Below are 113,581 nucleotides of genomic sequence, written 5' to 3'. Positions count from 1 at the left end.
CCTTCGGGCCGCAGCCCCTTCGGCCACCGTGTAGCTCAGCCACACCGGCACCCCGCAGCCGTCCGCCGCCCGCAGCATGGCCTCGGCCTCCAGTGCGTCCGGCACCGTCTCCAGTGCGAGAACATCCGGGGCCGCCGCGACCAGCGCCTCGATACGCGGCCGGTGGAAGGCGACCAGCTGCGCCATGCTCAGCCCGTACCGGCCCCGGTACTCACTGCCGTCGGCGAGCACGGCACCGTACGGGCCGACCGACGCCGCGACCCACACCGGCCCGCCGGCTGTGTCGCCGGAGGCCGTACGGGCCAGCTCCACGCTGCGCCGGAACAGCGCCGCCGACTCCTCCTCCGACAGCCCACGCCGCCCGAACCCCTCGAACGACGCCTGGTAGCTGGAGGTGATCAGCACCCGGGCACCGGCCCGTACATACGCGGCGTGCGCGGCCTCGATCTCCCCGGGCGCCTCGGCCAGCAGCCGGGCGGACCACAGCTCGTCGGACAGGTCGTTGCCCTGCGCCTCCAGCTGGTTGGAGAGCCCGCCGTCCAGCAGCACGGTGCCGCGGGCGAGCGCGTGGGCGAGCGGGGTCGCGGCGTCGGCGGCCGTCACGAGAGCTTGGCCTGCACCTGGTCCGCGATCAGCGCCAGGTGGTCGAGGTCGCTCAGATCGAGGATCTGCAGGTAGATACGGGTGCTGCCGAGTTCACCGTAGCGGCCGATCTTGTCGATGACCTCCTCGGGCGTACCCGCCAGGCCGTTCTCCTTCAGCTCGTCCACCTGGCGCCCGATGGCGGCGGCGCGGCGGGCCACCTCGGCGTCGTCCTTGCCGACGCAGGCCACGAGCGCGTTGGAGAAGGTCAGCTCCGAGGCGTCACGGCCGCGCTCCTGGGCGGCGGCCCGCACCCGGTCGAACTGCCGCTCGCTGTCGGCCGGTGAGGCGAAGGGCACATTGAACTCGTCCGCGTACCGCGCCGCCAGCTTCGGTGTGCGCTTGGCACCCATACCGCCGACCAGGACCGGGATACGTTCCTGGTGCGGCTTGGGCAGCGCGGGGCAGTCCTTGAGCTGGTAGTAGGTGCCCTCGTAGTCGAACTTCGCACCGACCGGGGTCTTCCACAGCTCGGTGATGATCTCCAGTTGCTCCTCCAGGCGGCCGAACTTCTCCTTGGGGAAGGGGATGCCGTAGGCGGTGTGCTCGGCCTCGTACCACCCCGAGCCCAGCCCGAAGTCGACCCGGCCGCCCGACATGGCGTCCACCTGCGCGACCTGGATGGCCAGCGTCCCCGGCAGCCGGAAGGTCCCCGCCGTCATCAGCGTGCCCAGCCGGATGCGGCTGGTCTCACGGGCGAGGCCGGCCAGGGTGATCCACGCGTCGGTGGGGCCGGGAAGGCCGTCCGAGTCGCCCATCGCCAGATAGTGGTCGGAGCGGTAGAAGGCGTCGAAGCCGAGGTCCTCGGTGGCCTTGGCGACCTTCAGCAGCGTGTCGTAGTCGGCCCCCTGCTGGGGCTCGGTGAAGATTCGCAGTCGCATGGTCCCATCTTGCCGCGCCCGGTGGGACAGGACCGCCGCGCCTCCCGCCGGACCCTCGCCCGCTACTGCCGGACCGGCCCCGAAGGGCGTTTCCCTCAATCCCCGCCCAGCAGCCGCAGCACGCTGGTGCGGAGGACGTCTCTCGCCTGCCGACGGGACAGCCGGCCGCCCTCCGCCTGTTCACTCGCGGCGTGGGCCAGCGCGATGGTGGCGGTGACCAGCCAGTCCGTCGGGAGGCGGTCGTCGAAGGCGCCGCTCGCCTGCCCGCGCCGGACGACGCGCTCCAGCAGCGCGGTGACCGGGGCGTGCCGCTCGGCGTCGTCCGGAGGGCTCATGGGCAGCGTGCCGAGCAGTCGGACGAGGGCCGGGTACGCCCCGGCGGTCTGCTCGGCGGCGTCGAGCACGCGCAGCAGGGCCTCGGCGGGCGGGCCGGAGTCGGGGTCGGCCGCTGCCATGGCGGCGACGGTCCGCTCGGTGAGCCGGTCGAGCACGGCGGTCAGCAGCTGCTCGCGGGAAGGGAAGTGGGCGTAGACGGTCTGCCGGGTCACGCCTGCGGCTGCGGCGATGGCTTCGACGCTGGCGTCGGGACGGTCGTTCAGCAGCTGGATCGCCCCGTCGAGGATCGACGTCCTGCTGCGGCGGGCGTCGGCGCGGCGGTTCCGGGCGGTCCGGGAGGCGGGCGGGGGAGTCATCATTGACACCTTGTCAAAGTTATCGCTGGAGTCATACCTTACAACTCATACAGCGTGTAAGACTTCCTTGGAAAGCCGAGGCCCCATGCGCACGTTCGACGCGAACGACCCCGGGCGGTTCATCGCCGACTTCATCACGGGGTTCCACGAGGAGCTGCTCAGTAGCGAGGAGGATGCCGAAGCGGTCGTCGACCGCTACCACGCCCCTGACGTCGTGCAGATCGCCGACGGCCATTGGATGGACCGCGCGAAGCTCGTCGCCCACACCCGTCCCATCCGTAAGCGCAGGCCCGAGCTTCGGATGTCGGTGCATGAGGCGTTTGCCGACGACGACCGGCTCGCGGCCCGCTATACGATGCACGTGCGTGACCCGAAGCGCGAACTGGACATCGAGGTCTGCTTCTTCGGTCACTTCGCCGCCGACGGGCGCCTGCGGCGGGCTCACATGCTGACGCGGGCGGTGCCCGTGGCCGGGTGAACATTTCGCGTACCCGGCAATGACGCCGCGCTTGCCCACCCTGCGCCCTGGGGGTACCTCCGGGCCGGAGGCTGGGGGAGCAGACTGCCCAAGCTTGCGGGTAGCCACCCAGGGGCGCGGCAGCCTCAGGCGAGGCTGCCGCGTTCGCGCATGGAGAGCGTCCGCAGGATCGAGGCGATCCGGTCGCCCGACTCGTCCGCCGCGTCGATGGCTTCCATGCACTGCCAGTACAGCGTCTCGTCCTCAGCGGTGACGGCCACCCCCACCAGGGCGACCCCCGCCTCGCCCAGCAGGGCGCCCAGGTCGTCCAGCGTGCGCCGGGGGTCCTCGATGACCGAAAGCCGTGCTGCTCGTACGGCGCCCGCGCGCAGCGCGTGGTTCCTGGAACCGCCTGCTCTGCCGCCCACCTCGCTCAGCCCCAGCGCCTCGGACCGCACTGCCGGAGGACCGCTGATCGCGAGGTGGCTGCCCACCGCCGCTGCGATCGCCTGCGCCTGCCATGCCTCGGCGAGGATCTCGGACACGTCCGCGCTGAGCGCGAGGGCCTGGCGTGTGGCGGCGATGAGCCGGACTGCATCCATCTGCCTACCCCTCACTGGTCGTTACCCAGCGTGACTGCAAATGGTCAGCTCCGCCAGGAGGTTTCGGAATTACCTGGATAAAAGGCTCGTGTGAATAAGTTCGTCACTCCATAGAGTGACCGGTTCCGGGCTTCGGGAAACGCGTTTCGTTCCTCTCGATCTTTGCTTCCAGCGCCGCGAGGGGGTCGACACCCACCACATGGCAGAACTGGAGGAGGTAGGCGAGGACGTCGGCGACCTCGTCCTCGACCCGCGAGGCCGCCTCCGGGTCCGTCATCACCCGGGCCGACTGCTCCGGAGTCAACCACTGGAAGATCTCCACCAGTTCGGCCGCCTCCACGCTCAGCGCCGCGGCCAGGTTCTTGGGGGTGTGGTACTGCCCCCAGTCCCGCGCCTCCGCGAACCGTGCGAGGCGCTGCTGCAGCCCCGCGACGGTGCGAGGGGCCGCTGCCGGGCCGTCCTGGTGTCCAGTGCGGTCGGTCGCCTGTTCGGCTGTCTGCTCGGCCGCCCGTGTCTCGTCGTGCTCTTCGTTCACCTCCCAAGGTCTACCAGGGCCAGGCCCTCCGTCCGCGCCGCCTCCCGCGCCAGCACACCTCCCGAAGGGCCGGTTGCCAGCAGCCGCACATGGCCGCGCCGCGCCATCCGGCCCGCCAGGGCCAGCAGTTCGGCCGTCTGCCGTGCGTCCAACGCCCGGTCCAGGCCGTCGGCGAGCACCGTGAGCGCCTGCTGCGCAGCCGGCACCTCGTCCACCGTCTGCACCGACAGCACTCCGGGGCCGGTCACCAGCACCAGAGCCAGTGCCAGGAAACGCAACTCGCCCTCGCCCAGCCACTCCAGCGGAGTGGCCGGTGCGCTGACGCCCCGCTCCAGCACACCCCGTACCATGGCGCTGTCCCCGCTCCCGGCCGTCTCGGACCGCAGCTGGGTCACCGGCCCGGCGCAGCCCTCCCGCACCATGGCGAGCAGCGCGGCGTGCCGGGTGGCGCACTCCGCGTGCGTACGGCGCAGCACGGCGGCCAGGTTGCCGCAGTCGCCGCCCAGTCTGCCGTCCCGGGCCGCGACGGGCCCCCGCATCCGCGCGGGCACCGGGTCGCACCCGAAGACCGAACGCAGGGCGACGACGACCTGTTCGACGGCCGCCAACAGCGCGCGGTCCTCTGCGGTGTTGCCCGCCACCCGCAGCGGGAGCAGCGGGAGGGTGAGCCGGTCGTCGGGGAAGGGCGTCCGCAGCGCCCGGCTCACCCCCGCCACCTGCCGGGTGGCGGTCACCGAGCGCCGGGCCGGGTCCAGCAGGGCTGTCGCCACCAGCGTCTCCCCCGCAGGGCGGGACAACCGCTCACCCACGACCCGCAGTTCGGGCTCGGCCTGTACGGCGACGTCGAAGTGCAGCGGTCCGGCCGGGCCCGTCACGGAGCAGCCCAGCCGGAAGCCGCGCCGCCCCTGCCGGTCGGCCTGCGCGGTGTGCGGTACGTACGGGGAGGGGCGGCCGGGCGTGGTGGCCCGGTGTCCGAACACCTCCTCCAGCAGCCCGCCCTGGCCGAGCCGGGCCAGTGCCTCGTACGCCTCCAGGACCGTCGACTTGCCGCTGCCGCTTGGCCCGGTCAGCACCGTGACGGGGTCCAGCGGGACGGTACGGGCGCGCAGCGACCGGAAGGCGGACAGGCGCAGTGCGCTGACGGCCGGTGCCCGGACGCTCTGCCCGGGGTAGCCCGGAGCGGCCACCGGGCCGTCCAGGGCGGCCGTCGGGCCGGCCTGCTGTGACGCTCCCATGCCGGCGACCGTACGCACGCCGCCGTGCGGCGAACCGTTCCCGCACGCGCCTGCTCCCCCGATCGGATGACGCGCGAGTCCGGTGCGGAGACGGGCAGTTGGGCTGCCGAGCGGTGCGGCAGGGCCCGCCAGGTGGCGCTCGGGGAGGCGTTCGAGTGACTATCGCGCACTGGTGACGACAGTCACGGGCGAGTGATACGTTCACCAAGTGGAGCCGCACGCCCCCCGGGGAGGGCGGTTCACGGTTCGCCGACGGAGCGACGGAGGCTGCGGAATGAGCCCGTTCACCGGATCAGCGCGGCGCACCGAGGAGTGGCGGCATCTGCGCGTCGAGGAGCAGGACGGCGTCACCACCGTCACGCTCGCCCGGCCCGCGAAGCTGAACGCGCTGACCTTCGAGGCGTACGCCGACCTGCGCGATCTGCTCGCCGAGCTGTCGCACCGGCACCGCACCCGCGCGCTGGTGCTGGCGGGGGAGGGACGCGGCTTCTGCTCGGGCGGCGATGTGGAGGAGATCATCGGCGCCACGCTCGGAATGGACACGGCGCGGCTGCTGGACTTCAACCGGATGACTGGGCACGTGGTGCGGGCGCTGAGAGAGGCGCCGTTCCCCGTGATCGCCGCGGTGCACGGCGCAGCGGCCGGCGCGGGCGCGGTGCTGGCGCTGGCCGCGGACTTCCGGGTGGCCGACCCCACAGCCCGGTTCGCGTTCCTGTTCACCAAGGTGGGCCTGTCCGGCGGGGACATGGGGGCCGCCTATCTGCTGCCCCGCGTCGTCGGGCTCGGCCACGCCACCCGCATTCTGATGCTGGGTGAGCCCGTGCGGGCGCCCGAGGCCGAACGGATCGGACTGCTCAGCCAGTTGGTGCCCGAAGGGGAGACCGCGCAGGCCGCCCACGCGCTGGCCCGGCGGCTGGCGGACGGTCCTGCGCTCGCCCACGCGCAGACCAAGGCGCTGCTCACCGCCGAACTGGACCTCCCGCTGGCCGGCGCCGTCGAACTGGACGCGGCCACCCAGGCGCTGCTGATGCACGGCGAGGACTACAAGGAGTTCCACGCGGCCTTCACCGAGAAGCGGCCGCCTGCCTGGCGGGGCAGGTGACACTGCCGTGACGGTGCCACGGGCCGGGGACCGGCCGCTGCGGGTGGCCGTCATCGGCGGCGGCCCCGGAGGGCTGTACGCGGCGCTGCTGCTCAAGCGGCTCGACCCGGCACGTGAGGTGACCGTCTACGAACGTGACGCGCCCGGTGACACGTTCGGCTTCGGCGTGGTGCTCTCCGACGAGACGGTCGGCGGTATCGAGAACGCCGACCCCGAGGTGTTCGCCACCCTGGGCGAGCACATGGTGCGGTGGGACGCGATCGAGGTCGTCCACCGCGGCCGCACCCTCAGCTGCGCCGGGCACGGTTTCGCCGCGCTCGGCCGCCGTACGCTGCTGTCGGTGCTGCACGCGCGGTGCCGGCGGCTCGGTGTCACCCTGTGCTTCCGCACCCAGGCGCCGGCGGCGGCGGAGCTGGCTCGCACCAACGACCTGGTGATCGCGGCGGACGGGGTGCACAGCGCCACCCGTACGGCACACGCCGACATCTTCCGGCCCACGGTCACCACGCACCGGTGCCGCTACATCTGGCTCGCCGCCGACTTCGCCCTCGACGCCTTCCGCTTCGAGATCACCGAGACCCCGCACGGCGTCCTCCAGTTGCACGCGTACCCCTATTCCCGCCCGTCACCCGACCACCACCCCTCATCGTGGCCCTCCGGGCCGCAGGTCCATCCGTCACCCGACCACCACCCCTCATCGTGGCCCTCCGGGCCGCAGCTTCCGACCGGCCGCTCCACCGCCGTCGTCGAGACCCGCGAAGAGGTGTGGCGGGCCACCGGCCTCGACCGGCTGGACGAGGACGGCGCCGCCGAGCGGTGCGCCGCGCTCTTCCCGCACACGCTCGGCGGGCGCACGCTGCGCGGCAACCGCTCGCAGTGGACCGCCTTCCGCACCGTCGTCAACGAGCGCTGGTGGCACGGGACGGACGCCGGAAAGATCGTGCTGCTCGGCGACGCCGCGCACACCGCGCACTTCTCCATCGGCTCGGGCACCAAGCTCGCCGTCGAGGACGCCCTGGCGCTCGCCGCCTGCCTGCGGGAACAGCCCGACCTGTCCTCCGCACTGGCCGCTTACGAGGCCGAGCGCCGCCCGGTCGTGGCGTCCACGCAGCGCGCCGCGCACGCCAGCCTGACGTGGTTCGAGGAGCTGGCCGGGTACACGGCTCAGCCGCCGTACCGGTTCGCCTTCAATCTGCTCACCCGCAGCCGCCGCGTCACCCACGCCAACCTGCGGCTGCGGGACGCCGGTTTCGTCGCCGCCACCGAACGCGAGGCCGGGATACGGCCGAAGACGCCGCCCATGTTCACCCCGTTCCGGCTGCGCCGTCTCGAGCTGCGCAACCGGGTCGTGGTCTCCCCGATGGACATGTACAAGTCGCGGCGGGGCGTGCCCGGCGACTTCCACCTCGTCCACCTGGGCGCGCGGGCGCTCGGCGGGGCCGGGCTGGTCATGACCGAGATGGTGTGCGTCTCAGCGCGGGGCCGCATCACACCGGGCTGTGCGGGGCTGTGGGACGACGAGCAGGAGGCGGCCTGGCGGCGCGTCACCGACTTCGTGCACCGCCAGTCGCCGACCGCCGCGATCGGCCTTCAGCTCGGCCACTCCGGGCGCAAGGGCTCGACCCGGCTGATGTGGGAGGGCATCGACGAGCCGCTGCCGGAGGGCAACTGGCCGCTGGTGGCCGCATCGCCGCTGCCCTACCGCCCCGGTGTCAGCCAGACCCCGCACGAGCTGACGCCGAGGGGGATGGCCGCGATCCGGGAGGAGTTCGTCGCCGCGGCCCGGCGGGGCGCACGCGCGGGGTTCGATCTGCTGGAGCTGCACTGCGCGCACGGCTATCTGCTCTCGGGCTTCCTCTCGCCGCTGACCAACCGCCGCACCGACGCCTACGGCGGCTCCCTGGCGGCGCGGCTGCGCTATCCCCTGGAGGTCTTCGACGCGGTGCGCGAGGTCTGGCCCGCCGAACGCCCCATGACCGTACGGATATCCGCCACCGACTGGGCCCCGGACGGTACGACGGGGGACGACGCGGTACGGATCGCGGCCGCCTTCGCCGAGCGGGGCGCGGACGCGATCGACGTCTCGACCGGGCAGGTCGTCGCCCATGAGCGGCCCGACTTCGGGCGCTCGTACCAGACCCCCTACGCGGACCGCATCCGCAACGTGCTGGGCGTCCCCGTCGTCGCGGTGGGTGCCGTCTCCTCCTGGGACGACGTCAACTCGCTCGTGCTGGCCGGCCGCGCCGACCTGTGCGCACTGGCCCGGCCGCATCTGTACGACCCGCACTGGACGCTGCACGCGGCGGCCGAGCAGGGGTACGAGGGGCAGGGTGCGCCGTGGCCGGAGCCGTACCAGGCGGGCAGCCGCAGGCCCCCCACCGGGCGCACAGACGCCCCCAAGCCTCGGCTGGCACTCTGAGCACAGTTGGCACATACCCTTCGGTATGTAGTGATCCCCAGGTGTTCGGGCCCGGAGCGGGTCTAGGCTGAGCGGTCTCGTTCGCGAACCCCGGCCTCCGGGAGGCAGGCGCCCCGGGGGGCGAACGGGCGAGCCAGCGCGGACACCCGCCGAGAGCCGGAAAAGGGGGAGATGTGCCCGCTGAGAACCAGGTCGAACTGGTGCTGGTGCACAGTCCGCTGACCGGAGACCTCGTCTGGCAGCCGGTCGCCGAGGTACTGCGCGCACGGGGGCGCACCGTCAGCGTTCCCACCCTGGTCGGCGCCTTCGACGGACCGGGCCCGTACTACCCCAAGCTGCTGGACGCCCTCATCGCGCAGGTGGCAGCGCGCCCGTCCGACCCGAAGCGCGCGCCCCTGTGGCCGGTCGTCCTGGCAGGACACAGCGGCGCAGGCCCGCTGCTGCCCGGACTCCGCGCCCGTCTCACCCACGGTCACTCCCCGCCGCGCACGGTCGCCGGCACGGTCTACGTGGACGCACAGTGGCCGCACCCCGGCCGCAGCTGGCTGGAGGCGGCTCCGCCGGACCTCGCCGGGCAGCTGCGCGAGCTGGTCGAGGACGGGATACTGCCGCCCTGGGACCGCTGGCTGCCGGAGCGGATGCTGAGAGACGAGGTACCCGACCCCGAGCTGCGCGAACGGTTCCGCGCCGGTCTGCCGCGGCTGCCCCTGGCCTACTTCCAGGAGCGCGCCCCGCACGCAGCGCCCGACCCCGACCACGCCCGCACCGCCTACCTGCGGCTGAGCCCCCGCCACGAGGGCACCGCGATGCGCGCCGAGGCCATCGGCCACCGCGTACTGCGGCTCACCTCGCACCATCTGAGCCCGCTCACCGACCCGGAGGCCACCGCCGACGCCCTGGAGAAGCTCGCCCGGCGCTTCGCCGTGTGCCCCGACTGACTGGCGCGGGCCGCCGCCGTACGGTGGAAACATGTACGCACGCAGGCGGCGGCGCTACTTCACGCTGATGGCCATCTGCCTGGCACTGTTCATCAGCGCCTGGGCTTTCGTGCGGCTGTGGTCGGTGCCCGCCGCCATCGGAATGTGCGTCGTCGCCATGGTCATCCCGCCGCTCGCCGCGATCGTCGGCAACCGGCGGGAGTCCGACGACCGCTGGTGGGACGAGCCGCCGGACGACGAGGGAGGAGGCGCCCCGTAAGGGCGAGCCCGCATTCAGCGGCCGAGCGCCTCCGCGTGCGTCTCGCGCACATACCCGAGACCGGCGTCCCGCAGCTTCTCGTGCAGTGTGAAGAACACCTTCGCCGAACGCTCGCCCGGCCAGCGCGCCGGCAGCAGCGCAGGCGGCAGCCCCGGGTCCGCGTACGGCAGCCGCCGCCAGGCGTCCAGCGCCGGCAGGTAGTCACGGTAGGCGGCCTCGCCCGGTACCCGGCTGCGCCGCGTCCAGCGGCGCAGCACCGGCTCGTGCTCGGCGAGGAAGGCGCGGTGCCGTTCCGCCACCGCCGCCAGGTCCCACCAGCGCGCCACCGCCTCTGCGGTCGGGGTGAAGCCGGTGTGGCGGCCGCGGAACAGGTCGACGTAGGGCGCCAGTTCCAGCCGGTCGAGGGCGTGCCGCGCCTCCTCCTCCAGGTGCGAGGGCGCGATCCACACCCCCGGAGCGGCGTTGCCGAACCCGAGCCGGGCCAGCCGGGAGCGGAGCAGATGCCGCCGGTCGCGTTCGCTCTCGGGCACGGAGAAGACGGCCAGCAGCCAGTCGCCGTCCGGTTCGGGACGGCTGTAGATCCGGCGGTCACCGTCGGCGAGGAGTTCGGCGGCAGCGGGCGAGGGCCGGTATCCGGCCACTTTGCTGCCGGGTCTGTCCGCGGTCAGCAGTCCGCGCCGCTTGAGCCGGGAGACCGCGGAGCGGACCGACGGCGCGTCGATGCCCACGGTGCCGAGCAGCCGGATGAGCGCGGCGACGGGGACGGTGCCCGCACGTCCGTCCGCGCTCTCCAGTTCGCGCCCGTAGGCACCGTAGAAGGTGAGGATGAGGGAACCGGGTGAGGGCTTTCTCGGCTGCGGCGCACCGGGGGCCTGAGCAGCCTCGCCGAGCTGCGGAAACACGTTCTGAACCACGCCGTCACTCTAGGGCTGCCGCTCGCCAGGACCGCCGCCAGGCTGCGGCAGGCCCGCACGGTCCCGCTCCAGCTCCCGCAGGCGGAAGCGCTGGAGCTTGCCGGTCGGGGTGCGCGGCAGCGCGCCGGTGAAGACGAACCGGTGCGGGCACTTGTATCCGGCCAGCTCCGCCTTCACGAACTGCCGCAGCCGCTCGGCCGTGCCGCTGTCCGGCTCGACCCCGGCGGCGAGCACCACATGGGCGACCACCAACTGCCCCCGGCGCTCGTCGGGGCGGCCCACCACGGCGGCCTCGCACACGTCGGGGTGGTGCAGCAGCGCCTCTTCGACCTCGGGGCCGGAGACGTTGTGCCCCGCAGAAATGATCATGTCGTCGGCGCGTCCCACGAAGCGGAAGTAACCCTCCGCGTCGCGCACATAGGTGTCCCCTGTGAGATTCCAGCCGTCGCGTACGTACACGCGCTGGCGCGCGTCCGCCAGGTAGCGGCAGCCGACCGGGCCGCGCACCGCCAGCAGCCCCGGGGTACCGTCCGGCACCGGTACCAGCGACCCCCGCTCGTCCCGGGTGACGATCCGCGCCTGGTAGCCGGGCACCGGGACTCCCGTACGGCCGGGCCGGATCGCCTCGTCGGCGGCGGAGATGAAGATGTGCAGCATCTCGGTTGCCCCGATCCCGTCGATGATCCGCAGCCCCGTACGCGCGTGCCAGGCTTCCCAGGTGGCGGCGGGCAGATGCTCACCGGCCGAGACGCAGCGGCGCAGCGAGGACAGGTCGTACGGACCGCCGGGGCCGGGAGCGTCCAGCAGCGGCAGCATCGCCCGGTAGGCGGTCGGCGCGGTGAACAGCACCGAGACCCGGTGTGCCGTGATCGCCTCCAGCGTCCGGGCCGCACCGCTCCACTGCTCCAGCAGCGCCGAGGCGCCCGCCCGCAGCGGAAAGACCACGAGCCCGCCCAGCCCGAAGGTGAAGCCGAGCGGCGGCGTTCCCCCGAACACGTCGTCGGCGCTGGGCCGCAGCACCCGCGTGGCGAAGGTGTCCGCTATGGCGAGCACGTCCCGGTGGAAGTGCACACAGCCTTTGGGGTCCCCGGTTGTGCCGGAGGTGAACGCGATCAGCGCCACGTCGTCGGCTGCCGTGTCCACCGCCTCGAACCGGTCGGGCATGGCGGCCGCCGTGCGCAGCAGATCCTCCTCGCCTCCTCCCGGGTGGTGGGTAGTGTCCCCGGTGCCGAACAGCCTCGTACGCAGGCCCGGAACCTCGGCCCTGGCCAGCTCGTCCGCCACCCGCGCGTCGCACAGCGCGTGCGATATCCGTGCCAGTCGGCAGACGGTGGCCAACTCGCGCGCCCGGTGCGCCGCCAGCACGGTCACCGCCACGGCGCCCGCCTTCATCACCGCCAGCCAGCAGGCGGCCAGATAGGGACTGGTGGGCCCGCGCAGCAGCACCCGGTTGCCCGGCACCACCCCCATCTCCCGCGTCAGCACATGGGCCAGCCGGTCGACGGTGGCGCGCAGTTCGCCGTACGACCAGGTGCTGCGCGGTACCTGCCCGCCCTCTTCTTCGGCCGCCGGGAGTCCGCCGCAGTGGAACGCAGGACGGTCGGCGCCGAGCCGCTCGACGGTGCGGTCCAGCAGTGCGGCACCGCAGTTGAGGCGGGCCGGATACGCCAGGTCCGGGTCGTCGAGCAGGAGCTCTGGCCACTGGTCGCTGGGCGGCAGATGGTCCCGTACGAAGGTGTCGACGTGCGCGGACGGAGTCGGAATCATGACCGGTCTACCCCCTCGCGGGCGGCCTTCCGAACGCCGGCCGACGGTCGGCGGGCCGCCGACGGCGCCGGGTGCGGCAGGTGGCGATGAGCGTAACGCGTTGGTGACGACAGTCAATGGTCCGCGATAGACAGGAGATGGTGGCCCGCGCGTGCGGGCCGCATCGGGTCGCACCGGGCCACGGCCGAGGGAGCCGCCATGACCACCACCCCGCCACCCACCACCTCGTTCGCGCTCACCCCCGAACAGCGCGCCTGGTGCGCACAGTTGCGCACCCTGGGCACCGAACGGCTCGCCCCGCTGGTCACCGAGGGCGAGGCCGGGCGTGTCAACAGGACGTTGCTGCGCGCCCTCGGCGAGCTCGGACTGCTGGCCCGCGCGGTGCCCGGCGCACCCCCGTGGCGCCGGGTCGCCGCCCTCGACCTGTGTCTGCTCCGCGAATCCCTGGCGTACTCCTGTCCCGAGGCCGAGACGGCGCTCGCCCTCCAGGGGCTCGGCGCGGGACCCGTCGCGGACGTGGGAACGGCCGAACAGCGGGCGCGCTGGCTGCCCGCCGTCGCCGCGGGGGAGGCGGTCGCGGCGTTCGCACTGAGCGAGCCCGACGCGGGCAGCGATGCCGCGGCGCTGGCGCTGCGCGCCGAGCCGGAGGCGCGCAGTCGGAACGACATGGGCGGTACTGGGGCGACCGGCGGTACGGGCGGCTGGCGGCTGACCGGGACCAAGACCTGGATCTCCAACGCGCCCTGGGCCGACTTCTACACCGTCTTCGCCCGCACCGGCGAGGCGCCCGGCTCCCGCGGAGTGACCGCGTTCCTCGTCCCCGCCGACCGGCCGGGGCTCAGCGGCAGGCCGCTCGACATGCTGGCGCCGCACGCCCTCGGCACCCTCACCTTCGACGCCGTACCCGTCACACGCGCCGACCGGCTCGGCGAGCCCGGCGCGGGCTTCCGGGTGGCCATGCGCACCCTCAACCTCTTCCGGCCCAGCGTCGGCGCGTTCGCCGTCGGCATGGCGCAGGCGGCGCTGGATGCCTCGCTGGCCCACGCCGGTCGGCGGCCCGCGTTCGGCGGCGTCCTGCGCGATCTGCAGGCCGTCTCGCATCAGTTGGCGGAGATGGCGACCCGTACGGAGGCGGCGAGGCTGCTGGTGTACGCGGCCGCCTGCGCGTACGACAGCGACGAGGCGGGCGGCAACGACGTGGCGCTGCGTGCGGCCATGGCCAAGCTGCTGGCGACCGAGACCGCGCAGTACGTGGTGGACGCCGCCGTCCAGATCCACGGGGCTGCGGCGCTCCAGCGCGGGCACCTGCTCGAACACCTCTACCGCGAGGTGCGCGCACCCCGCATCTACGAGGGCGCGAGCGAAGTGCAGCGCACTCTCATCGCCAAGGAGTTGTACAAGGAGAAGGAGAAGCACAAGGAGAAGCCCGAGGAGCTGTACAAGGAGACGAACAAGGAGGCGCGGCACCCATGAGCAGCACGAGCTCCGATTCCGCCGACGGCAGCGCCCTGCACCGGATCAACCCCGCGGAGCTCTCCCCGCCACGCGGCTTCTCGCACGCGGTGACGGCCACCGGCTCGCGGCTGGTCTTCCTCGCGGGCCAGACGGCCCTGGACGGCGCCGGCCGCATCGCCGCGCACACCCTCCCCGGCCAGTTCCGCACCGCGCTCGGCAACCTTCTCGCCGCGCTCGCCGCGTGCGGCGGTGCCCCTGCCGACCTCGCCCGCGTCACCGTCTACACGACGGACGTGCCGGGCTACCGCGCTCACGCGGCCGAACTCGGCCGCATCTGGCGCGAACTCGCGGGCCGCGACTACCCCGCGATGGCGGTCATCGGCGCGGTCCGGCTCTGGGACGAGGAGGCGCACATCGAACTGGACGGCGTCGCGGTGCTGCCGTAATGACGCCGCGCCCTCCCCCTGCACGCACTCACCCTTCGCGCCGTCTACGACGCCGGTGCTCCGCAACGCGGCTGCGCGTGGCGCAGGCCCGCGAACAATAGCGCTGCGGCGCACCGGGTCCGGCCCCGAGGAAGAGCCGTCGGCAGCCCGGCGCCGCGCACTCGCCCCAGGCGACATCGCCGCGCTCGCTCAGCAGCCGCGCGAGAGCCAGCGCGGCACTCGCGGTGAACCAGTCGGCCCAGCTCGCGTCGTCGCCCCGGTCGACGTGCAGATGCCAGGCATGACCGTCATGCCGGCTCAACCGAGGACGCGCGGCACAGCGCTCCAGCAGCACGTTGAGCGCCTCGGCCGCACGGTCGGTCTCCGTCTGGGCCAGCACCTGCTCCGTCAGTGCAGCGACCGCGCGGCGCAGCGCTGCCGCCTCGCCCTCCGTCAGGCCGCGCAACTCCCGTTCCGTCTCGCCGTGTCTGGCCAGGACGGCGGCCATCGCCTCCCGGGGAAGCTCCGGGTCCGCGCGTACGGCGTTCGCCAGCTCGATCAGCCTCTCACCGGGCCGGAACCCGCCCCAGGGTTCCCCACGCTGCTCCATGTAACGCATTATATAAGTAAGCCGTTACACATGGGTGCCGGAGCGGGGAGCCGCGCGGATGACGACGTATCTGGCCACGGCCTTCCTGGCACGGCTCGCGGACGAGGGCGTCGGCATCGCGCTGGCACTGCTGGCGGTCGAGCGGACGGCCGGCCACAGCCCGGAACTGGGCGCCTACGTCCTGGCCGCCTGGCTGGCACCGCACGCGGTGGCGGCGCCGCTGGTCGGCGCACTGGCCGCACGAGCCGGAGCGCCGCGCCTCTTCCACTGTTGCGCGCTGGCCGTCTTCGGCGCGGCGATCGCCCTGCTGGGCCTGACCCTGGGGCGGGCACCACTGCCACTGGTTCTGGCCGCCGCACTGGTCGGAGGCAGCGTGGGCCCTGTCGTCAGCGGCGGCCTCTCCAGCCTGGTGGCCTCCCTCGGCCCCGCCGGACAGCCCCGCACCCGGGCCTTCGCCCTGGACGCCACCACCTACAACGCCGCCGCCGTCACCGCACCGGCCGCCGTCAGCGCCATCGCGGCAGCCGCCTCCGCGAGCCTGGCGACGACGCTGCTCGCCGCCTCAGCGACCAGCGCGGCCCTGCTCTCCACTGCCCTGCGGCTGCCCACGGACCGGCACGCGCCGGGGGCGCCCGACCCCGCCCCTGGGCCCGGTGTGCTCACCATCGGCTTCCGCGCCCTGTGGCACGTTCGTCCATTGCGGGCCATCACTCTGGCGACCTGTGTGGCCTTTCTGGGCGTCGGTGCGCTCCCGGTCACGAGTGTGCTGCTCGCGCAGCAGCGGGGCGGGCCGGGTGCGGGCGGGGTGCTGATGACGGCGTTCGCGGTGGGCGGGCTCGCCGGTTCGCTGGGGACGGCGCGGTGGCGGCGCGCGCCAGGGCCGGTACGGCTGGCCCTGTTCAGCCTGTTGCTGACCGCCACCGCGCTGGCGGCTGCGGCGCTCATCCCGCAACTCCCGCTGGTCGTCGCGCTGTTCGCCCTCGCAGGGCTGGGCGACGGTCCGCTGTTGACCGCCACCCTGCGCCTGCGCGCCGACCACGCACCCGAGGGCGCCCGCACCCAGGTCTTCACCCTGGGCGCAGGACTCAAGCTGACCTCGGCAGCCCTGGGCACCGCATTCGTCGGCACCCTCGCCCACCTCCCGGCGGGGGCCCTCACCTTGCTCGTGGCGGCGCTGCACCTGGCTGCCGGTGCGCTCCTGTGGGCACTGGGCCCGGCTCTGGTCCGCAAGCCGACCGGTCCGGGGATCAGCACCGACGGGCCGTTGACGCCTGACGTGCCGGGTGATGGCCTGTGACCGTGGAATCAGGTCAGGTCGGCGTGCTTGCCGCCCGGGCGGAGGAGGCAGGGTGCGAGTTGTCGTGATCGGGGCCGGGATCGTCGGCGCGGCCGCGGCGTACGAGCTGGTAAGGGCGGGCGCCGAGGCGGTCCTGGTCGACGCCGTACACGAGGGCCGTGCCACCGCGGCGGGCGCGGGCATCATCTGCCCCTGGACCGGCCGGATGGCCGACCCACTCGCCGTGGCCGGTGCCGGACACTATCCGGGCCTCCTCGCGGCCCTGGCCGAGGACGGCCGAACCGACGTCGGCCACCGCGAGGTCGGCGCCCTCGTCCTGCTCCCCACCCGACGAAGAAGCCGCCGAACAGGTGCGGGCCCGGGTGGCGGCGCGCGGCGGCCGACCCACACGCGGGCGAGGTCACCACCCTCGACGCAGCCGAGGCCCGACGGCTCTCCCCCGCCCTTGGCCACAGCGGTGGCGGCTTCCAGGGCACTGCCCTCCACCTGTCCGGAGGAGCGCGGCTCGACGGCCGCAGGCTGCAGGCGGCGCTCGTCGCCGCCGCTGAACGACACGGCCTGCGCACCCTCTCCGGTACGGCAAGCCTGGAGGCCCGCGACGGCCGGGTGCACGGCGTACGGGTGGCCGGTGAACTGGTATCGGCCGACGCCGTGGTGGCAGCGGCAGGCGCCTGGTCTCCCGCGCTGCTGGGCCCTGCCGGGGTGCACATCGACGTCGTACCGCAGCGAGGCCAGATCGTGCACCTGCGGCTGCCCGGCTCGGACACGTCCGACTGGCCGGTCGTCCTGCCCAGCGGCAGCGGCCACTACCTGCTCACCTTCGACGACTCCCGCGTCGTCGTCGGCGCCACCCGCGAGGACGGCACCGGCTTCGACCACCGCGTCACGGCGGGTGGCCTCGCCGAGGTCCTCCGGCACGCTCTCGCGGTGGCTCCGGGCCTGGCGGGGGCCACACACCTGGAGACCCGGGCCGCTTCCGCCCGACGAGCCCGGACGGGCAGCCCCTGCTGGGCACCGTCGCCCCGCTGCAGGGCCTGGTGGTCGCTGGGGGCACCTCCCGGCCGGAGGCTGGGGGAGGCCTCGGTTCAGGGGGCCTGACGGCCGGTCCGTACGCGGGCGCCGTCGCCGCTCGCCTGGCCCTCGGCCGCGTCCCGGAACCCCACCCTGCCGTCCAGCTGGACCTGACACCGTACGACCCGATGCGGTTCGCCCCGACCTGACGCCGCGTCGCCCGCCCGGTCACCCCCTTGGGCGCTGTCCTCTCGCGAGGCGATCCCGGCCGGGGGAGGGTGGGAACGCCCGGCACCCCCGTGAGGAGGCCGCACCATGCGCATGCTGCTGAAGGCCAGGCTGGACACGGAAAAGGGCTCCGAGCTGATCGCGAGCGGCAGGATGGCCCAGGTGCTCGAATCCCTGCTTGAGCGACTCCGACCGGAGGCCGCCTACTTCACCCCGGACAGAGGGCACCGCAGCTGCCTGTTCGTCTTCGACATGGAGGACTCCTCCCAACTGGTGACCCTCACCGAGCCTCTCTTCCGAGAGCTGGGCGCCGAGGTGACGGTCCAGCCCGCGATGAACCTCGACGACGTCAAACGCGGGCTGGCCTCCCTCAAAGGCTGACCCCTGCTTGCAGCTCGGCTCGGACGGTCTTGCCGCTCGGCGGATAGGGCACGGTGTCCCAGTGGTCGGCCAAGGCGGCGACCAGGGACAGACCGTGCCCACTCGTACGCAGCGCACCGGGCTCGGTCTCCGGCGGCGGCAGGTGCGGCCGCAGCTCCCCGCGTGCATCGGTGACCTCCACACGCAGGCGGGCCGCCGCCGGGTCGAAAGCGAGCGTGAGCCGGAAGCTGCGGCCGGGTACGCGGCCGTGGAGCGCGGCGTTGGCAGCGAGCTCCGCGATGACAACTTCAGCACGCTCTGTAATGTCTTGCGGAACGCCCCAGCGTCGAAGTTCGGCCACACCGAGCAACCGGGCGAGCCGGGCGCCACGCCGCGTCGATGAGAGCAGCTGAGTGAAGGTGCGGGCTGGGGCGTCGAGTTGGGAAATGGATCGGTCCATGGAGCCAGCGTGGCGTCCGGAAACCGATGGGTGCGAGCGTGGCACCACGTACGCGGAGTGAGCGTACGGGCACTTGGAGTGGACAGTACGCAGAAAGCCTCGTCACCCTGAGTCGTGAGCGTGACGGCCGTGAGGGGCCGTCACGGTACGGACGGAGAGGGGCGGGCGTATGGACATCGCTGAGGAAGACGCCGACGGACGGCCGGTTCCGGAGGGGGAGTGGGAGCGGGAACCCCACCCGTCGGACAGCTTGCGCACCTTCGGGGCGGTCGTCCAGGCCCTGCGCGAACACGCGGGGCTCAGCCGTACCGAACTGGCCACCCGCGTGCGGTTCTCCAAGCACACGGTGGAGTCCGTCGAGTTGGGACGCCGCATGCCGGACGAGGAGTTCGTGGAGCGCGCGGAGGAAGCACTGGGCAACACGGGCGCCCTGCGGAAGGCCGCTCGCCACCTCACCCGGGGCGAGGCGGGGCTCGCCGCGTGGTTCCGCCGCTGGGCCCGGCTGGAGCGGAAGGCGGTGAGCCTGTGCACGTACGAGTGCCGACTGGTGCCGGGGCTGTTGCAGTCGGAGGCGTATGCAAGAGCCGTATTCGACGGCACGATCCCGCTGCGGACCGACGAGGAGATGGAGACGCAGCTCATCGCCCGAATGGAGCGACAGGCGACGATGAGGGAACGGCCGAAGGCGCCGTTCAGCTTCACCGTTGAGGAATATGTGTTCCGGCGGCGGTTCGGCAACGCGGAGGCGATGCGCGAGCTGGTGGACCACGTCCTGGAGCGCAGTGCCCCGAGGAATGTGACGCTTCAACTGGTTCCGTTGGAGGTTGGGTTGCATGCGTGTCTGGACGGGCCTATGCGCATCTTGGAGACGCCTGCCGGGCAGCGGCTCTGCTACTCGGAGGGGCAGCGGAACGGTCGGCTGATTTCGGACCGGAAAGAGGTGAGACTGCTCTGCCAGCGCTATGACACACTGCGCTCGCAGGCCCTGAGCCCCAAGGAATCCCGGGCCTTGCTGGAGCGACTGCGAGGAGAGCTATGAGCACCGGTACGACGGATCTCGTCTGGTTCAAGTCCAGCTACAGCGGCAGTGACGGCGACGACTGCGTGGAGGTCGCGATCGCCGAACAGGCCGTCCACGTACGTGACTCCAAGGACGTGTTCCGTCAGCCGTTCGCGGTGGGCCGTGAGGGCTGGAGCCAGTTCGTGCGGTTCGCGACGGGGCGCTGAGGGGCAGGCTCAGCTCCAACTCGGTGTAGGTCCGACCAGCCCCCTGAACGGAACCGGCCGGCCCGTGATGGCGTCGAGCAGGACCCGGTCCCGCAGGGGCCGGTCCAGCTTCACCGTGACCTGTTGCAGCTTTGCCTGCTTGGTGCAGTGGCCGCCCTTCTCCCGCTTGCCGACGGTGGCCGACAGCACGACGCTCTCGCGCGTCTCCAGCGCCTTCACCACGGGCCCGTTGTCGCACACACCATGCTGAGCGACCACGGTCACCGAGCGGCCATCGTCGGCGATGCGCACGAGGTGATGGAGGCTGAAGCCGGAAACGTCGCTGGTCGGCTTGATGGGCGGCGTGGGGAGTTTCGACGGGACGACGGCGGCTCGTTTGAGGGGGGAGTCGTACCCGTCCAGGGTGAACAACCAGGCGGGGACGGTCGCCTTGCCACGGTTGGTGTCCACGGTCATAGTGCCAAGCTTCGCCCCGGTCACCGTCAGGTGTGGCCGTTCATCCCCACTACCCGCCAGGCTCTTGTACGCCTCGCGGGCCCCGACCACGGGCCGTTGGAGGGATCGGCCACCTCTCCTGGTCACCTTGCCGTCCTTCGGCGAGGCGTCGGGAAGCTCGCCCCGCAAGATGAAGTTCCGATCCCTGAGGGCCCGCTTGTCGGCTTGGCTGTGCAGCCCACCGCTCGGCAACTGGATCACATCTCCCATGGGGTGGTAGCCGGCGCGCCATTTGGCGGCGGCCGCTGCCCCGTCCCAGGCTTCGGCGACCTGCCGGGCCCGGTGTGCCAGTTCGTCCGTATCGCCGCTGGATGACTCCTGCTGGCTGCCGCACCCGGCAAGGCCGCTGAGGGCAGCCATGAAAAGGGCACACGCAGCGAGTCGGCCAACGGTACGCGGTGCTCTGATGCGCATGTGAGCTCCAGAACGGACGAACAAGTGGGGGTGCTCTTCTGACGCAGCCCGACCAGGGCGGGTTTCACCGGCAGGCGGAGGCGGCTGGGACGGCGGCGCGTCGTCAGTAGACGTGCAGCCCACGCTCGTTCAACAGCCGCTGTACCGGTTCGAAGTAGTTCCAGTATGTGCCGCTGGATGAGGAACTGCACTTCGTCTCGTCGGTGCCCCCGGAGAGCAGGCCCAGCGCCGTCGACCCGGTGAGCAGGGGGCCGCCGCTGTCGCCGTGCAGAGCACAGACGTTGGACTCGTGCATGCCGTACATCTTCTTACCGTCGATGGTGACCGTCACCTTGACGTTGGTGATGATGCCCGTCTTGTCCTGGCTGGTGACGCCGATCCGGTCGACGCTCTCACCTCCGACGCCGAAACGGGACTTGGTGATGTCCTTGTAGGTGCCTCCCCAGTACCGGACGGAGCCAACCGGATGGATGCCGGAGTCACTCGCCCGGACCGTGGCACAGTCGCCGCACCGCCAGGGGGACGCATCGGTTCCGCCCCCGTTCCGGTAGAAGTTCTGGTTGCCGATCCTCTGGTCGTTCCAGTTCATGTACCAGGTGTTGCCGGTGCCCGGTACGCAGTGGCCGGCGGTGAGGGTGTAGACCGCCCCTGAGGAGTTCTTCGCGTTGAACCCGGCTGAGCAGAGCATGCCCGAGGAGTAGATCCCGTTGCCACCGCGGATATCGGTGGCCTTGAAGCTCAGCTTGCTCCTGACCCGGTCGACGCGTATCGCGTCGGAGTGCGCCGCTGCGACCTTCTCGATCCGGGCCCGCCCGGCGGCGGGCGCCCCGTCGAATATCTTGACCTGCACCCGGTTGGTCTCGGCCTCGGCGGACCACGCCGTGTTGTCGATGGTTCCGAGGCTGTCGAGCTCGTTGCGGAGGGCCGTGAGCTCTGCCGTGCTGCGCTTCACGCGCTTCGCGGTTCCCCCTGCATTCCGGACGGTACGCTCGGCGGCCTGGTCGGTCACCGTGACGACGAGGCGCCCGTCCTGGTAGTAGACACCGCCGGTCCGGTCCTCGCCGAGCTTCGTCGCCAAGGCTTCCGCCCGAGCGGGGTCCGTAAGTGGCTTCGGCGACTCATCGGCGGATGCCGGCACCGCCGCGGCGACGGTGACGAGAAGCGCAGCGGCGCCCACCTGTAAGAGTCTCTTTCTGACCTTCCCCATGTGCCGCCTCCCAGGGCTCTTGTGACACCAATAGCTGTCATGTGCACCAAGGCAGCGAGCTTAAGCGAGGGAGCAGCCAACCACGCCTGTGTGACGCAAGGTGGCAATGAGAGTTCCGCTTCCGCCACTCCGTTCCAGCCAGCAGGGCACGCCAGCCGGCTGCTCAGAGCGAGCGGAACGGGGCAACTGATTTCGGACCGGAAAGAGGCGAGTCTGCTCTGCCGTCGCCATGACACACTGCGCGCTCAGGTTCCTGAGCCTCAGAAATCCCGGCCCTGCCGGAGCGACTGCGAGGAGGGAGAGCCATGAGCAGTGGCACGACGGAACTCGCCTGGTTCAAGTCCAGCTACAGCGGTAGTGACGGCGACAGCCGCGTGGAGGTTGCGATGGCGGAAGAGGCGGTCAACGTACGCGACTCCAAGGACGCGGCCCACCGGCTTCTCACAGTGGGCCGCGCGGGCTGGAGTCAGGTCGTGCACTTCGCAGCGCGGCGCTGAGGGCGCCGGAGGACGACGTCTCGCCGCCCGGGGCATGCCTCGGGCGGCGAACGGTCCGCAGCTCACGTACGGGGGTGTGGAGCCAGTTGTTCCGTCTCTCAGGGCGTTCCTCAACGAAATGAACTTCGTGAACCGGCCTGAGGCGGAGGGACTCCGCGGGGGGAGTCGCCGCTCAGATGTCGCGGAACGTCTCGATCTGCGCTCCCACCTCGTTGAGGCGTTCGGCGAGGTCCTCGTAGCCGCGGTTGATGACGTACACGTTCCGCAGTACCGAGGTGCCCTCCGCCGCCAGCATGGCCAGCAGCACCACGACGGCCGGGCGCAGTGCCGGGGGGCACATCATTTCCGCTGCCCGCCAGCGGGTGGGGCCTTCGACCAGTACCCGGTGCGGGTCGAGGAGTTGGAGCCTGCCGCCGAGGCGGTTGAGGTCGGTCAGATAGATGGCGCGGTTGTCGTAGACCCAGTCGTGGATGAGGGTCTTGCCCTGCGCGGAGGCGGCGATGGCCGCGAAGAACGGGACGTTGTCGATGTTGAGGCCAGGGAACGGCATCGGGTGGATCTTGTCGATGGGCGCCTCCAGCTTGGACGGCCGCACCGTCAGATCCGTCAGCCGGGTACGGCCGTTGTCGGCCGCGTACTCCGCGCTGCGGTCGAAGTCGAGGCCCATCTCCTCCAGGACCGCCAGCTCGATCTCCATGAACTCGGCCGGCACCCGGCACACCGTCAGTTCCGACTCGGTGACGACGGCGGCGGCCACCAGGCTCATCGCCTCGACCGGGTCCTCGGAGGGCGAGTAGTCCACGTCCGTGTCGATGACGGGCACGCCGTGCACCGTCAGCGTCGTCGAACCGATGCCTTCGATCCGTACGCCCAGCTGTTCCAGGAAGAAGCACAGGTCCTGGACCATGTAGTTGGACGAGGCGTTGCGGATGACCGTGACGCCGTCGTGCCGGGCGGCGGCCAGCAGCGCGTTCTCCGTGACGGTGTCCCCGCGCTCCGTCAGTACGATCGGCCGTTTGGGTGCGACCCCGGCCTCCACCTCGGCGTGGTAGATGCCCTCCGTCGCGGTGACCGCCAGCCCGAAGTGGCGCAGCGCGCTCATATGCGGCTCGACCGTACGGGTGCCCAGGTCGCAACCGCCCGCGTAGGGAATGCGGAAGCGGTCCATCCGGTGCAGCAGCGGGCCGAGGAACATGATGATGCTCCGGGTGCGGCGCGCGGCCTCCTCGTCGATGGAGTCCAGGTCGAGTTCGGCGGGTGGCACGATCTCCAGGTCCGCGCCACCGTTGATCCACCGGGTGCGCACCCCGATCGAGGAGAGCACCTCCAGGATGCGGTAGACCTCCTCGATCCGGGCGACCCGACGCAGCACCGTACGACCGGAGTTGAGGAGCGAGGCACACAACAGGGCCACGCAGGCGTTCTTGCTCGTCTTGACGTCGATACTGCCGGAGAGGCGCCGTCCGCCCACCACGCGCAGGTGCATCGGGCCCGAATAGCCCAGCGACACGATCTCGCTGTCCAGCGCCTCGGAGATGCGGGCGATCATCTCAAGGCTGATGTTCTGGTTCCCGCGCTCGATCCGGTTGACGGCGCTCTGGCTGGTGCCGAGCGCCTCCGCGAGCTGGGACTGCGTCCAGCCCCTGTGCTGCCGGGCATCGCGGATCAACTGGCCGATACGTGCGAGGTAGTCGTCGGTCATGGAGGAAACCGTATCTCAGATCTGAGATAGGAGCGCGCCCGGGGGTGGTGAGGCGCGTGTGACTGACGGGCAACCGCCCGAATGCCGCAGTCGACTTGCGCGCCCGGCGGTTCCGGTGCATGTGACCGGCGGTCGTTCCTGGCCGTTCCTGGTGGCACGGCCCTGCGTCGTTCCTGATGCACACCCTGGGCCGTTCCAGTGGATGCCACGACCCGTCCGGTCCAGCGCACGCCTCCGGGCGCACTCGCGCGGCGGTCACGGCCGCGACCCGCCCGGGCCCTCGTCGCGCGCCCTGAGTACCAGCTTGTTGACGGCCCACAGCGCGACGCCCAGCAGCACCAGGACGCCCGCCCTGAGGTAGACCCCGGCGGAGCGGTCCGCCAGTGGGCTCGCCAGGATCAGTGCGGTGACGGCGCCCAGTACGGGCAGCGGGGTGGGGACCCGGAAGTGAGGGTGCGCCACCTGGTCGCGGCGCAGCACGAGCACGGCGACGTTCACCACGGCGAAGACGCACAGCAGCAGGAACGACGTGGTGTCGCCGAGCCCGGCGATCTCGCCCGTCGAGACCAGTCCGAGGGCCAGCAGCGTCACGAAGACGATCCCGGCCACAGGGGTGCGGCGGCCCGGCAGCACTCTGCCCATTCCGCGGGGCAGGATGCGCTCGTTCGCCATGCCGTAGCACAGGCGCGAGGCCATCATGATGTTGATCAGCGCGGAGTTGGCCACCGCGAACAGGGCGATCAGCGCGAACAGCCGGTGCGGGAAGGCGATCCCGCCCGCCTTGACCACCTCCAGCAGCGGCCCGCTGGAGGCCGCCAGTGTGCTCGTCGGCACCAGCAGCGAGGAGACCAGCGCGACGAGGACGTAGACGGTGCCGGTGACCGCTACACCGATGAAGATGCCGCGCGGGAAGGTGCGCTGCGGTTCCACCGTCTCCTCGGCCATGTTGACCGAGTCCTCGAAGCCCACGAAAGCGAAGAACCCCAGTGCGGTGGCGCCGAGCACCCCGGACAGCAGTGCGTAGCCGGTGCCCCCGGTCTCCAGGTCGCCCAGCCTGGCAGGCTCGCCGTCGCCGGTGAGGACGGCGGCCAGGCCGATTCCGAGGATGACGAGCAGACCGGTCAGCTCGACCAGGGTGAAGACGACGTTGGCCTTGACCGACTCCGAGACGCCGCGCAGGTTCAGCGCTGCGAGCGCCAGGATGAACAGGACGGCCGCGAGGGTCGCCGGCACGGTGCCGTTCGTCAGCTCGTCCAGGTAGTCCCCGCCGAAGGCGAGCGCTGCCGCGCTGGCTGAGGACAGCCCGGAACACATCACCATGAAGGCGACGAGGAACGTCAGAAAGGGCACCTTGAACGCGCGCTGGGTGTAGAGCGCGGCACCGGCGGCCTTCGGGTACTTGCCGACCAGCTCCACGTACGAGGCGGCCGTCAGTATCGCCACGGCGAAACCGATCGCGAACGGCAGCCACAGCGCTCCGCCGACCTTTCCCGCGACCTTGCCCGTGGTGGCGTAGATGCCGGTGCCCAGGATGTCGCCGATCACGAACAGGATCAGCAGTCTGGGCCCGATGGCCCGCTTGAGCGTCGGCTCGTGCGGCTCTCGGGGGCCGAGGGGTGCGGTGTCGGGCGGGCCGTTGCTGGACACGGAGACCACTGTGGGGCAGCCGTGGCCTCTCGTCCACGGGGCCCCGTCCACGGGCCCGCGCGTGTCGGAGCCGCGTACGTCGGCGCCGCACCGACCGGCGCCGCACCGACCGGCGCCGCACGTGTCGGCGCCGCACGCGGTGGGCACTCGGGGGCAGGCATGACCGGCGGGCGGTCGTGTACTAGAGTTATCTCGACATCGAGATAACTGGCGACGGCATACGTCGCGGTCGCTGTCGCAGGGCGAGATCGAGTCGGCGTCGGTAGTAGTGGCGTCGGCAAGGGTTGGTAAGGCTTACCTAACTCGTGTCCCGCTCACCATAGCGCACCGGCGGCCGATGCACTCAAGGCACTGAAGGAGACTGTCGTGTCGGCGAACAGCTTCGACGCCCGCAGCACGCTGCAGGTGGGCGACGAGTCGTACGAAATCTTCAAGCTGGACAAAGTAGAGGGTTCAGCGCGGCTGCCCTACAGCCTGAAGGTCCTGCTGGAGAACCTGCTCCGTACCGAAGACGGCGCCAACATCACCGCCGACCACATCCGCGCGCTCGGCAACTGGGACCCCAAGGCGCAGCCCAGCCAGGAGATCCAGTTCACCCCGGCCCGGGTGATCATGCAGGACTTCACGGGCGTGCCCTGTGTCGTGGACCTGGCGACCATGCGCGAGGCCGTCAAGGAGCTGGGCGGTGACGCCAACCGGATCAACCCGCTGGCCCCTGCCGAGCTGGTCATCGACCACTCCGTGATCGCCGACACCTTCGGCACCTCCGACGCGTTCAAGAAGAACGTCGAGCTGGAGTACGGCCGCAACCGCGAGCGCTACCAGTTCCTGCGCTGGGGCCAGACCGCCTTCGACGAGTTCAAGGTCGTCCCGCCCGGCACCGGCATCGTCCACCAGGTCAACATCGAGCACCTGGCCCGCACCGTCATGGTCCGGAACGGCCAGGCCTACCCCGACACCCTGGTCGGCACCGACTCGCACACCACCATGGTCAACGGCCTCGGCGTCCTGGGCTGGGGTGTCGGCGGCATCGAGGCGGAGGCCGCGATGCTGGGCCAGCCCGTCTCGATGCTCATCCCGCGGGTCGTCGGCTTCAAGCTCACCGGCGAGCTGCCCACCGGCACCACGGCCACCGACCTGGTGCTCACCATCACCGAGATGCTGCGCAAGCACGGTGTCGTCGGCAAGTTCGTGGAGTTCTACGGCGAGGGTGTCGGCGCCGTGCCGCTCGCCAACCGCGCCACGATCGGCAACATGTCGCCCGAGTTCGGATCCACCGCGGCGATCTTCCCGATCGACGGGGAGACCATCAGCTACCTCAAGCTGACCGGCCGCAGCGCCGAGCAGCTCGCGCTGGTCGAGTCGTACGCCAAGGAGCAGGGCCTGTGGCACGACCCGGCCCAGGAGCCGGAGTACAGCGAGTACCTGGAGCTGGACCTCTCGACGGTCGTCCCGTCCATCTCGGGCCCCAAGCGCCCGCAGGACCGCATCGCGCTCGCCGACGCCGCGCACAAGTTCGGCCAGGACGTCGTCAACTACGTCTCCGAGGCCGACACCGACGAGGCGGGCAAGGAGTCCTTCCCGGCCTCCGACGCGCCGGCTGTCTCCAACGGCGTGCCCAGCAAGCCGGTGCAGGTCACCAGCCCCGACGGCGTCACCTACGAGCTCGACCACGGCGCCGTCGCCGTCGCGGCCATCACCTCCTGCACCAACACCTCCAACCCGTACGTCATGGTCGGGGCCGCGCTGCTGGCCAAGAAGGCGGTGGAGAAGGGCCTGACCCGCAAGCCCTGGGTCAAGACCACCCTGGCCCCCGGCTCCCAGGTCGTCATGGACTACTACGACCGCGCCGGTCTCACCCCGTACCTGGACAAGCTGGGCTTCAACCTCGTCGGCTACGGCTGCACCACCTGCATCGGCAACTCGGGCCCGCTGCCGGACGAGGTCTCCAAGGCCGTCAACGACAACGACCTGGCCGTCGTCTCCGTGCTGTCCGGCAACCGCAACTTCGAGGGCCGGATCAACCCCGACGTCAAGATGAACTACCTGGCGTCGCCGCCGCTGGTGGTCGCCTACGCCATCGCCGGCTCGATGAAGGTGGACATCACCACCGAGGCGCTCGGCACCGACCAGGACGGCAACCCGGTCCACCTGTCCGACCTGTGGCCCTCCGAGCAGGAGGTCGAGGAGGTCGTCGCCTCCTGCATCGGCCAGGAGATGTTCACCAAGGACTACGCCGACGTCTTCGCCGGCGACGCCCAGTGGCAGGCCCTCCCCGTCCCCACCGGCAACACCTTCGAGTGGGACGCCGAGTCCACCTATGTGCGCAGGCCCCCGTACTTCGAGGGCATGGGCATGGACCCGGCCCCGGTCGAGGACATCTCCGGCGCCCGCGTACTGGCCAAGCTGGGCGACTCGGTCACCACCGACCACATCTCCCCGGCCGGTGCCATCAAGGCCGACACCCCGGCGGGCAAGTACCTGACCGAGCACGGTGTCGAGCGCCGCGACTTCAACAGCTACGGCTCGCGCCGCGGCAACCACGAGGTCATGATCCGCGGCACCTTCGCCAACATCCGGCTGCGCAACCAGATCGCGCCGGGCACCGAGGGCGGCTTCACCCGGGACTTCACCCGGGAGAACGAAGAGGGCGGGGCCCCGGTCTCCTTCATCTACGACGCCGCGCAGAACTACCAGGCGCAGGGCACCCCGCTGGTCATCCTCGCGGGCAAGGAGTACGGCTCCGGCTCCTCCCGTGACTGGGCGGCCAAGGGCACCGCGCTGCTGGGCGTGCGCGCCGTCATCGCCGAGTCCTACGAGCGCATCCACCGCTCGAACCTCATCGGCATGGGCGTCCTGCCGCTCCAGTTCCCGACCGGCGGCTCCGCGCTCGACCTCGGGCTGACCGGCGAGGAGACCTTCTCCATCACCGGCATCACCGCGCTCAACGACGGCAGCATCCCGGAGTCGGTGAAGGTGACCACGGACACCGGCGTCGAGTTCGACGCCACCGTCCGCATCGACACCCCCGGCGAGGCCGACTACTACCGCAACGGCGGCATCCTCCAGTACGTGCTGCGTTCGCTGATCCGCGACTGAGCCCGTACGGGCGAAATGCCCACCACGAAGGGCCGCACCCCGCGAGGGGTGCGGCCCCTTTGCGATTCCGGGCGTCGTCCCCGCGCCGTTATTTCGGCGTTGCCGAACTGCCCTTCGTGGGCTTCTCCTGGCACGGAAGCTGCTTTTTCAACTCCTTGGTGAAGGGGATGATGAAGTCTTTCATAGCCTTTTTGCTTTCTTCCCGGCCCTCGGGCTCGTGATAGGCCGTGATGCGGACAACATATGTGTCGGCCGGCACCGACTTGCTCTTGCCACTCTTCCCCGGAGAGGTTCGCAGGTTGAAGCGTGCTTTCGGATTAAAACACGAGAAATGAGCCGCAGCTTCCCTCTCGCCGACGATGTACTTCCCGCCCTGTAGACGAGTGGGGAACCTTAGGTGATAGCCTCCGACAGACTCCCGCCGTGTCCAGGAGCCGCTGAATTGCAGCTGCCTTTCTCCGTCCACACTCAGGGTGCAGGTGCCTTCCTCCTCGGTGTGCCGGAACCAGTCGTTCTCGGAGAGGTTCTTCCCGCCTGGCAGGAACGGCTTGATCGATTCTGGGGCCACCTTCATTCCACACAAGTCGTGAGGTACCCGGTACTCGCGCTTGGTCTCACCGCATCCTGACACGAGCAGAATGGTCAAAAAGCCCGTACCAACCACTCGAACGGTCCTCGCGGTATCAATCACCAGAGCGTCGCACTTTGTTGTCATAGCCGTTTTCCCTGACCTGTTCACCGTGGTCGTATCCGTCGGCCGTCTCGTTTGAGATGTCTCTCGCGAAGTCCGTCGCGTTGACCCCTGGTGGATAGCCGGCGTTGCGCGCCGCATATTGAGCCCAGCGGCCTGCCTGCTCCCGCGTCTCGAAGGACACCGTGGCGCCGCTGCTCGCGTCGTCTTCCAAGGTGTGCTTCTGCTGACTCTCCACCGCCGAGTCGATCACTTGCTCGGTTATGCCGGTGATGAGGTCGCCCCCGACGGGTACTCTTTCCGCAGCTGCCCCTACGGGAAGTCCAACGATTTGTTTGATTATTTCGCCACGCTTCTCGAGTTCTTCGTTGAACTTCTTTTCGGCTTCCTGGCCTTCCGTGATCACCGCATCGTGCCGGGCTGAACCGAGTATTCCCTCGAGTGTGCCCGAATTCCGCGCCACCTGCCGCATATTATCTTCTGGGGAGCCACTGAAATGATCGGGCTGCCGTGATACCTCACGCATGAGATCGGCTTGGTACCGTTGTGCGCCCAAAGTCGCTTCTGCATGTCCCTCAGGATGTCTGCCCAGGGCGTCCAGGAACCTGATGGAAGCCTGCGTGTCGAAGTCTCTGGTATGAGCAGTTATGAACAAATCGCTGTTCACTTTGCCGTCCGCGCCAGCCACTGCCTTGTTGATCTCCGGCATATATTCGCCTGCGATCTTTCCCATGCTGTCGCTGATGTCGCGAGAGACGAACTCATGATTCTTGTCCACAGTTCTGATCAACTTGTCCACGATGCTTGCACGCGAGTCTGTGTGCGGATTCCCGCCCACCGCAGGCTCGTCGTACGGGTTTCCAATCGTGGCGGACTCGAGAGCATGGCCCAGGGCATCCTTGCCGCTCAGCACCTGCTCTCCGCGAACGGGCGATGTGCCGTCGTTGTTCCAGTGGTAGTCCTCGCGGGTCAACTCATCCAGATACGAGTAATCGATGGACTTATTCGGATCAATCTTTCCGTTTTCGTCGTACGCAGACACCGGTTTCACACCGGGATCCTTTGAGAAGAACGCCTCCGAAGCTTCCGGGCTGTGCCCGAGCGCTTCCAGCACACTGGTCACCGGGTCGTAGCCCGAGTTCTTCTTCCCGTTCGGGTCGAGTCCGAACTGCGCGTCCGGACCGAAGGGTGTTTTCCAGTAGCCCGTGGGGTGATCGTGCTGCAGTTGCACGACATGTTCGGCGATGGGGGTGAGAAATTTTTTGTCGTAGTTCCCGTAGCGGAGGATGCCCCCCAGGAGTTGGTAACCTTTTGGCTGGAAGCCCAGCGCGTCGATACGGATATCTTTCGTGCCGAGGCGCCGGAATGCGGGTCCCCAGTTCAAGTAGCCCTTGTGGTCGGGGTCTGTCGCAGTGGCAAGAGTCGGCCCTAAGTACCGTTGAAGGTCCTGCACGGCGTCGAGTCGAGCCTTACCTGAGGCGCCGGTCCCGTCAATCGACATCCTGGCGTAGTATTCGAGGGTTTCCTTCGGTCCGCCGAGACCTTTGAAGAAAGCGTGACTGAAGGACGGGTCATCCTTATTGTATTTGAGGATTTCTGCGAGCTTGCGGAGCTCCTTGTTGCTCGCCTCTGCCCCCTTCCGTGTGATCTCAAGCGCCCGTTTGGCTTTGTAGGCGTCAATTGACCCATTCTTGGCGAAATTATGGGGGTCACCGCCATGGATCTTGGCGAGGATTCCTGCCGTATAGGAGTCCCGACTGTTGGCTCGGGCCACCAGCGCGGCGAGTTCTTCGCCGAGGGTCTGGAGTTCCTTCCGCCGTTTCTCCGAGATCACCTCGTTCTGGTGGCCAGGCTGGGGCGGGTACTTGCAGATGATCTGCCCGTCCTTGCCGTCCGAGATCTCAATTCCCTTACGGCGGGCGTCATCGACCTTGGTCTGCAATTCGTCCTGGATCGACTTCAGCGCGCGGTACGCGTCACTCAACTCTTTGTGCAGATCCTTGGCTTCAGTGTGGGCGTCCGTGATTTCATCGGCGATCGCCTTGATGAAGGGACGGGTTACGTCCGCGTTGACGCCTGCCCATTCCGCCTTGTTTGCTTTCTTGAGCATGCCGTCGTGCGCTTCAGTGGAAACCTCTTCCAACTTGCCGACCATGGTGTTCCACTGTCCGATGGCCGACTTCAAGGGGCCGAGATCGACCTGATAGACGTTGCGCCAGGTGAGTCGGGGCATATTGAGCGCCTACTTGATCCATTTATAAATCGCGGAAGTGGAGACTGGTTTTCCGTCTCGAGAGGTCAGGGATGCGGCAATGTCTGCGTCCTCCTTGGAATGCAGATCCTTGGTGTAGTCCAGGTGGTTGGAGATGCGGGCACAACCCTGCTGCAGAGTTTTACGTTGGGTGTTCCAGATCTTTACCGCGGTCTTGAGTGCCGCACCGATTTGAAATTCGTGGTCTTCGAGCTCTCGCGCGGCTCGGTCCGTGGTGCTGCGCCCGGAACCATCGAGTCCCTTTCCGTCGATGTCCGCACACTTCTGAAGCTTGCGATGCAGCTCGTAGGCGTCTTTGCCGACGGCCCCCAAATCATCTCGCTTCACAGCGAGATCGGGGACGTACCCGCCCTTCGGGGACTGGCGATTCTCCGCGTTGTATCCGTTGAGTTGCATATGGGGCGATGACTTGCTTTGCGCGTCGGACTTGAGGCTCGCCCACTCTTTATCGAACGACATTTCCCCCCTCGCGCTGTTCGCCTGGTCACAGGTCGACAGCGGTCGCATCTACGCAACAGATTGTATGCGAGGTGTCACAGAAGGGTGCAGTCTTGACTGTAGCGGTCGCGTATTTACCCAAGGGCGAAGTGGCATTCCGGGCAAATAGGGTTATTTCGGTCGTTGGAAGTGAAGGGAGCCCACGCACTGCTGCGACGGGTTCGTGTGTCCTCACCGTTTACCCAAGAGCTCCAGCTCCGCCAGGCGGGCTCCCGGCCGGGTGGGGACCAGGCGGTAGGTGCGGTAGCGGGCGGGGTGGGGGAGGGTGAAGACCCGGGTCTGCTTGTCCCAGCGGAACGTCTCGTCCGTGCGGCGGTCCACGGTGCGCCACCGCTTGCCGTCCCGCGAGCCCTCCAGCCGCCAGCTGCCGGGGGCCTTCGTACGGTCGTCGGAGGTGAGGGTGTACGAGGTGACGCGGGCGCCCTCGTGCACAGGGACCGGGTCGGGGTCGGTGGTGACGTCGGCGGCCGTGGTGGAGGTGTTGTCCAGCAGCGGGGAGCCGCCGGGCTCGCTGACGTCGGCCTCCGGTGAGGGCACCTTGTCGTCGTGGGTGAGGGAGGAGGGTGCGCTGCCACGTCCGGAGCCCCACTTCGACGGCTTCGGCCCCATGGTGAACTCCAGGGTGCCGCCCTTGGCCAGCAGCTTGTGCGGCAGCGCGGTGGAGCGCCACGCCTTGCCGTTGACCTTCAGCCCTTGTACGTAGACGTTCCGTGCGCTGTTCTTCGGCGCCTTGACCACCAGGTCCCGGCCGCCTTCCAGATGGACGGTGGCCTTGGTGAACAGCGGGGAGCCGACCGCGTATTCGGGGGAGCCCATCACCAGCGGGTAGAAGCCCAGCGCGCTGAAGACGTACCAGGCCGACATCTCCCCGTTGTCCTCGTCGCCGGGGTAGCCCTGGCCGATCTCGCTGCCTACGTAGAGCCGGGAGAGCACTTCGCGGACCTTGGCCTGCGTCTTCCACGGCTGGCCTGCCGCGTCGTACATATACGCGATGTGGTGCGACGGCTGGTTGCTGTGCCCGTACATGCCCATCCGCACGTCGCGGGCCTCGGTCATCTCATGGATGACGCCGCCATAGCTGCCCGCGTACTTCTCCTCGCCGGTCTCGGGCGTACCGAAGTAGCGATCCAGCTTCTTGGCGAGGGCGCGACGTCCGCCGTAGAGGTTGGCCAGGCCCTTGGTGTCCTGAGGCGCGGTGAAGGCGAAGTTCCAGCCGTTGGTCTCGGTGTAGTCGTAGCCCCACACCCGCGGGTCGTAGGCGTCGGGTGCGAGCCGCCAGGAGCCGTCGCGGTCGCGGCCCTGGAAGAAGCCGACCTTCTCGTCGAAGAGACGGACGTAGCCGCGGGCGCGCTGGAGGAAGTAGGCGGACTCCTCCTTGTAGCGCTTCTTCCCGGTCTTCTTGTGGAGCGCCTTGCCCAGCTGCGCGATGCCGAAGTCGTTGAGATAGCCCTCCAGCGCCCAGGACATGCCCTCCTTGGTGTCGGTGCTGGTGTAGCCCAGGAAGGGGGAGGTGGCCATGCCCTTGCGGCCCACGCCGGGGTCGGGCGGTGCCACGGTGGCGTTCTTGACGGCGGCCTCGTAGGCGGCTTCCGCGTCGAAGTCGACACCCTTGAGGTACGCGTCGGCGAAGGCGACATCGGAGGAGGTACCGGTCATCAGATCGGCGTAGCCGGGTGAGGACCAGCGGGAGATCCAGCCGCCGTCCTTGTACTGCTGTACGAACCCGTCGGCCATCCGGCCCGCCTGCCGGGGCGTGAGGAGGGAGTACGCGGGCCAGGTGGTGCGATAGGTGTCCCAGAAGCCGTTGTTGACGTACACCTCGCCCTCGACGATCTTCGACCCGGTCTCGGTGGGGGTGTCCGGCTTCTCGGCGGGGGAGAAGGGGCTGGCGTACCGGACTCTCCCGCGGACCCGCTCATGGCCTGCGTTGGGGTACAGGTAGAGCCGGTAGAGGTTGGAGTAGAGCGTGGTGAGCTGGTCAGGGGTGGCGCCCTCGACCTCGACGACACCCAGCAGATCGTCCCAGCGCTGCTGCGCCCGCTTCTCGACCTGCGCGAAGGAGCGGCCGGCCGGGATCTCGGCACGCAGATTGGCCTTCGCCTGTTCGACGCTGATCAGCGAGGTGGCTGTCCGCATGGTGACGGTGCGGTCGGCGCCGGGGTCGAAGCGCAGATAGCCGGCGGCGTCCTTGCTGCCGCCGCCCGCCAGCTTGCTCCCGCCGGTGACCGGCGCGTCGAACTCGGCGTAGACGAACATCCGGGTCGCCCCGGCCGACAGCCCGCTCCTGACGTCGGACCAGCCGTGGACGACGCCCCTGCCGGTGTCGAGAGCGAGCCCGGCGTTGTCGTCGACGTTGTCGAAGAGCAGCGCGGCGTCCTTCTGCGGGAAGGTGAAGCGCATCATCGCGGCGTGGTCGGTCGGGGTGACCTCGGCTCGCAGCCCGTTGGTGAAGGTGACCCCGTAGTAGTGCGGCCTGGCCGTCTCCTCGGAGTGCCGGAAGGGCAGCGCGCGGGCCGTCCGCGAGACATCCGGGGTCCCCTTCGCCGCGGACGGCATGACCTGGAACGTCTGCCGGTCGCCCATCCACGGGCTCGGTTCATGGCTCGCGCTGAGGGCCTGCAGCGTCGGCAGGTTGTCGGCGTTGTTCCTGCGCGCGTACTCGTACAGCCAGTCCTTGGCGCCCGCGTTGGTGACCGGCGTCCAGAAGTTGAAGCCGTGCGGAACCGCCGTGGCGGGGAAGTTGTTGCCGCGCGAGAACGAGCCGCTCGAATTGGTGCCCCGGGTGGTGACGACGTGGTCGGACAGGTGCGCCTTCGGCTCGGCCGGCCGCTGCGGGGCGAGGCGGACGTCGTCGAGCCAGCCGCGGAAGGCGCGGGTGCCGCTCACCGGTCCGGCCGGAGCGTCGTAACCGAGCAGCACCCTGTCCACGGTCCTGCCCTCGGCGACGCGCCCGATCGCGGCCACGACGTTGTTCCACTGGTTGACGTACAGCGTCTTGGCCGCGCCCTGCGCGGCCGGGTTCAGGCGATTGCCGTGCTGGTCGGCGGCGTGCAGCTCGCTGAGGTGGCTGCCGTCGGTGAAGACGAGGTCGACGGCCACGTGGGTGGCGGTGTAGGAGTGGTCGTCCCCGGTCATCTCCGGGAAGAGCCGGTAGGAGAGCACGGTGTCGCGGGTGACCGTGACATCGACGTCGAAGACCTTGTTGTACGCGTACCCACGGCCCGGCACCGTGTGCTCACCCGCGAAGCGCAGGGCGTGCGTGCCGGTGAAGCCCGCCCGGGTCTTGGCCGTGGGCGAGGAGTGGGGCCCGCTGCCGGTGCGGGTGGCCAGGCCCGGCTTCCCGTCGGCGGTGACACCGTCGGCACGGGGCCTGCCGTCGGGGTCGGTCTCCACGGTGTCGTTCCAGTCGGGCGCCGGGGTGTCCGGCTCGAACGACGACGCGAACCGCGTACCGCGCGGGCCCGTGCCCGGGTCGGGTGCCGCCGTCGCGGTCGTCACCTGCGCGGTGCAGGTGACAAGTAAGGCGAGCACCACGGCGAACGCCCATCGACGGGCCCGCTGGGCGGAGATCGCCCGCCCGCCCGGTCTCGCTCGCCCCGCAGACAGCCTGCCCTTGCCGGCCCTGCGCCTGTGGCGGCGCCCCCACGAGCCACCACCCACCCGCAGTCCGCGGATCACCGCCAACGGCACCCCCGCGCCGGAGAGGACCGAGGCCGAGCGGCTCATTGCGGCGAGGGCCTCGCGGGCGGACCGGGGACAGGACGGCAGGGGGCTGCGGCGCACGCGGACCTCTCAAACAGGCCGACAACGTTGTCAGATTGTGGATTTCAGCGACCAGTAACGTACGTAAACGCCCTGGTGTCAAGGGAGTTGGAGATGTCGGAAGAAGTGGAAATCCGCACAGGTCTCAACTCGGGAAAGATGGCGGGCCGGAACGTTCTCGATCTTGCCCAGGTGGCGAAGAGTGGACTATACCTGTCCCACCTTGAACGGTACCCGCGCGCGGGCGCCGCTTCACTGGCGCACCATCCGCAAGATCCGTACCACCGCACCACCCAGCTTGCACTGACCCGCGGTGTCGGGCCCTTCGCCGGTGGCGAGTTGACGGGAGACCGGTACACCGCCTGAGTCCTGGAGAAGGCGAGGACTTGAGCATGGGAACCAACAGCGTCAACCGTCGCGATGTCGTCAAGGCCACCGCGGCCGGACTGCTCGCCGTGCCGGCCCTCGGCTCGCTGACGTCCTGCGCCACCGGTGGCGGCGACGACAAGAAGGCCGAGAAGGGCAAGAAGTCGGCCGAGAACCCGCTCTCCGTCAAAAAAGACGCCGCTTTGCAGGTCTACGTCTTCAACGGCGGATACGACGACAAGTACGCGCGCTTCGTCAGCGACATGTACGAGAAGCAGTATCCCAAGGCGGAGCTCGACCAGAAGAAGACCGAGCGAATCGCCACTCAGGTTCAGCCGCGGATCATCAAGGGCGACCCGCCGGACGTGGTCAACAACTCCGGCGCCGAGATGATGTCCATCTCCAAGCTCGTCAAGAACAAGCAGGTCAGCGATGTGACCGAACTGCTCGACGCACCGAGTTGGGACGACCCGGACGTCAAGGTGCGCGACACTCTGGTGCCCGGCGTCCTGGAGATGGGCCAGTTCGGCAGCGACGCCTGCTATCAGCTCAACATCGCCCAGACCGTCTACGGCATCTGGTACTCGGACACGATGCTCCGCGAGAAGCTGGAGACCGCGTACCCGAAGACCTGGGACGACATGCTGGCCCTCTGCAAGAAGGCCAAGAAGAAGGGGCTGCACGGCTGGACGTACCCGGCGGGCCACCCCCGCTACATGTTCTTCAGCATGTACGCCATGTTCGGCCAGGCGGGCGGCCGCAAGCAGCTGGACGCCTTCGACTACCTGGAGCCGAACGCCTGGAAGACCGACGCGGTCAAGCAGGTCTTCGAAGCCTACGAGGAACTGCTCGCCAAGAAGTACGTGCTGACCGGTTTCGACGGCAAGAACGCCCATATCGAGGCGCAGACCGCCTGGACGAAGGGCAAGGCCGTCTTCATTCCGGACGGCTCCTGGGTGGAGAACGAGGCGAAGGACACCACGCCCAAGGATTTCGAGATGCGGGTCGGTGCGACGCCCTCTCTCGACAAGGGCGACGCGATGCCCTTCGGCACCCTCTACGCGCCGCCCGGCGAGCCGTACATCATCCCGGCCAAGGCTTCGAACCGGCAGGGCGGCCTGGAGTGGATGCGGATGATGTACAGCAAGAAGGCCGCGGTGAACCTCTTCCGTGAGGTCTCTTCGATGCCCGTGGTCAAGGGCGCCATCGACGGTATGAAACTGCCGCCTGGCGTGAACAGCGCGCAGCAGGCGGTCAAGGCCGCCGGCGACAACATCGTGATCGCGTTCTTCAAGGAGTGGTACGCCGATCTGTGGCGGGTGGACTTCGACGCGGTCATCGGGAAGTTCATGAACGGCGAGACCTCGGTGAAGGAGGCCACGAGCGCGATGCAGAAGGCTGCCGACCGCACCGCCAAGGACCCCGACGTCACGAAGATCAAGAAGTCCTGAGCGGACGGGGTGGCGGCGGAGCCCCGGGGAGAATCGGAGCGGCGTGAAGACTGAGACACGGCCGGCCACGGGCGGGCAGACGAGCGGGAAGCGGCCTTCCGGGCGAGCACGGACGAGCAGCCAGTTGGCCTTCGCGATGGCCGTCGTCCTGCCGCCCCGGTTCACCCCGGAGCGGGTGCGCAACGACCGCAGATACCGCACGCTGGACAAATACCGGTTCATCGTGGGCTTTCTGGCCCTGCCGCTGCTCTTCTACGCGGTCTTCGTCATCTCCCCGTTCCTGCAGGCGATCTACTACTCGTTCACGGACTGGGCGGGCGGCACCACGGCGAATTTCGTCGGCGGCGACAACTACGTGAAGATGTGGAACGACGAGAAGTTCTGGGACTCGCTGCAGTCCAGCCTGCTGCTCCTGGTCGTCGTTCCGCTGATCACCCTGACGCTGGGCATCTTCTTCGCCTACATGATCACCGCAGGTGGACGGCACCGCAGGGGCCGGGCGGTCTCGGGCGTGGCAGGCTCCTCGGTCTACAAGATCGTCTACTTCTTCCCGCAGGTGCTGTCCATCGCGCTGATCGCCGTTGTGTGGCAGCAGGTCTACAGTTCCCGCAGCGGCCTGCTCAACGGTCTGCTCGGCTCCGTGGGCCTGGAGAGCCTGGAGCAGCGCTGGCTGGGCGGCGACTACAAGCTGGCGCTGTTCTCCACCATGGCGGTGATCGCCTGGAGCTTCGTCGGCTTCTACGTGGTGCTCTTCTCGGCTGCGATGGGCGCCATCCCCAAGGACATCTACGAGGCCGCGCTGCTGGACGGCGCCGGGCGCGCGGCCACCTTCTTCCGGGTCACGCTGCCGCTGATCTGGGACACCGTGCGCACCGGCTGGATCTATATGGGCATCCAGGCCCTGGACGCCTTCGCGGTGGTACTCATCATGGTGCCGCCGCACGCGCTGAAGGTGACCCCCGTCTACCTGTACGAGCGGTTCAGGGAGGGCCAGTTCGGCTATGCCACGGCCATCGGCGTGGTGCTCCTCGTGCTGAGCATGATCTTCACGCTGATCGTGATGAGGATCGGACGCCGTGACCAGATCGAGTACTGAGAAGCGGGAAGCGAAGCGATGAGTGCCGAACCGATGCCCACCGACGCCGTCACCGACCAGTCGGCCGACGCCCCGCCCTCCGCAGCTGCCGCGTCCGTCTCCCCGGCCCCCTCCGCGTCCTCGTCCAAGGGGTCCGGGCGCGGCGAGAGCGGGGTGCTGAACGTCTTCTCGCACGCCTTCCTGATCGCGTGGGTCGTCATGGCCGCGGGTCCGCTGGTCTGGGTGGCGCTGACGGCCTTCCGGCCCACGGCGGACTTCCTCAACGACCCGATGGGCCTGCCGACCTCCATCCACTGGCAGAACTTCGCCAACGCCTGGACCGAGGCGAAGATCGGCCGGTACGCGTTCAACTCCCTGATCATCCTGGCGGGCTCGCTGACCGGCACCATGCTGCTGGGCTCGATGGCGGCCTACGTCATCGCCCGCTTCACCTTCCCCGGCAACCGGTTCATCTTCCTGCTGTTCGCGGGCGGCATGATGTTCCCGGTCATCCTGGCGCTGATCCCGCTGTTCACGATCATGGACAACATGTCCCTGCTGGACACCCGCCCTGGCCTGATCATCGCCTACATCGCCTACTCGCTGCCGTTCACCACCTTCTTCCTCACCTCGTTCTTCCGCACCCTGCCCAGCGGGGTGCAGGAGGCGGCGATGATCGACGGGGCCTCGCACACCCGGACGTTCTTCCAGGTGATGCTGCCGATGGCCAAGCCGGGGCTGGTGAGCATCGGGATCTTCAACTTCCTCGGTCAGTGGAACCAGTACCTGCTGCCGCTGCTGCTCAACAACGAGGACGAGAACAACTACGTCCTGCCGCAGGGGCTGGCGGCGTTGACGGTCTCCCAGGGATACGCGGGAGACTGGGGCGCCCTCTTCGCGGGGCTGACCATCGCGATGGTCCCGGTGCTGGTGGTCTATGCCGTCTTCCAGCGTCAGGTGCAGGCGGGGCTGACCGCGGGCGCCCTGAAGTAGGGCGCCGGACATACCCTCGGACGGTCCGCCCGAACCTGCGGTGCCCGGCAGTGATTTCAGGTTGGCCACGAAAGTGGCCTAGACCTGTGCGGCGGAATATGCCGTGAGTAGTCTCTGCGCCGTAGCGGCACGGGGATCACCTCGCCGAGCAGTTCGGGGCTCTCCTCGCCCGACGTTGCCTGGGGGACCGGGTCGCGCCCGGAGTGACGTACCACCTGCGAGCAAGTCGACACCGATGTCGAAGGGTTGAGCAACATGAACAAGAGAGCAGTGGCGGCCGGTGCCGCAGTGCTCGCCATGGCACTGAGCGTCACCGCCTGTGGCGGTGACGACGGGGGCTCCGGGGACAAGAACACCATCAAACTGGTGGCCGCCGACTACGGCGACAAGAAGTCCAACGCCTCCAAGATCTACTGGGACGAGGTCGCCAAGGACTTCGAGAAGAAGCACAAGGACATCAAGGTCGACGTCCAGGTCATCAACTGGAACGACATCGACAAGCAGGTCAAGACGATGATCCAGAGCGGAAACGTTCCGGACCTGCTGCAGACCGGCGGCTACGCCGACAAGGTCGCCGACGACCTGCTCTACAAGGCCGACGACGTGCTCTCGCCCAAGACGAAGCAGAACCTCATCCCCTCCTTCGCCAAGGCCGGCGAGGTGGACGGCACCCAGTACGGCATCCCGTGGGTCTCCTCCTCCCGGGTGCTCTTCTACAACAAGGAGATCTTCAAGAAGGCGGGCGTCAAGAACCCGCCGAAGACCTGGGACGAACTCGCCGACGCGGCGAAGAAGATAAAGAAGTCCAAGGCCGCCGACACCCCCTACGCGCTGCCCCTCGGCCCCGAGGAGGCGCAGGGCGAGATGATGATGTGGGAGCTGGGCAACGGCGGCGGTTACACCGACGGCAGCGGCAAGTACACCATCGACAGCAAGAAGAACGTCGAGACCTTCAAGTGGCTCCAGGACAACCTGGTCAAGCCCGGTCTGACCTACTCCAACCCGGGCACCACCGACCGTAAGGAAGCCTTCGCGGACTTCGCGGCGGGCAAGGTCGGCATGCTCAACGGCCACCCGAGCCTCGTCCAGATGGCCAAGGAGGGCAAGGTCGACTACGGCGTCGTCACCATCCCCGGCAAGGACGGGCCGCTGAAGTCCACGCTCGGCGTCGCCGACTGGATGATGGCGTTCAAGGACGGCGGCAAGCAGAAGCAGATCAAGAAGTTCCTCGACTTCGTGTACTCGAAGAAGATGCTGAAGTTCGACGAGATGTACAACTTCCCGCCGGTCACCCAGGACGCGCTCAAGACGATGCAGTCCAACGGCAAGCACGAGGACCTCAAGCCCTTCTTCGACGAGCTGGAGAACGCGAAGTTCTACCCGCTCGGCGACCCCGCCTGGGACATCGTCTCCGCGGAGATCAAGAAGACCGGTGGCAAGGCGGCCAAGGAGGACCCGAAGAAGGTCCTCGGCGACCTGCAGAAGAAGGCCGAAGAAGCCGCCGCCAACAATTAGGCCCCGAACGTACTGGCTGGGCCGCCATTGATTCCGCCGGACCCTCGCCGTCGTGGCGCGCCGCTGTTGCGGCGGAAAGGGGGTCCGGGGGCTCCGCCTCCGGACCCCCGGCTGCGCTCGCTCTACCGCGCCCCGTCAGGGGCGCGGCACAACACACCCGCAGTCCGCGACGCGCAGTGAGGGGGGCGCACCCCCTCACCGGCAGCACCACCCCGCACCGCAAGGAGACCCCGTGTCATTGAAGGCCCCGCCGGTCCGCCGCACCCGTGGCGGACTGGCCCGGCTCGGCCCGCTTCCCTGGATCGCCCCCGTCGTCCTGCTCATTCTCGCTGTCGTCGTCTGGCCCGTCATCGAGCTGATCAGGACCTCGTTCCTGAACATCAGCATCGCGGGGATCGTGCGGGGCTCGGCCGGCACCGACAAGTACAAGAAGCTCTTCGACGAGACCGACTTCGGGCACGTCCTCCTCTGGACCGTGCTGTGGACGGTCGTGGTCGTCGGCGTGACGATGCTCGTCTCGCTGGGCCTTGCTCAGCTGTTCAACCAGCGCTTCCCGGGCCGCCGCATCACGCGCTGGGCCCTGATCGCGCCGTGGGCCGCCTCGGTGCTGATGACCGCCATCGGCTTCAAGTGGATGCTCAGCCGCACCGCCGGCGTCCTCAACACCGTGATGATCGACCTCGGCCTCATCGACCGGTCCAAGGACTGGCTGGGCTCGGCGGGCACCGCCTGGCCCTGGATGATGTTCGTGGCGGTCTTCGTCTCGCTGCCCTTCACCACCTACACCCTGCTGGCCGGGCTCCAGACGATTCCGGCGGACGTCTACGAGGCCGCGCGGATCGACGGCGCGGGCGCCTGGCAGACGTACCGGGGGATCACGCTGCCGCTGCTGCGGCCGGCGTTCCTGGTCGGCGTGGTCATCAACCTGATCAACGTCTTCAACTCCTTCCCGATCATCTGGGCGATGACGCAGGGCGGCCCGGGCAGTGATACCGCGACGACCACGGTGTTCATGTACAAGCTCAAGGAGACGGACATCGGCGAGTCCGCGGCGATGTCGGTGGTCAACTTCGCGATGGTCGTCGTACTCGTGCTGATCTTCCTGAAGGTCAGCCGGTGGAACGAGGAGGACTGATGGCGACCGCGACACAGACCGCAGGACCCGAGCCGGTCGAGAAGCAGCCCGCCGGAAGTGCTCCGCGCCCGACGCGGACGAAGCGCACTTTCCGGCCGCGCACCCTGGTGATCACCGCGGTCGCCTGGCTGCTCGCCGCGCTGTTCCTGGCGCCCTATCTGGAGATGATCGTCACCGCGCTGCGGCCGGCGGACGAGCTGCGCGACCGTACCTATCTGCCGGACAAGCTGCACTGGTCCAACTTCATCGACGTCTGGAAGGAGTCCTCGCTCGGGGACAACCTCCAGGTGACGCTGTTGATCTCCGGCGGCGCCACGGTACTGGTGCTGCTGGTCTCGCTCCCGGCCGCGTACTACACGGCCCGGATGCGGTTCAGGGGACGCAAGTGGTTCCTGCTGCTGGTGCTGGTCACCCAGATGTTCCAGCCGACCGCGCTGCTGGTGGGTCTGTACCGGGAGTTCCACCAGCTGGACATGCTCAACTCGGTCTGGACGCTGATCCTCACCAACGCGGCGTTCAACCTCGCCTTCGCGGTGTGGATTCTGACCGCCTACATCGGGTCGATCCCGGCCGAGCTGGAGGAGGCGGCGATGGTGGACGGCACCAGCCGCTTCGGAGCGATGATCAGGGTGACGCTGCCGCTGGCGCTGCCCGGCGTCGTCACCGCGGTGATCTTCACCTTCATCACCTCCTGGAACGAGTTCGTGATGGGGCTGACGCTCTCCACCGAACCGGACAAGCAGCCGCTGACCGTCGGGATCAACAACTTCATCGGCGCCTACACGGTGCAGTGGAACTACCTCTTCGCCGCTTCGGTCGTCGCGATCGTGCCGGTGATCGTCCTGTTCGCCTTCATCGAGCGGCACGTGGTCTCCGGACTGACGGCGGGCTCCGTGAAGTGACCGTACGGACGCCTGACAGGTGGCCGGTCCGCTGACAGTCCCGGGCGCCGCCTGACAGGTGCCCCGGGTCCCTGACAGGTCCCGCAGCTCCGACGGGTCCCCGGTCCTCCAGGGCCGGGGACCCACCGCGTTTCCCCCGTTTCCCTCCGTATGATGATCACAAATGAGCGCCGACCGCTTCCAGCCGAGCTCGAAGGGCTTGACGGGAAGAATCGCCGGGGCTCTCCTTAGGGTTCAGATGTTGGAGACAAACGGGGAGTGAACAGTGGTGGAGACTCCGGGGTCGCAGTCCTCGCTGCACCGGGCGAATCTCGAGCGCGTGGTGCGGGCCGTCCGCATGGCCGGCTCGCTCACCCAGGCCGAGATCGCCCGCACCACCGGGCTGTCCGCCGCGACGGTCTCCAATATCGTCCGTGAGCTCAAGGACGCCGGAACCGTGCAGGTCACCCCCACCTCCTCCGGGGGGCGCCGGGCCCGCGCCGTCTCGCTCAGCGCGGACGCCGGGATCGTCGTCGGCGTCGACTTCGGACACTCGCACCTGCGCGTCGCCGTCGGCAACCTGGCGCACACGGTGCTGGCCGAGGACGCCGAGCCGATCGATGTGGACGCCTCGGCCGAGCAGGGCTTCGACCGCGCCGAGCAGCTGGTGCGGCGGCTGGTGGGGGAGAGCGGCATCAGCCCGGCGAAGGTCATCGGCATCGGCCTGGGCGTGCCGGGCCCCATCGACATGGAGACCGGCGTGCTGGGCTCCACCGCCATCCTCCCGGGCTGGGTGGGTACCAATCCCCGCGACGAGCTCGCCGCCAGGATGGGCGTCCCGGTCTACGTCGACAACGACGCCAACCTCGGAGCCCTCGGGGAACAGGTCTGGGGTGCCGGCCACGGGGCCCGCGACCTGGCCTACATCAAGGTCGCCAGCGGTGTCGGCGCCGGGCTGGTGATCAACGGCCAGATCTACCGGGGACCGGGCGGCACCGCGGGGGAGATCGGCCACATCACGCTGGACGAGTCGGGCCCGGTCTGCCGCTGCGGCAACCGCGGCTGCCTGGAGACGTTCACCGCGGCCCGCTATGTGCTGCCACTGCTGCACTCCAGCCATGGCCCGGACCTGACCATGGCCGGGATGGTGCGGCTGGCGGCCGACGGCGACCCGGGCTGCCGACGGGTCGTCGCCGACATCGGCCGGCACATCGGCAGCGGTGTCGCCAGCCTGTGCAACCTCCTCAACCCCTCGCGGGTCGTCCTCGGCGGCGACCTCGTCGACGCGGGGGACCTGGTGCTGGGCCCCGTACGGGACTCGGTGGCGCGGTACGCCATCCCCAGTGCGGCGCGCCAGCTGAAGGTTCTGCCCGGTGAACTCGACAGCCGGGCCGAGGTGCTGGGGGCGCTGGCGCTGGTACTGAACGAGATGGGTGACACCACGCTGGTCGACGCGGCGGCGTCTGCTGTCACCTGACCGTTGCGACGGTGACCCGTTGTTGCGGTCTCGCTTCGCTGCCGGGTGCGGTGCCGCACCCGGTCGGGAGGTGGCCCCCAGGGGAGCGGTTTCCCGCGCCCCTTCGGGGCGCGGCTCCTTCCTGCGAAGGTGGAGGCAGCCTGCTCGGCGCGCTCCTTCGAGGCTTCAACAGATGGCATCGTTGTCTTCTCGTTAAGTATTAGCTTATTGACCGCTGAAGCGCCGACGAGTTGACTTCCCGCTACCTCGGCCGCACCGCCGCGGCCCCGTCAGGGAGGTCTCTCAATGCACGCAGCGCTGCGCGGCATCGTCCTCGGCACCGTCGCTCTCTCGCTAGCTCTCACCACCGCCGCCTGTGGCAGTGCCGATCAGGCGGACGGCAAGGACAAGGACAAGTCCAAGAAAGGGCCGCTGACCATCGGGCTGCTGCTGCCCGAGAATCAGACGGCGCGCTACGAGCGCTTCGACAAGCCGCTGATGGAGAAGAAGATCAAGGAACTGGCGGGCAAGGACACCAAGGTCCTCTACGCCAACGCCAAGCAGGACGCCAACGTCCAGCAGCAGCAGGTCGACACGATGATCGCCAAGAAGGTCGACGCGCTGATCATCGACGCGGTGGACGCCAAGTCCATCTCCAGCTCGGTCAAGAAGGCCGACGACAGCGACATCCCCGTCGTCGCCTACGACCGCCTCGCCGAAGGCCCGATCAAGGCGTACACGTCGGTCGACAACCCCCGGGTCGGCAGGATCCAGGCCAAGTCCCTGCTCGACGAGCTGGGCGACAAGGCCGACAAGGGCAAGATCGTCATGATGAACGGCTCCGTCACCGACCCCAACGCCAAGATGTACAAGCAGGGCGCCCACTCCGTCCTCGACGGCAAGGTGAAGATCGGCAAGGAGTACGACACCAAGGAGTGGAAGCCGGAGAACGCCAACGAGAACATGAAGGGCGCCATCTCCTCCCTCGGCAAGAAGAACATTGTCGGGATCTACTCCGCCAACGACGGCATGGCGGGCGGCATCATCACCGCGCTCAAGCGCGCCGGCTTCGACAAGGACAACCTGCCCCCGGTCACCGGCCAGGACGCCGAGCTCAACGCCGTACAGCGGATTCTGGCCGGCGAGCAGTTCATGAGCGTCTACAAGCCGTACGTCCCCGAGACCTCCGCAGCCGCCGAGTTCGCCGTCGCGCTGGCCCGCGGCGAGTCGCTGGACAAGATCGCCACCTCGAAGACCGACAGCGAGTCCACCGAGGACGTCCCGACGAAGATCGTCACGCCGCTGCCGCTGGTCAAGGAGGACATCAAGAAGTACGTCGGCAAGTCCGGCTTCTTCACGGCCAAGGAGATCTGCACCGCCAAGTTCAAGAAGGCATGCGCCGAGGCGGGCATCAAGTAGACCCGTCAGGCGGCCCGCGCCCCTGCCGCTGCGGCGGCAGGGGGCCGCGGGGCCCCGGGCATAAGGAGTGATTCACGTGTCCGCTACGCCTGTGCTGGCGTTGCGCGGAATCTCCAAGCGGTTCGGCGCCGTCCAGGCGCTTACGGATGTCGAGCTGGAGATCCACCCCGGCGAGGTCGTCGCACTCGTCGGCGACAACGGTGCCGGAAAGTCCACCCTGGTCAAGACCATCGCGGGCGTCGGCCCGGCCGACGAGGGCACCGTGGAATGGGACGGTCGCCCTGTACGGATCGAACGGCCGCACGATGCCCAGCAGTTGGGTATCGCGACCGTCTACCAGGACCTCGCGCTGTGCGACAACCTCGATGTCGTCGGCAACCTCTTCCTCGGCAACGAGATCAAGGCTCGCACGATCCTGAACGAGGTGGAGATGGAGCGCCGCGCCCGCGAGCTGCTCTCCACTCTCTCCATCCGCATACCCAGCGTCCGCGTCCCCGTCGCCTCGCTCTCCGGCGGGCAGCGGCAGACCGTCGCCATCGCCCGCTCGCTGCTCGGCGAGCCCCGCGTCGTCATCCTGGACGAGCCCACCGCGGCCCTCGGTGTCGAGCAGACCGCACAAGTCCTCGACCTGGTGGAGCGGCTCCGGGAGCGGGACCTGGCGGTGCTTCTGATCAGCCACAACATGGCCGACGTACGGGCCGTCAGCGACCGCGTCGCCGTACTGCGCCTCGGTCGCAACAACGGGACCTTCACGGTGAGCGAGACCACCCAGGAGGAGATCGTCTCGGCGATCACCGGTGCCACCGACAACGTCGTCACCCGCCGTAATGCCCGCACCGCTCAGAACGCGTCCACAAAGGAGGTGCAGAAGTGACCACCGGCACCCCCACAGAAGGTACGCCGACCGACGGCACACCCGTGGACGTCACGAAGACCCCGGACGGCACGAGCGACGGGGCGGCGGCCCCGGAGGCGCCCGCCGCCACCGTCGACCCCCGGCTGCTGGTGCGCCAGCAGGGCTTCGCCGGCTATCTGGAGGATCTGCTGCGCCGGCTGCGCACCGGTGAGCTGGGCTCCATCCCGGTCATCGTCGGCCTGCTGGTCATCGGCGTGGTCTTCCAGCTCCAGGACTCGGCGTTCCTGAGTGCGAACAACCTCAGCAACCTGTTCGTGCAGAGCGCGGGCACCGGGCTGATCGCCGTCGGTATCGTCTTCGTCCTGATCCTCGGCGAGATCGACCTGTCGGTCGGCTCGGTCAGCGGTATGTCCGCCGCCGTGCTGGCCGTCCTCAACATCAACCACGGGATGAACGAGGTCCTCGCGGTCCTCCTCGCCATCCTCACCGGTATGGCGGCCGGTGCCGTGCACGGCTTCTTCTTCGCCAGAATCGGCGTCCCGGCCTTCGTGGTCACCCTGGCGGGCCTGCTGGGCTGGAACGGTCTGATGCTCCAGATCCTCGGCCCCAGCGGCACCATCAACCTCGATGACGACGGTGTGGTGGCGCATCTCACCAACTACTACTTCTCGGACAAGGCGGCGGCCATGGGCCTGGCCACCGTCTGTGTGGTGGCCTTCCTCGGCTTCTCCCTGCTGGACCAGCGCCGACGCAAGGCGGCGGACGTGCCCAGCCGCCCGCTCAGCGAGATCCTGCTGCGTACGGCGGTGCTGGCGATACCCGCGTACGCCGCAGCGGCCGTCTTCAACTCCTACAAGGGGTTGCCGATGGCTGTGGTGATCTTCCTGGGGGTGGTGGTCCTCGGTGACTTCGTGCTGCGCCGCACCAGCTACGGCCGCCAGGTCTTCGCGGTCGGCGGCAGCAGTGAGGCCGCCGGGCGGGCCGGGATCAACGTGCCCATGGTGCGGATCACCGTCTATGCCATCGCGGGGACGATGGCGGCCGTCGGCGGACTGTTCTTCGCGTCACAGATCAACGCGGCCAACCAGTCCTCCGGCGCCGGAAGCCTGCTGATGAACTGCATCGCGGCAGCCGTCATCGGCGGTACCAGCCTCTTCGGCGGCCGGGGCAAGACCTGGTCCGCGCTGCTGGGCGCGCTGGTCATCCAGTCGATCAACTCCGGCATGGCGCTGCTGGGCACCGGCTCGGCGCTCCGCGACATGATCACCGGCGCGGTCCTGCTGGCGGCCGTCGTGATCGACTCCGTCTCCCGCAGGACGCAGAAAACGGCAGGCCGGGCGTAGCGCGCTGAGTCGGCGCAGCGCGCAGCCGCGCAGGCGTCGGTCCGGGCAGTCGGTCCAGGCACGGAGTGAAGAACTCCGTGCCTGGACCGACGTGTGAGGCGGCGGCGCCCTACCGCCCGGCCTCCTTCTGTTCCCTCGCGAGCTCTTTCTGCTCGGACTTCTCCTTCGGCTCGTGCAGCCGTTCGTACGCTTCCTTCCACGCCGGGTCCGGCTTCTCTTTCTTGTCGGCCTTGTCGGCCTTGTCGGCCTTGTCGGGTTTGTCGCCGTCGGCGACCGACGACGGGCCGGCGGCCAGGGCCGGTGCGCCGGCCAGCGACAGGGTGAGGGGTGCGGCAACCAGGGCTGCGACAGCGAGGGTGCGCTTGAGTCGGTTCGGCATCGAGCCTCCTGTGCATCGGGGCGAAAGTCGCGAAACGGGTCTCGTTATGTCTTGTCCGTTATAAGTGCATTAGGGCTGAATCGGCTACATGTGCCCCTCGATCGGGTGTACGGCCTCCGGGTGGGGTGCTTGCCAGAGGACGGGTGCATGGGGGCGGAGTCAACTCCTGCCACTTACACGTATGTATGCACCGCGGCTCGAGTGCGTGCTGGCATTCGTGTGAGTGAGATGGCACTGTCCGGTGAACCCGGGTGATGGCGGAACATTAGACTCTGGGGAATCAGCACGGTCCGACAACGACGGCTCGACAGCGTTCGATCACGCTTGACGCAAGGAGGTACGGGTGGCGTTGCTGACCCGCATCAGGGGACCACGCGATCTGGACCGGCTCACCCCGGAGCAGCTGGAGAGCCTGGCCGAGGAGATCCGCACCTTCCTGGTCGAAGCGGTCTCCAAGACCGGCGGCCACCTGGGGCCCAACCTCGGCGTGGTCGAGCTGACCATCGCCCTGCACCGTGTCTTCGACTCCCCGAAGGACAAGGTGCTCTTCGACACAGGGCACCAGTCGTACGTGCACAAGCTGCTGACCGGGCGGCAGGACTTCTCCAAGCTGCGCGCGAAGGGCGGCCTGTCGGGTTACCCGTCCCGCGCCGAGTCGGCGCACGACGTGATCGAGAACTCGCACGCCTCCACGGTGCTGGGCTGGGCGGACGGGCTGGCCAAGGCGAACGAGGTGCGGGGGCGTGACGACCATGTCGTGGCGGTCATCGGTGACGGCGCGCTGACGGGCGGGATGGCCTGGGAGGCGCTGAACAACATCGCCGCAGCGAAGGACCGGCCGCTGGTGATCGTGGTCAATGACAACGAGCGGTCGTACTCGCCGACCATCGGCGGCCTGGCCAACCATCTGGCGACACTGCGGACCACCGACGGCTACGAGCGCTTCCTGGCCCGGGGCAAGGACGTCCTCAACCGCACCCCGGTGGTCGGCAAACCCCTCTACGAGACGCTGCACGGCGCCAAGAAGGGGCTCAAGGACTTCATCGCACCGCAGGGCATGTTCGAGGACCTGGGCCTGAAGTACGTGGGTCCGATCGACGGGCACGACATCGCGGCCGTGGAGTCGGCGCTGCAGCGCGCCAAGCGGTTCGGCGGCCCGGTGCTGGTGCACTGCCTGACCGAGAAGGGGCGCGGCTATCAGCCGGCCCGCCAGGACGAGGCCGACCAGTTCCACGCCGTCGGCGTCATCCACCCCGACACCGGACTGCCCGTCAAGTCCTCCGGCGCCGACTGGACTTCCGTCTTCAGCGACGAGATGGTCAAGCTCGGCCGCGAGCGGGAGGACATCGTCGCCATCACGGCGGCCATGATGCGGCCCGTCGGCCTCCACGCCTTCGCGCAGAAGTTCCCCGAGCGCGTCTACGACGTCGGCATCGCCGAGCAGCACGGCGCGGTCTCCGCCGCCGGGCTCGCCACCGGCGGCCTGCACCCGGTCTTCGCCGTCTACGCCACCTTCCTCAACCGCGCCTTCGACCAGCTCCTGATGGATGTGGCGCTGCACAAGTGCGGTGTGACGTTCGTGCTGGACCGGGCCGGGGTCACCGGCTCGGACGGCGCCTCGCACAATGGCATGTGGGACATGTCCGTCCTGCAGTGCGTCCCGGGCCTGCGGCTCGCCGCGCCCCGCGACGCCGACCAGGTGCGCGCCCAGCTCCGTGAGGCCGTCGAGGTGGACGACGCGCCCACCGTGGTGCGGTACTCCAAGGGCGCCGTCGGCCCGGCCGTCCCCGCGGTGCGCCGGGTCGGAGGCATGGATGTGCTGCGCGAGCCCGCCGCCGGGGCCGCGGATGTCCTGGTGGTGTCGGTCGGGGCGCTGGCCCCGATGTGCCTGGAGGTCGCCGACCTCCTCGACAAGCAGGGGATCACTGCCACGGTGGTGGACCCCCGGTGGGTCAAGCCGGTCGACGAGTCACTGCCGCCGCTGGCCGAACAGCACCGGGTCGTCGTCACCGTCGAGGACAACAGCCGCGCCGGAGGCGTCGGCTCCGCCGTCGCGCAGGCGCTGCGGGACGCGGGTGTGGACGTTCCGCTGCGGGACTTCGGTATTCCCGAGCGCTTCCTGGACCACGGAACCCGGAAGGAGATCATGGCCGAGATCGGCCTCACAGCGCCGGACATCGCCCGCCAGGTGACGGGGCTCGTCGCCAAGCTGGACGGGCGCTTCGACGCGGAGCGGGCCGAGGTGGCCCGCGACTGACCGCTTTTCGTGGGGTGCCCCTCTCCGGCTCCGGGGAGGGGCACCCGGGCATGCCCTCGCCCCTGAATCGCCGCTCCGCGATGCACAGGGTGGGCAGGGCGGCGCCCTGTGCCCGGTGGCGCTAGATTGAGGGGATGCCGTTGTCCTCTCTTGCGGAGCGCCACACCACCGCCGCGAGTCACAAGGAACCCGCGGTGAACTGGACGCGGCTCATCGCCGTTCTCCTCGCCCTCACGGTCGTCACCCGTATCCCCTCCTTCGTACGCACCCCGTGGAATCCGGACGAGGGGTATCTGGCCACCCAGGCGCGCCAACTGGCCGACGGCGGCGTGCTCTACGACACCGTGGTCGACCGCAAGCCTCCCTTCGTGCCCCTGCTCTACCGTGGTGCCTTCGCTGTCTTCGGTGACGGCTCGCTGTGGCCGGTGCGGGTGGCGGCCATCGTCGCCGTGCTGGTGGGTGCGGCCCTGGCCGCCTCGATCGCGGCGCGGCGCTGGGGGCAGCGGTCGGCGTGGACGGCGGGCGTCTGCTACGTCTTCCTGACGATCGGACTCAAGCCCGAGGACACCCAGGCGGCGACGTTCGAGGTCTTCATGCTGCCCTGGACGGTCGCGGCGATCTGGTACGCCGAGCGGGCCCGCTGGCTCGGGGCCGGGCTGGCGGCGGCCGGAGCGGTGCTCTCGAAACAGACCGGTGGTGCCGTACTGCTGCCGGTCCTCGTCCTGCTGTGGCAGCACCGGGCGGGCTGGGGCGCCTTCGTCCGGGTCACCGCGGGAGCGGCGCTTCCGGTCGTGAGCGCTGCTCTCGCCTTCGACCCGGGCCGGTTCCTGTACTGGATCGCGACCGGGTCGGGCTCGTACCTGTCCGCCGAGGGCGCCGGGCTCAAACCCGTGCTGCGCGCCCTCGCCGGCGTCGGGCTGCTGACGCTCGCCGCTCTTCCGCTGGTGGTCGCCCTCGTCCGCGCCGTCCGCTCGCGCGCCGCCGTGCCGCCCACCGGCCGGGCCCCGCTCAGCGGCACGGCCGACCTGTGGATCTGGCTGGCCGCCTCGCTCGGCGCCGCCACCGTCGGCTTCCAGTTCTTCGGGCACTACTTCCTGCAACTCGTTCCGCCGCTCGCACTGCTGGGTGCCGCGGCGCTGCGCGAGCTCACCGCCCGCGCCGCCACCGCGGCGCTCACCGCCACAGCACTGGTGGCCTGCGGCTACGTCGGCTGGGGGTTCACCGACAGCCGCGCCGAGGTCGACCACGCGCGCCGGCTGGCCGACACCGTGCGCTCCTACACCGACCGCAAGGACCGGGTGCTGCTGTGGGGCATGCACCCGGAGGGGTACTGGCTGTCCCAGCGCTCGCCCGCCTCCCGCTATCTGACCGCCGGGTTCCTCACCAACTTCAGCGGCGGCCGGGGCGAGGCACGGGTGGGCGAGCGGTACGCGATGGACGGCGCTTGGCCGCACTTCGAACGGGAGCTGCGGCGGCGCCCGCCCGAGCTGATCGTCGACGACTCGCGCGGCAAGCGGTACGGCGTCCAGCAGATCCCCACCCTGCGCCGGCACCTCGCCCGCCACTACGAGAAGGTGGCCACCATCGACGGCTCCTCGTTCTACCTGCGCAACCGTCCGGAGATCCGCACTTCCTCCCGGGCCGGCCACGCACTCCGGACCCGCTGACCGCACCGGCGGCAGACCGAGTGCCGCCGCTGCCTCGCGCTCCCGGCCCGGCGCGCCTGGCCGTGCCCGATTGTCCAGTTGTTGCTCCCCGGTTGATCGTCTGCTGTTTCCCTGCGGCGGTTACGTTCGCCCCGCGTGCGTCGCGTCGACGCGCGCGGGGGAAGTCGCACGACGCAGGGCAACGGGGAGGACAGTTTGTCGTTCGAGCAGGAGTGGGCCGGGCTCAAGGCCGCCTACGCGCCCGAGGGGACGGCGCACATGCGGCTCGCCGGGGCCGACGGGCTGCAGGGAGGCGGCGGTGGTGGCATCGGACGCGGGCCGAACCCGAAGCAGCGGCTCAATGTGACCGGCTCCGTGCTGCGGAGCCGCGCGGGCCGTGCGGAGACCGTGCGGGGCCAGTTCCTCAAGGCGGACGACGAGGTCATGCGCGAGACCGGGCAGATCACCGGCACCCTCAAGGGCTTCCGTACGGACGCCGCGATCGCCACCTTCCAGGAGCGCTGGCGCGACCAGATGAGCTACGTCAAGCAGCAGTTCGGCAGCACCGCTTCCGCGCTGCGTACCGCCGCGGGCGCGTTCGAGACCGAGGACCACCGGCGCAAGAAGGACATCGACAACGCGGCCGGTACGAAGGACAGCCACGCACCGGCCGGAGGTGGCCGCTCGTGAGCGACCGGCTCAGCTACACCGACGTGCGTCATGCCGACCTCACCCCGCTGGACGAGGCGGTCGGCAAGTGGAGGAACGCACCGGGCAAGTTCCAGCAGGTCGCCACCAATTTCCACACCGAGGTCGTCAAGGGCCTGGCGAACTCCGACTTCGAGGGCGAGACGGCCGAGGCCGCGTGGCGCAAGTTCCGCGGGGTCAAGGCCCAACTGCTCGCCGCGCAGGAGGAGTCCCGGCGGGTGCACACGGTGCTGTCCGAGGCGCTGTCGAAGTTCCGTGCCGCGCAGAAGGAGCTCAAGTCCATCGAGGACGAGCTGGAGGGGCACAAACACCTCAAGCTCAACAAGAAGGACGGCACCGTCGAGCTGAAGCTCACGGCCGAGGAAGAGAAGTCCCGTGTGGCTTACTCACAGGCGTACAGCGCGGTCATCGCCGGTTACTGGTTCCGTACCAGCGCGGCTCTCGAAAGCGCCGACCAGGCCGACCAGGACCTCGCCCAGGCGCTGACCACCGACGTCAACGGCGCCGCGCGCGGCTTCAACGACCACGCGTACGACAGCCTCAAGGCCGCCCGCGAGCACTCCGCGCAGGACCTCAAGGAGGCCCTGCATCTGGCGAAGGCCGAGAACGGCAAAATGTCCTCCGACCAGTTCGAGCGGCTCACTGCGCTGGTCACCCGGCACAGCCAGGACCCGGAATTCGCCGAGCGGTTCGCCACCAAGCTCGGCGCCGAGCGGACGCTGCAGCTCTGGTACAACGCCACCCATCCGCACAATGAGCTGTACCCGGACACGAGGATCGACGAGAAGGCGTGGTGGAAGTCGGCCAGGACGCTCCAGGACTCCCTCGGCACCACGCTGGCCACCGCCTCGCACGCGGACTCGCCGGCGATGCGGCAGTGGCAGAACGACATGATCGCACTGGGCGACAAGCGGCTGGAGAGCAGCGGCGGCAGGACGCACCCCTTCGGCTTCCAGCTGATGAGCAACCTCATGCACTCGGGCACCTACGACAGCGGCTTCCTCAACCGCTACGGTGACCGGCTCGTGGCCTGGGACCAGAAGCTCAACACCCACGACAACTACGCCTACTGGGCCAACAGCGCCGACACCGACAACCTCAACCCGGCCGGCGAGCCCGGCGATACCGGGCACGACGCGATGGTCGGCTTCCTGGAGGCGCTGGGCCACAACCCGGGCGCCTCCACCGAGTTCTTCGGCCGGCCGGACGGCGTCAACGGCGCCGTGGACCGGGACTCGGAGCTCAACGACCGTCTCAAGTACCTGACCGAGGACCGCAACTGGGTCTTCGACGGCGACACCCGGGCAGGCCCCCGCCAACTTCCCGGCCATGAGGCGCTCGGCCATGCGCTCACCGCCGCCACGACCGGCTACGCCTGGGACGATCCGCAGCTCACCGGCGAGGACCCGGAGATCTTCGCGCACGGCGGCAACCGGCGCACCGCGGCCACAGCCGGGGTGATGGAACAGGTCGTCCACGTCTACAGCGGCGAGGACGGCCCCAAGCTCCTGCACGGCCAGCCGGCCCTCGCCGCAAGCCTGGGCGCGATGGGCGGCGCCTATGTGGACGACATCAACCGTGCCGTCTCGGGCGTCGGCGACTCACTGCAGAGCGACGGCGCCTTCCCGCCGGCCTACCGGTCCCCGGCACGGTTCAGCCGCGACCAGGCGGTGGATTTCCTCAGCGTCCTCGGCCAGAACGAGACCTCGCACGGCCTGATGAACCAGGCCGAACACCTCTACACCCTCGACCGGTTGGCCCACGACCCGCCCTCCGGCAGCGACGAAGCCTGGGCAACGGGGCGGCGGGTGCTGCTGACCGAGGCCGAGGCACGGGGCACGCTGGACCACTCCCGGGTCCAGCAGATCGAGGCCCAGTACGCGGCCGACAGCGCCGAAGCACAGAAGGCGTTCGCGGAGTCGGCCGACTGGACCCGTGTCGGTATGAGCACCGGGGCACCAGCGCTCGCCAACGGAATACTGAGCGTGGTGGGCAAGAGCGGGCCCTGGGGCGTGCTCGTTCCGCTCGTCCAGGCGGGCGGCGTGGAATGGGCGAAGCAGTTCCACGACGACGTTGTTTTCGGCGGGCCGGATGCGCCCGATCCACCGCAGAACAAAGATCAGTTCTTCGCTCGCGGTGAGCACGATCTCGGCGCCACTGCCGAGAAATACCTGCAGAAGTACGGCAAGGGCCCCGATGTGACCGGAGAACTCGCCGACGACATCAAGTCCAAGTACCTGGCCATCGGCCCGCAGGGCAACGCCTTTGAAGGCCGTGAGCCCTATACGGGGTGAAAGAGCCCTGCCCTGCCCTTCAGGAAAACACCGGCCGAAACCACGGGCGAAACCCGTAAGAAACGGCGGAAGGGCAGGGCAGGGTCACCGCCTTACTCGGGGATGCTGGCCAGTCCCGGCTCCAGGAAGCGGCGCCCGGTGGCCCGCTCGCTGACACCCTCGCGGTCCAGGTAGGGGGTCACGCCACCGAGGTGGAAGGGCCACCCGGCACCGGTGATCAGGCACAGGTCGATGTCCTGGGCCTCAGCCACCACGCCCTCGTCCAGCATCAGCCGGATCTCCTCGGCGATGGCGTTCAGCGCCCGCTCCCGCACCTGCTCCTCGGTCAGCACGTCGGTGCCGACCTCGAACAGCGAGGCGACCTCCGGGTCCAGCTCCTGGGTGCCGGGGACGTACAGGTTCCGCTTGCCGGCCTCGACCACCCGGCCCAGGTTCTCCGAGACGGCGAACCGGTCCGGGAAGGCCCCGTGCAGCGTCCCGGCGACGTGGTGCGCGACGGCCGGGCCCACCAGCTCCAGCAGCTGGATCGGCGACATGGGCAGCCCCAGCGGCGCCAGCGCCCGGTCGGCGACCTCGACAGGCGTGCCCTCGTCGATGGATCGCAGCACCTCGCCGAGGAAGCGGGTCAGCACCCGGTTGACGACGAACGCGGGCGCGTCCTTGACCAGTACGGCCGTCTTCTTCAGCTTCTTGGCGACGCCGAAGGCGGTGGCCAGCGAGGCGTCGTCGGTCTTCTCGCCCCGCACGATCTCCAGCAGCGGAAGGATCGCCACCGGGTTGAAGAAGTGGAAGCCCACCACTCGCTCGGGGTGCTTGAGCTGGGAGGCCATCTCGCTGACCGACAGCGAGGAGGTGTTGGTGGCGAGAATGGCGTGCTCCGGCACGGCCGCCTCGACCTCGGCGAACACCTTCTGCTTGACGCCCATCTCCTCGAAGACGGCCTCGATGACGAAGTCGGCGTCGGCGAACGCGGTGGCCTTGTCCAGGGAGCCGGTCACCAGAGCCTTGAGGCGGTTGGCCTTGTCCTGGTTGACGCGGCCCTTGAGCAGCAGCTTGTCGATCTCCTCGTGGCAGTAGGCCACGCCCTTGTCGACCCGCTCCTGGTCGATGTCGGTCAGTACGACCGGCACCTCCAGGCGGCGCGCGAACAGCAGCCCGAGCTGCGAGGCCATCAGCCCCGCGCCGACGACGCCGACCTTGGTGACCGGACGCGCCAGATCCTTGGAGGGGGCGCCCGCCGGGCGCTTGGCGCGCTTCTGCACCAGGTTGAAGGCGTAGATGCCGCTGCGCAGTTCGCCGCCCATGATCAGGTCGGCCAGCGCCTGGGTCTCGGCCTCGAAGCCCTTGCGCAGGTCACCGTTCTTGGCGGCGGCGATGATGTCCAGGGCCCGGTAGGCGGCCGGGGCCGCGCCGTGCACCTTGCTGTCCGCGATCTGCTTGCCGCGCTCGACGGCCGCGTCCCACGCCTCGCCGCGGTCGATCTCGGGGCGTACGACGTCGATCTCGCCCTTGAGGACGGACGCCGTCCAGCGCAGCGACTCCTCCAGGAAGTCGGCGCCCTCGAACAGGGCGTCGGCGATGCCCAGTTCGTAGACCTGCTCGCCCTTGAGCTGGCGGTTCTGGTTGAGCGAGTTCTCGATGATGACGCTGACCGCGCGGTCGGCGCCGATCAGGTTCGGCAGCAGCGCGCAGCCGCCCCAGCCCGGCACCAGGCCCAGGAAGACCTCGGGCAGCGAGAAGGCCGGCAGCGCGGCGGAGACGGTGCGGTAGGTGCAGTGCAGCCCCACCTCGACACCGCCGCCCATCGCGGCGCCGTTGTAGTAGGCGAACGTCGGAACGGCCAGGTTGGCGAGCCGGACGAAGACGTCGTGGCCGCCCTTGCCGATGGCGACCGCGTCCTCGTGCCGCTTCAGCAGCTCGACGCCCTTGAGGTCGGCGCCGACGGCGAAGATGAACGGCTTGCCGGTCAGCCCGACGCCGACGATCTCGCCGTCCGCCGCCTCCTTCTCCACCTGGTCGATGGCGGCGTTCAGATTGGCCAGCGACTGGGGCCCGAAGGTGGTGGGCTTGGTGTGGTCCAGCCCGTTGTCCAGCGTGATCAGGGCGAACCTGCCGCCCGCGGCGGAGCCGTTATCAGAAGCTGTGTACGGCAGGTCGAGGTGGCGTACGTGCGCCTGGGTGACGACCTCGTCCGGGAACAGCTCGGCCGCGCCCTTCAGCAGCTCAGCGGTGCTCATTCTTACTTGCCCTCCCAGTGCGGGTTCTCCCAGATGACGGTCCCGCCCATGCCGAAGCCGACGCACATGGTGGTCAGGCCGTAGCGGACGTGCGGCTGCTCCTCGAACTGACGGGCGAGCTGGTTCATCAGCCGCACGCCGGAGGAGGCCAGCGGGTGGCCGAAGGCGATGGCGCCACCGTACTGGTTGACGCGCGGGTCGTCGTCGGCGATGCCGTAGTGGTCCAGCAGCGCGAGCACCTGGACGGCGAACGCCTCGTTGATCTCGAACAGGCCGATGTCGTCGATCGACAGACCGGCCTTCGCCAGCGCCTTCTCGGTGGCCGGCACCGGGCCGACGCCCATCACCTCGGGCTCGACACCGGCGAACGCGTAGGACACCAGCCGCATCTTCACCGGCAGCCCCAGCTCCTGGGCCACGTCCTCGGCGGCGATCAGCGAGGCGGTGGCGCCGTCGTTGAGCCCCGCGGCGTTGCCCGGCGTGACGCGCCCGTGCGCCCGGAACGGGGTCTTGAGCCCTGCCAGGTTCTCCAGCGTGGTGCCGGGCCGCATCGGCTCGTCGGCGGTGGCCAGGCCCCACCCCGTCTCCCCGCCCTCCGGCGAGGTGCGGCGGATCGAGATCGGCACCAGGTCCGGCTGGATCTTGTCGTTCGCGTACGCCTTGGCCGCCTTCTCCTGGCTGCGCACCGCGAAGGCGTCGGCGCGCTCCTTGGTCAGGTGCGGGAAGCGGTCGTGCAGGTTCTCGGCTGTCATGCCCATGAACATCGCCGACTCGTCGACCAGCTTCTCCGAGACGAAGCGCGGGTTGGGGTCGACGCCCTCGCCCATCGGGTGGCGGCCCATGTGCTCGACGCCGCCGGCGACGACGATGTCGTACGCGCCGAAGGCGATCGAGCCGGAGGTCGTGGTCACGGCCGTCATCGCGCCCGCGCACATCCGGTCGATGGAGTAGCCGGGGACGGTCTTCGGCAGCCCCGCGAGGATTCCGGCGGTGCGGCCCAGGGTCAGCCCCTGGTCACCGATCTGGGTGGTCGCCGCGACGGCGACCTCGTCGATGCGCTCCGGAGGCAGGTCGGGGTTGCGGCGCAGCAGCTCACGGATGCACTTGACGACCAGGTCGTCGGCGCGGGTCTCGTGATAGATGCCCTTGGGGCCCGCCTTGCCGAACGGTGTGCGAACGCCGTCGACGAAGACGACGTCCCTTGCGGTACGAGGCACTTTGGCTCTCCTCCAGGTGCGGCCAGGGGTCTGTCACTCCCCATGCTACTTGTCGGTAACCACCTGGCAAGGGTCGCCCTCGTCACCCCGTTGTGGGCAATCGTTCCGAGGGGCGGTCCGAGTGCCCACAACCAGGAAGTGGTGCTCTTTACGCGGAAGCCGTCAGCGCCACGCGCAGCAGGTCGACGGTCTGGGCGATCTGCCACTCACGGGCGCCCAGTGCGCGGAGTGCCCCGGCAACCGAGTCGACGGAAACCTCCGCCGGAGGCTCCCAGCACAGGCGCCGCACCGTGTCAGGCGTCAGCAGATTCTCCTGCGGCAGGTTCAGCTCCTCCGCGTGCTGCGTGACCGCCGCGCGCGCTGCCGCGAGCCGGGCCGCAGCCGCCGGGTCCTTGTCGGCCCAGGAGCGCGGCGGGGGCGGCCCGTTGGTCGTCTGCGACTGCTGCGGCAGCTGCTCCTCGGGCAGCGCCCGGGCCCGCTCGACGGCCGCCTGCCACTGGTCGAGCTGCTTGCGGCTCATCCGCTGCCCGAATCCGGGCAGCGCGGCCAGCGCCCTGGCGTTGGCGGGCATCGCCAGCGCCGCCTCCACGATGGCGGCGTCGGACAGCACCTTGCCCGGCGAGACGTCCCGCTTGCGCGCCACCGCGTCCCGCGCCTGCCACAGTTCCCGTACGACAGCCATCTGGCGGCGCCGCCGCACCTTGTGCATACCGGAGGTGCGCCGCCACGGGTCCTTGCGCGGGGGCGGGGCCGGGGCCGCCGCGATGGCCGCGAACTCCTCCTGGGCCCACTCCAGCTTCCCCTGCCGGGACAGCTCCTGCTCCAGCGCGTCCCGCAGGTCGACCAGGAGTTCCACGTCCAGTGCCGCGTACCGCAGCCAGGGCTCGGGCAGCGGCCGGGTGGACCAGTCCACGGCGGAGTGGCCCTTCTCCAAGGCGTATCCGAGTACGTTCTCCACCATGGCGCCCAGTCCGACCCGGGCGAACCCGGCGAGGCGCCCGGCCAGCTCGGTGTCGAAGAGCCGCATGGGCCGCATGCCTATTTCCCGCAGGCACGGCAGGTCCTGGCTGGCGGCGTGCAGCACCCACTCGGTGCCCGCGAGCGCCGCGTCCAGGCCGGACAGATCGGGACAGGCGACGGGGTCGATCAGCGCGGTGCCCGCGCCCGCGCGGCGCAGCTGCACCAGATAGGCCCGCTGTCCGTAGCGGTACCCGGACGCGCGTTCGGCGTCGACGGCCACCGGGCCGCTCCCCACGGCGAAGGCGTCCGTCATCCGCGCCAGCTCCTCGGCTGTCACCGTGACGGGAGGGATCCCCTCGCGTGGTTCCAGGAGAGGGACCGGCGCCGGCGCTGCGTCCTGGAGGTGGGCCTGAGCTGCGGATGCTGATGCGGTCTCTTGGGCGTCGGTCACCAGTCAAGGGTATCCGCGCGCACGCAATGGCGAGCGCCCGCCGACGGAACGTTACGTCGACGGGCGCCCGGAAAGCTGAAAAGCGGGGGGAAAGCGAGGGAGGCAGGGGGTACCGGAGAGTAGGGGTGGGGGGTCAGTGGATGATGCCCGTCCGCAGGGCGACGGCGACCATCCCGGCACGGTCGCCGGTGCCCAGCTTGCGGGCGATCCGGGCGAGGTGGCTCTTGACCGTCAGCGCCGAGAGGCCCATCGACACACCGATGGCCTTGTTGGACTGGCCCTCGGCCACCAGGCGCAGCACCTCGACCTCGCGGCCCGACAGCTCCCGGTAGCCGCCCGGGTGGCCGGGGCCACCGGGGCCGCCACCCGGCCTGCGGTGCATGCGCGCGGCAGCGGCGGCGCCGATGGGTGCGGCACCGTGCCGGGTGGGCAGCGGGCCGCCCAGGTTGGTGCGGGTGCCGGTGACGACATAGCCCTTGACGCCGCCGGCCAGCGCGTTGCGTACGGCGCCGATGTCGTCGGCGGCGGAGAGCGCCAGGCCGTTGGGCCAGCCCGCCGCTCTGGTCTCGGACAGCAGGCTGAGCCCGGAGCCGTCGGGCAGGTGGACGTCGGCCACGCAGATGTCGCGTGGGTTGCCGATTCGGGGGCGGGCCTCCGCGATGGACGACGCCTCGATCACGTCCCGTACGCCGAGAGCCCACAGGTGGCGGGTCACGGTGGAACGGACGCGGGGGTCGGCCACGACGACCATGGCCGTCGGCTTGTTCGGGCGGTAGGCGACCAGGCTTGTGGGGTGCTCAAGGAGAACAGACACCGGGCCTCCTGGGGGGAGTGGCTGTGGGGGACGGATCCGAACGAGTCGGGTATTCCGCGTGAAGGGTCACAGACTCCTTCGGCACCTTCTCCACCCCTCTTTAGAGAAAGATCACGAATTAGTGACCCGAATTTCCACAATGCCGTTTCCCCGGGCATTTTCCTCCGTCGGAAAGATTCCTTTGTCTACACAGAGACCGACGGTCCGGCGGCCGGAATTGTCCGGCGTCTTTGTAGACAAAACGCCGCACCCGAAGGGTGCGGCGATGAAGAGAGGGCGCGCCCCGTCCCGCACGACTCAGCAACGGGCACCCCCTGGTCACACAAGGGGGTGCCCGTCAGTACAGGGGAGGGGCCAGGTCCTAGCGCGGGCCCCGGCGCTGCGGCAGCTGCACCACCGAGGTGCCCTCGCCCGTCTCGGGCGGCAACCCCGCGCATTGGCAGAGGAGTTCGCACCAGGCCGTCAGATGCGCGGCCGCATCCGGCGTGGTGCCCTCCGGGGTCCAGCTCGCCCGGATCTCCAGCACTTCCTCGGCGGCGCGCTCCGCCAGCCCGCCGAAGTAGGCGGAGCTCGACCGCGTCACCGTCCCGCTCGGCTCCCCGTACCCGGCGCCCCGCGCCTCCAGCGCTCCGGTCAGCCAGGTCCAGGTCACCTCGGGCAGCAGCGGGTCACCGGCGATCTCCGGCTCCAGCTCGGCCCGGCCCAGGGTGACCACCCGGAATGTGCCCTGCCAGGACTCCTGGCCCTGCGGATCGTGCAGCAGCACGAACCGCCCGTCGGCCAGTTCGGTCCCCGCGTCGTCCGGCTCCGTCACCGTCGCCTCCAGTGCGAAGGAGTACGGTGCCAGCCGCCGGGGCGCGGGGAGCGTCGAGAGCCGGACCTCGGGGCGCGGCCGGGTCTCGCTCAGCGCCGCGACAGCCGCCCGGAAAGGGGGCGGCGAGGAGTCCCCGCCCCCGCCCCCGGAGCCTCCCGTCCCGCTGGTGTCTTCCACTCCGCCGGAGCCTCCCGCCTTCGCCGCCCGAGCCGCAGTCATGGCCCGAAGAGTAGGCGGACGGCGGGCCCGAGGCTGGTAGGGACACCCCATTACGCCGTGGGAGACTTCGGGTGTGAGTGGAAACGACCGCCCTGAGGGCCAGCCGACGCAGACATCTCACGCCGTAGCGGGCGCCGCGGCGGACAAGACGTCCTCACCGTTCCTCCGCGCTTGCCGCCGTGAGCCCGTGCCGCACACGCCGGTGTGGTTCATGCGGCAGGCCGGCCGCTCACTGCCGGAGTACCGCAAGGTGCGCGAGGACATCGCGATGCTCGACTCGTGCATGCGGCCCGACCTGGTCGCCGAGATCACCCTGCAGCCCGTGCGCCGGCACAAGGTGGACGCCGCGATCTACTTCAGCGACATCGTCGTCCCCCTCAAGGCCATCGGTGTCGACCTGGACATCAAGCCGGGCGTCGGCCCCGTCGTCGAGAAGCCCATCCGCACTCGCGCCGACCTGGAGCGGCTGCGGCCCCTGGACCCCGAGGACGTCTCGTACGTCACCGAGGCCGTCGGCATCCTCACCCGGGAGCTGGGCGCCACTCCGCTCATCGGCTTCGCCGGTGCCCCCTTCACGCTGGCCAGCTACCTGGTCGAGGGCGGCCCCTCCAAGAACCACGAGCGCACCAAGGCCCTGATGTACGGGGACCCCGAGCTGTGGGCCGACCTGCTGGACCGGCTCGCAGACATCACCGCCGCGTTCCTCAAGGTGCAGATCGAGGCGGGCGCCAATGCTGTGCAGCTGTTCGACTCGTGGGTGGGCGCGCTCGCCCCTGACGACTACCGGCGCAGCGTCCAGCCCGCCTCCCGGAAGGTCTTCGGGGCCGTCGCCGGCTACGGGGTGCCCCGCATCCACTTCGGCGTCGGTACCGGTGAGCTGCTCGGTCTCATGGGGGAGGCCGGAGCGGATGTCGTCGGTGCCGACTGGCGGGTGCCGGTGGACGAGGCCGCACGCCGGGTCGGCCCCGGCAAGGCGATCCAGGGCAACCTGGACCCGGCCGTCCTCTTCGCGCCCCGCGAGGCAGTGGAGCGCCAGGCCGCGCACATCCTGCAGGCCGCACGCGGGCTGGAGGGGCACATCTTCAACCTGGGCCACGGGGTACTCCCCGACACGGACCCCCAGGCCCTGACGGACCTGGTGGCGTACGTGCACGAACACAGCGCGCGCTGAGGGCTGAGGGCGGACGGACCGGCTGCGGCCCACACCCCGGGGGTCAGCCCTCCCGGACGGCGGCGGCCGCCTTGCGGGCGGCGATCAGGACCGGGTCCCACACCGGGCTGAACGGCGGGGCGTAGCCCAGGTCCAAAGACGTCATCTGCTCCACCGTCATACCCGCGTGCAACGCGACCGCGGCGATGTCCACCCGCTTCCCCGCGTTCTCGCGGCCGACGATCTGGACGCCGAGCAGCCGCCCCGAGCGGCGTTCGGCGAGCATCTTGACGTGGATCGGCCGGGTGCCCGGGTAGTAACCGGCCCGGGTCGTCGACTCGATCACCACGCTGGTGAAGCGGAGCCCGACGGCGGCGGCCTGCGCCTCCAGCAGACCCGTCCTGGCGATCTCCAGGTCGCACACCTTGCTGACGGCCGTGCCGACCACGCCGGGGAAGGTGGCGTAGCCGCCGCCGATGTTGGCGCCGATGACCTGGCCGTGCTTGTTGGCGTGCGTGCCCAGCGGCACGTGCTGAGGGCGGCCGGAGACGAGGTTGAGGACTTCCACGCAGTCGCCGCCAGCCCAGATGTTGTCCTGGCCGCGCACCCGCATCGCCAGATCCGTCAGCAGCCCGCCCGACTCGCCCAGCGGCAATCCCGCCTCGCGCGCCAGCTCGGTCGCCGGTCGCACGCCCAGCCCCAGTACGACGACGTCGGCCGGGTACTCGGCGTCCTGGGTGGCGACCGCGCACGCGCGTCCCCGCTCGTCGGTACGGACCTCGGTGACGGAGGCGCCCAGCACCGTCTCGATGTCCATCGAGCACATCGCCTCGTGCACCAACTCGCCCATGTCCGGGTCGAGGGTGGACATCGGCTGCTCGGCCTTCTCCAGCACCGTCACCTGGTAGCCGCGCCGCACGAACGCCTCGGCCATCTCCACGCCGATGTAGCCGGCGCCGACGACGACCGCCCTGCGCGGGGAGGCGCCGCCGGACTCCACCCTCCCCCGGACTCCGTGGGGGAGGTGACCCCGTTCCAGCGCGTCCAGCAGCCGCTGACCGTCGTCCAGCGTCTGCACCCCGTGGACGCCCTCCGCGTCGATGCCCGGCAGCGGTGGGCGTACCGGGACGGCGCCGGTGGCCAGCACCAGCTGGTCGTAGCCCACCCAGCGCTCGGTGCCCTCCTGCTCCGTCACCCGGACCCGCTGTCCCGGCACATCGAGCTCGACCGCCTCGGTACGCATCCGCAGATCGATGCCGCGTGAGCGGTGCTCCTCGGGCGAGCGGGCGACGAGACTGTCCCGCTCGGTGACCTGACCGCCCACCCAGTAGGGGATGCCGCAGGCCGAGTAGGAGGAGAAGCGGCCCCGCTCGAAGGCCACGATCTCCAGCTCCCCCGGGCCCTTGAGCCGGCGCGCCTGCGCGGCGGCCGACATGCCCGTCGCATCCCCGCCGATGACCACCATCCGCTCCGCTGCCGCCATCACGGACGCTCCTTTCGCCGTGCGGGCCGCGCCGCCCACCGGATCCGCTGTCACTGACAGGGCCCACGCTATGCGCCGGATGCCGTTCTGCGAGACTTGCCCGTATGCACGTACTTGTCATCGGGGGCGGTATCTCCGGGCTGGCCGCCGCGCATCAACTGCTGGCGTCCGGCGCGCGGGTGACCCTCGCCGAGGCCGACACCCGACTCGGCGGCAAGCTGCGTGTGGGCAGCATCGCCGGAACGGCCGCCGTCGACCTGGGCGCCGAGTCCATGCTGGCCCGCCGCCCGGAGGCGGTGGAGCTGGCGCGCGCCGTGGGTCTGGGCGAGCAGCTCCAGCCGCCGTCCGTCGCCGGGGGCGCGATCTGGACGCGCGGCGCCGTACGGCCCATGCCCAAGGGACATCTGATGGGCGTACCCGGCGATCCGAGCGCGGTCAGCGGGGTGCTCTCGCCCGAGGGGCTGGCCCGGATCAGCGAGGACGGGCGGCTGCCGCGCACCGAGCTCGGCGCCGACGTGGCCGTGGGCAGCTATGTCGCCGAGCGGCTCGGCCGGGAGGTCGTCGACCGGCTGGTGGAACCCCTGCTGGGCGGGGTCTACGCCGGTGACGCGTACCGCATCTCGATGCGCGCCGCCGTCCCGCAGCTGTACGAGGCGGCGCGCGGCGAACGCTCCCTGCTGGCCGCGGTACGCGCCGTGCAGGACCGCGCCGCCGCCACGCCCGCACCCGCGGGGCCGGTCTTCATGGGCATCGAGGGCGGCGTCGGACGGCTGCCCCAGGCCGTGGCCGACGCCTGCGCCGCCAAGGGCGCCGACATCCGGCTGAACACCCCGGTGCGCGAGCTGCGTCGTACGACCTCCGACGGCGAGCCCGGCTGGCTGGCCGTGACCGACTCCGAGGTATTGCGCGCCGACGCCGTCGTACTGGCCACCCCCGCACCGGCCGCGGCCAGGCTGCTGGCCCCGCATGCGCCCGCCGCGGCCACGGCGCTCGACGCGGTCGAGTACGCCTCGATGGCCCTGGTCACCCTCGCCTTCCGCAGGTCCGAGGCGGACCGCGTACCGGATGGCAGCGGCTTCCTGGTGCCGCCCGTCGACGGCCGCGCAATCAAGGCCGCCACCTTCTCCGCGCACAAGTGGAGCTGGGCCGCCGAACAGGACCCCTCCCTGTTCGTGCTGCGCACCTCGCTGGGCCGCTACGGCGAGGAACACCTGCTCCAGCGGGACGACGCCGAACTGGTGGAGCTGTCGCTGCGCGACCTGCGCGCCGCCACCGGACTGGACGCGCGCCCCGTCGACACCCTTGTCTCCCGCTGGGACAGCGGACTGCCGCAGTACCCGGTCGGACACCTCGAGCGCGTGGCCGCCGTACGCGCGGCCACAGACGCGCTGCCGGGCCTCGCCGTGGCCGGCGCCGTCTACGGGGGCGTGGGGATTCCCGCCTGCGTGGCCGACGGCCGGCGAGCGGCCCGGCAGGTACTGCAAGCAGCCGCATCGGCTGAGTCGGTCAACGAGAACGGTGAGAAGACACGCCATGAGTGAGGCACCGCAGAAGTCGCCCAACGCGGGCAAGAAGGCCAAGGACCTCAACGAGGTCATCCGCTACACCCTCTGGTCGGTCTTCCGGCTGCGTGACGTGCTCCCCGAGGACCGCGCCGGGTACGCGGACGAGGTGGAGGAGCTGTTCGGCCGGCTCGCCGCCAAGGACGTGGTCGTCCGCGGTACGTACGACGTCTCCGGACTGCGGGCCGACGCCGACCTGATGATCTGGTGGCACTCGGAGGACTCCGACGCGCTCCAGGACGCCTACAACCGCTTCCGCCGCACCAGGCTGGGCCGCGCGCTGGAGCCCGTCTGGTCGAACATGGCGCTGCACCGCCCCGCCGAGTTCAACAAGTCGCACATCCCGGCCTTCCTCGCCGACGAGGAGCCGCGCGCCTATGTGAGCGTCTACCCCTTCGTGCGCAGCTACGAGTGGTACCTGCTGCCCGACGAGGACCGCCGCCGGATGCTCGCCGACCACGGCAAGATGGCCCGTGGCTTCCCCGACGTCCGGGCCAACACCGTGCCTGCCTTCTCGCTGGGCGACTACGAGTGGATTCTCGCCTTCGAGGCCGACGAGCTGTACCGCATCGTCGACCTGATGCGGCACCTGCGCGGTTCGGAGGCGCGCCGGCATGTGCGGGAGGAGATCCCCTTCTTCACGGGCCGCCGCAAGCCGCTGCGCGAGCTGGTCGCGGGGCTGGCGTAAGCCCTTCAGCGGGCGACCCGCGTGTTGGCGCTCGGCAGCGCACGTTGCCGGGCGCCCGGCCTCGGCTCGGGCCGCGCGGCGCACTCCGCATGGGTGCCCGGCGTCTTGCCGTCGAGGAGGTACCGCTCGATGTGGGTGTCCATGCAGGGGTTGCCCCCGCTGACCCCGTGGTTGCCGGCGCCGCGCTCGGTCACGAGTGAGGACCCGGCCAGCCGGCGCTGGGTCTCCAGGGCGCCGTCGTACGGCGTGGCGGCGTCGTGGGTGGCGGCCACCAGCAGTACGTCAGGGAGCTCACTCGCGTCGGCGCCGACGTCCAGCGGCTTGTCCGGTTGCGTCTTCCAGTAGGCGCACGGCAGGTTCATCCAGGCGTTCTCCCAGGTGTTGAACGGTGCCACGGCCGCCGTCGCGGTGTTGTCCCTCTCCCAGCGCTCCCAGTCGCGCGGCCAGGGCGCGTCCTGGCACTCGACAGCGTTGTAGACGGCGTTGCCGTTCTCCTCGCTCCGCGCCTTCTCCATCTTGGGCGCGGCCAGCTTCACCAGCGGTTCCGGGTCGCCCTCCCGGAAGTCGGAGAGGACCTGTGCGTACGGGGCCCAGGTGACGTCCGCGTATCCGGTGTCCAGATAGGTGGCGAGCAGTTCCTTGGAGCCGACCGTGCCGCCCGCGGGCCGCCGGTCGACGGCCGCCCGCACCGCGTCGAAGGAGCGCTGCACCTGCTGGGCCGTGTGTCCCAGACGGTAGGTGTCGTGGTGCCGGGCGACCCAGCTCTTCCAGTCCGCCCAGCGCCGTTCGAAGGCGCGGTCCTGGTCGAGGTTGGCCTGGTACCAGACGCTCTCCGGCGACGGATCGACGACGCTGTCGAGCACCAGGCGGCGGACGTGGCCGGGGAAGAGCGTGGCGTAGACGGAGCCGATGTAGGTGCCGTAGGAGACCCCGAGGTAGTTGAGCTTGCGCTGCCCCAGGGCTGCGCGCAGTACATCCAGGTCGCGGGCGTTGTTCGGCGTGGTGTAGTGCCGTAGCCGGTCGGGCTGGGCCTTGGCGCAGCCGGCGGCGTAGGCCGCGGCCTTCCGCTTCATGGCCTGCTTGAACTCGGGGCCGGGGTGCTCGGGGGAGTGGTTGGGGCCCCTGAGGAACTCCGCGGGGTCCTGGCAGGAGAGCGGGTCGGAGCGGCCGACGCCGCGAGGCGCGTAGCCGACGAAGTCGTAGCTCGCGTTCAGGCGCTTCCACAGGCCGCCGAGCTTCGAGTAGAGGGGGAACTTCATGGCGCTGCCCCCAGGGCCGCCCGGGTTGTAGACAAGCGAACCCAGGTGCTGGTCGCTGTCGCCGGTGGCCCGGGCCCTGCTGACGGTGAGGTGGATCTGCTCGCCGTCCGGCCGGGCATAGTCGACCGGGACCGAGACGGTGCCGCACTCGACGAAGCCGGGCAGCCGCTCGGCCGCGGGGCAGTGCCGCCACTCGATGCCGCGCGCCGCCGCGTCTGCGGCCGCCGCCTTGACGCCGGCCGACTCCGGTACGCGCCCGGACGGCGTCAAGGCGCCGTGGTCGGCCGCCGTGGAGGCGGGCGCCAGGGTGAGGGCCAGGGCACCGACTGCCGAGGGGATCGCTGCTGCGCGCACTGAGGCTCCCGCTGTGTGTCGCTGTCGCTCCGTCAGCCATGCCCCAGGGCACCGCCGCTCATATTGGATGCTCAGCGGCTCATACGCAGATGTAAAGGATCACCCTTCCGGTGTCGCGGAACACCGCCCGATCGGGGCGGTCCGGGCAGGGGAGTCGGCGCTGGGAGCCACCGTCGGCCGGGCTGGTGCCGAAAGCCACCGCCGCCGTGCCCTGCCCGGTGTCGCTGTCTCAGCGCGGCCGCGGGCCCGCGCGGTGCCTGTACCAGCGCTTGAGTTCCCTGCGCGAGCTCCGGGGGAGCCGGGCCTCCTTGAGCACATACGCGGCGAAGTGCAGTGCGTCCCAGCGGTAGTTGGCCGTCATGGGCCGCCCTGTGGCGTACGCGGTGAACAGGGCCCGGTACTCCTCAGCGCCGAGGAGCTCCGGCAGCCTCGGCGCCACCTTCGCGACGATGTCGGCGCGCTTGGCCCGCAGCGCCCTGGCCTGGATCTCCAGCCTCTCCCGGTCGAAGCCGGGCGGCGCGGCCGCGCCGGCGACCAGCGCCGACAGCAGCGCCGCCTGGTCACGGCCCAGCCGGGCCCGCGCGTCATCGGACACCGGTGGCTCCCCGCCGTGCGGCGTCGGCCGCGGCCTCGGCCACGGCACCGATCCGGTCCAGCTCCGCGGCCAGCTCCGCTGCCGGAGGGAAGTTCTCGTCCCGCTCCAGCAGCACCCCGGGCGGTACCGTCCTGGCGCACAGCTCGGCCAGGACATCCAGCACGGGCCCGGTCACCGGGTGGCCATGGCTGTCGTGCCAGACGCCGCCGCGTTCGACACCGCCCGCCACATGGACGTAGCTGAGTGCCTCCAGCGGCAGCCGGTCCAGCGCGGTCACCGGGTCCTCGCCGCGGTTCACCCGATTGGTGTGCAGGTTGGCGACGTCGATCAGCAGGCCGACGCCGGTGCGCTCGACCAGCTCGGCCAGGAACTCGCCCTCGGTCAGCTCCTCGTGGGGCCAGCTGATGAGGGCTGCGATGTTCTCCACGGCCAGCGGCACCGGTAGCGCCTCCTGCGCGATACGGATGTTCTCGCACAGCACGTCCAGCGCGTCCCGGGTGCGGGGCACCGGCAGCAGGTGACCGGCCTCCATCCGGGGGAGGCCCGTGCTGCCGCCACCGGCCCTGACGAACGCGATGTGCTCGGTCACCAGCGGAGCGTCCAGCGCCTCGGCGCACGCGGCGAGCGCGGCCAGCCGCTCGGGGCAGGGGCGCTCGGCGCCACCGAGGCCGAGCGACACTCCGTGCGGCACCACCACGGTGCCGCGCTTCCGCAACCGCAGCAGCGAGTCCGGCAGATGGCCCGGACACACGTTCTCGGCGACGACCTCGACCCAGTCGATACCCGGCAGCGCCTCGATGCCGTCCGCGATCTCGGGACGCCAGCCGATTCCGGTGCCCAGCCTCTCCATGGCCCGCTCCTCCCCCGTGGCTGCGTCAGGACTCCTGCTCCGCCGGCACGGCTTCATGCGCGGAGCGCGGCTGTTCAGAGCTGAACTTGAGCTTCGGGTGCACGCGAGCTTCCCGCAGCGGCCTTCGGCACGCTCGGGATCAGTCCGCGGACCGCAGCGCCGGGTGCTCCGCGACGACCGTGCACGAGCCGGGCGCGACCTCGGTGAACCCGGCGTCCCTGACCACCGGGAGCCCGCCGCCGGTCAACTCCGCCCAGTGCGCGTGCCCGTGTGCCGGTCGCACGGCCAACGGAAAGCCCGCCGCGCGCCACTCGGTTCGCGCGGCGGCGTCCAGCTGCCACCAGGCGAGCTGCGCGGCGTGGCCCGCCTGGGCCATGGCCTTGCCCGCCGACATCTCCACCTCCGGGCTGAGCCACAGCACGGGCGTACCGGCGGCGGGTGCGGCCGGCGGCCGAGGATCGTCCAGCTCCGTACCCGACACCTGGAGCCGCGCCAGCTCCCGGGGCCAGCCGTCCAGCGGAACCGGTGGGAAGACCCGCACCTGGGCCGTACGCCCCGGCACGGTGATGCCCTCCAGCAGCTCGGTGCGCCGCCACTCCGCGCCGCGGGCCCGGCGTACCACCTTGCGGATCTGCCGCTCCTCCCACAGCCGCACCCGCTTGTGCCACTCGCCGGTCTCCTCGGCCGTACGCGGGTCGGCCAGCAGCGTGAGCACCGCGCGGGCCGCCGTCTCCAGGGCGTCCGTACGCGCCGGCGGTGCCGTGCGCTCGATACGGACGACGAGGGGCAGGACGAACCGGTCGGGTTCGGCGGGGTGCGGTGCTGCGGGTGCGGAGACGGTCACACCGTTCAGTCTGCCAGCGGCCGGAGCCGCTCCTAGGATCGGGCCCATGAGGCTGGAGAACGTGGGCCGCCGCTACCGTGCGGGCGGCCCCTGGGTACTGCGCGGGGTGAATCTCGACCTGCGCGCGGGCACTCTGCTGCGCGTGGAAGGCGGCAACGGAACGGGCAAGTCCACCCTGCTGCGGCTGATGGCGGGGATCGACGCGCCCAGCGCGGGACGCGTCCGCGCCCGCCCGCGCACGCGCGGCTATGTCCCCGAACGCTTCCCCGCCGCACTCCCGTTGACAGCGCTCGGCTACCTCACCCATCTCGGCCGCGTGCGTGGACTCGGCAAGCGGGCGGCCGCCGAGGAGGGCGCCGCCTGGCTGGAGCGGTTCGGCGCCGGGCAGTACGCCGCGACCAGGATGCGGGAGCTGTCCAAGGGCAGCGCACAGAAAGTCGCCGTCGCACAGGCCCTCGTCGGCAGTCCTGGGCTGCTGGTGCTCGACGAGGCATGGACCGGCCTCGACCAGCACGCCCGTACGGTGCTCGACACCGTGGTGCGCGGGCGGGTGGCTTCCGGCGCCACCGTGGCCTTCGTCGACCACGACCCGGCCCGGCTCGCCGGTGCTCCGGACCTGACCGTGCGGGTCGCGCCGGGGGGTCTGGTCACCGCGGCCGAGCCGGTGGAAGGCGTGCGTCGGCCCGCGATGACGCGCATCGAAGCGCTGGGGGCGCCCGGCGCCGGGGCGCCCGAGGGTCTGCCGGGAAGCGCGCGGCCGCGGCTCGCGCCGAACGGCGAGCTGGCGCTGACGGTGCCGGAAGCCGACTCCGACGCGGCGCTGCGGGCCCTGTTGGCAGCCCGGCCGGGCTGGCACATCCGTTCCGTACGACCGCTCGGGGAGCGGGAAGGGGACTCCGCATGAAGGCCACGAAGGTCACGAAGGCCATGAAGGCCATGAAGGCCATGAAGGCCATGAAGGCCATGAAGGCCACGAAGGCCACGAAGGCCATGAAGGCCATGAAGGCCACGCCATGAAGGCCACGCTCGCGCTGACCCGCTACCAGCTGGCCCTGCTGGTGCGCTCCCAGCGGTGGCTCGCGCCGCTGCTGCTGTACGTCGGACTGCTGGCTGTCGGCGTCCGCGCCGGGCAGCCGGTGCTGGACTCGCTCGGGCTCGCCGCCGCCGCGCTGCTGCCCGTCGCCGCGTGGCTGGTACGCGGCTGTGTGACGGCCGAGCCCACCGCTGCCAGACACTGCGCCGCCGCCGCGGCCGGCGCCTGGCGCGTGCACCTCGCGGGCGTCACCGCCGGGGCTGTCATGGCACTGCTGTTCGGGTGCACGGGGGCGGGAGTGGTGGCCTGGCTGAGTGCACCGCGGAGCACCGACGGCTCCGCCGCCGTGCCGCTGCTGCCTGCCGTGGCCGCCGGCCTGTGCGGGGTCCTGGCCTGTGTGCTGACGGGAGCCGCTGTGGGGGCCCTGGGCAACCGGCCGTTGATCCGCTCGCGGGGCTACGCGGTCTGCGCCACCCTGCTGGGGAGCGTCGCAGCGCTCGCGCTGGGCGCCTCTCCCGCCAACGCGGCGGTCACCGGGCTGGTGCACGGCTCCACCAGGGGTGAGGTGCAGGTGCCTTGGCTCGCGTTGCTCGCCGCGGTCGTGGTTGCGGGCCTCGCCGCGCTTGCGGCGTGCGTTGCGGCTGCCCGCCGCGGGTGAGGGAGTTCTTTCCCGCCGCTGCGGTTGGTGCCGTCGGCCGGGTGCGGGGCGCTCCCCCTTCGGGGCGCGCCCCGCAGGCGTGCGCCCTCAGTGTTTCCAGGGGCCCGTGACCGCGAACGTGGTGCCCGGCGTGTAGCAGTTGACGTACATGGTGCGACCGTCGGGGGAGAAGGTCACGCCCGCGAACTCGCCCCACTCGGGTTCCTCGGGTGTGCCGATGTTCTGGGCGCCCCGCGCCATCGGGTAGACGGTGCCGCGCCGGGTGAGGCCGAAGACGTGCTGGGCGCCCGCGCCGTCCTCGCACACCATCAGTCCGCCGCCGGGGGCGAGGCAGATGTTGTCGGGCTCCTCGCCGGGCAGTTGCACATCGGTGTCGGGTCCGAAGACGACGACCAGGGTGAGGCGGCGGCTCCGCGGATCGTAGCGCCACACCTGGCCGAAGTGGTCACCCTGCGAGCCCTCCGCGCTGCGCGCGTAGCTGGAGACGAAGTAGACGCAGGAGCCGCCCCAGTAGCAGCCCTCCAGCTTCTGCGCGTGGGTGATGCCCCCCTTGCCGAAGTCCTGGAGACGGATGGGGGTCTCCTTGGCGAGCGGGTCGGGGACCTCGACCCATTCGACGCCGTCGAAGGAGGTGCCCGTCTCGGTGACGGCCGAGAGGTCCGGTACGCCCGGCACCCGCATGGCCTCCAGCGTGCCGCCCGCGTGCAGCGAACCGTAACCGCCCTTGGGCTTCTTCGGCAGGAAGCGGTAGAAGAGCCCGAAGGGCTTGTCGAAGGCGTCCTCGGTCTCATAGACGACCCCGGTACGCGGATCGAAGGCGACCGCCTCGTGCTGGAAGCGGCCCATTGCCTCGAGCGGCTCGACGGAGGTGGGCCTGCGGCGGTCGAAGCCGACTTCGAAGATGAAGCCGTGGTCCTTGGTGTAGCCGTCCTCACCGGCGCGCAGCTCGGTTTCCTCACAGGTCAGCCAGGTGTCCCAGAGGCTCGGCCCGCCCGCGCAGTTGGTCGAGGTGCCCGCGATGCCGACGCGTTCGGCCAACACGTCGCCGTCGCGGTCCACTTCGAGGACGGTGCAGCCGCCCTTGGCTGCGGGGTCGTAGGTCAGCCCCTCGACCGTGGGGACGGGCACCCGCGCGTTCATCCGGTTCTCGTGGTTGCGGACCAGCCAGGTGCGGCCCCGGCGGGCACCGGCGAAGGCGGCCATGCCGTCGCAGTTGCTGGGCACCTTGCCCTCACCCGAGCGGAGCGGATCGCCCTCGCGGGAGAGCACCTTGTAGCGGAAGCTCTTGGGCAGGTCGAGCAGCCCGTCGGGGTCGGGGACGAGCGGGCCGTAGCCCGCGCTGCCGCCGGTGGACTGGGCAGCGGCGGTTCCTGTGAACAATTCCGAGAGCGCGCCGCTGAAGGCGACTGCCGCCCCGGCGGCTCCGGTTCTTGCCAGCAGTTGACGTCGGCTCGTGGGCATCGGGCACTCTCCCCTGTTGGCGGACAGGTGACCCAGCGTGTTTACCATGCGCACCAGCGTGCGCACACCGCTCAGGACGCAACCGACATGAACTCGGCCGCACCGACCATGCACTCGGCGGTGTCGGCGGGGTCAGCAGTGTCCCCCGGTGAGCCGGGCCGGGTCAGCCGTCGGCGCCGACCAGCGCGCCGCCGTCCCTGGCGAGCGCGGTCAGCCGTGAGATGGCCCGGAAGTACTTCTTGCGGTACCCGCCCTTGAGCATGTCCTCGCTGAACAGCCGGTCGAAGGGCGCGCCCGAGGCCAGTACGGGCACCTCGCGGTCGTAGAGCCGGTCGGCGAGCACGACGAGGCGCAGCGCCGTCGACTGGTCGGGGACCGGCGTCAGCCCCGTCAGACAGACCGCCCGCACACCCCGCACCAGTTCGCCGTAGCGGCTGGGGTGGACGCTGGAGAGGTGGCCCAGCAGGGCGGAGAAGTCGTCCAGCGAGGCGCCGGGTATCCGGTGCGCGGCCCGGGTGACCTCCTCGGCGGCGTACGGCTCGGGCGCCTCGGGCAGCCCGCGGTGGCGGTAGTCCTCACCGTCGATGCGCAGGGTGCGGAAGTGCGCGGACAGGCCCTGGATCTCCCGGAGGAAGTCGGCGGCGGCGAACCGCCCCTCACCCAGCTTGCCCGGCAGGGTGTTCGAGGTGGCCGCGAGCGCCACGCCGTTCTCCACCAGCCTGGCCAGCAGGCTGGAGACGAGCACCGTGTCGCCCGGGTCGTCCAGTTCGAACTCGTCGATGCACAGCAGTTGGTGGTCGCCGAGGGTCCGCACGGTCTGCTGGAAGCCCAGCGCGCCCACCAGGTTCGTCAGCTCGACGAAGGTGCCGAACGCCTTGCGCCCGGGCGCGGCCGGTGCCGCGTGCCACAGGGAGGCGAGCAGGTGCGTCTTGCCGACGCCGTAGCCGCCGTCCAGATACACCCCGCGGGGGCCGGCGGGCGCCGCCTGCTTCGGTACCCGGCGGAACCAGCGCCTGGGTCCGCCGCCGTCCGCGCTCCGCGAGGCACCGCCGAGGCGGTCCGCGAACGCGCCGAGCACCCGTACCGCCTCGGTCTGGCTGGGCTGCGCGGGGTCGGGTATGTAGGTGGCGAAGCGCACACCGTCGAAGCGCGGAGGCGGCACCATCTCGGCCACCAACTGGTCGGCCGGGACGTGTGGCTCGCGTGCGGTGAGGGCGACGGGTGCGTCGCCGGGGCCGCCGGGGGCCTCGGAGCCGGTCTCGGATATGTGCGCTTCGGTCGTTGACACGATTGTCATGCTAGTCGGCCAGCGCCCGCGTACGTGCCGCCCGCCGGGCGTGCGCCGTGCCACACTGCGCGCATGCGACGCCTGTTCCCATCGAGCACAGCCCCCGTACCCGCCGCTGACGCCGCCGACGCGCCCGTGTCGCCGGCGTCCCCCGCGCCGCAGGCGGCGGGCCCGGAGTGGAGCATCGCTCAGATCGCCGAGGAGTACGCCTACCCGCCGGTCGGCGAGGGCGCCGACGAGGCCGACCGGTGGCTGCGCGCCAACATGGTCGCCTCCCTGGACGGCGCCATCCACCACGGGGGGCGCTCCCAGCCGCTCTCCTCCAAGGCCGACATGTGGATCTTCGGAGTGCTGCGGGCGCTCGCCGACGTGGTGGTCGTCGGCGCCCGCACCGTACGCCAGGAGGGGTACCGGCCCGCCAAGCGGCGCAGCGGTTTCGCGGACCGGCGTGCCGCCGCGGGGCAGTCGCCGGTGCCCGCCATCGCCGTGGTCAGCGCCAGCCTGGAGCTGGACTTCTCGGCCCCGCTGTTCACCGAGCCCGTCGTCCCCACCCTGCTGCTCACCGGCAGCGGCGCCCCCGCCGACCGGGTGGGGCAGGCGAGGGAGGCCGGCGCGGAGGTGATCTTCGCAGGTGAGGGCGGTGCCGCGGACCCCGCGCGGGTGCCGGGCCTGCTCGCTGAGCGGGGGCTGCGGCGCCAGTTGACCGAGGGCGGTCCCACATTGCTGGGGGAATTGGCCGACGCGGGGGTACTCGACGAGCTATGTCTGTCGATCTCTCCGAGGATCGTGGCCGGATCGGCGCCGCGCATCATGAACGGACCCGTGCTGCCGGACCCGGACGAGTTCACGCTGGAGGGGGTGCTGGAAGAGGACGGCTTCCTCTTCACGCGTTACCGTCGGTTGCGGAATGTCACGGAATGAGACGTTCCGCTTTCGTGTCGCTGGGCAGACTGACAATCGCAGGACCCGTGGGCACACTGCAGCAGGGTTTCTTTCCGACCGTTCGACCGGAGAAGGGGCGCCCGTCGTGATCACGACAGTGCTGATGATCGAGAAGCCGCTGGTGTCCGCCGACGCGGAAATGGTGACGACGCTGCACGGCGAGGAGCCGGTCTCGTTCGTCGTCCTGATGCAGCCGCGCGGCGACCAGGACCGGCTGCTGCGAGCGCTGGACGATGTGGCGCTCGGCGAGCTGGACCAGGTGGTGCGCGAGGCGCGGGAACCCGAGGGCGGCGAGGCCGTCGGCCCCGCCGAACAGGCCCTGGAACTGTCCCTCAAGCGCCTCAGAGACGCCGGCTGCGAGGCTGTCGGCCAGATCATCGAGCAGCACCCCCTCGACGTCCTGAAGTCGGTCGCGGAACAGACGCGCGCCGACGAGGTCATCGTCCTGACAGCCCCCCACCTGGTCGAGGAGTTCTTCCACCGCGACTGGGCCTCCCGCGCCCGGCACAAGGTCGGCGTCCCGGTACTGAAACTGTTCGCACACAACGAGGAGTGAGAGGGGCGCCCCGAAGGGGCGCGGGGAACTGCGCGACCGGCCACACTCCACCCGCAGACTGCGGACGGCGGATAGGGGCACCCCCTCCCCAGCACGCCTCAGCACGGCGAGGGCTCGCATCCTGCCCGACGGCGCACCGCATAGGCTTGCGCCGTCCCTCGTGAACCGCCGAGCCAGCCAGGAGAGGTCCGTATGACCGCTGCCGCCACTCCCGCCACTCCCGCCGTCCCCTCCGCCATGGAGCGGCCGCACTTCGTCGGGATCGGCGGCGCGGGAATGTCCGGCATCGCGAAGATCCTGGCGGTGCGCGGTGCCCGGGTCGCGGGCAGCGACGCCCGGGAGTCGGCGACAGCCGACGCGCTGCGTGGCTTCGGCGTGACCGTCCACATCGGTCACGCCGAAGCGCATCTGGCGCCGGACGCGACCGTGGTCGTCGTCTCCAGCGCCATCCGCGAGGACAACCCCGAGCTGGTCGAGGCCAACCGGCGCGGGCTGCCCGTGCTGCACCGGGCCGACGCGCTGGCCGCGCTGATGGAGGGGCTGCGGCCGCTGGCCGTCGCCGGAACGCACGGCAAGACGACGACCACCTCGATGCTCGCCGTGAGCCTGGCCGACCTGGGCCTGGACCCCTCCTACGCGATCGGCGGCGACCTGGAGGGCCCCGGTTCCAACGCCCACCAGGGCACCGGGGAGATCTTCGTCGCGGAGGCGGATGAAAGCGACCGCAGTTTCCACAAGTACGCGCCCGAGGTCGCCATCGTCCTCAACGTGGAGCTCGACCACCACGCCAATTACGCGTCCATGGCGGAGATCTACGCGTCCTTCGAGACGTTCGCCGAACGCATCGTGGACGGCGGCACCCTGGTGATCTCCGCCGACCACGAGGGCGCGCGGGAGCTCACCCGCCGACTGCGCGCCGCTTCGCGCGACCGTGCGCTCACCATCCGTACCTACGGGGTGGCCGAGGACGCCGACGTACGGGTCCTCGAGATCACCCCGAAGGGCCTGACCAGCGAGGTCAGCGTGGCCCTCGACGGTGCGGAGCTGACCTTCGACGTCTCGGTCCCCGGCAACCACTACGCCCTCAACGCGGTGGCGGCCCTCGCCGCCGGAGCGGCGCTCGGGGTGCCCGAGCGGGACCTGGGCCGGGCCCTCGCCTCGTACACCGGCGTCAAGCGCCGCCTCCAGCTCAAGGGGCTGACCCGGGGCGTGCAGGTGATCGACTCCTACGCCCACCACCCCACCGAGATGACCGCCGATCTGGAGGCCATCAGGGGTGGCGCTGACAACGGCCGGGTCCTGGTGGTCTTCCAGCCGCACCTCTTCAGCCGCACCCAGGAGCTGGGCAAGGAGATGGGGGAGGCCCTGGCACTGGCCGACGGCTCGGTGGTACTGCCGATCTACCCGGCCCGTGAGGACCCCATCCCGGGCGTGACCAGCGCCCTGATCACGGAAGCGGCGCAGGCGGCGGGCGCGGCCGTACGCGCCATGGACACCCCCGCCGAGGCCGTGGAGGCGGTCGTGGGAATGGCGGAGCCCGGCGATCTCGTTCTGACCATGGGAGCGGGTGACGTCACGGAACTGGGCCCCAGGATTCTCGCCCGGCTCGCGGAGTGACCACCCTTCCTACGACGCTGAGGAGCCGAGATGGCCTACGAGATCGACAAGCCCGAGGAACAGTGGCGCGCCGAGCTGACGCCCGAGGAGTACCACGTGCTGCGCGAGGCGGGCACCGAGCGCCCGTTCACCGGTGAGTACACCGACACCGAGACCACCGGGGTCTACCAGTGCCGGGCCTGCGGCGCCGAGCTGTTCCGCTCCGACACCAAGTTCGCCTCGCACTGCGGCTGGCCCAGCTTCTACGACCCGGCCGACACCACCGCCGTCGAACTGCTGACCGACCGCTCCCTGGGTATGGTCCGCACCGAGGTCCGCTGCGCCCGCTGCGGCTCCCACCTCGGCCACGTCTTCGAGGGCGAGGGCTATCAGACGCCGACGGATCAGCGGTACTGCATCAACAGCATCTCGCTGAAGCTGGTGCCCAAGGAGCAGTGAGGCGGACGGACCCATCCGCCTCCGAGGGAATGACGAGCCGCCCCCGGCAGTTCATTTGTACGCTACATAGAGATTGTTGACTTCTGGACAGCGAGAGAGAGCGGGGGCTGCGCGTGGGCGCCGGGGACGAAGCGGGGACAGACGGAGCGGGCGGGCGGTGGATCGTCCCTGTGCTGGCCTTCGGCGGGATCTCCGTCGCCGTCATGCAGACACTCATCGTGCCGGTGATCGCCCAACTGCCGGAACTGCTGCACACCTCGACCTCCAACGCCTCCTGGGTGATCACCTCCACCCTGCTCTCCGGCGCCGTCGCCACACCCATCATGGGCAGACTCGGTGACCTGTACGGAAAGCGGCGGATCGTGCTGCTCAGCCTGGGGCTGATGGTGCTCGGCTCGCTGGTGTGCGGCTTCACCTCCGCGCTGGTGCCCATGGTGGCGGGGCGGGCCGTACAGGGGTTCGCGATGGGCGCCATCCCGCTGGGCATCGGCATCATGCGCGACGCGCTGCCCCCCGAGCGGCTGGGCTCGGCCATGGCGTTCATGAGCTCGTCGCTCGGCGTGGGCGGCGCGCTGGGCATGCCGCTGGCCGCCTATGTCGCCCAGTACACCGACTGGCACGTGCTGTTCTTCGGCGCCGCGGGCATCGGCGCGCTCGCCATGGCGCTGGTGGCGCTCCTGGTGCCGGAATCCCCGCTGCGCACCCCCGGCCGCTTCGATGTGCTGGGCACCCTGGGACTGACGGCCGGTCTGGTGACGCTGCTGCTGCCCATCTCCAAGGGCGGCGACTGGGGATGGGGCAGCGGGACGGTGCTCGGGCTGCTCGGCTCCTCCGTGGTGATCTTCATCGGCTGGGGCGTGCTGGAGCTGCGGACCGAGGACCCGCTGGTGGATCTGCGTACGACAGCGCGCCGCCAGGTGCTGCTCACCAACCTCGCCTCCATCATGGTCGGACTCGCCTTCTACGCCCTCACCCTGGTGCTTCCCCAGCTCCTCCAGCTTCCGGCGGCCACCGGGTACGGGCTCGGCCAGTCGATGGTCGTCTCCGGGCTGTGCGTGGCTCCGATGGGCATAGCGATGATGCTCGTCTCCTCGCTGTCGGCCAGGCTGTCGCGGGCACGCGGGCCGAAGGTGTCGCTGATGACGGGGCTGACGATCCTGGCCGTCTCCTACCTGGCGGGCACCCAGCTGATGTCCGCCGTGTGGCAGACGGTGCTGCTGGCCGTGCTGATCGGGATCGGCATCGGCATCGCCTACTCCGCGATGCCCGCGTTGATACTGGGTGCCGTCGACCCCTCCGAGTCCGGCGCGGCCAACGGGCTGAACACCCTGATGCGGTCCATCGGTACGTCGACATCGAGTGCGGTCGTCGGGGTCGTCCTGGCCCGTATGACCAGCCCGCTCGGCCGCACCCAGGTCCCCGACCTGGACGGCTTCCGTACGTCCTTCCTCATCGCGGCCGGCGCCGCGCTACTGGGCCTGCTCATCGCGGCGTTCCTCCCATCGTCGTCCGGCCGCAAAGGTGCTGCGCTCGCCCACCCTGCGCCTGGGGGTACCCCCTGCTCGAAGAGCTTGGGGGAGCAGACTGCCCAAGCGCAGTAGGAACTGCTAACGCAGCACGGCGGCGGACTGCGGCGGCAGCCGTACCGCACCGTCCACCACGCGCGTTTCCGGCTCCCAGGCCGCCAGCAGCGCCACCGCATGCCCGGAGGGCACCCGCACCGTCGCCGTACGGTCCTCCGCGAGGTTCACCGCGACGTACAGCGGCCCGTTGCGCAGCAACAGCCAACGGCCGTCGTCGCCGTCCGCGTAGCGGACATCCGCCTCGCCCAGCGGCAGCTGCGCCAGCACCGGATGGGCCTTGCGCACGGCGAGCAAGGTGCGGTGCCATTCCAGCAACCGGGCGTGCGGCTCGCGCAGCGGCTCGCTCCAGTCCAGGCACGAGCGCCCACGCGTGGCCGGGTCCTGCGGGTCGGGGATCTCCTCGGCGTCCCACCCGTGGCGTGCGAACTCCCGCCGCCTCCCCTGCCGTACGGCCTCGGCCAGCGCGGCGTCCTGGTGGTCGGTGAAGTACTGCCAGGGGGTGCGGGCGCCCCACTCCTCGCCCATGAACAGCATCGGCGTCCCCGGCGCGAGCAGCACCAGCGCGGCGGCGCACGCCAGCAGTCCGGGCGCCAGGGACGCGGACAGCCGGTCGCCCAGCGCGCGGTTGCCGATCTGGTCGTGGGTCTGCGCGTACGCCAGGAATCGGTGGGCCGGGGTCTCGGCGCCGCCGGGACGGCGTACCGGGAGGCCGTGCCCGCGGCCGCGGAAGCTGGAGTACGTGCCGTCGTGGAAGAAGGCACCGGTCAGCGTCTTGGCGAGGGCGGCCAGCGGTTCGCGGGCGAAGTCGGCGTAGTAGCCGTGTGCTTCACCGGTCAGCGCGGTGTGCAGCGCGTGGTGGAAGTCGTCGTTCCACTGGGCGTGCAGCCCGTGGCCGTTGACGGTGCGCGGGGCGGTGGTGCGCGGGTCGTTCAGATCGGACTCGGCGATCAGGAAGAGGGGGCGCCCGGTGTGCGCGGCCAGCGTGTCGACGGCCTCGGAGAGCTGGGCGAGGAAGTGCTCGGCGCGGGTGTCGGCCAGCGCGTGGACGGCGTCCAGCCGGAGCCCGTCGAGGTGGTGGTCACGCAGAAAGGCCAGCGCGCTGCCGATGAGATGGGCCCGCACCTCGTCCGAGCCCGGCGCGTCCAGGTTGACGGCCGATCCCCAGGGCGTCTGGTGGCGGTCGGTGAAGTACGGCCCGAAGGCGGGCAGCTGATTGCCGGAAGGGCCCAGGTGGTTGTGGACGACGTCGAGTACGACCCCGATGCCGTGTCCGTGTGCGGCGTCCACGAACGCCTTGAGCCCGTCGGGCCCGCCGTAGGGCTCGTGCACCGCCCACAGCGCCACGCCGTCGTAGCCCCAGCCGTGGGTGCCGGGAAACGGGCAGACGGGCATCAGCTCGATGTGGCTTGTGCCCAGCTCCGCAAGGTGGCCGAGGCGTTCGGCCGCCGCGGCGAAGGTGCCCTCGGGGGTGAAGGTGCCGATGTGCAGCTCGTAGAGGACGGCCCCCGGCAGCGGCAGCCCGCGCCACGGGTGCCGCCAGGTGTACGCGTCGTGGTCGACGACGGCGCTCAGCCCCTCGGGCCCGTCCGGCTGGCGGTGCGAGCGCGGGTCCGGCAGTACGGGGCCGCCGTCGAGGGCGAAGCCGTAGCGGGTGCCGGCCGCCGCCGGTGCCTCGGCCTGCCACCAGCCCCGGCGGGTGGGCGAGCGGGTCATCGGGATGCCGGGAGCCGGTGGGAGATGGAGGGTGACGGTTCGCGCGGTGGGAGCCCAGACGTCGAACAGCATGCACACCATTGTTGCCCGCAGCCGTCCGCCCGGCACCCGGTGCGCTCAGCCGGGTGCCGGGCAACCGGCCGCGTGCTCAGACGTGTTGGTGCAGCCCCCGTCCCGCCATGGTCAGGAAGGTCTCGCCCACCGCCTCGCTCAGTGTGGGGTGCGGGTGGATGTGCTGGGCGATGTCCGCGGGGGAGGCGTCCCAGGCGACGGCCAGCTGGGACTCGGCGATCATCTCCGAGACGTGCGGTCCCACCAGGTGCACGCCCAGCACCCGCCCGTCCGGGCCCGGTTCGGCGACGACCTTCACCATGCCGCCCTGGCCGTGCACCATCCCCTTGGCCGTCGCGGTCAGCGGCAGCGTGTTGACGGCCACCTCGTGCCCGGCGGCCTTGGCCGCCGCCTCGCTGAGGCCGACCGAGGCGGTCTGCGGGCTGGAGTACGTCACGCGCGGGACGGCGGCGTAGTCCACCGGGCGGGGCGTGAGCCCGGCCAGCGTCTCGGCGACCACCAGCCCCTCCGCGAACGAGGCGTGTGCCAGGCCGAGGGAGGGCGGCGGGAGCAGGTCTCCGACGACGTGCACACCCGGTGCGGCCGTCTCAAGGGTGGACCAGTCGGCCGGTGGCACGTGGCCACGCTCATCCGTTGCGAGACCGGCCGTCGCCAGGTCGAGTCCGTCGGTGACCGGTGCCCGGCCCACCGCCACCAGCAGCCGCTCCGCCGTGATCACGGTCTCGTCCCCGCGCGACGGCCGCACCCGTGCCCTCACCTCCTCGCCGGTTCGCCGCGCGTCCAGCAGCCGGGCGCCCGTCAGCACGGTGATGCCGCGCTTCTTCAGCGCGCGGGTCAGCTGGCGGCCTACGTCCGCGTCCTCCAGCGGAAGCAGCCCATCCGCCGCCTCCACCAGCGTGACCTCGGCCCCCATGGAGCGGTGAAAGGAGGCGTACTCGACGCCGATGGCGCCCCCGCCCAGCACCAGCACGCTGCGCGGCAGCCCCGGTGCGAACAGCGCGTCGTCGCTGGTGACGATGTGGTCCCCGTCGGGCTCCAGGCCCGGCAGGGTGCGCGGACGGGAGCCGGTCGCCAGTACGAGACCGCGCCGCGCCGTCCACTGCTGGGTGCCCCCGGCGCCGGGCACCTCGATCCGGACGGTGCGCGGGCCCGTGAGTGCGGCGGTGCCTCGTACGACCGTCACCCCTGCCGCCGCCAGCTGGCCCTCGACCCCTTTGTGGTTGCGCGTGACGATGTCGTCGCGGGTGGCGACCAGCGCGCTCCACTCGACGCTGTCCAGCGTCGCCTTGACCCCCCACCGCTCACGGGCCTCGGCCACCCCGTCGACCAGTTCGGCCGCGTGCAGCATGGCCTTGCTGGGCACGCAGCCCCGATGCAGACAGGTGCCGCCGACCAGGTCCCGCTCGACGAGGGTGACCCCGAGCCCGAGGTGCGCGGCGCGAAGTGCCGTGCTGTAGCCGCCCGTTCCTCCGCCGATGACGATCACGTCTGTGGTGTTGCCGCTCATGACACTCACCCTCCGCCCGGTGCGGTGATGAGTCCAACGCAATAATTCTATGGTTGTGGTGAAGAATGGTCATGGCTTGCGCTCCAAGAAGCGCGGCGCCGACGTGTGGGAGCGGGTGACTGCGGGTGAGTCTGCGGCAGATGGAGTATCTCGTCACGGTCGTCGAGGAGACCTCGTTCACACGTGCCGCCGAGGCCCTGCACGTCACCCAGTCGGCGCTCTCGCACCAGATCAAGGCCCTGGAGCGGGAAGTCGGTGGCCCGCTGCTGGAACGGCTGCCGCGCGGGGTGCGGCTGACGCCGATGGGCCGGGCCTTCCTGCCGGATGCCGAGCTCGCCGTGCGCAGTGCCCGGCAGGCGCGCCGTGCCGCACGGGCCGCGGCCGGTGCGGGAGGCGGCGAACTGGAGATCGCCACCGTGCACGGCCTCGCGGTCGGTGTACTGACCAGAGCCGTCGCCAGGATGCGCCGCCTCCATCCGCGGGTGACGCTGCGGCTGCACGAGTACGCGACGGAGGACGAGCTGCACGACCGGATGGCACGCGGCATCGCGGACCTCGCCGTCGGCTACCGGACCGACGATTGGCCGGGGCCGAGCTGGCAGATCGGCGAGGAGAGGATCGTCCTCGTCGTTCCGCCCGACGACCCGCTGTGTGCCCGCGCCGGAGCCGACGGTGATCCCGTCGCACTGGAGGAACTGGCCGACCGCGGCTGGGTGCGGTGCGGAATGGAGCCCTGGATCGAGGGCACGCCATTCGTCGATCTGGTCTGCGGCCGGGCCGGGTTCGTCCCGCGGACGGCCCTGCGGGTCGAACACCCGACGACGGCGGCGCGGATGGCGGCCGTCGGCGCGGGCATCTGCCTCGTCTCGGCGCATCTGACCCCGGAGCTGGTGCCCGCCGGGCAGATTGTCGACATCGGCCCTCCGTGGCGCCGCCCGCTGACTGCCTTTTGCCGGTCGAAGCCGTCTGGGGTGGCGGAGGCGTTTCTGGATGTCCTGCGGGAAGGGTGAGCTCTACCGGGGAGGGGACGCCGGCAGGGGAGCGGTTCCCCGCGCCCCTGCCGGGGTGCGCTCATGTCTTCCTGGTCAGCAAGGCAACCGGAGCACCATCGAAGAGATGGTTCAGCGGGATGGTGCCCGTCAGCTCGCGTGCGCCGAGAGCGTCCTGCCAGCTGCCCGGTGGGAGGGCCAGCCGGGAGCCGCCCCAACCGCCGTGCTGCTCCAGGCGCAGCGAGAGCCGGGTGACCGCCGTCAGTACCGAGCCCGACCGTATGAAGGCCACACAGTGCGCGGCCCGCTCGCCCTCCGCGTACAGCGGCTCATATGTGGCCTCCGCGAGGAACAGCTCAGGACGGTCCGCGCGCAGCCGCAGTGCCGTTGCCGTCAGCCGTGCCTTCTCCGCGTCCAGCGGGCTGTCCTCGGGCCGCTCTCCCAGTTCCGCCGGAGCGCGGTTGTCCGGGTCCACCAGCGCACGGTGGACCCGCTCGGTGCCCTGGTAGAGGTCGGGCACGCCCGGCATCGTCAGGTGCAGCAGTGCGGCGCCCAGCACATTGGCCCGTACGGCGGGCGCGATTCGCTGCGCGAAACCGGCCAGCGCCCGGGCGCCCGCGCTGTCGCGCTGCGCCGTCACGAACCGTTCGACCGCTGCCTCGTACTCCGCGTCGCACTCCGTCCAGGTGGTGCGCAGCCCGGCCTCCCGTACGGCCTTCAGCAGCGCGGGCGCCAGCCGCCGGGGCGGCGGCGGGTACGCGCCGAGAGCGAGCGCGGTCTGCCAGTACACCCATGCGGTGTGGCGGTCGGGCGCACCGGAGTGCTCAGCGCGCTCCAGCAGCGCCGCCCACCGCCCGGGGCACTCACTCAGTACGGCCAGAGTGGCGCGGGCGTCGCCGCTTCGCTTGGTGTCGTGCGTGGACAGTGCCGTACCCGAGATGGGCCGGTCGCGCTGCATACGCGTGCAGTGCCCGTGGAACTGCGCGGGTGCCACCACCGGCAGCGCGGGCTCGCCGCCGACCTCGCAGGCCGACAGCAGCGGCACATGGCGGTAGAAGGCCGCGTCCTCCACCGACTTGGCGCGCAGCGCGGACGAGAGCTGCGCGAACCGTGCGGGGAACCCGGTCTCGGCCGGGCTGTCGCCTGGAGCGTCACCCATTGCGAGGCGCAGCACGGCGTCCACGGCCGTGGCCTCCTCCGGCACCTGGAAGGCGCCGCGGGCGCCCTCCGCCGCCTGTTCCAGCAGCGCGGCGTCCCGGGGCTCGGGCGTCACGCCGTGCGCCGTGTACGGCCGGTACACCGGCAGCCGCAGCAGCAGCTCGCACAGCGCCGTGCGCAGCGCCCAGGGCGCGTGGTCGCGCCACGACAGCTCGGGGGAGGCGGCACATGCCCGTACGGCGGTACGGATCAGCCGTTCGGTCTCTGCCGCCAGATCGTGCGTCAGGACGCGGTGGGCGGCGCGCCGCCGGGTCGGCTCCCACTCGCCGCCCAGATCCGCCGGTGCGCCGGTGAAGGACCGGTAGTGGCGAGCCAGTTCGACGTGTCCTTCGGGGTCGACGAAGAGGCCGTCCACCTGTCGCAGCGCCTCGTACCCCGTCGTACCCGCCACCGGCCAGGAGCGGGGGAGCGGTTCGCCGTCGGCGAGGATCTTCTCCACCACGGTCCAGCGTCCCCCGCTCTCCCGGTGCAGCCGCCGTAAGTAGCCGCCCGGGTCGGCGAGTCCGTCCGGGTGGTCGACGCGCAGCCCGTCGGCGACCCCCTCGCGCAGCAGCTGGAGGACTTTGCCGTGCGTCGCGGCGAACACCTCCGGGTCCTCGGCACGGACCGCGATCAGATCCGAAATGGTGAAGAAGCGGCGGTAGTTGAGCTCGCTCCTGCCCAGCCGCCACCAGGCCGGACGGTAGTGCTGCGCCGCGCACAGCTCGGGCAGCGGCAGGCCCTCCGTACCCTCGCGCAGGGGGAGCACGTGGGCGCGGTAGCGCAGGGTGCCTTCCTCGACCCGCATATGGGGCAGCGCCTCGTGCAGCCGTTCCCCCAGCACCGGCAGCAGTATCCGCCCGCCGCCCGCCGCCCAGTCGATGTCGAACCAGCGCGCGCTGGGTGAGCCGGGCCCGTCCCGCAGCACCTCCCACAGTGGACGGTTCAGCCGCAGATCCGCGGGGACGGCCATATGGTTCGGCACGATGTCCAGGATCAGCCCCAAGCCGTGCGCGCGTGCGGTCGCCGACAGGGCGCGCAGCCCGTCCTCGCCTCCCAGCTCCTCCCGTACGGTGCCGTGGTCGGTGACGTCGTAGCCGTGCGTGGAGCCCGGCACGGCCGTCAGGACAGGGGAGAGGTGCAGATGCGATACGCCGAGCCGGGCCAGGTGCGGGACGGCGCGCGCGGCGGCGGCGAACGGGAAGTCCGGCTGGAGCTGGAGCCGGTAGGTCGCGGTGGGCACCGACATCGGTCGCGTGCCCTCAGGTGTCATGCGCTCAGTTGCCATGTGCCATGCCCCCAGTTGCCATAGGGTCCCCTCACACCGGCCGTTGCAGCACCGCCATGCTGCGGGACTCCAGGCGCAGCGGTTCGCCCGCTGCCACCTTGGGACCCCCTCCCCGCGTGGGGGCGTCCTCCTGCGCCGTGTCGACGATCACCTCCCACTCCCTGCCGTGGTTGACGGGGATGACGAAGACCAGCGGCTCGTCGTGGGTGTTGAACAGCAGCAGGAACGAGTCGTCGGTGATGCGCTCCCCGCGCTCGCCGGGCTCCGAGATGGCGCTGCCATTGAGGAAGACGGTCAGGGAGCGGGTGTGCTCGGCCTGCCAGTCGCGCTGTGTCATCTCGCAGCCCTCGGGGGTGAACCAGGCGATGTCGGAGAGCTCGTCGTGGGTGCCGTCCGTGGGCCGCCCGTGGAAGAAGCGGCGGCGGCGGAAGACGGGATGCTCACGGCGCAGCCACACCATGGCGCGTACGAAGTCGTGCAGCGCCTGGTCGGGTGCGCCGGACCAGTCGGCGGGTGCGCCGTCGCCCGGCCACCGCACCCAGGCGAGCGGGCCGTCCTGACAGTAGGCGTTGTTGTTGCCCTGCTGGGTGCGGCCGAACTCGTCACCGTGGCTGAGCATCGGCACACCCTGGGACAGCATCAGCGTGGCGATGAAGTTCCGCTTCTGCCGGCGCCGCAGTGCCACCACAGCCGCGTCGTCCGTGGGGCCTTCCACGCCGCAGTTCCACGATCTGTTGTAGCTCTCGCCGTCCCGGTTGTCCTCGCCGTTGGCCTCGTTGTGCTTGTCGTTGTAGGAGACGAGGTCGTGCAGGGTGAAGCCGTCGTGGCAGGTGACGAAGTTTATGGAGGCGAGTGGGCGGCGCCCGTCGTCCTGGTAGAGGTCGGAGGAGCCGGTGAGCCGGAAGCCGAACTCGGCCATCGCGCGGGGGCGCCCGCGCCACAGGTCGCGCACGGTGTCGCGGTAGCGCCCGTTCCACTCCGTCCACAGGGGCGGGAAGTTGCCCACCTGGTAGCCGCCCTCGCCCAGGTCCCACGGTTCGGCGATCAGCTTCACCTGGCTGACGACGGGGTCCTGCTGCACCAGGTCGAAGAAGGACGAGAGCCGGTCCACCTCGTGGAACTGGCGCGCCAGGGTGGCGGCGAGGTCGAAGCGGAAGCCGTCCACGTGCATGTCGAGCACCCAGTAGCGCAGCGAGTCCATGACGAGCTGGAGGACGTGGGGGCTGCGCATCAGGAGTGAATTACCCGTGCCCGTCGTGTCCGTGTAGTAGCGCGGGTCGTCCGCGAGGCGGTAGTACGAGGCATTGTCCAGTCCGCGGAAGGAGAGCGTGGGGCCGAGGTGGTTGCCTTCCGCCGTGTGGTTGTAGACGACGTCGAGGATGACCTCGATGCCTGCCTCGTGCAGGGCCCGTACGGCGTGTTTGAACTCCTGGACCTGCTGCCCGCGCTCGCCCCAGGAGGCGTAGGTGTTGTGCGGGGCGAAGAATCCGATGGTGTTGTAGCCCCAGTAGTTGGTCATTCCCGCTTCGGCGAGGCGGTGGTCGGTGACCGACTGGTGCACCGGCATCAGCTCCAGCGCGGTCACCCCCAGCTCGCTCAGGTGCCGGATGACGGCCGGGTGCGCCAGTGCGGCGTAGGTACCGCGCAGTTCGTCGGGCAGCTGGGGGTGCAGCATGGTGAGGCCCTTGACGTGAGCCTCGTAGAGCACCGTGCGGTGGTAGTCGGTGCGTGGCGGCCGGTCGTCGCCCCAGTCGAAGTAGGGGTTGATCACCACGGAGGTCATGGTGTGCGGTGCCGAGTCCAGGTCGTTGCGCCGCTCCGGGTCGTCGAAGTGGTGGCCGAAGACGGCCTCGTTCCAGTCGACGGAGCCGCTGACGGCCTTCGCGTACGGGTCCAGCAGGAGTTTGGCGCTGTTGCAGCGGCGGCCGGTCCCGGGCGCGTACGGACCGTGCGCGCGGAAGCCGTAGCGCTGTCCGGGCAGCACCCCGGGCAGGTAGGCGTGGCGGACGAATCCGTCCGACTCGCGCAGCTCCACGGCGGTCTCCGAGCCGTCCTCGTGCAGCAAGCACACCTCGACGCGCTCGGCCGCCTCGGAGAAGACGGCGAAGTTGGTGCCGGCGCCGTCGTAGTTGGCACCCAGGGGGTACGCGTGTCCCGGCCAGACCTGCATAGGAGTGTCTCTTCCCCATCGACGAGTCGGTACGGCACCGCGGCGGGCGCGGTGGTCCCAGTCGTCATCTTCCCCCGTCCGCCCGTGCGGGCACCGGAAGTTGCCAGGGGTTCCGGATGCACCCCCCGGGCAGCCGCAGTAGTCTTCCTTGATCGAACAGCGGGGGCCGAGACCGGGCGTGGAAGGCGGTGCGCAGTTGGGCGCGGGAGGGTTTGAACTCCCCCCAGGCGACGGCGGTGAGGGGCCGGACGGCGGCGGTGCCGCGTCGGAGCCCGGAACGGCGGACGATCCGGCGGGCGGGCCGGGTCTGTCGGGTCCGCCCGGGCGAGGGCTGGGGGAGGTCGGGCCGCAGCCGGGCGCCGTTCCGCTGGCCCGCCCCATGGAGATCGGCGCTGACGTGGGCTGGGGCGAGGACGACTGGGCCGAGGTGCGCACCAGGGCGCAGCGCGCGGGGCGGGCCTATGTGTGGCTGAATCTCGTCGAGCAGCGGATGCGCGCTGTCGTCGCCGCCGTGCTGCGGCCGATCTACGAACCCGTGCACGGCGAGGAATGGGTGATCGCCGCGGCCGGTCCCGCCGGTCAGGAGTGGGTGCAGCGGGCCGTGGCCGTACGCGAGGTCAGCCGCCGCAAGGGCTACCTTCTCGACCCGGCAGACGACACGCTGATCTCCTTCCTGACGCTGCCGCAGCTGCGTGAGCTGATGGTGCAGCACTGGCCGTGCTTCGAGCCGTACTTCGACGAGCGACGCGAGGTGGAACTGGCGCTGGACGAGCTGGAGGTGGCGCGCAGCGCGGTGGCGCGCAACCGCGCGCTGTCCGAGACGGTCCTCGCACAGGCCGAGCGGATGTGCCGGCGGCTGCTGGAGCTGCTGGGGGCCGCGCCCGAGGGTGCGGCGGCTGCCGGACGGCTGCCGGTCGACGCGGTCGAGGAGCTGGTCGGGGACCGGTTCGCCGATGTGGTCGGCGTGCACGGCGACCGGGTGCGGCTCCAGCGGCAGCTGCCGGCCGAGGACCTGTTCGGCGGGGCGCGGCGGCTGGACGCCATCGGGATCGGGTTGAACCTGCTGGTGCAGAACTACAGCGGGCGCCGCCTGGTGCGGCTCGCCGAGGCGGGCTGCCGGGTACGGCTGCTGTTCCTCAACCCCGCGAGCAGCGCGGTGAAGCGGCGGGAGCGCGAACTGGGGCTGAAGAAGGGCGAGCTGGCCCGCTCGGTGGAGACCAACATCCTGCATATGCGCCGGGTGCGCGCCCGGCTGCGGGACCAGGGGGCTTTCGAGATCCACGTCTTCGACGAGACCCCGCGGTTCACGGCGTACATGGTCGACGGGGACGGGCCCGACGGCCTCGCCGTGGTGCAGTCGTATCTGCGCGGCGCGCGGGGTATGGAGACGCCCGTTCTGGTGCTGCGCGGGCCCGGCCGTACGGTGCCGTCCGCGGTACGCGACGAGGGGGAGGCTGCCCTCTTTCCCGCGTACCGGGAGGAGTTCGAGGCGTTCTGGGGGGACTCGCGGCCGGTGTCGTAGGTGCCCGGATGGGCACCGGCGAGGGCCGCGACTGTACTGTGTCGTGTCCGTCACAGTCCCCCAAGTCGCTTGAGCCACAAGGAGCAATCCGACAGGGTTTCGAACGATCCATCGACGGATCGCTCGACCGTACACTTCGGAGGACTCCCTCGGCATGGCACAACACGGGGCACGCCACACCAAACGCCGGATATCCCTCGCCCTCGGCGCCGCAGTCGCCGTCGCGGCGGGCGCCACGCTGCTGACGCTCCCCGCCGGGGCCTCACCCGCCGAAGGCACCGTCCTCGGCGCCGGCGCGAAGGGCGCGGTCAAGGGCGACTACATCGTGCTGCTCAAGGGCGACCCCGCCAAGGGCACCGGCGTCAGGGCAGCCACCGAGGCCGGGAACCTCACCGAGGAGTACGGCGGCAAGGTCGAGCACACCTACCACGCCGCGCTCAACGGCTACTCCGCCAAGGGGCTCAGCGCCCAGGAGGCCCGGCGGCTGGCGGCGGACGACAAGGTGGCGAAGGTCGTCCAGGCCCGCGAGATCACCGCGCACGCCACCCAGACCAGGCCGCCCTCCTGGGGCCAGGACCGGGTCGACCAGGCGTCGAAGTCCCTCAACAAGAAGTACACCTATCCGGGCAGCGCGGGCTCGGGGGTGACGGCCTACGTCATCGACAGCGGAGTGCGGGTCAGCCACCAGGACTTCGGGGGCCGCGCCGCCAACGGCCGCGACATCGTGGACAACGACAAGACCGCGCAGGACGGCGCCAACCACGGCACGCACGTCGCGGGCACCATCGCGGGCACCAAGTACGGCATCGCCAAGAAGGCGAAGATCGTCGCCGTGCGCATCCTCGGCAACGACAACCGGGGCAGCACCGCCGACGCCGTCGCCGGCATCGACTGGATGATCAGGCACCACAAGGCCGAGGGCGGCCCCGCTGTGGCCAATATGAGCATCGGCGGCTTCAAGGACTACGCGCTGGACGAGGCCGTCAAGCGGGCCGTCGCCGCGAAGATCACCGTCGTCGCCTCGGCGGGCAACGACAGCGGCAACGCCTCCGCCGCCTCCCCCGCCCGGGTGACCCAGGCCATCACGGTCGCGGCGAGCGACCAGAGAGACCGGCAGGGGAGCTTCTCCAACTACGGGAAGGTCGTCGACCTGTACGCGCCCGGCGTGGACATCATCTCGGCCAGCAACAAGAGCAACACCGCCTCGCGGTCCATGTGGGGCACCTCCATGGCAGCGCCGCACGTCTCGGGCGCCGCCGCGCTCTACCTGAGCAAGCACAAGACGGCCACCCCGGCGCAGGTCGCCAAGGCACTGACCGACGGCGCCACCAAGGGCGCCATCGCCAACCCGGGCACCGGCACGCCCAACAAGCTGCTGCGCGTCCCCAGGTGACGTCCGTGCGGCCGGGAGCAAACCGCTCCCGGCCGCACCCACGCACCCGGACATCCCCCCACAACCCACCAGGAGAGGTACCCCGCCCATGGCAACCCACGTGGCCCGTCACACCAAGCGCCGGATCTCCCTCGCGATCGGCGCGGCACTCGCCGTCGCGGGCGGCGCGACGCTCCTCACCCTCCCGGCGGACGCGGCACCGGCCGAGGGCACCGTCGTCGGCGCCCACTCCGAGGACGCGGTCAAGGGCAGCTACATCGTCCTGCTCAAGGGCGGCACCGGCGGCTCGCTCCGGGCCGGGAGCGCGGGCGAGGACCTCGCCGAGGAGTACGGCGGAAAGATCAGCCGCACTTACGACTCGGCCGTCAACGGCTTCAACGCCACCGGCATGTCGGCGCAGGAGGCACGCAGGCTCGCCGCCGACGACAAGGTCGCACGGGTCTACCAGAACCAGCGGATCACCACCACGGGCACCCAGACCAACCCGCCCTCCTGGGGACTGGACCGCATCGACCAGAAGACGAACAAGCTCGACCGGAAATACACCTACCCGGCGGCCGCCGGCAAGGGCGTGACCGCGTACGTCATCGACACCGGCGTACGCATCAGCCACCGCGAGTTCGGCGGCCGGGCCTCCTACGGATACGACGCCGTGGACAAGGACAGCACGGCGCAGGACGGCAACGGCCACGGCACCCACGTCGCCGGCACCATCGCGGGCACCAGCTACGGAGTCGCGAAGAAGGCGAAGATCGTGGCCGTGCGCGTGCTCGACGACGAGGGTTCCGGCACCACCGCGCTCGCCGTTGCGGGCGTCGACTGGGTCACCAAGCACCACAAGGGGCCCTCGGTCGCCAATATGAGCCTCGGCGGCGGCAAGGACGCGGCGCTGGACGCCGCCGTCAAGCGCTCCATCGCCTCGGGCGTCAGCTACGCCGTCTCAGCGGGCAACGAGAGCGCCGACGCCTCCACCGCCTCACCGGCACGGGTCCGCACGGCTCTCACCGTCGCCGCCAGTGACCGCAGGGACCGGCAGGCCGGCTTCTCCAACTACGGCAAGGGCGTGGACCTGTACGCGCCCGGCGTGAACATCGTCTCGGCGAGCAACAAGAGCGACCGCGGCACCGCCACGATGTCCGGAACCTCGATGGCCTCCCCGCACGTGGCCGGCGCCGCGGCCCTCTATCTGAGCGGCCACAAGAACGCCACCCCCGCCGAGGTGGCCTCCGCTCTCGCCAAGGGCGCGACCTTGGGCGCGATCGCCAACCCCACCAAGGGCACGCCCAACAAACTGCTCCGCGTGGTCAAGTGACGTCCATTCACGGTCATTTCTGACCCCCGCCCGTGCGTAACGCCGGATTTCCGGGTAAGCGCACCACAGGCCCGCCGTGCCCTTCCCCCACGGGGCACGGCGGGCTTTTCCGTGCTGGGGGTGCCCTATTGGCCGTTCGCGGGCTGCGGGCACGTTCTGGTTGCGCGCGCAGTTCCCCGCGTGCCCCTGAGGGGGCGCGTCACTCCCTACCCCAGGGGCGCAGGGTGGGCAAGCGCAGCCCCCATGCCGGGCGCGGGCAACGTGAAGGGACACCGCTTGTAGCGCTCCGCGACCACGCGGGCCACTTCCGGTGCTGCGCCCAGCACGGGGGCGAGGACATCGGCCCCGCCCTCGCGAGCCCCGGCCGCGATCCGGTCAGGAAGCCGACCAGGGGCCAGAACATACGGGGCAACCACCACCCGGCGGACGCCCGCGGCCCGCAGCCCCCGTACGGCGTCCGCCGTACGGGGTTGAGCAGCGGAGGCGAACGCAGGCCGCACGGCACACCAACCGGTGGTACGCCGCCACTCCCGCGCGATTTCAGCGATCACTGCGCTCGCCTCCGGGTCCGAGGAACCGGCGGACGCCAGGACGACGCCGGTCGTGGGCGCGGCACCGGGCGACAGCCCGGCCGCGCGCAGCCGCCGCTCCAGCGCTGCGGTCAGCAGGGGGTGCGGGCCCAGCACCTCGGCCTGCCGGACGGCCAGATCCGGCAGCGCCGAGGTCGCCTCGGCCAGCACCGCTGGGATGTCGGTCTTGGCGTGGAAGGCCCGGGTCAGGAGCAGTGGGACGGCGACGACCTCGCGTACGCCGTCCGCGTACAGCCGTCCCAGCGCTCCGTGCACCGACGGTACGTCGAAGTCCAGATAGGCCGCCTCCACCCGGACGCCGGGCAGCAGCCGCCGCACTCGCGCCGTGAGCGTGGTGACCGTCGCGGCGTGCCGGGGGTCGCGGCTGCCGTGCGCGACCAGCAGCAGCGCGGGAGGCCCTCCGGCAGCGGCGGGTGCCCCTCCGGGGGCGGTGGTCAGTGGCGCGTGGACCATCAGCGCAGCAGCCCCCGGTGGCGCAGCACCCGCCGCTCCACGGGTGCGAAGATGAGCAGTTCGATACCGATGCCCACCAGCAGGATGAGCAGGATGGCACCGAGCACCAGCGGCATGTCCTGGTAGGAGCGTCCGGTTTCCAGCAGCCTGCCCAGCCCCACGCCCAGCTCCGGCGAGGTGGCGATGAGTTCGGCCGCCATCAGGGACCGCCAGGAGAACGCCCAGCCCTGCTTGAGCCCGGAGATGTAGCCCGGCAGCGCGGCGGGCAGCAGGACGTGCCGTATGCCGCGCAGTCCGGTGGCGCCGAGTACCTTTCCGGCACGCAGGTGGAGCGGATCGATGCGGTCGACGCCCGCGACCAGCCCGTTGGCGATCGAGGGTACGGCGCCGAGGAGCACCACGGCGTAGATCGTCGCGTCCGTCAGCCCGAACCAGATGATCGCGGCGGGCACCCACGCCACCGACGGCAGGGACTGCAGCCCGGACAGGATCGGCCCGATGGCAGCGCGCACCGGCCGCACCCTGGCCACCAGCAGTCCCAGCGGCGTACCTACCAGCAGCGCAACCGCGAAGCCCAGCGCGCCGCGCGAGACGCTCTGCCAGATGACGCCGAGAATCGTGCCCTTGTACCACTCCTCGGCCAGCGCGTCCCACACCATCAACGGGCTCGGCAGCTGGTAGTCCGGCTTCAGGTGCAGCGCGAAAGCGGCCTGCCACAGGCCCAGTACGAGGACGACGGCCACCAGCGGGGGCAGCGCCTTGCGGCGTAGCAGGACCGGCAGCGGGGTGCGGTCGGTGGTGCGGGTGTCGAGCGCGTCGAGCCCCGCTTCGAGCCCCGCCAGATCGTTCCCGGCCGCTGCCTCGGCACGCTCGGCTCCGGTCTCGGCACGCTCGGCCCCGGTCTCGACGGCAGTCGGCACGGTGGTGGCCGGTGCGGTGGTGGCCTCCGCGCCTTCGGCGCCGGCTGTCTTCGGCTGTGTCTCAGTGCTGGCCATGACGGCGGATCTCCCCCCGGAGCTGTTCGGTGATCTCGACGGACAGCCCGGCCACGTCCGCGTCCTCGATCCGGCGCGGGTGCGGAATGCCGACCTCCCACTCGCGGGCGATCCGCCCGGGCCGGGAGGAGAGCAGCACCACGCGCTGGGCCAGGCGGACGGCCTCCCGGACGTTGTGCGTGACGAACAGGACGGCGACGTTCGTCTCCGACCAGATGCGGGTCAACTCCTCGTGGAGGACGTCCCGGGTGATGGCGTCCAGCGCCGCGAACGGCTCGTCCATCAGCAGCAGCTTGCTGTCCTGGGCCAGCGCGCGGGCGAGCGCCACACGCTGCCGCATCCCCCCGGACAGCTCGTGCACCCGCTTGCGGTACGCGCCCTTGAGCCGTACGAGCTCCAGCAGCCGCTCGGCCTCAGCCGGGCGGTCCGCCTTGGGCATGCCACGCAGCTTGAGGGCCAGTTCGATGTTCTTGCCCGCGGTCAGCCAGGGGAACAGCGCGTGCTCCTGGAACATCAGCGCCGGGCGTCCGCCGGGCACCTCCACGGTACCCGAGGTGGGGGTGTCGAGTCCGGCCACGAGGTTGAGCAGGGTGCTCTTGCCGCAGCCCGAGGCGCCCAGCAGCGTGACGAACTCGCCGTCGGCGACATCGAGGGTGATGTCGTCCAGCACGTGCTGCTTGCCGAACGTCTTGGAGACACCCGCGATACGGGTGGCGGCGGGTATGGGCGTGGTGACGGTCACCGGTTCACCTCCTGTAGTGGTCATGGGCTCTCGTCCCGGCCCAGCCCGGCATCGGTCACAGTGGGGCGGCCCTCGCTCCTGAGGACCCGGTTCAGCGGGTCGAGGTCGTAGATCCCCGCCAGGTCCGCGTTCTCCAGCAGGCCCACCGAGGCCGCGTCGTCCGCCTGCTCGCGCAGCGTCGCGGCCAGCGGGTCGTCCGTGACGTCGATCCGGGCGAACGCCGCGTCGAGCACCTTGTCCGGCAGCCGCTTGCCCGCGTCCCGCTGGAGCGCGTCGTTGATGTACTTCTTGGCCGGCCCGGGATGCTCGCGTATCCACGCGTTGGTCTTGACGGAGCCGCGCAGCACCGCCTCGACCGCGTCCGGGTGGTCTTCGAGGAAGTCCTGGCGCACCACCAGGTTGGTGGTGACGAACTCTCCGCCCTTCCACAGCTTCTTCTCGTCCAGCAGGGTCTTTCCGCCCTCGCTGCGGAGCTTGGAGGCCGTCGGCTCGGGCACCCATGCGCCGTCGATGCCGCCCTGCTGGAAGGTGGTGGGTATCTCCCTGTTGTCCTGCCGCAGCACCGAGGTCTCACCCTCGCCCGTCTCGTGGTCGACCTCGATGCCCTTGCCCTTGAGGTAGTGCAGCAGGGCGACGTCCTGGGTGTTGCCCAGCTGCGGGGTGGCGATCTTCTTGCCCTTGAGGTCTTCGAGCGACGTGACCTTCTCCGGGTCCACGACGAGCGAGACCCCGCCGGAGGTCGCGCCCCCGACGATGCGCAGGTTCCTGCCCTTGGACTTGACGTATCCGTTGACGGAGGGCGAGGGGCCCACCCAGGCCATGTCCACGGCCTTGGCGTTGAGCGCCTCGATCGCGGAGGGGCCCGCGTTGAAGACCTGGGTCCTGAGCCTGGTGCCGCCCAGCTCCTTCGGGATCGGGCCGCCGGAGCGCAGCCCCACCAGAGGCGTGGCGTGGGTGACGTTGGGGAAGTAGCCGACCTTCACCTCGTCGAGCCCGTCGACCTTCTTGCCGCCCACGGGCTCCGGGTCGCCGCTCTCCACGGCCTTGGAGCCGTAGCCGCAGCCGACGGCGGCCAGCAGCACCGGAAGGGCCACCAGGGCGGTGAGGGCACGCCGCGCGTGGCGTGACCTCGCAGGGCGGACAGGGGGCATGGAGGGGTCCTCTCGGTAGCGGAAGGGGGCGCGGACGGGAAGGGCGTACGGACGCACGCTCGTCACCGCCGGCATCGCCCCACTCCGCCCTGGCCGCTGCCGCGTGCGCCGCTGCCGATGCGGCCACCGGTCTGGTCGAACGTCGAGAAGACCTCTCCTGGGATGCTCATGGGCCTAGAAATCCCAGCCGTCGTCTTCGGGCGCATCGGCGGTCGCCACCTGCGCGCCGGCGAACGCCTCACCGGCCATACCGGCCGTCAGCGTGGAGCCGTCGGCAGGGTCGATCAGCAGGAAGGAGCCGGTGCGCCGGGAGCTCGCGTACGGGTCGACGGGCAGCGCCTCAGCGGTGCGCAGCACGACGCGGCCGATGTCGTTGGCGGCCAGCTCGCCGGGGGCCGGGTGGTGCGAGAGGTCGGCCAGGGTCAGCCGGGTGGGGATCTGTTTGACGATGGCCTTGACGGTGCGGGTGGTGTGCTTGAGCAGCACCCGGTCGCCGGGCTTGAGCGGCCGGTCGTGCAGATGGCAGACAGTGGCGGTCAGATCCTGGCTGGGCCGCAGCGCCGCCTCGGCGGGTGCGATCAGATCGCCGCGCGAGATGTCCAGGTCGTCGGCGAGCCGGATGGTGACCGACTGCGGAGCCCAGGCGACGTCCACCGACTCGCCCAGCGCGTCGATCGCCTCGATGGTGCTGGAGCGGCCCGACGGGTGCACCGTGACACGGTCGCCGACGCGCAGCACACCGGAGGCCAACTGGCCCGCGTAGCCGCGGTAGTCGGGGTGCTCCGCGGTCTGCGGCCGGATGACGTACTGCACCGGGAAGCGCGCCGGGTCGTCGGTCGGGTCGTGGGTGACCGGGACGGTCTCCAGGTGCTCCAGAACGGTCGGCCCGCTGTACCAGTCCATGTGCGCGGAGGGGGTGACCACGTTGTCGCCCTCCAGTGCGGAGATCGGGATGGTGGTCACCTCGGGCACGCCCAGCGAGGTGGCGTAGCCGGAGAACTCGTCCGCGATCGCGGCGAAGACGTCCTCGGCGTAGCCCACCAGGTCCATCTTGTTGACGGCCAGCACCACGTGCGGGACGCGCAGCAGCGCGGCCACGGCGGCGTGCCTGCGGGTCTGCTCGACCACGCCGTTGCGGGCGTCCACCAGCACGACGGCCAGCTCGGCGGTGGAGGCGCCGGTGACCATGTTCCGGGTGTACTGCACATGCCCCGGGGTGTCGGCGAGGATGAACCGCCGTCTGGGGGTGGCGAAGTAGCGGTAGGCCACGTCGATGGTGATGCCCTGCTCGCGCTCGGCCCGCAGCCCGTCGGTGAGCAGCGCCAGGTCCGGTGCCTCCTGGCCGCGCGCCTGCGAGGCCCGCGAGACGGCCTCCAGCTGGTCGGTCAGCACCGACTTGGAGTCGTGCAGCAGGCGGCCCACCAGGGTGGACTTGCCGTCGTCGACGCTTCCGGCGGTGGCGAACCGCAGCAGCGAGGTGGCCGCCAGCGCTTCGGCGGCAAGGGCTGTGTCGGCTGTGGTGCTCATCGTCTAGAAGTAGCCTTCCCGCTTGCGGTCTTCCATCGCGGCTTCGGAGAGCTTGTCGTCGGCGCGGGTGGCGCCGCGCTCGGTCAGCCGGGAGGCGGCGATCTCGGCGATCACCTTCTCCACCGTGTCCGCGTCCGAGTCGACGGCGCCGGTGCAGGACATGTCGCCGACGGTGCGGTAGCGCACCAGGCGCTTCTCGACCCGCTCGCCGTCCTTGGGGCCGCCCCACTCACCGGGTGCCAGCCACATCCCGGAGCGGGAGAAGACCTCCCGCTCGTGCGCGTAGTAGATCGAGGGGAGCTCGATCTTCTCCCGCGCGATGTACTGCCACACATCCAGCTCGGTCCAGTTGGACAGCGGGAAGACCCGCACATGCTCACCGGGAGCGTGCCGGCCGTTGTAGAGCTGCCACAGCTCGGGGCGCTGCCGGCGCGGGTCCCAGCCGCCGAACTCGTCCCGCAGCGAGAAGACCCGCTCCTTGGCGCGCGCCTTCTCCTCGTCCCGGCGACCGCCGCCGAAGACCGCGTCGAAGCGGTGCTCGTTGATGGCCTCCAGCAGCGGCAGCGTCTGCAGCGGGTTGCGGGTCCCGTCGGGGCGCTCGCGCAGCGTGCCGTTGTCGATGTACTGCTGCACCGAGGCTACGTACAGCCGCAGCCCGTGCTCGGCCACCGTCGCGTCCCGGAAGCGCAGCACCTCGGGGAAGTTGTGCCCGGTGTCGACGTGCAGCAGCCCGAAGGGCAGCGGCGCCGGCTGAAAAGCCTTCAGCGCCAGGTGCAGCATGACGATGGAGTCCTTGCCACCGGAGAAGAGGATCACCGGGCGCTCGAACTCGCCCGCGACCTCGCGGAAGATGTGCACCGCCTCCGACTCCAGCGCGTCCAGGTGGCTCAGCGCGAAGGGGTTGTCGGTCTCCTCCGGTGCGGTCACCGCCGTGGTCATAGCAGTCCCCTCTCCTTCAGCAAGGTGTGCAGCGCCGTGGCGGACTCCGCCACGGCGCGCCCGTGTGTCTCAAGGCGCAGATCCGGGTCGGCCGGCTCCTCGTAGGGGTCGTCGACACCCGTCAGCCCGCTCAGTTCGCCGGCGGCCTGCTTCGCGTAGAGGCCCTTCACATCGCGCTGTGAGCACACCTCGACCGGCGTGGCCACATGGATCTCCAGATACGGCGTGCCCTCGGCCATATGGCGCTTGCGCACCGCCTCCCTGCTGTCCGCGTACGGGGCGATGACCGGTACCAGCACGATCACCCCGTGCGAGGCCAGCAGTTCGGAGACGAAGCCGATGCGCTGCACATTGGTGTCCCGGTCGGTACGGGAGAAGCCGAGGCCGGCGGAGAGGAAGGTGCGGATCTCGTCGCCGTCCAGGACCTCGGTCCGGCGTCCCTCGCCGCGCAGCAGCTCGGCGAGCGCCGTGGCGATCGTCGTCTTGCCCGCACTCGGCAGGCCGGTCAGCCACACGGTGGCGCCGCGTGCCTCGCTCATCGGTCTCGCCCCTCCTTTTCCGGTCCTGTTGGCTGAACCCGGGCCCTCACAGGTGCAGCCCGCACTCGGTCTTGCCGCTGCCGGCCCAGCGTCCGGCGCGCGCGTCCTCACCCGCCAGTACACGGCGGGTGCAGGGGGAGCAGCCGATGGAGGCGTAGCCGTCGGACAGCAGCGGGTTGGTCAGTACGCCGTGCTCGGCGATGTAGTCCTCCACGTCCTGCTGGGTCCAGCGGGCGATGGGGGAGACCTTGACCTTCTGCCGCTTCTCGTCCCAGCCGACCACCGGGGTGTTCGCCCGGGTCGGGGACTCCTCGCGGCGCAGCCCGGTGGCCCACGCGTCGTACCCGCGCAGCCCTTCCTCCAGCGGCTGCACCTTGCGCAGCGCGCAGCACAGGTCGGGGTCGCGGTCGTGCAGCCTGGGGCCGTACTCGGCATCCTGCTCGGCGACCGTCCGGCGGGGCGTGAGGGTGATGACCTCCACGTCCATCACGGCCTCGACGGCGTCCCGGGTGCCGATGGTCTCCGGGAAGTGGTAGCCGGTGTCCAGGAAGACCACGCGGACGCCCGGGAAGACCCGGGAGGCCAGGTGGGCGACCACGGCGTCCTCCATGGAGGAGGTGACGCAGAACCGGTGCCCGAAGGTCTCGGCGGCCCAGCGCAGCACCTCCAGCGCGTCGGCCTCCTCGAAGTCCCGGCCCGCCTGCTCGGCCAGCGACCGCAGCTCCTCGGGAGAGCGCTGCTCCGTTATGTGCGCGGTGCTCATGAGGTGGGGTCCTCTCCGTCGGAGTGTGCCGACCGCAGCCCGGAGGCCAGCAGCCCGAGGAACTTCAGCCGGAAAGCCCGGTTGCAGGCGACGCACTCCCACGCTGCGCCTTGCCCTGGGGCGGTTTCCTCTTCACTGGGGCGCAGATCCTCGTCCCCGCAGTACGGGCAGTAGAACGGCGCGGCCCGCTCGCTCATTTGAGATCACTCTCAGCCGCGCGCGCCGCCCACTGGGCGAATCGTTCGCCGTCCTCGCGCTGGGCCCGGAAGGCGCGCAGCACACGTTCGATGTAGTCGGGAAGCTCTTCGGCGGTCACCTTCAGCCCGCGCACCTTTCGGCCGAAGCCGGGCTCCATGCCCAGCGAGCCGCCCAGGTGCACCTGGTAGCCCTCGACCTGGTTGCCCGAGGCGTCGGTGACCAGCTGGCCCTTGAGCCCGATGTCCGCGACCTGGATACGGGCGCAGGAGTTGGGGCAGCCGTTGAGGTTGATGGTGACGGGCTGGTCGAAGTCCGGGAGCCTGCGCTCCAGTTCGTCGATCAGCCAGGAGCCGCGGCCCTTGGTCTCCACGATGGCCAGCTTGCAGAACTCGATGCCCGTGCACGCCATCGTGCCGCGCCTGAAGACGGACGGCCGGGTCGTCAGATCGAGCGCCTCCAGGCCCTCGCGCAGGGACTCCACCTGGTCCTGCTCGACGTCGAGCACCAGCATCTTCTGCTCAACGGTGGTGCGCACTCGCCCGGAACCGTGTGCTTCCGCCAGGTCGGCGATCTTGCTGAGCGTCGTACCGTCGACCCGGCCCACGCGCGGCGCGAAGCCCACGTAGTAGCGGCCGTCCTTCTGCTCGTGCACGCCGATGTGGTCGCGCCACTGCTGGGCCGGCTGCTCGGGAGCCGGGCCGTCGGTCATCTTGCGGCCCAGGTACTCGTCCTCCAGTACCTGCCGGAACTTGACCGGGCCCCAGTCGGCGACCAGGAACTTCAGCCGGGCGCGGTTGCGCAGCCGCCGGTAGCCGTAGTCGCGGAAGATGCCGGTGACGCCCTCGTGGACGTCGGCGACCTCCTCGATGGGCACCCAGGCGCCCAGCCGGACGCCCAGCTTGGGGTTGGTGGAGAGCGCGCCGCCGACCCACACGTCGAAGCCGGGGCCGTGCTCGGGGTGCACCACGCCGACGAACGCCACATCGTTGATCTCGTGGGCGACGTCCAGCAGCGGTGAGCCGGAGACGGCCGTCTTGAACTTGCGGGGCAGGTTCGAGTACGCGGGATTGCCGACGACGCGGCGGTTGATCTCCTCGATGGCCGGGGTGCCGTCGATGATCTCGTCGGCCGCGATACCGGCGACGGGGGAGCCGAGGATGACGCGCGGGGTGTCGCCGCATGCCTCGGTCGTGGACAGCCCCACGCCCTCCAGCCGCCGCCAGATCTCCGGCATGTCCTCGATGCGGATCCAGTGGAACTGCACGTTCTGCCGGTCGGTGATGTCGGCGGTGCCGCGGGCGAACTCCTGCGAGATGTCCCCGATGACCCGCAGCTGCTCGGTGGTCAGCCGCCCGCCGTCGATGCGGACGCGCAGCATGAAGAACTCGTCGTCCAGCTCCTCCGGCTCCAGCACGGCGGTCTTGCCGCCGCTGATGCCGGGCTTGCGCTGGGTGTAGAGCCCCCACCAGCGCATCCGTCCGCGCAGGTCGGCCCCGTCGATGGACTCGAAACCGCGATGAGCGTAGATCGTCTCAATGCGTGTCCGCACATTGAGACCGTCATCGTCCTTCTTGGTCTGCTCGTTGCCGTTGAGCGGCGTGAAGTGACCAGCGGCCCACTGCCCTTCGCCGCGGTGGCGTCCCGTCTTGCGGCGGGCGGGGGCTGGGGGCACCCCCTGCTCGGAGAGCTTGGGGGAGGGGCGCTCGGAGGTGTCGGCCATGGCGGGAGATCCTTCGGGCAGGGGGCGCGGGCACACGTCGGGCGGGTGCGGTCGGGGCGCGCCGGGCGGGGTCCGTCTCACGGGGAGCGGTTCGAGGGCCCGTGCGCAGGGGTTTCGGCACCGGTCCCGGGCGGCTCGCCCGCGACGGTGAGGGCGGCGGCTGCGGTTCGGCGGTACCTGGTCGGCGTCGGAGGACGTCAGGAGGGGGGTGTCAGAACGGCGGTGCTGTGACTGTCAGCTCGCCGGACAGATGGCGCTGGACACGCGAACGAGGTCGACGTGACGTCGACTCACCAAGGCGATTCCAGCGCGAGACATGACGGAAGCCTCGCACGCGCGTCTGACCTCAGTCCACCGGCGTCCGCATGGCGGACATGTGCCGCTTGCATCATGAGACACCCTCTTGCGTGCCGGCGGTCGGGTCTCGCCGTTGGAGCTTCTGACGCCTTCCGTGTGCGGCCGGAGTGTGGCTGAGCGCGCCGTTCCCCGCGCCCCTTCGGGGCGCGTCTCAGGCCCCCGGCCAGGGGCCCGGCGGGATCACCCGCGGCTCCTGCTTCGTCTCCGTGCGGTACACACGGAACCCGCGCCGCTCATAGTTGGCCCGCGCATGGCGACCGTCCAGGGAACAGGTGTGCAGCCAGACGCGGGCGGTCGCCGGGTGGCCCTCCCAGCGGCCGGCGAGATCCCAGGCGCGGGCGGTCCCGACCGAGAGCAGGTGGCCACCGATGCCCCGGCCGCGGAACGCGGGCAGCAGCCCGAAGTAGCTGATCTCCACCCTGCCCGCCTCCCCGGCGCCGTCCAGTTCGATGAAACCGGCCGGGGTGCCCCGCTCGTAGGCGACCCAGGTCTCGACCCCCGGGCGCTCCAGGAAGCGCCGCCACTGCTCGTACGACCACGGCAGCCGGTCGATCCAGGTGTTGTCCGCGCCGACGGAGGCGTACAGGAACCTGCTGAACTCCGGGCTGGGCGCCTCGGCACGGTGGACGGCGACCCCGGCGGACGGATCCGGTACCCGGGCGGGCGCCAGCTGACCGGGGGCTGTCTGCTCCAGATACCAGGTGGTCACGGTCACGGTGTCGCTCATGAGGCCACCCAACCATGCCCCCTCAGCGGAGCATCCGCAGCCCCCGGACGCGGTTGATCGCCGCGGCGGTCTCGAACCGCCGGGGCACGGCGAAATCCTCGTCCCGAATACTGAGAAGCGGCCCCGTCGCGCCGTCCGCGAGCAGCTCGTCCAGCTGGTCCAGCGCCTGCCCCAGCGTGCGCTGCCCGTCCAGCAGCCCGCGCCGCACCATCAGCTCCAGCGCCAGGCCGATGCCGGTCACCTGGCGCGGGTCGGCGATCTGCTCGACGGCGCGCAGGTCCACCTCGTGGTCGCCGAAGGAGAGCACGTCCTCGCCCCGCGCCCGGATGCGGGGCCGCCCGCGCACCTCGGCGTCGAGCGACGAGGGGTCGGGCACCCGCGCCACCACGCCGGGGAACGACTCGGCCTCGGCGTGCCGCCCGGTGGGCACAGCCGCGATCTCACGCGCCCGCGCGGTGACGTCCGAGGGGCGGTAGGCGTCCATCATCACGACGCGGTCGGCGACCTCCAGATAGTCCCCGGAGCCGCCCATCACCAGCACCGTCGAGACGCCGTGGTCGCGGTGGAGCGAGCGGATGGTGTCCACCAGCGGGGTGAGCGGTTCGCGGTCCTTGGCGACCAGCGCCTGCATCCGGGCGTCCCGGATCATCAGGTTCGTGGCGGCGGTGTCCTCGTCGATCAGCAGCACCCGCGCGCCGGCCTCAACGGCCTCGCACAGTGAAGCGGCCTGCGAGGTGGACCCCGAGGCGTTCTGGGTGGAGAAGTCCGAGGTGTCGGAGCCGTCGGGCAGATGGTCGACGAAGGCGTGCACATCCACCCGCTCCACGCGGCGGCCGTCCTCGGCCCGCAGCTTCACCGTCTCACTCCGTGAGACAACCAGTTCGCGTCCGTCTCCCGGCACGTGGTCCCAGACACCCGTCTCCAGCGCCCGCAGCAAGGTGGACTTGCCGTGGAACCCGCCGCCGACGACCAGGTTCACCCCCTCGGGGACGCCCATGCCGGTCACCGCTCCCGCGTGCGGCAGCTCGACCGTCACGCGCAGCTGTTCGGGCGAGGTGAAGGGCACCACGCCGCTGCCGGTGGCCGGCTGGTCGTCCACGCCGCTGCGGCGCGGCAGCACCGCGCCGTCGGCGACGAACCCCACCAGGCCGCGCCCTGCCAGCGCCTCCCGCAGCGCCACCGAGTCCTCGACCGTCTCCACGAACCGCCGCACTTCCGCCGCGTCCAACGACGCGTAGTGCAGCGCCTGTTCGGCCACGCGCGGCAGCACCTGGCACAGCAGCCGCTCGGCCTCCCGCGCGTCGATCCGGCGCCCGTGTCCCGGCAGCGCGGCGCCCAGCCGCAAGGTCACCGAGCCGTCCTCGCCGCTCACGGTGCACGAGCTGCGCTCCAGCACCTCCTGTCCGCCCGCGTCCACCCGCAGCGCCTTCTCGCCGCGCACGGCCGCCGCCGCCTGTCGCGCCAGGTACGAGGACAGCGCGCGGCGCCGGGTCGCGGTCCGCCACAGCTCGGGCGGCAGCGCGGCGAGCCGGTCCGGCACATGGAGGGCGACCCGGGCGGGCGGCGCGTACGGGTCGGACTGCCCGCGCACCAGCTCCAGCAGCAGGCCGCCGGGCATCTCCCAGCGTCCGACCAGGCCCTTGTAGCGCCCGTACTGCGCACCCTCCAGCGTCCGCAGCTGCGCCGCCAGTCCGGTACGGACAGCGCGCGGCCGGTGCTCGTCGTAGCCGGAGCGGCCGGGGTGCTCACGCGGCGGGCCGCCGTGCCCGCGCGGCCGGTGCCCGCCGCGCGGTCCTCCGTGGCCGCCCCTCGCGTAGGGCCGCCCGCCGCCACGCCGCTGCCCGCCGGCTCCAGAGGACTGCTCCCGCACGCCGCTCGCCTGCCTTTCCGTCGTTGGTCGGTGTTGCGCGGAACCCGACGATACGGGGCTGAACCGACAGCTGTGCAACGCAGTCCCGGCCGGGCCGAAGCGGTCCGGCCGCTGTGGCGCAGCCCCGGGCCCGCGTTGCTGCCCGGGTCCCCAGAAGGGGTCAAATTCCAGTACACTCCGTCTTCTTGGGGAAAACCCCCATATTCTCTCGTTTCGTGGGGTCGCCGCAGGCGAGCCGACCTCGCCCCGGCCGACCACCGTGGCGACCACGAGAGAGGGGGCACCATGTCCGCGCTGCGCTGGGCGGCCGCCCTCGGCAACGCCGACTGGCACCTGGCCGCGCCCCTGCTCGCCGCCCTCGCCACGGCCTGGCACACGGACATCGCCACCGTCACCACCGGGCTGGCCGCCTACTCCCTCGGCCAAGGGCTCGCCCTGCCCCTGTGGGGCTGGTTCGCCGACCGCTACGGACCAGGACGCAGCCTGCGTACCGGACTGCTGGTGGCGGCGGCCGCCTCCGTCGGCTCGGCGCTGTGCCCGGGGCCGGCCTGGTGGATCGCGCTGCGTACGGCCGCGGGCGCCGGCTTCGCCACCGTCACCCCCTCGGTCTCCCTCTGCTACGAGTCGCTCAGCCCGGCCCAGGCCAGACAGCGCGCGTTCGCCACCCTCACCACCGTGACGGCGGCGAGCGCGATCGCCTCTCCCGTACTCGCCGACACCGTGCTGCGCTGCGGTTCCTGGCGGCCCGCCTTCGCCGTCATCGCCGTACTGACCGCAGTCACCGTCTGCCGCATCCGCGCGGCCACCCGGCCCCTTCCCGGCCCACTGCCCGGCTCACCGCCCGGCCCTTCGGAGGCGGCCCGGGCGGCGCAGGACCCGCCCCGCGCCGGAGCGGGCGGGCGCCGCGCCGCGTACTGCACCGTGCTCGGTCTCGGCGCGGCCGAGGGCACCGTCATGCTCGGGCTGCCCGCTCTCCTCGCCCCCGCGCTGGCCACCGCGGGAAGCCGGACCTCGACCACCGCCGTGCTGGTCACCTACGCGCTCGGCGTCCTCACCAGCACCTTCGTGCTGCGTCGGCACGCCCGGGTATGGGGGCCCAGGAGGCTGCTGGCCACCGGAGGTTCGATGGGCGTCACGGGTGCGCTGCTGGCCGCGGTGGTGCCGGGTACGGCGGTCCTGATGCTGTCCGCCGCGCTGCTGGGCACCGCCTGGAGCTACCTCCACACCACGCTGCAGACCTGGCTGCCCCGGCTGCTGCCGCCCCCGGCCCGGGCCCGCGCCGCTTCCCTCTTCTCCGCCTCGGCCATACTGGCCAGCTCCGCCGCGGTGGCGCTCACCAGCTCACTGCTCCAGGACGGCCGGCACGCCACCGTCTTCGCCGCCGGCGGCATTCTGTGCGCGGCCCTCACCTGCTGGACGCTGCTGGTGGCCCGCCGCTGGGGGTGACGGCCCCGCGCCGGTGCGGCTCTCAGCCCGGGTCGCCGCCGTCCGGCAGCGGCGCGCCCGACGGCATACCGGCGGCGACGTAGGCGTCGTAGCGGGCCTGCCAGTCGCTGGCCGAGCCCGCCGCGTGCGGGCCGGACGGGCTCCCGCCGTTCAGCAGTTCGGACAGCTCGTCCAGGCACACGTCCCAGCCGGCCGCGTTGCGCGCTGCCGCCTCGCGGTCCTCCAGTACGTCGGTCAGGGCGAGCACACACCCCTCGCCGCGGCGGCCGAGCTCGAAGAGGAGTTCGTCGTCACCCCAGGTGTAGGCCAGACGGCGCGGCGGATCGAACTCCAGGACGGTCCCGGAGTGGTCCTCCGCGTACGGGTCACCCGCGAAGTCGACGCGTCCGCCCACCATCGGCTCGATGTGCACGGTGGGCGAGGGGAACCAGGCCGCCATCCGGTCCGGTTCCGTCAGCGCGCGCCACACCTCGTCCGCGCTCACGGCGAACGGGCGCTCCAGTCGTACTGCGGGCAGGCCGTCCCGCTCCACCAGAATCCCCAGCTCCATGCTCATCCCACGCACCGCCTCCGCCTGGCCGGGCCGCCCCGGGCGCTGGGCGCGACCGTCCCGCCGAGTCTCCCGCCGCGGCTCGGCGCCCGCGCCCGGGGCGGGTCCGTACGGGGGAGCCGGGACTCTTCCCGATCAGCCCGCACCGGGCCCGGCCGCTCGCTAGGCTCCGGGCATGTCCGCAACCTGGGAACCCGATGCACCGGGGGTCCTGCTCCTGCCGTCCGGCCGACTCGTCCGTGGGCGGGGGCTGCGCCGGCCCCTGCCGTCAGGCCCCGCACCGCACTTCGGCCTGTATCTGCTGAGCCGCCCACCGGCCACCACCGACTGGGAGTCCCGCTGGCTGCGCTGGCCCGACTTCCGCCTGCCGAGCGACCGCGCCGAGGCCCGCGCGGCCCTGCGCCAGGTGTGGGAGCGTGCCGGGACCGAGCGGGTCGAGGTCGCCTGCGGTGGCGGTCAGGGGCGTACGGGAACGGCGCTGGCCTGCCTCGCGGTTCTCGACGGCGTCGCGCCGGACGAGGCGGTCGGGTATGTCCGTGCGCACTACGCGCGCCGCGCGGTCGAGACCCCGTGGCAGCGCCGGTATGTGGCGCGCTTCGGGTAGGCGCGGCACCAGCCCGCAGTCTGCGATCCACAGCCGGGGCACCCTCTCATCGGAACCAGCTCCCCCGGCGCCGCGCCGCGTCCACACGGGCCGTCAAGCGCGCATGGTGGGCGCCCGGCCAGTACAGGCGCCCACATGAGGCACAGCGCGTGAACGTGTCGTACGTGCGCCGGGTGCCCGGCGGAAGCTGGTCGGCGATCTCCTCCTTGGCGACGGCTGCCAGCGGGCCGTTGCACGCCGGGCAGCGCGTCCAGGGGGCGAGCAGGGGATCGAACCGCTCCAGCACGTCGGTGGTCTGCTCGTCGGCCCGGCTGCCGCGCACGAAAGCGCCCAGCCACAGGGTCCGCCTGCGCAGCAGGCCCCGGTCCCGGGTCAGCAGGACGCGCCGCTCGGCATTGGCCTGCTCCACCAGTTCAGGGTCGTGCGCGTCGTTGCGGTAGGCGGTGTCCACGCCCAGCAGCCGCAGGCGCCTGGCCAGCGCTCCCAGGTGGACGTCGAGGACGAAGCGCGGCGGCGAGGGCGCGGACGGCGGGAGCGGCTGGGGACGGTGCACCGGAACCAGCGCGATGTGGGCGCCGTCCGCCGGCCGGTGGGAGTCGGCGACGGGCTCGCCGTCGGCCCGCAGCCCGGCCACCTCCGTCAGCGGTACCCCCAGCGACTGCACGACGTGCCCCAGCGAGGATGTCCCGTCGTACGGGCAGTACACGCCCTCCTGGCCCCCGGCCCGGCGGCGCAGCCGCGTGGGAAGGAAGAAGCGCAGTTCGTCGGGTACGTGGACGTGGAGCCGGAGCCGCTCGCCCGCGGCCGGGCGGTGCTCCGGCCGGGTCACCGGTGCCGGCCCCGCGAGGAGAGGGCGGTGGTGCGTACCTCGAAGGTGGAGTGGCCCCGCGGCTCCTGCTCCGTCACCCTCACGTCGTCGACGAAGGCTGCCGGTGGCCCCTCGTGCGCCCATGCCACCAGTACGTCGACGGCGTCCGGCTCTCCCTCGAAGAGGGCTTCCACGCTGCCGTCGGGCAGGTTGCGCACCCAGCCGTACACGCCGTGCGCCGCTGCCGTCTGCCGGCAGGTGTCCCGGAAGAACACCCCTTGGACCTGTCCCGTCACGATCACGCGCTTGGACGTCACAGCCATCGGTTCACCTCAGCCGTCGCGTGGTGGGTCGCCCGCCATGGTCGCCCTCCATGGTCGCGCGAACGCCGTCGCCGGGCACACCCGCGGCCCTGTCCTGCGCCGCTTCACCGGCTGCGCTGCCGGGCCCGGCGGGCGGGGGCCGGAGTGGGGGCGGGGGTGCTCAGGTGGCCGGTGGCCAGATGGCCGAGGAGCCGCAGGAACGTCTCCCGGTCGCCGTCCGGCAGCGCCTCCAGCGCCCGTTGGTGCACCTCGTCGACGATCTGCCGGCTGTGCTCGGCCGTCCGTGCGCCCTCTTCGGTGACGGCGATGATCCGTGCTCGGCGGTCGGTGCTGGAGGGGCGGCGCTCGGCGAGCCCGGCCTTCTCCAGGGCGTCCACGGTGACGACCATCGTGGTCTTGTCCATGTCGCCGATCTCGGCGAGTTCGCTCTGACTGCACTCGCGCTCCAGCGCGTGGACGAGCACGCAGTGCATCCGCGCGGTGAGCCCGATCTCGGCGAGTGCCGCCGCCATCTGGGTGCGCAGCACATGGCTCGTGTGGTCCAGCAGGTAGGAGAGGTCCGGCTGGGTGCGGGTCGGTGGCGTCATGGCGGTCATGGGACCAGCCTACCGGCAAATTCGTTCCGAGAAATATCGTCTACAACGAAACTATCTGCTACGGTCTCGCTATCCGCTCCACCGCGGCTCCACCTCCGCTTCCGCTCCCCCTCGCCACCACCCGTGTTCGCCGGGTGCGCGACCAGAGAGGCCGTCATGTCTGCCATATCTCCCGAGTCCTCCGGGTCCTCGAAGCCCTCCGAGTCCTCCAAGTCCGCGCTCGGCACCCGAGGTTCACGCGGTCTCGCCCTCGGCGTCATCGCCGCCGGAACGCTGATGATCATCCTGGACGGTTCCATCGTCACCGTGGCGATGCCGGCCATCCAGCGCGACCTCGACTTCAGCCCCTTGCAGCTGAGCTGGGTCGTCAACGCCTACCTCATCGCCTTCGGGAGCCTGCTGCTGCTCGCCGGCCGGCTCGGCGACCTGATCGGCCGCTGGGGGCACCCCCGGCCGGAGGTTGGGGGAGGATGTTCCTCGCCGGCACCGGCGTCTTCACCGCGGCCTCACTGCTGGCCGGGTTCGCCACCACCCCTGCCGTCCTGCTCGCCGCCCGCTTCATGCAGGGCGTCGGCAGCGCCATGGCGGCTGCCGTGGGGCTCGGCATCCTCGTCACGCTCTATCCCGGACGCGGCGAAAGAGCCCGTGCCATAGCGGTGTTCAGCTTCACCGGCGCCGCAGGCGCCTCCATCGGCCAGGTCCTCGGCGGTGTCCTCACCGACCTGCTCACCTGGCACTGGATCTTCTTCATCAACCTGCCCATCGGCGCCGCCGTGCTCGCCCTCGCCCTGCCGGCGCTGCCCTCCGACAGCGGGCTGGGACTCCGGGCCGGAGCCGACGCCTGGGGAGCGCTGCTGATCACCGTCGGCCTGATGACCGGAATCTACGGAGTCATCAACACCACCAGCCACGGCTGGGGCTCACCGCACACCTTCCTCCCGGTGCTGCTCGGCTCGGCGCTGCTCGCCGGCTTCTTCCTCCGCCAGGCCCGTGCCCGTACGCCGCTGATGCCGCTGCGCATCCTGCGCTCGCGCACCGTCGCCGCCGCGAACGTCGTCCAGATGCTGATGGTGGCCGCGCTGTACTCCTTCCAGGTGCTGGTGGCCCTCTACCTCCAGGGCGTGCTGGGCTATGGCGCCGCGCGCACCGGTCTGGCGATGCTGCCGGCAGCGCTCGTCATCGGCGTCGTCTCGCTCGGCGTCTCGGCCCGGCTGGTCGCACGGTACGGGGAACGCGCCGTACTGCTGACCGGCCTCGGACTCCTGATCGGTGTGCTCGCGCTGCTCACCCGGCTGCCCGAGCGCGCGCACTACGCCACCGACCTGCTCCCCGTGATGCTGCTCGCGGCAGGGTTCGGGCTCGCGCTCCCGGCCCTCACCGCGCTGGGCATGTCGGGCGCGGACGCACGGGACGCGGGGCTGGCCTCCGGGCTGTTCAACACCACGCAGCAGATCGGTATGGCCCTCGGCATGGCCACACTGTCCACCCTGGCCACCGCCCGCACCGAAGCACTGACGGCCTCGGGCAGTTCGCGTGCCGCAGCGCTGACCGGGGGCTACCACGTGGCTTTCGCCGCCGGAACCGGACTGCTCGTCCTGGCGCTCGCCGTCGCCTTCGTGGCGCTCCGGAAGCCCGCCGCCACCGCCGCCACCGCCACCACCGGCACCGCTACGGCGGCGCCTGCACCTGCCACCGCCGAACGGCAGCCCGTGCACTGAGCTCCGCGGCCGCCCCGAGGACCGACCCGCGGCGGCCGTTCCGCCTCGCCCTCCGAGGCGCAGCCTTGTCCTACGAGGCGGACCCCGCACCGAAACCCCACCGTGAAAGGAAACCCCCATGCCCGGCCCCGCTCCGCGCCCGCTCACCGAGTCCGAACTCCACCGTCTCCTCGCCGAGCAGCAGTTCGGTGTGCTGGCCAGCGTCCGCAAGACCGGTCATCCGCACTTGACCACGGTCCTGTACCGGTGGGACGAGTCGGCGCGCGTCCTGCGGATCTCCACCACCCGCAGCCGCCTCAAGCCCCGCCACTACCGCGCCGACCCGCACGCAGCGCTCCATGTGAGCCGGGATGTGTGGACCTTCGCGGTCGCCGAGGGCGAGGCGGAGGTCTCCGAGCCCACTACGGTGCCCGGCGACGCCGTCGGCCGCGAACTCGCCGCCATCGCCGGGGGGTTCGCCTCAGCGGCGGACGAGGACGCGTTCCTCGCCGAGGCGGTCGAGGAAGAGCGCGTCGTCCTCCGTATCCACGTCTCCCGGCTGTACGGCACGACTCTCGACATCGGCGAGGCCGGCTGACCGCGGCTCCGCCCCCTCAGGCGTACGGCCGGAACCCTCGGTTCCGGCCGCACGCAGTGGTTGATGACGCGCTGAGACGGCGCGCGGACCGCCTGCCGACGGGGGCGGCGGCACTCCGGGAGCCGCCCGATCACGCGCCGTCCAGCAGGCCGGCGAGCTTGCCGCGGCTGCGTTCGAGCGCGTCGATCCGCTCCTCCATCGCTGACAGCTCACCGCCCAGGATCTCGCGCAGCTCCGCGCACCAGTGGAGGACAGGCTGCTCACCCCGGGCACACGGCAGCACCGTACGGATCACCTCGGTGGACAGGCCCGCCCGCAGCAGCGCACGGATCTGCGTCACCACCACGACGCTGTCCTCGTCGTAGTGGCGGTAGCCGTTCGGCCCGCGGGCGGCTGTCAGCAGCCCCTGCGCCTCGTAGTAGCGCAGCAGTCGGCTGTTGACTCCGGTACGCCGGGACAACTCCCCGATCAGCATCTGAGCGTGACCTGCCTTCCGCGGTTGACCTTCGCATTGATGTCAGGCCCTAACGTCCCCGGCATGAACGCACATTCCACACACGCCGCCGAGCAGCGCCCCG

General features: G+C 70.9%; 99 protein-coding genes and 3 pseudogenes (2 of these 102 only partly in view). 50 read left to right on the top strand and 52 right to left on the bottom strand.

Annotated features, from left to right (window positions below):
• From mmuM to JW592_RS08540, 3 genes are all read right to left on the bottom strand, one after another.
• Positions 1 to 603, bottom strand: partial view of a homocysteine S-methyltransferase gene (mmuM, locus tag JW592_RS08550; protein WP_209264314.1) — the 5' portion only. The gene continues 372 nt to the left of window position 1, outside the view; the window shows 603 of its 975 coding nt (coding positions 1–603); its start codon is at positions 601 to 603; the stop codon falls past the left edge of the window.
• A complete protein-coding gene (locus JW592_RS08545) occupies positions 600 to 1,523 on the bottom strand; it encodes an LLM class F420-dependent oxidoreductase (RefSeq protein ID WP_209264313.1) in 924 nt (307 codons plus the stop codon). Before JW592_RS08545 ends, mmuM begins: the two co-directional genes overlap by 4 nt.
• Before the next feature lie 95 nt (positions 1,524 to 1,618).
• Complete coding sequence (locus JW592_RS08540) at positions 1,619 to 2,218, bottom strand: TetR/AcrR family transcriptional regulator (RefSeq protein WP_229375448.1); 600 nt, start codon at positions 2,216 to 2,218, stop codon at positions 1,619 to 1,621.
• 82 nt (positions 2,219 to 2,300) lie between these two features.
• On the opposite strand from JW592_RS08540, the gene JW592_RS08535 reads away from it, so the two are divergent.
• Positions 2,301 to 2,693 carry a nuclear transport factor 2 family protein gene (locus JW592_RS08535; protein ID WP_209264312.1) on the top strand — a complete coding sequence of 131 codons (393 nt, stop codon included), beginning with the start codon at positions 2,301 to 2,303 and terminating at the stop codon, positions 2,691 to 2,693.
• Positions 2,694 to 2,818: 125 nt separating this feature from the next.
• On the opposite strand, the gene JW592_RS08530 is transcribed toward JW592_RS08535, so the two are convergent.
• The 3 genes from JW592_RS08530 to JW592_RS08520 all read right to left on the bottom strand — a co-directional run bounded on the left by JW592_RS08530 (position 2,819) and on the right by JW592_RS08520 (position 5,044).
• Positions 2,819 to 3,274 carry a DUF6099 family protein gene (locus JW592_RS08530; RefSeq protein ID WP_209264311.1) on the bottom strand — a complete coding sequence of 152 codons (456 nt, stop codon included), beginning with the start codon at positions 3,272 to 3,274 and terminating at the stop codon, positions 2,819 to 2,821.
• A 103-nt stretch (positions 3,275 to 3,377) separates the two neighbouring features.
• Positions 3,378 to 3,698, bottom strand: coding sequence for a nucleotide pyrophosphohydrolase (locus JW592_RS08525; protein WP_209264362.1), 321 nt, complete (start codon positions 3,696 to 3,698; stop codon positions 3,378 to 3,380).
• A gap of 107 nt (positions 3,699 to 3,805) precedes the next feature.
• Positions 3,806 to 5,044, bottom strand: coding sequence for an AAA family ATPase (locus JW592_RS08520; RefSeq protein WP_209264310.1), 1,239 nt, complete (start codon positions 5,042 to 5,044; stop codon positions 3,806 to 3,808).
• A 24-nt stretch (positions 5,045 to 5,068) separates the two neighbouring features.
• On the opposite strand from JW592_RS08520, the gene JW592_RS33160 reads away from it, so the two are divergent.
• From JW592_RS33160 to JW592_RS08500, 5 genes are all read left to right on the top strand, one after another.
• Positions 5,069 to 5,203 carry a hypothetical protein gene (locus JW592_RS33160; RefSeq protein ID WP_267877984.1) on the top strand — a complete coding sequence of 45 codons (135 nt, stop codon included), beginning with the start codon at positions 5,069 to 5,071 and terminating at the stop codon, positions 5,201 to 5,203.
• A gap of 115 nt (positions 5,204 to 5,318) precedes the next feature.
• Entirely contained in the window at positions 5,319 to 6,146 is an 828-nt protein-coding gene (locus JW592_RS08515; RefSeq protein WP_209264309.1) for an enoyl-CoA hydratase family protein, read from the top strand.
• A gap of 7 nt (positions 6,147 to 6,153) precedes the next feature.
• The gene (locus tag JW592_RS08510; RefSeq protein WP_307805332.1) at positions 6,154 to 8,565 is read left to right on the top strand and encodes an oxidoreductase; all 2,412 of its coding nucleotides are present in this window, start codon (positions 6,154 to 6,156) and stop codon (positions 8,563 to 8,565) included.
• A 173-nt stretch (positions 8,566 to 8,738) separates the two neighbouring features.
• A complete protein-coding gene (locus JW592_RS08505; protein ID WP_209264308.1) occupies positions 8,739 to 9,503 on the top strand; it encodes a hypothetical protein in 765 nt (254 codons plus the stop codon).
• 31 nt (positions 9,504 to 9,534) lie between these two features.
• Entirely contained in the window at positions 9,535 to 9,762 is a 228-nt protein-coding gene (locus JW592_RS08500; RefSeq protein WP_209264307.1) for a DUF3099 domain-containing protein, read from the top strand.
• 14 nt (positions 9,763 to 9,776) lie between these two features.
• On the opposite strand, the gene JW592_RS08495 is transcribed toward JW592_RS08500, so the two are convergent.
• Positions 9,777 to 10,664 carry a PaaX family transcriptional regulator gene (locus JW592_RS08495; protein ID WP_307805341.1) on the bottom strand — a complete coding sequence of 296 codons (888 nt, stop codon included), beginning with the start codon at positions 10,662 to 10,664 and terminating at the stop codon, positions 9,777 to 9,779.
• A gap of 21 nt (positions 10,665 to 10,685) precedes the next feature.
• A complete protein-coding gene (locus JW592_RS08490; protein ID WP_209264305.1) occupies positions 10,686 to 12,443 on the bottom strand; it encodes an AMP-binding protein in 1,758 nt (585 codons plus the stop codon).
• Positions 12,444 to 12,641: 198 nt separating this feature from the next.
• Here JW592_RS08490 and JW592_RS08485 point away from each other — a divergent pair, with 198 nt between their 5' ends.
• Both JW592_RS08485 and JW592_RS08480 read left to right on the top strand, forming a co-directional pair.
• A complete protein-coding gene (locus JW592_RS08485; RefSeq protein ID WP_209264304.1) occupies positions 12,642 to 13,916 on the top strand; it encodes an acyl-CoA dehydrogenase family protein in 1,275 nt (424 codons plus the stop codon).
• Entirely contained in the window at positions 13,913 to 14,344 is a 432-nt protein-coding gene (locus JW592_RS08480) for a RidA family protein (protein WP_209264303.1), read from the top strand. Before JW592_RS08485 ends, JW592_RS08480 begins: the two co-directional genes overlap by 4 nt.
• 28 nt (positions 14,345 to 14,372) lie before the next feature.
• Here the strand turns inward: JW592_RS08480 and JW592_RS08475 are convergent, their stop codons facing one another.
• Positions 14,373 to 14,933 (bottom strand): CGNR zinc finger domain-containing protein, encoded by a 561-nt coding sequence (locus JW592_RS08475; protein WP_209264302.1) that lies wholly within the window; start codon positions 14,931 to 14,933, stop codon positions 14,373 to 14,375.
• A 58-nt stretch (positions 14,934 to 14,991) separates the two neighbouring features.
• Between JW592_RS08475 and JW592_RS08470 the strand changes: the two genes are divergently transcribed.
• The 4 genes and pseudogenes from JW592_RS08470 to JW592_RS08460 all read left to right on the top strand — a co-directional run bounded on the left by JW592_RS08470 (position 14,992) and on the right by JW592_RS08460 (position 17,850).
• On the top strand, positions 14,992 to 16,230 hold the full coding sequence (locus JW592_RS08470; RefSeq protein ID WP_209264301.1) for an MFS transporter: 1,239 nt from the start codon (positions 14,992 to 14,994) through the stop codon (positions 16,228 to 16,230).
• A pseudogene (locus tag JW592_RS33320) lies at positions 16,220 to 16,498 on the top strand (FAD-dependent oxidoreductase); the annotation flags it as partial. The gene JW592_RS08470 and the pseudogene JW592_RS33320, both read left to right, overlap by 11 nt.
• Positions 16,417 to 17,328, top strand: a complete 912-nt coding sequence (locus JW592_RS08465; RefSeq protein WP_307805340.1) for an NAD(P)/FAD-dependent oxidoreductase — start codon at positions 16,417 to 16,419, stop codon at positions 17,326 to 17,328. The pseudogene JW592_RS33320 and the gene JW592_RS08465, both read left to right, overlap by 82 nt.
• 228 nt (positions 17,329 to 17,556) lie before the next feature.
• Positions 17,557 to 17,850, top strand: coding sequence for a hypothetical protein (locus JW592_RS08460; RefSeq protein ID WP_209264300.1), 294 nt, complete (start codon positions 17,557 to 17,559; stop codon positions 17,848 to 17,850).
• On the opposite strand, the gene JW592_RS08455 is transcribed toward JW592_RS08460, so the two are convergent.
• A complete protein-coding gene (locus tag JW592_RS08455; protein WP_209264299.1) occupies positions 17,840 to 18,289 on the bottom strand; it encodes an ATP-binding protein in 450 nt (149 codons plus the stop codon). The two genes, JW592_RS08460 and JW592_RS08455, sit on opposite strands and share 11 nt — an antisense overlap.
• Positions 18,290 to 18,458: 169 nt before the next feature.
• Here JW592_RS08455 and JW592_RS08450 point away from each other — a divergent pair, with 169 nt between their 5' ends.
• Together JW592_RS08450 and JW592_RS08445 are read left to right on the top strand one after the other, a co-directional pair.
• Positions 18,459 to 19,328 carry a helix-turn-helix domain-containing protein gene (locus tag JW592_RS08450; RefSeq protein ID WP_209264298.1) on the top strand — a complete coding sequence of 290 codons (870 nt, stop codon included), beginning with the start codon at positions 18,459 to 18,461 and terminating at the stop codon, positions 19,326 to 19,328.
• Positions 19,325 to 19,516: a DUF397 domain-containing protein gene (locus tag JW592_RS08445; RefSeq protein WP_209264297.1), complete on the top strand. Its 192-nt coding sequence runs from the start codon at positions 19,325 to 19,327 to the stop codon at positions 19,514 to 19,516. Before JW592_RS08450 ends, JW592_RS08445 begins: the two co-directional genes overlap by 4 nt.
• A gap of 9 nt (positions 19,517 to 19,525) precedes the next feature.
• On the opposite strand, the gene JW592_RS08440 is transcribed toward JW592_RS08445, so the two are convergent.
• Both JW592_RS08440 and JW592_RS08435 read right to left on the bottom strand, forming a co-directional pair.
• Positions 19,526 to 20,371 (bottom strand): hypothetical protein, encoded by an 846-nt coding sequence (locus tag JW592_RS08440; protein WP_209264296.1) that lies wholly within the window; start codon positions 20,369 to 20,371, stop codon positions 19,526 to 19,528.
• A gap of 157 nt (positions 20,372 to 20,528) precedes the next feature.
• The gene (locus tag JW592_RS08435; protein WP_504739930.1) at positions 20,529 to 21,632 is read right to left on the bottom strand and encodes a S1 family peptidase; all 1,104 of its coding nucleotides are present in this window, start codon (positions 21,630 to 21,632) and stop codon (positions 20,529 to 20,531) included.
• A gap of 305 nt (positions 21,633 to 21,937) precedes the next feature.
• Here JW592_RS08435 and JW592_RS08430 point away from each other — a divergent pair, with 305 nt between their 5' ends.
• Positions 21,938 to 22,129 carry a DUF397 domain-containing protein gene (locus tag JW592_RS08430; protein ID WP_209264294.1) on the top strand — a complete coding sequence of 64 codons (192 nt, stop codon included), beginning with the start codon at positions 21,938 to 21,940 and terminating at the stop codon, positions 22,127 to 22,129.
• Positions 22,130 to 22,301: 172 nt separating this feature from the next.
• Here JW592_RS08430 and JW592_RS08425 read toward each other — a convergent pair whose 3' ends face one another.
• Together JW592_RS08425 and JW592_RS08420 are read right to left on the bottom strand one after the other, a co-directional pair.
• Positions 22,302 to 23,831 (bottom strand): helix-turn-helix domain-containing protein, encoded by a 1,530-nt coding sequence (locus JW592_RS08425; RefSeq protein WP_209264293.1) that lies wholly within the window; start codon positions 23,829 to 23,831, stop codon positions 22,302 to 22,304.
• A gap of 255 nt (positions 23,832 to 24,086) precedes the next feature.
• Positions 24,087 to 25,478, bottom strand: coding sequence for an APC family permease (locus tag JW592_RS08420; RefSeq protein ID WP_209264292.1), 1,392 nt, complete (start codon positions 25,476 to 25,478; stop codon positions 24,087 to 24,089).
• A 366-nt stretch (positions 25,479 to 25,844) separates the two neighbouring features.
• Here JW592_RS08420 and acnA point away from each other — a divergent pair, with 366 nt between their 5' ends.
• Positions 25,845 to 28,577 (top strand): aconitate hydratase AcnA, encoded by a 2,733-nt coding sequence (gene acnA / locus JW592_RS08415; protein WP_209264291.1) that lies wholly within the window; start codon positions 25,845 to 25,847, stop codon positions 28,575 to 28,577.
• Between the two features lie 88 nt (positions 28,578 to 28,665).
• Here the strand turns inward: acnA and JW592_RS08410 are convergent, their stop codons facing one another.
• The 4 genes from JW592_RS08410 to JW592_RS08395 form a co-directional block, all read right to left on the bottom strand.
• Complete coding sequence (locus JW592_RS08410) at positions 28,666 to 29,292, bottom strand: hypothetical protein (protein WP_209264290.1); 627 nt, start codon at positions 29,290 to 29,292, stop codon at positions 28,666 to 28,668.
• Complete coding sequence (locus JW592_RS08405) at positions 29,261 to 31,501, bottom strand: hypothetical protein (protein ID WP_209264289.1); 2,241 nt, start codon at positions 31,499 to 31,501, stop codon at positions 29,261 to 29,263. Before JW592_RS08405 ends, JW592_RS08410 begins: the two co-directional genes overlap by 32 nt.
• Positions 31,502 to 31,510: 9 nt before the next feature.
• Complete coding sequence (locus JW592_RS08400) at positions 31,511 to 31,999, bottom strand: hypothetical protein (protein WP_209264288.1); 489 nt, start codon at positions 31,997 to 31,999, stop codon at positions 31,511 to 31,513.
• Positions 32,000 to 32,209: 210 nt separating this feature from the next.
• The gene (locus JW592_RS08395) at positions 32,210 to 35,536 is read right to left on the bottom strand and encodes a GH92 family glycosyl hydrolase (protein ID WP_307805331.1); all 3,327 of its coding nucleotides are present in this window, start codon (positions 35,534 to 35,536) and stop codon (positions 32,210 to 32,212) included.
• Between the two features lie 378 nt (positions 35,537 to 35,914).
• Between JW592_RS08395 and JW592_RS08390 the strand changes: the two genes are divergently transcribed.
• The 11 genes from JW592_RS08390 (at position 35,915) to JW592_RS08340 (ending at position 48,290) form a co-directional block, all read left to right on the top strand.
• On the top strand, positions 35,915 to 36,166 hold the full coding sequence (locus JW592_RS08390) for a hypothetical protein (protein ID WP_209264287.1): 252 nt from the start codon (positions 35,915 to 35,917) through the stop codon (positions 36,164 to 36,166).
• A 26-nt stretch (positions 36,167 to 36,192) separates the two neighbouring features.
• Complete coding sequence (ngcE, locus tag JW592_RS08385) at positions 36,193 to 37,617, top strand: N-acetylglucosamine/diacetylchitobiose ABC transporter substrate-binding protein (protein ID WP_209264286.1); 1,425 nt, start codon at positions 36,193 to 36,195, stop codon at positions 37,615 to 37,617.
• A 43-nt stretch (positions 37,618 to 37,660) separates the two neighbouring features.
• The gene (locus JW592_RS08380; RefSeq protein WP_307805330.1) at positions 37,661 to 38,713 is read left to right on the top strand and encodes a carbohydrate ABC transporter permease; all 1,053 of its coding nucleotides are present in this window, start codon (positions 37,661 to 37,663) and stop codon (positions 38,711 to 38,713) included.
• A gap of 18 nt (positions 38,714 to 38,731) precedes the next feature.
• A complete protein-coding gene (locus tag JW592_RS08375) occupies positions 38,732 to 39,685 on the top strand; it encodes a carbohydrate ABC transporter permease (protein WP_209264285.1) in 954 nt (317 codons plus the stop codon).
• Positions 39,686 to 39,940: 255 nt separating this feature from the next.
• Positions 39,941 to 41,200, top strand: coding sequence for an extracellular solute-binding protein (locus JW592_RS08370; protein ID WP_209264284.1), 1,260 nt, complete (start codon positions 39,941 to 39,943; stop codon positions 41,198 to 41,200).
• 232 nt (positions 41,201 to 41,432) lie between these two features.
• Positions 41,433 to 42,335 carry a carbohydrate ABC transporter permease gene (locus tag JW592_RS08365; RefSeq protein WP_209264283.1) on the top strand — a complete coding sequence of 301 codons (903 nt, stop codon included), beginning with the start codon at positions 41,433 to 41,435 and terminating at the stop codon, positions 42,333 to 42,335.
• On the top strand, positions 42,335 to 43,237 hold the full coding sequence (locus tag JW592_RS08360; protein ID WP_209264282.1) for a carbohydrate ABC transporter permease: 903 nt from the start codon (positions 42,335 to 42,337) through the stop codon (positions 43,235 to 43,237). Before JW592_RS08365 ends, JW592_RS08360 begins: the two co-directional genes overlap by 1 nt.
• A gap of 268 nt (positions 43,238 to 43,505) precedes the next feature.
• Positions 43,506 to 44,693 (top strand): ROK family transcriptional regulator, encoded by a 1,188-nt coding sequence (locus JW592_RS08355; protein ID WP_209264358.1) that lies wholly within the window; start codon positions 43,506 to 43,508, stop codon positions 44,691 to 44,693.
• 285 nt (positions 44,694 to 44,978) lie between these two features.
• The gene (locus JW592_RS08350) at positions 44,979 to 46,091 is read left to right on the top strand and encodes a substrate-binding domain-containing protein (RefSeq protein ID WP_209264281.1); all 1,113 of its coding nucleotides are present in this window, start codon (positions 44,979 to 44,981) and stop codon (positions 46,089 to 46,091) included.
• A 67-nt stretch (positions 46,092 to 46,158) separates the two neighbouring features.
• Positions 46,159 to 46,965 (top strand): ATP-binding cassette domain-containing protein, encoded by an 807-nt coding sequence (locus JW592_RS08345; protein WP_209264280.1) that lies wholly within the window; start codon positions 46,159 to 46,161, stop codon positions 46,963 to 46,965.
• Positions 46,962 to 48,290 carry a sugar ABC transporter permease gene (locus JW592_RS08340; RefSeq protein WP_209264279.1) on the top strand — a complete coding sequence of 443 codons (1,329 nt, stop codon included), beginning with the start codon at positions 46,962 to 46,964 and terminating at the stop codon, positions 48,288 to 48,290. The genes JW592_RS08345 and JW592_RS08340 overlap by 4 nt, the downstream gene beginning before the upstream one ends.
• A 109-nt stretch (positions 48,291 to 48,399) precedes the next feature.
• On the opposite strand, the gene JW592_RS08335 is transcribed toward JW592_RS08340, so the two are convergent.
• Positions 48,400 to 48,669 (bottom strand): hypothetical protein, encoded by a 270-nt coding sequence (locus JW592_RS08335; RefSeq protein WP_209264278.1) that lies wholly within the window; start codon positions 48,667 to 48,669, stop codon positions 48,400 to 48,402.
• 343 nt (positions 48,670 to 49,012) lie between these two features.
• On the opposite strand from JW592_RS08335, the gene dxs reads away from it, so the two are divergent.
• The 4 genes from dxs (at position 49,013) to JW592_RS08315 (ending at position 55,574) form a co-directional block, all read left to right on the top strand.
• Complete coding sequence (dxs, locus tag JW592_RS08330; protein WP_209264277.1) at positions 49,013 to 50,926, top strand: 1-deoxy-D-xylulose-5-phosphate synthase; 1,914 nt, start codon at positions 49,013 to 49,015, stop codon at positions 50,924 to 50,926.
• A 194-nt stretch (positions 50,927 to 51,120) separates the two neighbouring features.
• Entirely contained in the window at positions 51,121 to 52,593 is a 1,473-nt protein-coding gene (locus JW592_RS08325; protein ID WP_307805329.1) for a glycosyltransferase family 39 protein, read from the top strand.
• A gap of 195 nt (positions 52,594 to 52,788) precedes the next feature.
• Complete coding sequence (locus tag JW592_RS08320; protein ID WP_209264275.1) at positions 52,789 to 53,262, top strand: type VII secretion target; 474 nt, start codon at positions 52,789 to 52,791, stop codon at positions 53,260 to 53,262.
• On the top strand, positions 53,259 to 55,574 hold the full coding sequence (locus tag JW592_RS08315) for a hypothetical protein (RefSeq protein ID WP_209264274.1): 2,316 nt from the start codon (positions 53,259 to 53,261) through the stop codon (positions 55,572 to 55,574). Before JW592_RS08320 ends, JW592_RS08315 begins: the two co-directional genes overlap by 4 nt.
• Positions 55,575 to 55,666: 92 nt before the next feature.
• Here JW592_RS08315 and JW592_RS08310 read toward each other — a convergent pair whose 3' ends face one another.
• The 5 genes from JW592_RS08310 to JW592_RS08290 all read right to left on the bottom strand — a co-directional run bounded on the left by JW592_RS08310 (position 55,667) and on the right by JW592_RS08290 (position 62,286).
• Positions 55,667 to 57,811, bottom strand: a complete 2,145-nt coding sequence (locus JW592_RS08310; protein WP_209264273.1) for a 3-hydroxyacyl-CoA dehydrogenase NAD-binding domain-containing protein — start codon at positions 57,809 to 57,811, stop codon at positions 55,667 to 55,669.
• A 2-nt stretch (positions 57,812 to 57,813) separates the two neighbouring features.
• Positions 57,814 to 59,028, bottom strand: coding sequence for a thiolase family protein (locus JW592_RS08305; protein ID WP_209264272.1), 1,215 nt, complete (start codon positions 59,026 to 59,028; stop codon positions 57,814 to 57,816).
• Positions 59,029 to 59,176: 148 nt separating this feature from the next.
• A complete protein-coding gene (locus JW592_RS08300) occupies positions 59,177 to 60,439 on the bottom strand; it encodes an HRDC domain-containing protein (RefSeq protein WP_209264271.1) in 1,263 nt (420 codons plus the stop codon).
• A 133-nt stretch (positions 60,440 to 60,572) separates the two neighbouring features.
• A complete protein-coding gene (locus tag JW592_RS08295; RefSeq protein WP_099884917.1) occupies positions 60,573 to 61,253 on the bottom strand; it encodes a response regulator transcription factor in 681 nt (226 codons plus the stop codon).
• A 361-nt stretch (positions 61,254 to 61,614) separates the two neighbouring features.
• The gene (locus tag JW592_RS08290) at positions 61,615 to 62,286 is read right to left on the bottom strand and encodes a DUF3000 domain-containing protein (protein ID WP_209264270.1); all 672 of its coding nucleotides are present in this window, start codon (positions 62,284 to 62,286) and stop codon (positions 61,615 to 61,617) included.
• Positions 62,287 to 62,359: 73 nt separating this feature from the next.
• Here JW592_RS08290 and hemE point away from each other — a divergent pair, with 73 nt between their 5' ends.
• Positions 62,360 to 63,457, top strand: a complete 1,098-nt coding sequence (gene hemE / locus JW592_RS08285) for a uroporphyrinogen decarboxylase (RefSeq protein WP_209264269.1) — start codon at positions 62,360 to 62,362, stop codon at positions 63,455 to 63,457.
• A gap of 43 nt (positions 63,458 to 63,500) precedes the next feature.
• Here the strand turns inward: hemE and JW592_RS08280 are convergent, their stop codons facing one another.
• Positions 63,501 to 64,919 (bottom strand): FAD-dependent oxidoreductase, encoded by a 1,419-nt coding sequence (locus JW592_RS08280; protein WP_209264268.1) that lies wholly within the window; start codon positions 64,917 to 64,919, stop codon positions 63,501 to 63,503.
• Positions 64,920 to 65,023: 104 nt separating this feature from the next.
• Here JW592_RS08280 and hemG point away from each other — a divergent pair, with 104 nt between their 5' ends.
• Positions 65,024 to 66,460 carry a protoporphyrinogen oxidase gene (gene hemG, locus JW592_RS08275; RefSeq protein ID WP_209264267.1) on the top strand — a complete coding sequence of 479 codons (1,437 nt, stop codon included), beginning with the start codon at positions 65,024 to 65,026 and terminating at the stop codon, positions 66,458 to 66,460.
• Complete coding sequence (gene hemQ / locus JW592_RS08270; protein WP_209264266.1) at positions 66,453 to 67,169, top strand: hydrogen peroxide-dependent heme synthase; 717 nt, start codon at positions 66,453 to 66,455, stop codon at positions 67,167 to 67,169. The genes hemG and hemQ overlap by 8 nt, the downstream gene beginning before the upstream one ends.
• A 5-nt stretch (positions 67,170 to 67,174) precedes the next feature.
• Here the strand turns inward: hemQ and JW592_RS08265 are convergent, their stop codons facing one another.
• The 3 genes and pseudogenes from JW592_RS08265 to JW592_RS08255 all read right to left on the bottom strand — a co-directional run bounded on the left by JW592_RS08265 (position 67,175) and on the right by JW592_RS08255 (position 71,119).
• On the bottom strand, positions 67,175 to 68,782 hold the full coding sequence (locus JW592_RS08265) for an alpha/beta hydrolase (RefSeq protein WP_209264265.1): 1,608 nt from the start codon (positions 68,780 to 68,782) through the stop codon (positions 67,175 to 67,177).
• Between the two features lie 229 nt (positions 68,783 to 69,011).
• A pseudogene (locus JW592_RS08260) lies at positions 69,012 to 70,227 on the bottom strand (multinuclear nonheme iron-dependent oxidase).
• Positions 70,228 to 70,366: 139 nt separating this feature from the next.
• Positions 70,367 to 71,119 carry a peptidyl-tRNA hydrolase gene (locus tag JW592_RS08255; RefSeq protein ID WP_209264264.1) on the bottom strand — a complete coding sequence of 251 codons (753 nt, stop codon included), beginning with the start codon at positions 71,117 to 71,119 and terminating at the stop codon, positions 70,367 to 70,369.
• On the opposite strand from JW592_RS08255, the gene JW592_RS08250 reads away from it, so the two are divergent.
• The gene (locus JW592_RS08250; RefSeq protein ID WP_209264263.1) at positions 71,118 to 71,975 is read left to right on the top strand and encodes an ABC transporter ATP-binding protein; all 858 of its coding nucleotides are present in this window, start codon (positions 71,118 to 71,120) and stop codon (positions 71,973 to 71,975) included. The two genes, JW592_RS08255 and JW592_RS08250, sit on opposite strands and share 2 nt — an antisense overlap.
• Before the next feature lie 109 nt (positions 71,976 to 72,084).
• Entirely contained in the window at positions 72,085 to 72,762 is a 678-nt protein-coding gene (locus tag JW592_RS08245) for an ABC transporter (protein WP_209264262.1), read from the top strand.
• An 87-nt stretch (positions 72,763 to 72,849) separates the two neighbouring features.
• On the opposite strand, the gene JW592_RS08240 is transcribed toward JW592_RS08245, so the two are convergent.
• Together JW592_RS08240 and zapE are read right to left on the bottom strand one after the other, a co-directional pair.
• Positions 72,850 to 74,223: an alkaline phosphatase PhoX gene (locus tag JW592_RS08240; protein WP_209264261.1), complete on the bottom strand. Its 1,374-nt coding sequence runs from the start codon at positions 74,221 to 74,223 to the stop codon at positions 72,850 to 72,852.
• 163 nt (positions 74,224 to 74,386) lie between these two features.
• Positions 74,387 to 75,520 (bottom strand): cell division protein ZapE, encoded by a 1,134-nt coding sequence (gene zapE, locus JW592_RS08235; protein ID WP_229375383.1) that lies wholly within the window; start codon positions 75,518 to 75,520, stop codon positions 74,387 to 74,389.
• Positions 75,521 to 75,583: 63 nt separating this feature from the next.
• On the opposite strand from zapE, the gene JW592_RS08230 reads away from it, so the two are divergent.
• From JW592_RS08230 to JW592_RS08210, 5 genes are all read left to right on the top strand, one after another.
• Complete coding sequence (locus JW592_RS08230) at positions 75,584 to 76,432, top strand: pyrimidine reductase family protein (RefSeq protein ID WP_209264260.1); 849 nt, start codon at positions 75,584 to 75,586, stop codon at positions 76,430 to 76,432.
• 106 nt (positions 76,433 to 76,538) lie between these two features.
• Positions 76,539 to 77,009, top strand: a complete 471-nt coding sequence (locus tag JW592_RS08225; RefSeq protein WP_209264259.1) for an indole-3-glycerol phosphate synthase — start codon at positions 76,539 to 76,541, stop codon at positions 77,007 to 77,009.
• A gap of 192 nt (positions 77,010 to 77,201) precedes the next feature.
• A complete protein-coding gene (gene murC / locus JW592_RS08220; protein ID WP_209264258.1) occupies positions 77,202 to 78,626 on the top strand; it encodes a UDP-N-acetylmuramate--L-alanine ligase in 1,425 nt (474 codons plus the stop codon).
• 30 nt (positions 78,627 to 78,656) lie between these two features.
• Positions 78,657 to 79,064 carry a peptide-methionine (R)-S-oxide reductase MsrB gene (msrB, locus tag JW592_RS08215; RefSeq protein WP_209264257.1) on the top strand — a complete coding sequence of 136 codons (408 nt, stop codon included), beginning with the start codon at positions 78,657 to 78,659 and terminating at the stop codon, positions 79,062 to 79,064.
• Positions 79,065 to 79,177: 113 nt separating this feature from the next.
• Positions 79,178 to 80,665, top strand: coding sequence for an MFS transporter (locus JW592_RS08210; RefSeq protein WP_372446468.1), 1,488 nt, complete (start codon positions 79,178 to 79,180; stop codon positions 80,663 to 80,665).
• A gap of 6 nt (positions 80,666 to 80,671) precedes the next feature.
• Here JW592_RS08210 and treZ read toward each other — a convergent pair whose 3' ends face one another.
• Positions 80,672 to 82,432, bottom strand: a complete 1,761-nt coding sequence (gene treZ, locus JW592_RS08205; protein WP_209264256.1) for a malto-oligosyltrehalose trehalohydrolase — start codon at positions 82,430 to 82,432, stop codon at positions 80,672 to 80,674.
• A 76-nt stretch (positions 82,433 to 82,508) separates the two neighbouring features.
• Positions 82,509 to 83,939, bottom strand: a complete 1,431-nt coding sequence (lpdA, locus tag JW592_RS08200; protein WP_209264255.1) for a dihydrolipoyl dehydrogenase — start codon at positions 83,937 to 83,939, stop codon at positions 82,509 to 82,511.
• A 125-nt stretch (positions 83,940 to 84,064) separates the two neighbouring features.
• Here lpdA and JW592_RS08195 point away from each other — a divergent pair, with 125 nt between their 5' ends.
• On the top strand, positions 84,065 to 84,949 hold the full coding sequence (locus JW592_RS08195; protein ID WP_209264254.1) for a LysR family transcriptional regulator: 885 nt from the start codon (positions 84,065 to 84,067) through the stop codon (positions 84,947 to 84,949).
• A gap of 61 nt (positions 84,950 to 85,010) precedes the next feature.
• On the opposite strand, the gene treY is transcribed toward JW592_RS08195, so the two are convergent.
• On the bottom strand, positions 85,011 to 87,374 hold the full coding sequence (treY, locus tag JW592_RS08190; protein WP_229375381.1) for a malto-oligosyltrehalose synthase: 2,364 nt from the start codon (positions 87,372 to 87,374) through the stop codon (positions 85,011 to 85,013).
• A gap of 70 nt (positions 87,375 to 87,444) precedes the next feature.
• Positions 87,445 to 89,583, bottom strand: a complete 2,139-nt coding sequence (gene glgX, locus JW592_RS08185) for a glycogen debranching protein GlgX (protein WP_209264253.1) — start codon at positions 89,581 to 89,583, stop codon at positions 87,445 to 87,447.
• Positions 89,584 to 89,779: 196 nt separating this feature from the next.
• Between glgX and JW592_RS08180 the strand changes: the two genes are divergently transcribed.
• The 3 genes from JW592_RS08180 to JW592_RS08170 all read left to right on the top strand — a co-directional run bounded on the left by JW592_RS08180 (position 89,780) and on the right by JW592_RS08170 (position 93,810).
• On the top strand, positions 89,780 to 91,105 hold the full coding sequence (locus JW592_RS08180) for a DUF5919 domain-containing protein (RefSeq protein WP_372446469.1): 1,326 nt from the start codon (positions 89,780 to 89,782) through the stop codon (positions 91,103 to 91,105).
• 154 nt (positions 91,106 to 91,259) lie between these two features.
• On the top strand, positions 91,260 to 92,498 hold the full coding sequence (locus JW592_RS08175; RefSeq protein WP_209264252.1) for a S8 family peptidase: 1,239 nt from the start codon (positions 91,260 to 91,262) through the stop codon (positions 92,496 to 92,498).
• 88 nt (positions 92,499 to 92,586) lie between these two features.
• A complete protein-coding gene (locus tag JW592_RS08170; protein ID WP_209264251.1) occupies positions 92,587 to 93,810 on the top strand; it encodes a S8 family peptidase in 1,224 nt (407 codons plus the stop codon).
• A 206-nt stretch (positions 93,811 to 94,016) separates the two neighbouring features.
• Here JW592_RS08170 and JW592_RS08165 read toward each other — a convergent pair whose 3' ends face one another.
• The 13 genes from JW592_RS08165 to JW592_RS08105 form a co-directional block, all read right to left on the bottom strand.
• On the bottom strand, positions 94,017 to 94,853 hold the full coding sequence (locus JW592_RS08165; protein WP_209264250.1) for a sirohydrochlorin chelatase: 837 nt from the start codon (positions 94,851 to 94,853) through the stop codon (positions 94,017 to 94,019).
• A complete protein-coding gene (locus JW592_RS08160; RefSeq protein ID WP_209264249.1) occupies positions 94,853 to 95,848 on the bottom strand; it encodes an ABC transporter permease in 996 nt (331 codons plus the stop codon). The genes JW592_RS08165 and JW592_RS08160 overlap by 1 nt, the downstream gene beginning before the upstream one ends.
• Positions 95,835 to 96,614: an ABC transporter ATP-binding protein gene (locus JW592_RS08155; RefSeq protein WP_209264248.1), complete on the bottom strand. Its 780-nt coding sequence runs from the start codon at positions 96,612 to 96,614 to the stop codon at positions 95,835 to 95,837. Before JW592_RS08155 ends, JW592_RS08160 begins: the two co-directional genes overlap by 14 nt.
• The gene (locus JW592_RS08150; RefSeq protein ID WP_209264247.1) at positions 96,611 to 97,741 is read right to left on the bottom strand and encodes an ABC transporter substrate-binding protein; all 1,131 of its coding nucleotides are present in this window, start codon (positions 97,739 to 97,741) and stop codon (positions 96,611 to 96,613) included. The genes JW592_RS08155 and JW592_RS08150 overlap by 4 nt, the downstream gene beginning before the upstream one ends.
• A 174-nt stretch (positions 97,742 to 97,915) precedes the next feature.
• Positions 97,916 to 99,268, bottom strand: a complete 1,353-nt coding sequence (locus JW592_RS08140; RefSeq protein ID WP_209264245.1) for a sulfate adenylyltransferase subunit 1 — start codon at positions 99,266 to 99,268, stop codon at positions 97,916 to 97,918.
• A 3-nt stretch (positions 99,269 to 99,271) separates the two neighbouring features.
• Positions 99,272 to 100,207: a sulfate adenylyltransferase subunit CysD gene (gene cysD, locus JW592_RS08135; protein WP_209264244.1), complete on the bottom strand. Its 936-nt coding sequence runs from the start codon at positions 100,205 to 100,207 to the stop codon at positions 99,272 to 99,274.
• A complete protein-coding gene (cysC, locus tag JW592_RS08130) occupies positions 100,204 to 100,746 on the bottom strand; it encodes an adenylyl-sulfate kinase (protein WP_209264243.1) in 543 nt (180 codons plus the stop codon). Before cysC ends, cysD begins: the two co-directional genes overlap by 4 nt.
• Positions 100,747 to 100,792: 46 nt before the next feature.
• On the bottom strand, positions 100,793 to 101,509 hold the full coding sequence (locus tag JW592_RS08125; RefSeq protein WP_209264242.1) for a phosphoadenylyl-sulfate reductase: 717 nt from the start codon (positions 101,507 to 101,509) through the stop codon (positions 100,793 to 100,795).
• Positions 101,506 to 101,706 carry a hypothetical protein gene (locus JW592_RS08120; RefSeq protein ID WP_209264241.1) on the bottom strand — a complete coding sequence of 67 codons (201 nt, stop codon included), beginning with the start codon at positions 101,704 to 101,706 and terminating at the stop codon, positions 101,506 to 101,508. The genes JW592_RS08125 and JW592_RS08120 overlap by 4 nt, the downstream gene beginning before the upstream one ends.
• Complete coding sequence (locus JW592_RS08115) at positions 101,703 to 103,427, bottom strand: nitrite/sulfite reductase (protein ID WP_229375379.1); 1,725 nt, start codon at positions 103,425 to 103,427, stop codon at positions 101,703 to 101,705. The genes JW592_RS08120 and JW592_RS08115 overlap by 4 nt, the downstream gene beginning before the upstream one ends.
• A 234-nt stretch (positions 103,428 to 103,661) precedes the next feature.
• Positions 103,662 to 103,745, bottom strand: coding sequence for a putative leader peptide (locus tag JW592_RS33565; protein WP_344569275.1), 84 nt, complete (start codon positions 103,743 to 103,745; stop codon positions 103,662 to 103,664).
• A gap of 190 nt (positions 103,746 to 103,935) precedes the next feature.
• On the bottom strand, positions 103,936 to 104,511 hold the full coding sequence (locus JW592_RS08110) for a GNAT family N-acetyltransferase (protein ID WP_209264240.1): 576 nt from the start codon (positions 104,509 to 104,511) through the stop codon (positions 103,936 to 103,938).
• 22 nt (positions 104,512 to 104,533) lie between these two features.
• Positions 104,534 to 106,381, bottom strand: a complete 1,848-nt coding sequence (locus JW592_RS08105; protein ID WP_209264239.1) for an ABC-ATPase domain-containing protein — start codon at positions 106,379 to 106,381, stop codon at positions 104,534 to 104,536.
• Between the two features lie 285 nt (positions 106,382 to 106,666).
• On the opposite strand from JW592_RS08105, the gene JW592_RS08100 reads away from it, so the two are divergent.
• Positions 106,667 to 107,827 (top strand): MFS transporter, encoded by a 1,161-nt coding sequence (locus JW592_RS08100; protein ID WP_209264238.1) that lies wholly within the window; start codon positions 106,667 to 106,669, stop codon positions 107,825 to 107,827.
• A gap of 22 nt (positions 107,828 to 107,849) precedes the next feature.
• On the opposite strand, the gene JW592_RS08095 is transcribed toward JW592_RS08100, so the two are convergent.
• Complete coding sequence (locus JW592_RS08095) at positions 107,850 to 108,383, bottom strand: SRPBCC family protein (protein WP_209264237.1); 534 nt, start codon at positions 108,381 to 108,383, stop codon at positions 107,850 to 107,852.
• Between the two features lie 169 nt (positions 108,384 to 108,552).
• Here JW592_RS08095 and JW592_RS08090 point away from each other — a divergent pair, with 169 nt between their 5' ends.
• Positions 108,553 to 108,981, top strand: a complete 429-nt coding sequence (locus JW592_RS08090) for a protein-tyrosine phosphatase family protein (protein WP_209264236.1) — start codon at positions 108,553 to 108,555, stop codon at positions 108,979 to 108,981.
• Positions 108,982 to 109,027: 46 nt separating this feature from the next.
• On the opposite strand, the gene JW592_RS08085 is transcribed toward JW592_RS08090, so the two are convergent.
• From JW592_RS08085 to JW592_RS08075, 3 genes are all read right to left on the bottom strand, one after another.
• Positions 109,028 to 109,810, bottom strand: coding sequence for a Mut7-C RNAse domain-containing protein (locus JW592_RS08085; RefSeq protein WP_209264235.1), 783 nt, complete (start codon positions 109,808 to 109,810; stop codon positions 109,028 to 109,030).
• Positions 109,807 to 110,112 carry an acylphosphatase gene (locus tag JW592_RS08080; protein ID WP_209264234.1) on the bottom strand — a complete coding sequence of 102 codons (306 nt, stop codon included), beginning with the start codon at positions 110,110 to 110,112 and terminating at the stop codon, positions 109,807 to 109,809. Before JW592_RS08080 ends, JW592_RS08085 begins: the two co-directional genes overlap by 4 nt.
• A gap of 104 nt (positions 110,113 to 110,216) precedes the next feature.
• On the bottom strand, positions 110,217 to 110,708 hold the full coding sequence (locus JW592_RS08075; RefSeq protein WP_209264233.1) for a MarR family winged helix-turn-helix transcriptional regulator: 492 nt from the start codon (positions 110,706 to 110,708) through the stop codon (positions 110,217 to 110,219).
• A gap of 156 nt (positions 110,709 to 110,864) precedes the next feature.
• On the opposite strand from JW592_RS08075, the pseudogene JW592_RS08070 reads away from it, so the two are divergent.
• Together JW592_RS08070 and JW592_RS08065 are read left to right on the top strand one after the other, a co-directional pair.
• Positions 110,865 to 112,426: pseudogene (locus JW592_RS08070) on the top strand (MFS transporter).
• Between the two features lie 118 nt (positions 112,427 to 112,544).
• A complete protein-coding gene (locus tag JW592_RS08065) occupies positions 112,545 to 113,003 on the top strand; it encodes a TIGR03618 family F420-dependent PPOX class oxidoreductase (RefSeq protein ID WP_209264232.1) in 459 nt (152 codons plus the stop codon).
• 130 nt (positions 113,004 to 113,133) lie between these two features.
• Here the strand turns inward: JW592_RS08065 and JW592_RS08060 are convergent, their stop codons facing one another.
• A complete protein-coding gene (locus JW592_RS08060) occupies positions 113,134 to 113,478 on the bottom strand; it encodes a MerR family transcriptional regulator (RefSeq protein WP_209264231.1) in 345 nt (114 codons plus the stop codon).
• Between the two features lie 63 nt (positions 113,479 to 113,541).
• Here JW592_RS08060 and JW592_RS08055 point away from each other — a divergent pair, with 63 nt between their 5' ends.
• Positions 113,542 to 113,581, top strand: partial view of an aminotransferase class IV family protein gene (locus JW592_RS08055; RefSeq protein ID WP_209264230.1) — the start only. It continues 824 nt past the right edge of the window; only the first 40 of its 864 coding nucleotides appear in the window; the start codon lies at positions 113,542 to 113,544; its stop codon lies off the right edge, out of view.

Source organism: Streptomyces spirodelae, from assembly GCF_017676385.1.
GTDB lineage: Bacteria > Actinomycetota > Actinomycetes > Streptomycetales > Streptomycetaceae > Streptomyces > Streptomyces spirodelae.
The sequence above is the reverse complement of the archived record's forward strand: the minus strand, read 5'-3'. Positions and strand labels throughout refer to the sequence as shown.

What these genes read in the sequence shown, in the direction of transcription:
- JW592_RS08255 (WP_209264264.1), bottom strand. Translation starts at nt 71,119, where the DNA reads ATGGGCCCGATCCTAGGAGCGGCTCCGGCCGCTGGCAGACTGAACGGT.
- JW592_RS08065 (WP_209264232.1), top strand. Translation starts at nt 112,545, where the DNA reads ATGCCCGGCCCCGCTCCGCGCCCGCTCACCGAGTCCGAACTCCACCGT.
- JW592_RS08405 (WP_209264289.1), bottom strand. Translation starts at nt 31,501, where the DNA reads ATGCCCCGACTCACCTGGCGCAACGTCTATCAGGTCGATCTCGGCCCC.
- JW592_RS08110 (WP_209264240.1), bottom strand. Translation starts at nt 104,511, where the DNA reads ATGAGCGACACCGTGACCGTGACCACCTGGTATCTGGAGCAGACAGCC.
- JW592_RS08400 (WP_209264288.1), bottom strand. Translation starts at nt 31,999, where the DNA reads ATGTCGTTCGATAAAGAGTGGGCGAGCCTCAAGTCCGACGCGCAAAGC.
- JW592_RS08370 (WP_209264284.1), top strand. Translation starts at nt 39,941, where the DNA reads ATGAACAAGAGAGCAGTGGCGGCCGGTGCCGCAGTGCTCGCCATGGCA.
- JW592_RS08475 (WP_209264302.1), bottom strand. Translation starts at nt 14,933, where the DNA reads ATGGAGCAGCGTGGGGAACCCTGGGGCGGGTTCCGGCCCGGTGAGAGG.
- JW592_RS08350 (WP_209264281.1), top strand. Translation starts at nt 44,979, where the DNA reads ATGCACGCAGCGCTGCGCGGCATCGTCCTCGGCACCGTCGCTCTCTCG.
- cysC (WP_209264243.1), bottom strand. Translation starts at nt 100,746, where the DNA reads ATGAGCGAGGCACGCGGCGCCACCGTGTGGCTGACCGGCCTGCCGAGT.
- JW592_RS08280 (WP_209264268.1), bottom strand. Translation starts at nt 64,919, where the DNA reads ATGGCGGCAGCGGAGCGGATGGTGGTCATCGGCGGGGATGCGACGGGC.
- JW592_RS08245 (WP_209264262.1), top strand. Translation starts at nt 72,085, where the DNA reads ATGAAGGCCACGCTCGCGCTGACCCGCTACCAGCTGGCCCTGCTGGTG.
- JW592_RS08140 (WP_209264245.1), bottom strand. Translation starts at nt 99,268, where the DNA reads ATGAGCACCACAGCCGACACAGCCCTTGCCGCCGAAGCGCTGGCGGCC.
- JW592_RS08060 (WP_209264231.1), bottom strand. Translation starts at nt 113,478, where the DNA reads ATGCTGATCGGGGAGTTGTCCCGGCGTACCGGAGTCAACAGCCGACTG.
- JW592_RS08155 (WP_209264248.1), bottom strand. Translation starts at nt 96,614, where the DNA reads ATGACCACTACAGGAGGTGAACCGGTGACCGTCACCACGCCCATACCC.
- JW592_RS08360 (WP_209264282.1), top strand. Translation starts at nt 42,335, where the DNA reads ATGGCGACCGCGACACAGACCGCAGGACCCGAGCCGGTCGAGAAGCAG.
- ngcE (WP_209264286.1), top strand. Translation starts at nt 36,193, where the DNA reads ATGGGAACCAACAGCGTCAACCGTCGCGATGTCGTCAAGGCCACCGCG.
- JW592_RS08425 (WP_209264293.1), bottom strand. Translation starts at nt 23,831, where the DNA reads ATGACCGACGACTACCTCGCACGTATCGGCCAGTTGATCCGCGATGCC.
- JW592_RS08490 (WP_209264305.1), bottom strand. Translation starts at nt 12,443, where the DNA reads ATGATTCCGACTCCGTCCGCGCACGTCGACACCTTCGTACGGGACCAT.
- JW592_RS33565 (WP_344569275.1), bottom strand. Translation starts at nt 103,745, where the DNA reads ATGTCTCGCGCTGGAATCGCCTTGGTGAGTCGACGTCACGTCGACCTC.
- JW592_RS08480 (WP_209264303.1), top strand. Translation starts at nt 13,913, where the DNA reads ATGAGCAGCACGAGCTCCGATTCCGCCGACGGCAGCGCCCTGCACCGG.
- cysD (WP_209264244.1), bottom strand. Translation starts at nt 100,207, where the DNA reads ATGACCACGGCGGTGACCGCACCGGAGGAGACCGACAACCCCTTCGCG.
- murC (WP_209264258.1), top strand. Translation starts at nt 77,202, where the DNA reads ATGACCGCTGCCGCCACTCCCGCCACTCCCGCCGTCCCCTCCGCCATG.
- JW592_RS08125 (WP_209264242.1), bottom strand. Translation starts at nt 101,509, where the DNA reads ATGAGCACCGCGCACATAACGGAGCAGCGCTCTCCCGAGGAGCTGCGG.
- JW592_RS08535 (WP_209264312.1), top strand. Translation starts at nt 2,301, where the DNA reads ATGCGCACGTTCGACGCGAACGACCCCGGGCGGTTCATCGCCGACTTC.
- hemG (WP_209264267.1), top strand. Translation starts at nt 65,024, where the DNA reads ATGCACGTACTTGTCATCGGGGGCGGTATCTCCGGGCTGGCCGCCGCG.
- treZ (WP_209264256.1), bottom strand. Translation starts at nt 82,432, where the DNA reads ATGCTGTTCGACGTCTGGGCTCCCACCGCGCGAACCGTCACCCTCCAT.
- msrB (WP_209264257.1), top strand. Translation starts at nt 78,657, where the DNA reads ATGGCCTACGAGATCGACAAGCCCGAGGAACAGTGGCGCGCCGAGCTG.
- JW592_RS08165 (WP_209264250.1), bottom strand. Translation starts at nt 94,853, where the DNA reads ATGGTCCACGCGCCACTGACCACCGCCCCCGGAGGGGCACCCGCCGCT.
- JW592_RS08230 (WP_209264260.1), top strand. Translation starts at nt 75,584, where the DNA reads ATGCGACGCCTGTTCCCATCGAGCACAGCCCCCGTACCCGCCGCTGAC.
- JW592_RS08095 (WP_209264237.1), bottom strand. Translation starts at nt 108,383, where the DNA reads ATGAGCATGGAGCTGGGGATTCTGGTGGAGCGGGACGGCCTGCCCGCA.
- treY (WP_229375381.1), bottom strand. Translation starts at nt 87,374, where the DNA reads ATGTCGGTGCCCACCGCGACCTACCGGCTCCAGCTCCAGCCGGACTTC.
- glgX (WP_209264253.1), bottom strand. Translation starts at nt 89,583, where the DNA reads ATGCAGGTCTGGCCGGGACACGCGTACCCCCTGGGTGCCAACTACGAC.
- JW592_RS08310 (WP_209264273.1), bottom strand. Translation starts at nt 57,811, where the DNA reads ATGAGCACCGCTGAGCTGCTGAAGGGCGCGGCCGAGCTGTTCCCGGAC.
- JW592_RS08290 (WP_209264270.1), bottom strand. Translation starts at nt 62,286, where the DNA reads ATGACTGCGGCTCGGGCGGCGAAGGCGGGAGGCTCCGGCGGAGTGGAA.
- JW592_RS08520 (WP_209264310.1), bottom strand. Translation starts at nt 5,044, where the DNA reads ATGGGAGCGTCACAGCAGGCCGGCCCGACGGCCGCCCTGGACGGCCCG.
- JW592_RS08540 (WP_229375448.1), bottom strand. Translation starts at nt 2,218, where the DNA reads ATGATGACTCCCCCGCCCGCCTCCCGGACCGCCCGGAACCGCCGCGCC.
- JW592_RS08470 (WP_209264301.1), top strand. Translation starts at nt 14,992, where the DNA reads ATGACGACGTATCTGGCCACGGCCTTCCTGGCACGGCTCGCGGACGAG.
- JW592_RS08435 (WP_504739930.1), bottom strand. Translation starts at nt 21,632, where the DNA reads ATGGGGAAGGTCAGAAAGAGACTCTTACAGGTGGGCGCCGCTGCGCTT.
- JW592_RS08410 (WP_209264290.1), bottom strand. Translation starts at nt 29,292, where the DNA reads ATGACAACAAAGTGCGACGCTCTGGTGATTGATACCGCGAGGACCGTT.
- JW592_RS08170 (WP_209264251.1), top strand. Translation starts at nt 92,587, where the DNA reads ATGGCAACCCACGTGGCCCGTCACACCAAGCGCCGGATCTCCCTCGCG.
- JW592_RS08445 (WP_209264297.1), top strand. Translation starts at nt 19,325, where the DNA reads ATGAGCACCGGTACGACGGATCTCGTCTGGTTCAAGTCCAGCTACAGC.
- JW592_RS08240 (WP_209264261.1), bottom strand. Translation starts at nt 74,223, where the DNA reads ATGCCCACGAGCCGACGTCAACTGCTGGCAAGAACCGGAGCCGCCGGG.
- hemQ (WP_209264266.1), top strand. Translation starts at nt 66,453, where the DNA reads ATGAGTGAGGCACCGCAGAAGTCGCCCAACGCGGGCAAGAAGGCCAAG.
- JW592_RS08160 (WP_209264249.1), bottom strand. Translation starts at nt 95,848, where the DNA reads ATGGCCAGCACTGAGACACAGCCGAAGACAGCCGGCGCCGAAGGCGCG.
- JW592_RS08515 (WP_209264309.1), top strand. Translation starts at nt 5,319, where the DNA reads ATGAGCCCGTTCACCGGATCAGCGCGGCGCACCGAGGAGTGGCGGCAT.
- JW592_RS08080 (WP_209264234.1), bottom strand. Translation starts at nt 110,112, where the DNA reads ATGGCTGTGACGTCCAAGCGCGTGATCGTGACGGGACAGGTCCAAGGG.
- JW592_RS08460 (WP_209264300.1), top strand. Translation starts at nt 17,557, where the DNA reads ATGCGCATGCTGCTGAAGGCCAGGCTGGACACGGAAAAGGGCTCCGAG.
- JW592_RS08250 (WP_209264263.1), top strand. Translation starts at nt 71,118, where the DNA reads ATGAGGCTGGAGAACGTGGGCCGCCGCTACCGTGCGGGCGGCCCCTGG.
- JW592_RS08090 (WP_209264236.1), top strand. Translation starts at nt 108,553, where the DNA reads ATGTCCGCAACCTGGGAACCCGATGCACCGGGGGTCCTGCTCCTGCCG.
- JW592_RS08450 (WP_209264298.1), top strand. Translation starts at nt 18,459, where the DNA reads ATGGACATCGCTGAGGAAGACGCCGACGGACGGCCGGTTCCGGAGGGG.
- JW592_RS08115 (WP_229375379.1), bottom strand. Translation starts at nt 103,427, where the DNA reads ATGGCCGACACCTCCGAGCGCCCCTCCCCCAAGCTCTCCGAGCAGGGG.
- JW592_RS08500 (WP_209264307.1), top strand. Translation starts at nt 9,535, where the DNA reads ATGTACGCACGCAGGCGGCGGCGCTACTTCACGCTGATGGCCATCTGC.
- JW592_RS08455 (WP_209264299.1), bottom strand. Translation starts at nt 18,289, where the DNA reads ATGGACCGATCCATTTCCCAACTCGACGCCCCAGCCCGCACCTTCACT.
- JW592_RS08375 (WP_209264285.1), top strand. Translation starts at nt 38,732, where the DNA reads ATGAGTGCCGAACCGATGCCCACCGACGCCGTCACCGACCAGTCGGCC.
- zapE (WP_229375383.1), bottom strand. Translation starts at nt 75,520, where the DNA reads ATGACAATCGTGTCAACGACCGAAGCGCACATATCCGAGACCGGCTCC.
- JW592_RS08120 (WP_209264241.1), bottom strand. Translation starts at nt 101,706, where the DNA reads ATGAGCGAGCGGGCCGCGCCGTTCTACTGCCCGTACTGCGGGGACGAG.
- JW592_RS08100 (WP_209264238.1), top strand. Translation starts at nt 106,667, where the DNA reads ATGTCCGCGCTGCGCTGGGCGGCCGCCCTCGGCAACGCCGACTGGCAC.
- JW592_RS08485 (WP_209264304.1), top strand. Translation starts at nt 12,642, where the DNA reads ATGACCACCACCCCGCCACCCACCACCTCGTTCGCGCTCACCCCCGAA.
- lpdA (WP_209264255.1), bottom strand. Translation starts at nt 83,939, where the DNA reads ATGAGCGGCAACACCACAGACGTGATCGTCATCGGCGGAGGAACGGGC.
- JW592_RS08390 (WP_209264287.1), top strand. Translation starts at nt 35,915, where the DNA reads ATGTCGGAAGAAGTGGAAATCCGCACAGGTCTCAACTCGGGAAAGATG.
- JW592_RS08440 (WP_209264296.1), bottom strand. Translation starts at nt 20,371, where the DNA reads ATGGCTGCCCTCAGCGGCCTTGCCGGGTGCGGCAGCCAGCAGGAGTCA.
- JW592_RS08075 (WP_209264233.1), bottom strand. Translation starts at nt 110,708, where the DNA reads ATGACCGCCATGACGCCACCGACCCGCACCCAGCCGGACCTCTCCTAC.
- JW592_RS08545 (WP_209264313.1), bottom strand. Translation starts at nt 1,523, where the DNA reads ATGCGACTGCGAATCTTCACCGAGCCCCAGCAGGGGGCCGACTACGAC.
- JW592_RS08430 (WP_209264294.1), top strand. Translation starts at nt 21,938, where the DNA reads ATGAGCAGTGGCACGACGGAACTCGCCTGGTTCAAGTCCAGCTACAGC.
- JW592_RS08335 (WP_209264278.1), bottom strand. Translation starts at nt 48,669, where the DNA reads ATGCCGAACCGACTCAAGCGCACCCTCGCTGTCGCAGCCCTGGTTGCC.
- JW592_RS08175 (WP_209264252.1), top strand. Translation starts at nt 91,260, where the DNA reads ATGGCACAACACGGGGCACGCCACACCAAACGCCGGATATCCCTCGCC.
- JW592_RS08530 (WP_209264311.1), bottom strand. Translation starts at nt 3,274, where the DNA reads ATGGATGCAGTCCGGCTCATCGCCGCCACACGCCAGGCCCTCGCGCTC.
- JW592_RS08150 (WP_209264247.1), bottom strand. Translation starts at nt 97,741, where the DNA reads ATGCCCCCTGTCCGCCCTGCGAGGTCACGCCACGCGCGGCGTGCCCTC.